The 113255-nt window shown below is 65.7% G+C and carries 99 protein-coding genes (2 of these 99 running past the window's edge); 59 read left to right on the forward strand and 40 right to left on the reverse strand.

Annotated elements, in window-relative coordinates; translation table 11 throughout:
- Together dnaK and dnaJ are read left to right on the forward strand one after the other, a co-directional pair.
- Positions 1 to 1456, forward strand: the 3' portion of a protein-coding gene (gene dnaK / locus AC5P7I_RS10865) for a molecular chaperone DnaK (RefSeq protein WP_032959111.1). 467 nt of this gene lie to the left of the window's left edge; the window shows 1456 of its 1923 coding nt (coding positions 468–1923); its start codon lies off the left edge, out of view; the stop codon is at positions 1454 to 1456.
- 154 nt (positions 1457 to 1610) lie between these two features.
- The gene (gene dnaJ / locus AC5P7I_RS10870; protein WP_014036853.1) at positions 1611 to 2735 is read left to right on the forward strand and encodes a molecular chaperone DnaJ; all 1125 of its coding nucleotides are present in this window, start codon (positions 1611 to 1613) and stop codon (positions 2733 to 2735) included.
- Positions 2736 to 2795: 60 nt separating this feature from the next.
- Here dnaJ and AC5P7I_RS10875 read toward each other — a convergent pair whose 3' ends face one another.
- Positions 2796 to 3593, reverse strand: coding sequence for an AraC family transcriptional regulator (locus tag AC5P7I_RS10875; protein WP_014646814.1), 798 nt, complete (start codon positions 3591 to 3593; stop codon positions 2796 to 2798).
- Positions 3594 to 3665: 72 nt separating this feature from the next.
- On the opposite strand from AC5P7I_RS10875, the gene AC5P7I_RS10880 reads away from it, so the two are divergent.
- The 3 genes from AC5P7I_RS10880 (at position 3666) to AC5P7I_RS10890 (ending at position 7509) form a co-directional block, all read left to right on the forward strand.
- A complete protein-coding gene (locus AC5P7I_RS10880; protein ID WP_142234593.1) occupies positions 3666 to 4865 on the forward strand; it encodes an MFS transporter in 1200 nt (399 codons plus the stop codon).
- A 614-nt stretch (positions 4866 to 5479) separates the two neighbouring features.
- A complete protein-coding gene (gene pdxY, locus AC5P7I_RS10885) occupies positions 5480 to 6388 on the forward strand; it encodes a pyridoxal kinase (RefSeq protein ID WP_014646816.1) in 909 nt (302 codons plus the stop codon).
- Positions 6385 to 7509: a prephenate dehydrogenase gene (locus AC5P7I_RS10890; RefSeq protein ID WP_032960565.1), complete on the forward strand. Its 1125-nt coding sequence runs from the start codon at positions 6385 to 6387 to the stop codon at positions 7507 to 7509. Before pdxY ends, AC5P7I_RS10890 begins: the two co-directional genes overlap by 4 nt.
- 219 nt (positions 7510 to 7728) lie before the next feature.
- Here AC5P7I_RS10890 and AC5P7I_RS10895 read toward each other — a convergent pair whose 3' ends face one another.
- The 5 genes from AC5P7I_RS10895 to AC5P7I_RS10915 form a co-directional block, all read right to left on the reverse strand.
- Entirely contained in the window at positions 7729 to 7923 is a 195-nt protein-coding gene (locus AC5P7I_RS10895; RefSeq protein WP_014646818.1) for a hypothetical protein, read from the reverse strand.
- 70 nt (positions 7924 to 7993) lie between these two features.
- Positions 7994 to 9766, reverse strand: a complete 1773-nt coding sequence (locus AC5P7I_RS10900) for an ABC transporter transmembrane domain-containing protein (protein WP_046430164.1) — start codon at positions 9764 to 9766, stop codon at positions 7994 to 7996.
- Entirely contained in the window at positions 9759 to 10355 is a 597-nt protein-coding gene (locus tag AC5P7I_RS10905; RefSeq protein WP_032960562.1) for an IMPACT family protein, read from the reverse strand. Before AC5P7I_RS10905 ends, AC5P7I_RS10900 begins: the two co-directional genes overlap by 8 nt.
- Positions 10356 to 10395: 40 nt before the next feature.
- Complete coding sequence (locus AC5P7I_RS10910; protein WP_164233055.1) at positions 10396 to 11394, reverse strand: hypothetical protein; 999 nt, start codon at positions 11392 to 11394, stop codon at positions 10396 to 10398.
- Positions 11391 to 11909: an RNA polymerase sigma factor gene (locus AC5P7I_RS10915; RefSeq protein WP_229653773.1), complete on the reverse strand. Its 519-nt coding sequence runs from the start codon at positions 11907 to 11909 to the stop codon at positions 11391 to 11393. The genes AC5P7I_RS10910 and AC5P7I_RS10915 overlap by 4 nt, the downstream gene beginning before the upstream one ends.
- A 247-nt stretch (positions 11910 to 12156) precedes the next feature.
- On the opposite strand from AC5P7I_RS10915, the gene AC5P7I_RS10920 reads away from it, so the two are divergent.
- Positions 12157 to 14997, forward strand: a complete 2841-nt coding sequence (locus AC5P7I_RS10920) for a bifunctional diguanylate cyclase/phosphodiesterase (protein ID WP_046430168.1) — start codon at positions 12157 to 12159, stop codon at positions 14995 to 14997.
- Between the two features lie 19 nt (positions 14998 to 15016).
- Here the strand turns inward: AC5P7I_RS10920 and AC5P7I_RS10925 are convergent, their stop codons facing one another.
- On the reverse strand, positions 15017 to 15610 hold the full coding sequence (locus AC5P7I_RS10925) for an LOG family protein (RefSeq protein ID WP_014036864.1): 594 nt from the start codon (positions 15608 to 15610) through the stop codon (positions 15017 to 15019).
- 193 nt (positions 15611 to 15803) lie between these two features.
- The gene (locus AC5P7I_RS10930) at positions 15804 to 17300 is read right to left on the reverse strand and encodes an aminotransferase class III-fold pyridoxal phosphate-dependent enzyme (RefSeq protein ID WP_049408221.1); all 1497 of its coding nucleotides are present in this window, start codon (positions 17298 to 17300) and stop codon (positions 15804 to 15806) included.
- Between the two features lie 209 nt (positions 17301 to 17509).
- On the opposite strand from AC5P7I_RS10930, the gene queA reads away from it, so the two are divergent.
- The 6 genes from queA (at position 17510) to fabV (ending at position 25180) form a co-directional block, all read left to right on the forward strand.
- Complete coding sequence (gene queA / locus AC5P7I_RS10935; protein ID WP_014646825.1) at positions 17510 to 18577, forward strand: tRNA preQ1(34) S-adenosylmethionine ribosyltransferase-isomerase QueA; 1068 nt, start codon at positions 17510 to 17512, stop codon at positions 18575 to 18577.
- Between the two features lie 98 nt (positions 18578 to 18675).
- Positions 18676 to 19806, forward strand: coding sequence for a tRNA guanosine(34) transglycosylase Tgt (tgt, locus tag AC5P7I_RS10940; protein WP_014646826.1), 1131 nt, complete (start codon positions 18676 to 18678; stop codon positions 19804 to 19806).
- Positions 19807 to 19939: 133 nt separating this feature from the next.
- Positions 19940 to 20284 (forward strand): preprotein translocase subunit YajC, encoded by a 345-nt coding sequence (gene yajC, locus AC5P7I_RS10945; protein WP_014036867.1) that lies wholly within the window; start codon positions 19940 to 19942, stop codon positions 20282 to 20284.
- Positions 20285 to 20345: 61 nt separating this feature from the next.
- On the forward strand, positions 20346 to 22202 hold the full coding sequence (gene secD, locus AC5P7I_RS10950) for a protein translocase subunit SecD (protein WP_046430175.1): 1857 nt from the start codon (positions 20346 to 20348) through the stop codon (positions 22200 to 22202).
- Positions 22203 to 22218: 16 nt separating this feature from the next.
- Positions 22219 to 23199: a protein translocase subunit SecF gene (gene secF, locus AC5P7I_RS10955; protein WP_014646828.1), complete on the forward strand. Its 981-nt coding sequence runs from the start codon at positions 22219 to 22221 to the stop codon at positions 23197 to 23199.
- 721 nt (positions 23200 to 23920) lie between these two features.
- Complete coding sequence (gene fabV, locus AC5P7I_RS10960) at positions 23921 to 25180, forward strand: enoyl-ACP reductase FabV (RefSeq protein ID WP_041863324.1); 1260 nt, start codon at positions 23921 to 23923, stop codon at positions 25178 to 25180.
- A gap of 114 nt (positions 25181 to 25294) precedes the next feature.
- Here fabV and AC5P7I_RS10965 read toward each other — a convergent pair whose 3' ends face one another.
- From AC5P7I_RS10965 to AC5P7I_RS10975, 3 genes are all read right to left on the reverse strand, one after another.
- Complete coding sequence (locus tag AC5P7I_RS10965) at positions 25295 to 27364, reverse strand: EAL domain-containing response regulator (protein WP_197621109.1); 2070 nt, start codon at positions 27362 to 27364, stop codon at positions 25295 to 25297.
- Between the two features lie 91 nt (positions 27365 to 27455).
- Positions 27456 to 28640 carry a BaiN/RdsA family NAD(P)/FAD-dependent oxidoreductase gene (locus tag AC5P7I_RS10970; protein ID WP_262087337.1) on the reverse strand — a complete coding sequence of 395 codons (1185 nt, stop codon included), beginning with the start codon at positions 28638 to 28640 and terminating at the stop codon, positions 27456 to 27458.
- Positions 28637 to 29185, reverse strand: coding sequence for a YaeQ family protein (locus tag AC5P7I_RS10975; RefSeq protein ID WP_032960464.1), 549 nt, complete (start codon positions 29183 to 29185; stop codon positions 28637 to 28639). The genes AC5P7I_RS10970 and AC5P7I_RS10975 overlap by 4 nt, the downstream gene beginning before the upstream one ends.
- Positions 29186 to 29309: 124 nt before the next feature.
- Between AC5P7I_RS10975 and AC5P7I_RS10980 the strand changes: the two genes are divergently transcribed.
- The gene (locus AC5P7I_RS10980; protein WP_262087339.1) at positions 29310 to 30179 is read left to right on the forward strand and encodes a pseudouridine synthase; all 870 of its coding nucleotides are present in this window, start codon (positions 29310 to 29312) and stop codon (positions 30177 to 30179) included.
- A gap of 13 nt (positions 30180 to 30192) precedes the next feature.
- On the opposite strand, the gene AC5P7I_RS10985 is transcribed toward AC5P7I_RS10980, so the two are convergent.
- Positions 30193 to 30681, reverse strand: coding sequence for a YaiI/YqxD family protein (locus tag AC5P7I_RS10985; protein WP_014646834.1), 489 nt, complete (start codon positions 30679 to 30681; stop codon positions 30193 to 30195).
- 303 nt (positions 30682 to 30984) lie between these two features.
- Here AC5P7I_RS10985 and AC5P7I_RS10990 point away from each other — a divergent pair, with 303 nt between their 5' ends.
- The 4 genes from AC5P7I_RS10990 (at position 30985) to AC5P7I_RS11005 (ending at position 34803) form a co-directional block, all read left to right on the forward strand.
- A complete protein-coding gene (locus tag AC5P7I_RS10990; protein WP_005416210.1) occupies positions 30985 to 31194 on the forward strand; it encodes a cold-shock protein in 210 nt (69 codons plus the stop codon).
- A 189-nt stretch (positions 31195 to 31383) separates the two neighbouring features.
- Positions 31384 to 32073, forward strand: a complete 690-nt coding sequence (locus AC5P7I_RS10995) for a glutathione S-transferase family protein (RefSeq protein ID WP_014646835.1) — start codon at positions 31384 to 31386, stop codon at positions 32071 to 32073.
- A 32-nt stretch (positions 32074 to 32105) separates the two neighbouring features.
- Positions 32106 to 33671 (forward strand): protein adenylyltransferase SelO, encoded by a 1566-nt coding sequence (locus AC5P7I_RS11000; RefSeq protein ID WP_134967155.1) that lies wholly within the window; start codon positions 32106 to 32108, stop codon positions 33669 to 33671.
- A 595-nt stretch (positions 33672 to 34266) separates the two neighbouring features.
- Complete coding sequence (locus AC5P7I_RS11005) at positions 34267 to 34803, forward strand: adenine phosphoribosyltransferase (RefSeq protein WP_049405272.1); 537 nt, start codon at positions 34267 to 34269, stop codon at positions 34801 to 34803.
- 174 nt (positions 34804 to 34977) lie between these two features.
- Here AC5P7I_RS11005 and dbpA read toward each other — a convergent pair whose 3' ends face one another.
- Complete coding sequence (dbpA, locus tag AC5P7I_RS11010) at positions 34978 to 36354, reverse strand: ATP-dependent RNA helicase DbpA (protein WP_262087343.1); 1377 nt, start codon at positions 36352 to 36354, stop codon at positions 34978 to 34980.
- A 183-nt stretch (positions 36355 to 36537) separates the two neighbouring features.
- Positions 36538 to 37617, reverse strand: coding sequence for a YeiH family protein (locus tag AC5P7I_RS11015; protein WP_032960449.1), 1080 nt, complete (start codon positions 37615 to 37617; stop codon positions 36538 to 36540).
- Positions 37618 to 37718: 101 nt separating this feature from the next.
- Here AC5P7I_RS11015 and AC5P7I_RS11020 point away from each other — a divergent pair, with 101 nt between their 5' ends.
- Together AC5P7I_RS11020 and AC5P7I_RS11025 are read left to right on the forward strand one after the other, a co-directional pair.
- Positions 37719 to 38594: a LysR substrate-binding domain-containing protein gene (locus tag AC5P7I_RS11020; protein ID WP_014646840.1), complete on the forward strand. Its 876-nt coding sequence runs from the start codon at positions 37719 to 37721 to the stop codon at positions 38592 to 38594.
- A gap of 356 nt (positions 38595 to 38950) precedes the next feature.
- Positions 38951 to 40834, forward strand: coding sequence for an ATP-binding cassette domain-containing protein (locus AC5P7I_RS11025; RefSeq protein ID WP_262087346.1), 1884 nt, complete (start codon positions 38951 to 38953; stop codon positions 40832 to 40834).
- Between the two features lie 175 nt (positions 40835 to 41009).
- On the opposite strand, the gene AC5P7I_RS11030 is transcribed toward AC5P7I_RS11025, so the two are convergent.
- On the reverse strand, positions 41010 to 41471 hold the full coding sequence (locus AC5P7I_RS11030; RefSeq protein ID WP_005416218.1) for a c-type cytochrome: 462 nt from the start codon (positions 41469 to 41471) through the stop codon (positions 41010 to 41012).
- Positions 41472 to 41480: 9 nt separating this feature from the next.
- Positions 41481 to 41870, reverse strand: coding sequence for a c-type cytochrome (locus AC5P7I_RS11035; protein ID WP_014646842.1), 390 nt, complete (start codon positions 41868 to 41870; stop codon positions 41481 to 41483).
- Between the two features lie 205 nt (positions 41871 to 42075).
- Between AC5P7I_RS11035 and AC5P7I_RS11040 the strand changes: the two genes are divergently transcribed.
- The 3 genes from AC5P7I_RS11040 to AC5P7I_RS11050 are packed head-to-tail and all read left to right on the forward strand — an operon-like array spanning position 42076 to position 49822.
- Positions 42076 to 43221 (forward strand): efflux RND transporter periplasmic adaptor subunit, encoded by a 1146-nt coding sequence (locus AC5P7I_RS11040; protein ID WP_014036886.1) that lies wholly within the window; start codon positions 42076 to 42078, stop codon positions 43219 to 43221.
- Complete coding sequence (locus tag AC5P7I_RS11045; protein WP_069117150.1) at positions 43218 to 46739, forward strand: efflux RND transporter permease subunit; 3522 nt, start codon at positions 43218 to 43220, stop codon at positions 46737 to 46739. The genes AC5P7I_RS11040 and AC5P7I_RS11045 overlap by 4 nt, the downstream gene beginning before the upstream one ends.
- The gene (locus tag AC5P7I_RS11050; RefSeq protein ID WP_014646844.1) at positions 46736 to 49822 is read left to right on the forward strand and encodes an efflux RND transporter permease subunit; all 3087 of its coding nucleotides are present in this window, start codon (positions 46736 to 46738) and stop codon (positions 49820 to 49822) included. The genes AC5P7I_RS11045 and AC5P7I_RS11050 overlap by 4 nt, the downstream gene beginning before the upstream one ends.
- Positions 49823 to 49957: 135 nt before the next feature.
- On the opposite strand, the gene AC5P7I_RS11055 is transcribed toward AC5P7I_RS11050, so the two are convergent.
- The 6 genes from AC5P7I_RS11055 to ykgO all read right to left on the reverse strand — a co-directional run bounded on the left by AC5P7I_RS11055 (position 49958) and on the right by ykgO (position 54453).
- Complete coding sequence (locus tag AC5P7I_RS11055; protein ID WP_014646845.1) at positions 49958 to 51178, reverse strand: TraB/GumN family protein; 1221 nt, start codon at positions 51176 to 51178, stop codon at positions 49958 to 49960.
- A gap of 4 nt (positions 51179 to 51182) precedes the next feature.
- A complete protein-coding gene (locus tag AC5P7I_RS11060) occupies positions 51183 to 51713 on the reverse strand; it encodes a GNAT family N-acetyltransferase (protein ID WP_069117148.1) in 531 nt (176 codons plus the stop codon).
- A gap of 14 nt (positions 51714 to 51727) precedes the next feature.
- The gene (locus tag AC5P7I_RS11065; RefSeq protein WP_008267821.1) at positions 51728 to 52615 is read right to left on the reverse strand and encodes a carbon-nitrogen hydrolase; all 888 of its coding nucleotides are present in this window, start codon (positions 52613 to 52615) and stop codon (positions 51728 to 51730) included.
- A 160-nt stretch (positions 52616 to 52775) separates the two neighbouring features.
- Positions 52776 to 53813: an agmatine deiminase family protein gene (locus AC5P7I_RS11070; RefSeq protein WP_014646848.1), complete on the reverse strand. Its 1038-nt coding sequence runs from the start codon at positions 53811 to 53813 to the stop codon at positions 52776 to 52778.
- A 39-nt stretch (positions 53814 to 53852) separates the two neighbouring features.
- Positions 53853 to 54152, reverse strand: coding sequence for a hypothetical protein (locus AC5P7I_RS11075; RefSeq protein ID WP_227837998.1), 300 nt, complete (start codon positions 54150 to 54152; stop codon positions 53853 to 53855).
- 175 nt (positions 54153 to 54327) lie between these two features.
- The gene (gene ykgO / locus AC5P7I_RS11080; RefSeq protein ID WP_005409283.1) at positions 54328 to 54453 is read right to left on the reverse strand and encodes a type B 50S ribosomal protein L36; all 126 of its coding nucleotides are present in this window, start codon (positions 54451 to 54453) and stop codon (positions 54328 to 54330) included.
- A 197-nt stretch (positions 54454 to 54650) separates the two neighbouring features.
- Between ykgO and cmk the strand changes: the two genes are divergently transcribed.
- The 8 genes from cmk (at position 54651) to galU (ending at position 62937) form a co-directional block, all read left to right on the forward strand.
- Complete coding sequence (gene cmk, locus AC5P7I_RS11085) at positions 54651 to 55328, forward strand: (d)CMP kinase (RefSeq protein WP_014036894.1); 678 nt, start codon at positions 54651 to 54653, stop codon at positions 55326 to 55328.
- 198 nt (positions 55329 to 55526) lie between these two features.
- Entirely contained in the window at positions 55527 to 57212 is a 1686-nt protein-coding gene (rpsA, locus tag AC5P7I_RS11090; RefSeq protein WP_005416230.1) for a 30S ribosomal protein S1, read from the forward strand.
- 87 nt (positions 57213 to 57299) lie between these two features.
- A complete protein-coding gene (locus tag AC5P7I_RS11095) occupies positions 57300 to 57605 on the forward strand; it encodes an integration host factor subunit beta (protein ID WP_005409286.1) in 306 nt (101 codons plus the stop codon).
- Between the two features lie 77 nt (positions 57606 to 57682).
- Positions 57683 to 57967: a LapA family protein gene (locus AC5P7I_RS11100; protein WP_014646849.1), complete on the forward strand. Its 285-nt coding sequence runs from the start codon at positions 57683 to 57685 to the stop codon at positions 57965 to 57967.
- Positions 57968 to 57973: 6 nt separating this feature from the next.
- On the forward strand, positions 57974 to 59152 hold the full coding sequence (lapB, locus tag AC5P7I_RS11105; RefSeq protein ID WP_014646850.1) for a lipopolysaccharide assembly protein LapB: 1179 nt from the start codon (positions 57974 to 57976) through the stop codon (positions 59150 to 59152).
- 3 nt (positions 59153 to 59155) lie between these two features.
- The gene (locus AC5P7I_RS11110; protein WP_046430191.1) at positions 59156 to 60145 is read left to right on the forward strand and encodes an MraY family glycosyltransferase; all 990 of its coding nucleotides are present in this window, start codon (positions 59156 to 59158) and stop codon (positions 60143 to 60145) included.
- Positions 60146 to 60148: 3 nt separating this feature from the next.
- Positions 60149 to 62062 carry a polysaccharide biosynthesis protein gene (locus AC5P7I_RS11115; protein WP_014646852.1) on the forward strand — a complete coding sequence of 638 codons (1914 nt, stop codon included), beginning with the start codon at positions 60149 to 60151 and terminating at the stop codon, positions 62060 to 62062.
- Positions 62059 to 62937 (forward strand): UTP--glucose-1-phosphate uridylyltransferase GalU, encoded by an 879-nt coding sequence (galU, locus tag AC5P7I_RS11120; RefSeq protein ID WP_032960751.1) that lies wholly within the window; start codon positions 62059 to 62061, stop codon positions 62935 to 62937. The genes AC5P7I_RS11115 and galU overlap by 4 nt, the downstream gene beginning before the upstream one ends.
- 475 nt (positions 62938 to 63412) lie before the next feature.
- Here galU and AC5P7I_RS11125 read toward each other — a convergent pair whose 3' ends face one another.
- The 3 genes from AC5P7I_RS11125 to AC5P7I_RS11135 form a co-directional block, all read right to left on the reverse strand.
- Entirely contained in the window at positions 63413 to 64621 is a 1209-nt protein-coding gene (locus tag AC5P7I_RS11125) for an acetyl-CoA C-acyltransferase (RefSeq protein ID WP_019661304.1), read from the reverse strand.
- A gap of 74 nt (positions 64622 to 64695) precedes the next feature.
- Positions 64696 to 67068, reverse strand: coding sequence for a 3-hydroxyacyl-CoA dehydrogenase/enoyl-CoA hydratase family protein (locus AC5P7I_RS11130; protein ID WP_014646855.1), 2373 nt, complete (start codon positions 67066 to 67068; stop codon positions 64696 to 64698).
- A 39-nt stretch (positions 67069 to 67107) separates the two neighbouring features.
- Positions 67108 to 67761: a TetR/AcrR family transcriptional regulator gene (locus AC5P7I_RS11135; RefSeq protein WP_014646856.1), complete on the reverse strand. Its 654-nt coding sequence runs from the start codon at positions 67759 to 67761 to the stop codon at positions 67108 to 67110.
- Positions 67762 to 68122: 361 nt separating this feature from the next.
- Between AC5P7I_RS11135 and ndk the strand changes: the two genes are divergently transcribed.
- From ndk to AC5P7I_RS11215, 16 genes are all read left to right on the forward strand, one after another.
- Complete coding sequence (gene ndk / locus AC5P7I_RS11140) at positions 68123 to 68548, forward strand: nucleoside-diphosphate kinase (protein WP_005409295.1); 426 nt, start codon at positions 68123 to 68125, stop codon at positions 68546 to 68548.
- Positions 68549 to 68558: 10 nt separating this feature from the next.
- Complete coding sequence (rlmN, locus tag AC5P7I_RS11145; RefSeq protein WP_005409296.1) at positions 68559 to 69764, forward strand: dual-specificity RNA methyltransferase RlmN; 1206 nt, start codon at positions 68559 to 68561, stop codon at positions 69762 to 69764.
- A complete protein-coding gene (pilW, locus tag AC5P7I_RS11150; RefSeq protein WP_134808776.1) occupies positions 69751 to 70536 on the forward strand; it encodes a type IV pilus biogenesis/stability protein PilW in 786 nt (261 codons plus the stop codon). Before rlmN ends, pilW begins: the two co-directional genes overlap by 14 nt.
- An 18-nt stretch (positions 70537 to 70554) precedes the next feature.
- Positions 70555 to 71427, forward strand: a complete 873-nt coding sequence (locus AC5P7I_RS11155) for a RodZ domain-containing protein (protein WP_032960759.1) — start codon at positions 70555 to 70557, stop codon at positions 71425 to 71427.
- Positions 71428 to 71491: 64 nt separating this feature from the next.
- Positions 71492 to 72130, forward strand: coding sequence for a YfgM family protein (locus AC5P7I_RS11160; RefSeq protein ID WP_032960761.1), 639 nt, complete (start codon positions 71492 to 71494; stop codon positions 72128 to 72130).
- The gene (bamB, locus tag AC5P7I_RS11165) at positions 72130 to 73338 is read left to right on the forward strand and encodes an outer membrane protein assembly factor BamB (RefSeq protein ID WP_014036904.1); all 1209 of its coding nucleotides are present in this window, start codon (positions 72130 to 72132) and stop codon (positions 73336 to 73338) included. Before AC5P7I_RS11160 ends, bamB begins: the two co-directional genes overlap by 1 nt.
- 17 nt (positions 73339 to 73355) lie before the next feature.
- Positions 73356 to 74753, forward strand: a complete 1398-nt coding sequence (gene der / locus AC5P7I_RS11170) for a ribosome biogenesis GTPase Der (protein ID WP_014646861.1) — start codon at positions 73356 to 73358, stop codon at positions 74751 to 74753.
- A 174-nt stretch (positions 74754 to 74927) separates the two neighbouring features.
- Complete coding sequence (gene moeB / locus AC5P7I_RS11175) at positions 74928 to 76064, forward strand: molybdopterin-synthase adenylyltransferase MoeB (RefSeq protein WP_197621539.1); 1137 nt, start codon at positions 74928 to 74930, stop codon at positions 76062 to 76064.
- Positions 76065 to 76361: 297 nt separating this feature from the next.
- Positions 76362 to 78194: a monovalent cation:proton antiporter-2 (CPA2) family protein gene (locus tag AC5P7I_RS11180; protein WP_180835768.1), complete on the forward strand. Its 1833-nt coding sequence runs from the start codon at positions 76362 to 76364 to the stop codon at positions 78192 to 78194.
- Positions 78195 to 78371: 177 nt separating this feature from the next.
- Positions 78372 to 79250 carry a bifunctional methylenetetrahydrofolate dehydrogenase/methenyltetrahydrofolate cyclohydrolase FolD gene (gene folD, locus AC5P7I_RS11185; RefSeq protein WP_262087356.1) on the forward strand — a complete coding sequence of 293 codons (879 nt, stop codon included), beginning with the start codon at positions 78372 to 78374 and terminating at the stop codon, positions 79248 to 79250.
- Between the two features lie 289 nt (positions 79251 to 79539).
- Positions 79540 to 80997: an IMP dehydrogenase gene (gene guaB, locus AC5P7I_RS11190; RefSeq protein ID WP_005416248.1), complete on the forward strand. Its 1458-nt coding sequence runs from the start codon at positions 79540 to 79542 to the stop codon at positions 80995 to 80997.
- Between the two features lie 107 nt (positions 80998 to 81104).
- Positions 81105 to 81581, forward strand: coding sequence for a hypothetical protein (locus AC5P7I_RS11195; RefSeq protein ID WP_321212199.1), 477 nt, complete (start codon positions 81105 to 81107; stop codon positions 81579 to 81581).
- The gene (guaA, locus tag AC5P7I_RS11200; RefSeq protein WP_005413109.1) at positions 81578 to 83143 is read left to right on the forward strand and encodes a glutamine-hydrolyzing GMP synthase; all 1566 of its coding nucleotides are present in this window, start codon (positions 81578 to 81580) and stop codon (positions 83141 to 83143) included. Before AC5P7I_RS11195 ends, guaA begins: the two co-directional genes overlap by 4 nt.
- A gap of 192 nt (positions 83144 to 83335) precedes the next feature.
- The gene (locus AC5P7I_RS11205; protein ID WP_262087362.1) at positions 83336 to 85054 is read left to right on the forward strand and encodes an Eco57I restriction-modification methylase domain-containing protein; all 1719 of its coding nucleotides are present in this window, start codon (positions 83336 to 83338) and stop codon (positions 85052 to 85054) included.
- Positions 85055 to 85795, forward strand: coding sequence for a PaeR7I family type II restriction endonuclease (locus AC5P7I_RS11210; protein WP_262087364.1), 741 nt, complete (start codon positions 85055 to 85057; stop codon positions 85793 to 85795).
- 220 nt (positions 85796 to 86015) lie between these two features.
- Positions 86016 to 87023: a DUF4917 family protein gene (locus AC5P7I_RS11215; RefSeq protein WP_262087366.1), complete on the forward strand. Its 1008-nt coding sequence runs from the start codon at positions 86016 to 86018 to the stop codon at positions 87021 to 87023.
- 74 nt (positions 87024 to 87097) lie between these two features.
- Here AC5P7I_RS11215 and AC5P7I_RS11220 read toward each other — a convergent pair whose 3' ends face one another.
- The 4 genes from AC5P7I_RS11220 to AC5P7I_RS11235 form a co-directional block, all read right to left on the reverse strand.
- Positions 87098 to 87787, reverse strand: a complete 690-nt coding sequence (locus tag AC5P7I_RS11220; RefSeq protein WP_262087368.1) for an ATP-binding protein — start codon at positions 87785 to 87787, stop codon at positions 87098 to 87100.
- Positions 87788 to 88110: 323 nt separating this feature from the next.
- Positions 88111 to 88743: a hypothetical protein gene (locus AC5P7I_RS11225; protein ID WP_262087370.1), complete on the reverse strand. Its 633-nt coding sequence runs from the start codon at positions 88741 to 88743 to the stop codon at positions 88111 to 88113.
- Positions 88744 to 89053: 310 nt separating this feature from the next.
- On the reverse strand, positions 89054 to 89410 hold the full coding sequence (locus AC5P7I_RS11230; protein WP_262087372.1) for a hypothetical protein: 357 nt from the start codon (positions 89408 to 89410) through the stop codon (positions 89054 to 89056).
- Positions 89411 to 89959: 549 nt separating this feature from the next.
- Positions 89960 to 90883, reverse strand: a complete 924-nt coding sequence (locus tag AC5P7I_RS11235) for a LysR family transcriptional regulator (protein WP_014646872.1) — start codon at positions 90881 to 90883, stop codon at positions 89960 to 89962.
- Between the two features lie 95 nt (positions 90884 to 90978).
- Here AC5P7I_RS11235 and AC5P7I_RS11240 point away from each other — a divergent pair, with 95 nt between their 5' ends.
- Positions 90979 to 91818, forward strand: coding sequence for a type 1 glutamine amidotransferase domain-containing protein (locus AC5P7I_RS11240; protein WP_014646873.1), 840 nt, complete (start codon positions 90979 to 90981; stop codon positions 91816 to 91818).
- Positions 91819 to 91912: 94 nt separating this feature from the next.
- Here AC5P7I_RS11240 and AC5P7I_RS11245 read toward each other — a convergent pair whose 3' ends face one another.
- On the reverse strand, positions 91913 to 92488 hold the full coding sequence (locus tag AC5P7I_RS11245) for a 5' nucleotidase, NT5C type (protein WP_041863337.1): 576 nt from the start codon (positions 92486 to 92488) through the stop codon (positions 91913 to 91915).
- Positions 92489 to 93188: 700 nt separating this feature from the next.
- Here AC5P7I_RS11245 and AC5P7I_RS11250 point away from each other — a divergent pair.
- The 4 genes from AC5P7I_RS11250 (at position 93189) to AC5P7I_RS11265 (ending at position 96614) form a co-directional block, all read left to right on the forward strand.
- Positions 93189 to 93920 (forward strand): hypothetical protein, encoded by a 732-nt coding sequence (locus tag AC5P7I_RS11250; protein WP_262087551.1) that lies wholly within the window; start codon positions 93189 to 93191, stop codon positions 93918 to 93920.
- 74 nt (positions 93921 to 93994) lie between these two features.
- Positions 93995 to 94474: a hypothetical protein gene (locus AC5P7I_RS11255; RefSeq protein ID WP_232503939.1), complete on the forward strand. Its 480-nt coding sequence runs from the start codon at positions 93995 to 93997 to the stop codon at positions 94472 to 94474.
- A gap of 310 nt (positions 94475 to 94784) precedes the next feature.
- Positions 94785 to 95330, forward strand: a complete 546-nt coding sequence (locus tag AC5P7I_RS11260) for a hypothetical protein (protein ID WP_041863344.1) — start codon at positions 94785 to 94787, stop codon at positions 95328 to 95330.
- A gap of 501 nt (positions 95331 to 95831) precedes the next feature.
- A complete protein-coding gene (locus AC5P7I_RS11265; RefSeq protein ID WP_014646877.1) occupies positions 95832 to 96614 on the forward strand; it encodes a 3-hydroxybutyrate dehydrogenase in 783 nt (260 codons plus the stop codon).
- Here the strand turns inward: AC5P7I_RS11265 and AC5P7I_RS11270 are convergent.
- Positions 96611 to 97375 carry a COG4705 family protein gene (locus tag AC5P7I_RS11270; protein WP_014646878.1) on the reverse strand — a complete coding sequence of 255 codons (765 nt, stop codon included), beginning with the start codon at positions 97373 to 97375 and terminating at the stop codon, positions 96611 to 96613. The genes AC5P7I_RS11265 and AC5P7I_RS11270 overlap by 4 nt on opposite strands.
- Before the next feature lie 97 nt (positions 97376 to 97472).
- A complete protein-coding gene (locus AC5P7I_RS11275) occupies positions 97473 to 97850 on the reverse strand; it encodes a DUF4180 domain-containing protein (RefSeq protein ID WP_262087381.1) in 378 nt (125 codons plus the stop codon).
- A 145-nt stretch (positions 97851 to 97995) separates the two neighbouring features.
- Between AC5P7I_RS11275 and AC5P7I_RS11280 the strand changes: the two genes are divergently transcribed.
- Complete coding sequence (locus AC5P7I_RS11280) at positions 97996 to 99282, forward strand: alpha/beta hydrolase family protein (protein ID WP_262087383.1); 1287 nt, start codon at positions 97996 to 97998, stop codon at positions 99280 to 99282.
- Between the two features lie 54 nt (positions 99283 to 99336).
- Here AC5P7I_RS11280 and AC5P7I_RS11285 read toward each other — a convergent pair whose 3' ends face one another.
- The 4 genes from AC5P7I_RS11285 to AC5P7I_RS11300 all read right to left on the reverse strand — a co-directional run bounded on the left by AC5P7I_RS11285 (position 99337) and on the right by AC5P7I_RS11300 (position 101265).
- On the reverse strand, positions 99337 to 99795 hold the full coding sequence (locus AC5P7I_RS11285) for an SRPBCC family protein (protein ID WP_262087385.1): 459 nt from the start codon (positions 99793 to 99795) through the stop codon (positions 99337 to 99339).
- Between the two features lie 2 nt (positions 99796 to 99797).
- A complete protein-coding gene (locus AC5P7I_RS11290; RefSeq protein WP_014646883.1) occupies positions 99798 to 100130 on the reverse strand; it encodes an ArsR/SmtB family transcription factor in 333 nt (110 codons plus the stop codon).
- A 10-nt stretch (positions 100131 to 100140) separates the two neighbouring features.
- Positions 100141 to 100596 (reverse strand): SRPBCC family protein, encoded by a 456-nt coding sequence (locus AC5P7I_RS11295; RefSeq protein WP_014646884.1) that lies wholly within the window; start codon positions 100594 to 100596, stop codon positions 100141 to 100143.
- 183 nt (positions 100597 to 100779) lie between these two features.
- Entirely contained in the window at positions 100780 to 101265 is a 486-nt protein-coding gene (locus tag AC5P7I_RS11300) for a MarR family winged helix-turn-helix transcriptional regulator (RefSeq protein WP_197602828.1), read from the reverse strand.
- Positions 101266 to 101315: 50 nt separating this feature from the next.
- Here AC5P7I_RS11300 and AC5P7I_RS11305 point away from each other — a divergent pair, with 50 nt between their 5' ends.
- From AC5P7I_RS11305 to AC5P7I_RS11315, 3 genes are all read left to right on the forward strand, one after another.
- A complete protein-coding gene (locus AC5P7I_RS11305; RefSeq protein WP_041863347.1) occupies positions 101316 to 102410 on the forward strand; it encodes an FAD-dependent oxidoreductase in 1095 nt (364 codons plus the stop codon).
- Positions 102411 to 102610: 200 nt separating this feature from the next.
- A complete protein-coding gene (locus AC5P7I_RS11310) occupies positions 102611 to 103135 on the forward strand; it encodes a GNAT family N-acetyltransferase (protein ID WP_046430248.1) in 525 nt (174 codons plus the stop codon).
- A gap of 141 nt (positions 103136 to 103276) precedes the next feature.
- Positions 103277 to 105046: an oleate hydratase gene (locus AC5P7I_RS11315; RefSeq protein WP_262087391.1), complete on the forward strand. Its 1770-nt coding sequence runs from the start codon at positions 103277 to 103279 to the stop codon at positions 105044 to 105046.
- A 47-nt stretch (positions 105047 to 105093) separates the two neighbouring features.
- Here AC5P7I_RS11315 and AC5P7I_RS11320 read toward each other — a convergent pair whose 3' ends face one another.
- Positions 105094 to 105933, reverse strand: a complete 840-nt coding sequence (locus AC5P7I_RS11320) for an oxidoreductase (RefSeq protein ID WP_075076784.1) — start codon at positions 105931 to 105933, stop codon at positions 105094 to 105096.
- A gap of 102 nt (positions 105934 to 106035) precedes the next feature.
- On the opposite strand from AC5P7I_RS11320, the gene AC5P7I_RS11325 reads away from it, so the two are divergent.
- The 3 genes from AC5P7I_RS11325 (at position 106036) to AC5P7I_RS11335 (ending at position 108283) form a co-directional block, all read left to right on the forward strand.
- Positions 106036 to 106980: an AraC family transcriptional regulator gene (locus AC5P7I_RS11325; protein WP_014646890.1), complete on the forward strand. Its 945-nt coding sequence runs from the start codon at positions 106036 to 106038 to the stop codon at positions 106978 to 106980.
- Between the two features lie 122 nt (positions 106981 to 107102).
- Positions 107103 to 107690 carry a TetR/AcrR family transcriptional regulator gene (locus tag AC5P7I_RS11330; RefSeq protein WP_262087393.1) on the forward strand — a complete coding sequence of 196 codons (588 nt, stop codon included), beginning with the start codon at positions 107103 to 107105 and terminating at the stop codon, positions 107688 to 107690.
- Positions 107691 to 107782: 92 nt separating this feature from the next.
- Positions 107783 to 108283, forward strand: a complete 501-nt coding sequence (locus tag AC5P7I_RS11335; protein ID WP_014646892.1) for a hypothetical protein — start codon at positions 107783 to 107785, stop codon at positions 108281 to 108283.
- Between the two features lie 11 nt (positions 108284 to 108294).
- Here AC5P7I_RS11335 and AC5P7I_RS11340 read toward each other — a convergent pair whose 3' ends face one another.
- The 3 genes from AC5P7I_RS11340 to ftrA all read right to left on the reverse strand — a co-directional run bounded on the left by AC5P7I_RS11340 (position 108295) and on the right by ftrA (position 110400).
- Complete coding sequence (locus AC5P7I_RS11340) at positions 108295 to 108762, reverse strand: chemotaxis protein CheW (protein ID WP_049440767.1); 468 nt, start codon at positions 108760 to 108762, stop codon at positions 108295 to 108297.
- Between the two features lie 107 nt (positions 108763 to 108869).
- Positions 108870 to 109304 (reverse strand): BLUF domain-containing protein, encoded by a 435-nt coding sequence (locus AC5P7I_RS11345; RefSeq protein ID WP_049440768.1) that lies wholly within the window; start codon positions 109302 to 109304, stop codon positions 108870 to 108872.
- A gap of 94 nt (positions 109305 to 109398) precedes the next feature.
- A complete protein-coding gene (ftrA, locus tag AC5P7I_RS11350) occupies positions 109399 to 110400 on the reverse strand; it encodes a transcriptional regulator FtrA (RefSeq protein WP_014646895.1) in 1002 nt (333 codons plus the stop codon).
- 328 nt (positions 110401 to 110728) lie between these two features.
- Between ftrA and AC5P7I_RS11355 the strand changes: the two genes are divergently transcribed.
- On the forward strand, positions 110729 to 113255 hold the 5' portion of the coding sequence (locus AC5P7I_RS11355) for a TonB-dependent receptor plug domain-containing protein (RefSeq protein ID WP_262087396.1). It continues 50 nt past the right edge of the window; the window shows 2527 of its 2577 coding nt (coding positions 1–2527); it begins with the start codon at positions 110729 to 110731; its stop codon lies off the right edge, out of view.

Below are 113255 nucleotides of genomic sequence, written 5' to 3' on the forward strand. Positions count from 1 at the left end.
GGACGCCGGCCGCATCGCCGGCCTGGACGTCAAGCGCATCATCAACGAGCCGACCGCGGCCGCGCTGGCCTATGGCCTGGACAAGGGCGACAACAAGGATCGCAAGATCGTGGTGTACGACCTGGGCGGCGGCACCTTCGACGTCTCGGTGATCGAGATCGCCAACGTTGACGGCGAGAAGCAGTTCGAAGTGCTGGCCACCAACGGCGACACCTTCCTGGGCGGCGAAGACTTCGACAACCGCGTCATCGAGTACCTGGTTGAAGAATTCAACAAGGACCAGGGCATCGACCTGCGCAAGGATCCGCTGGCCCTGCAGCGCCTGAAGGACGCTGCCGAGCGCGCCAAGATCGAGCTGTCCAGCGCCCAGCAGACCGAAGTGAACCTGCCGTACGTCACCGCTGACGCCTCGGGTCCGAAGCACCTGAACATCAAGCTGACCCGCGCCAAGCTGGAAGCGCTGGTGGAAGACCTGATCAAGAAGTCGATCGAGCCGTGCCGCGTCGCCCTGAACGATGCCGGCCTGCGTTCGAGCGACATCAGCGAAGTGATCCTGGTCGGTGGCCAGACCCGCATGCCGAAGGTGCAGCAGGCGGTGACCGAGTTCTTCGGCAAGGAACCGCGCAAGGACGTCAACCCGGACGAAGCCGTGGCACTGGGCGCTGCGATCCAGGGCGGCGTGCTGGGCGGCGACGTCAAGGACGTGCTGCTGCTGGACGTGACCCCGCTGTCGCTGGGTATCGAAACCATGGGCGGCGTGTTCACCAAGATCATCGAGAAGAACACCACCATCCCGACCAAGGCCTCGCAGGTGTTCTCCACCGCCGAGGACAACCAGTCGGCCGTGACCGTGCACGTGCTGCAGGGTGAGCGCGAGCAGGCCCGCTTCAACAAGTCGCTGGCCAAGTTCGACCTGTCCGGCATCGAGCCGGCCCCGCGTGGCCTGCCGCAGGTGGAAGTGTCCTTCGACATCGACGCCAACGGCATCCTGCACGTGTCGGCCAAGGACAAGAAGACCAACAAGGAACAGAAGGTCGAGATCAAGGCCGGTTCGGGCCTGTCCGAGGAAGAGATCGCACGCATGGTCGCCGACGCGGAAGCCAACCGCGAAGAAGACAAGAAGTTCCAGGAGCTGGTGCAGGCCCGCAATCAGGCCGATGCCCTGATCCACGGCACCCGCAGTGCCATCACCGAGCACGGCAGCAAGGTCGGCGGCGATGTCATCGGCAAGGTCGAGGCGGCCCTGGCCGACCTGGAAACCGCGATGAAGGGTGACGACAAGGCACAGATCGAAGCCAAGTCGAAGGTGCTGGAGGAAGCCGGCCAGTCGCTGTTCGCCGCTGCTTCGGCCGACCAGGGCGGTGCCCCGGGTGCCGACGCCGGCAACGCCGGCAAGGCGCAGGACGACGTGGTCGACGCCGAGTTCACCGAAGTCAAGGACGACAAGAAGTCCTGATCCGGACCGACACGGGACGCTGGCCATCAGCGTCCCGTTGTCGCATCAGGGTCCTGACCGCCCACCGGCGTGTCGGGGCGCCCGACGCAAGAGCGGACCTGGTTCCGCTCTTCCGCTTTGACGAATCCCGACTTTCCGGAACCAGATTCACCATATGAGCAAGCGCGATTACTACGAAGTGCTGGGCGTTGCCCGCACCGCCACCGACGACGAGCTGAAGAAGGCCTACCGTCGCTGTGCGATGAAGTTCCACCCGGACCGCAACCCGGGTGATGCGGCGGCCGAAGCCTCCTTCAAGGAGTGCAAGGAAGCCTACGAAGTGCTGTCCGATGGCAACAAGCGCCGCATGTACGACAGCCACGGCCACGCCGCGTTCGAGCACGGCATGGGCGGTGGTGGTCCGGGCGGCCCGGACATGAACGATATCTTCGGCGATATCTTCGGCAACATTTTTGGCGGGGGCGGCGGTGGGCCGCGCCAGGCCCGTCGCGGCGCCGACATCGGCTACGTGATGGAGCTGGACCTGGAAGAAGCGGTACGCGGCGTTGAGCGCCGCATCGAGATCCCGACCCTGGCCGAGTGCGGCGACTGCGATGGCAGTGGCTCCGAAGACGGCAAGGTCGAAACCTGCAATGTGTGCCATGGCCGCGGCCAGGTGCGCATCCAGCGCGGCATCTTCGCCATGCAGCAGGCCTGCCACAACTGCGGCGGCCGTGGCCAGATCATCGCCAAGCCCTGCAAGACCTGCCACGGCAACGGCCGTGTCGAGGAAGACAAGGTGCTGTCGGTGAAGGTGCCGGCGGGCGTCGATACCGGCGACCGCATCCGCCTGCAGGGTGAAGGTGAGGCGGGTCCGGCCGGTACGCCGCCGGGTGACCTGTACGTGGAAGTGCGCGTGCGCGAGCATGCGATCTTCCAGCGCGATGGCGACGACCTGCACTGCGAAGTGCCGATCCGCATCTCGCAGGCAGCGCTTGGCGACACCGTACGCGTGGCGACCCTCGGCGGCGAAGCGGAAATCCGCATCCCGGCCGAGACCCAGACCGGCAAGCTGTTCCGCCTGCGTGGCAAGGGCGTGCGTTCGGTGCGCAGCCGCAGCGAGGGCGACCTGTACTGCCGCGTGGTGGTGGAGACCCCGGTCAACCTCACCAACGAACAGCGCAAGCTGCTGGAGCAGTTCGAAGCCACCTTTGTCGGCGAGGAAGCACGCAAGCATTCGCCGAAGTCGGCGACGTTCATGGATGGCGTGAAGGGCTTCTGGGACCGGATGACGTCCTGAGTTTTTCAACCGAAGCGTTGAGCGGTAGCGCCGGGTCATGCCCGGCGTTTTCGTTTGCGATCAGCGGAAAAACGCCGCGGGCGTCTGCCCCAGTTGGCGTTTGAACATGCTGGTGAACGCGCTGGGGCTGTCGTAGCCCATCGCCAGCGCCACATCGATGACCTTGTCGCCGACTGCCAGCCGCTCCAGGGCGGCCAGCAGGCGCGCCTGCTGCCGCCACTGCCCGAAGGTCATGCCCAGTTCGCCGGCGAAATGGCGCTGGATGGTCTTCACGTCCACCTGCAGGGCCTGGGCCCAGTCCTGCAGCGTGGCGTCGTCGGCGGGATGCTTCTGGATGTGCTGGCAGATCCTCTGCAGGCGCGGGTCGGTGGGCGAGGGCAGGTGCAGCGGCAGCACGTCCATGCGGTGCAGCTCGTCCAGCAGCAGGCGCACCACGCGACCGTCGCGGCTGTCGTCCACGTGCGCGGACTCGATCAGGCTGGCCGCCAGCAGTAGTTCGCGCAGCAGCGGCGCCACCTGTACTGCGAACGCCCCATCCGGCAGTTGCGGTGCAAAGTCCGGTTCCACGTACAGGCTGCGCATGTGCACCTCGGCGATGCAGTCCACCGCATGCACCATGCCGGCCGGAACCCAGATCGCGCGGGTGGAGGGCACGACCCAGCGGCCACCGTCCGCGCGCACCACCATCAGGCCGGACATGGCGAAGACCAGTTGGTGACGGCGATGCCGGTGTGGCGCGATGTGGGTACCGGGCGGGTAGTGCCGGGCGCGGCTGGTCACCGGGCGGTGTACCGGCACTTCGTTCCACGGCGCGGTCTCGCGGATCGGGCAGGGAGTGTCCTTTTTGCGATAGGCCATGACCCGAACGCGGCAGAAGGGAGTGGGGGCCCACCGTAGCATGCGTGGCTCGCCCCCAACCTGACTGTGTCCATGTCGACCCTGGCTTCTCCCGCAACGACCTCACGCCCGGTGGCTCCCGGCGTGCTGGCCGCCATCTCCACCTCCCATGTCGTCAACGACATGATGCAGTCGCTGATCCTGGCCATCTATCCGGTGATCAAGGGCGGCTTCAACCTCAGCTTCACCCAGATCGGCCTGATCACGCTGACCTACCAGCTCACCGCGTCGATCTTCCAGCCGTTGATCGGCATGGCCACCGACCGCCGCCCGGCACCGTACTCGCTGCCGATCGGCATGGCCTCGACCCTGTGCGGCATGCTGCTGCTCGGCTTTGCGCCGAACTACGCGGTGGTGCTGATGGCTGCGGCGATGGTCGGCATTGGTTCGGCCATCTTCCACCCGGAGGCCTCGCGCATCGCCCGGCTGGCCTCGGGCGGTCGCCATGGCTTCGCGCAGTCGGTGTTCCAGGTGGGTGGCAACTTCGGTACCGCGCTGGGGCCGTTGATCGCTGCGGCCGTGATCGTGCCGTATGGCCAGCGTGCCGCATCATGGTTTGCCGGCGCCGCGCTGATCGGCATCGCGCTGCTGACCTATGTTGGCCGCTGGTATGCACTGCACCTGGGCACACCGCGTCCGGCCAACACCGCGTCTATGGCCCCGCGGCATTCGTCGCGCACCGTGGCCAAGGTGCTGGCGATCCTGCTGGTGCTGATCTTCAGCAAGTACTTCTACATGGCCAGCATCGGCAGCTACTTCACCTTCTACCTGATCCACCACTTCGGCATTCCGGTGGCACAGGCGCAACTGCATCTGTTCGCGTTCCTGGTGGCGTCTGCCGCCGGTGGTTTCCTCGGCGGCCCGCTGGGTGACCGCATCGGCCGCAAGCCGATCATCTGGACCTCGATCCTCGGCGTGGCCCCGTTCGCGCTGATGCTGCCGCACGCCGATCTGCTATGGACCACAGTGCTGGCAGTGCTGATCGGCTTCGTGCTCTCCTCGGCGTTCTCGGCCATCGTGGTGTACGCGCAGGAGATGATGCCGCACCGCATCGGCATGGTGTCCGGCCTGTTCTTCGGCTTTGCATTCGGCATGGGCGGGCTTGGCGCGGCCGTGCTGGGCATGCTGGCAGACAGGACCAGCATTGAATTCGTCTATCAGCTGACCGCGTTCCTGCCACTGCTCGGCATCGTCGCGGCGTGGCTGCCGCCATCGCGGCCTGCTGCTCACTGAGGGGGTTGGGTTTGCAGGGCTTGCAGCCCTGCACCTGCAGAGGCAACGTCAACAGCAGAAGCGGGCTATCCGTGGGTTGGCGGGGTGGGTCCGGTTGCAGGGGACGCCGTAAACCCATCCCTGGGGGCTTGGCCGCGGCATCCATGCCGCGGACACCCCTGCAACCGGACCCACCCCGCCTTCGACAGTTTCCTGCGATCCGTCGGAACGGCTCTTGGGGTCAGATCCGTTTTCCGAAGGAAAACGGATCTGACCCCGATTTATTTCGGTATCCCACAGATGTGCCGACCAACGGTCGGCACCCACCAACAGTCGCGGGAATCTGTCAGAAGCGGGGCGGTGTGGGTGGGCAGGACCGTTGGCGCCATGGATGGCGCCATCGAGCCCCCATGGGTGAGGGCGCTTCGCTTGCGAAGCACTGCTTCGCAAGCGCCCGAACGCACAGCCGCCAGCGGCTGGGCCGGACCCCGGAGGGGGGTTTACGGCGTGTCCTGACCACCCACACCGCCCCGCCATCCCACGGAATGCGGTTCTTGATCTTGCTTCGGCTTCGCCTTCGGCAGGTGCAGGGCTGCAAGCCCTGCCGAAAACTCCCTTGGGCGTAGAATGCGGCCATGAGCGAATCCCTTGATAACCACCTGGTCCACGGCCGCCGCCAGCGGCCGGATGGGCCGTCGCCGATCGATGTCATCTCGGTCCAGTCGCAACTTGTGTACGGCCACGCCGGCAACAGTGCCGCCGTCCCGCCGATGCGCGCACTGGGCGTGCGCGTCGCCGAAATCCCGACCGTGCTGCTGAGCAATGCGCCGTTCTACGACACTACGCGGGGCCGCGTGCTGCCCGCCGACTGGTTTGCCGACCTGCTGCTGGGTACCCACGAGCGTGGCCTGCCGCAGCGGGCGAAGATGCTGGTGTCCGGTTACTTCGGCAGCACCGCCAACGGTGCGGCCTTCGCCGACTGGCTGGACAACATCCTGCCGGCCTGCCCACAGCTGCGTTACTGCCTGGACCCGGTGATCGGTGATACCCATACCGGACCCTACGTGGAACCGGGCCTGGAAGCGATCTTCGCCGAGCGCCTGCTGCCCCACGCCTGGCTGGTGACGCCCAATGCCTTCGAACTGAATCGCCTGACCGGCATGCCGGCACTGGCCGAGGCCGATGCCATCGCCGCCGCGCGCACGCTGCTGGATCGTGGCCCGCACTGGGTGATCGCGCACAGCGTAGGCGGCAACCCGGGTGAGCTGGTCACCCTGGCGGTCGGGCACGAGGAAACCTGGCGCTGGACCTCACCGCTGCTGCCGGTGGACGTGGCCGGTACCGGTGACGTGCTGATGTCGCTGGTGGTGTCGTTCCTGCTGCGCGGTGAGTCGATGCAGCAGGCGATTTCGCGCGCGATTGCCGGCACCCATGCGGCGCTGGAGGCGACCCTGGACAACGGCTTCGAGGAGTTCGACGTGATCGCTGCCGCGCCGGCGGCGCTGGCCGAAGGAACGCGCTTCCGCGCTGAACGCGTGGCATGAGCGGCCTGGATCCACGCACGCCGCGCACGGTCGGCATCGTCGGCAGTGCTGGTGCCTATGGGCGCTGGCTGTGCCGCTTCTTCCAGCAGCACCTGCAGCTGCAGGTGATCGGCCATGACCCGGCCGACCCGGACTCGCACACGCCGGAACACCTGCTGGCGCAGGCCGATGTACTGGTGTTCTCGGCACCGATCCGGCACACGCCGGCGTTGATCGCCGAGTACGTGCGGCAATCGGCGGGCCGCGAGCAGGGCAGGCTGTGGCTGGATGTGACCTCGGTAAAGGAGGCACCGGTGCAGGCGATGCTGGCCTCGCAGGCCGAAGTGGTCGGACTGCACCCGATGACCGCGCCACCCAAGGCGCCGACCCTGAAGGGGCGGGTGATGGTGGTCTGCGAAGCGCGGCTGCAGCACTGGCGGGCATGGGTCGATACGCTGTGCACCGCGCTGCAGGCCGAGTGCGTGCGCGCGACGCCGCAGCACCACGACCAGATGATGGCGCTGGTGCAGGCGATGGTGCATGCCACCCACCTGGCGCAGGCAGGCGTGCTGCGCCAGTACCAGCCGCAGCTGGGCGATCTGGCCGCGATGATGCCGTACCGTTCGGCGTCGTTCGAGCTGGACACGGCGATCATCTCGCGCATCCTGTCGCTGAATCCGGCGATCTACGAAGACATCCAGTTCGGCAACCCGTACGTGGCGCCGATGCTGGAGCGGCTGGTGGGGCAGCTGCAGGCCCTGCAGGTGCAGGTCGGACAGGGCGACGACGGCGCACGGGCTGCATTCCGTGAGCAGCTGCTGTCAGCCAATCGCAGTGCCTTCGGCGAGCAGGCCCTGGCGGATGGCAACTACACGTTCGAACGCGTGGGGTATCTGCTGGCCGATCTGACCGAGCGCAACGCGCTGTCGGTGCACCTGCCGGAGGACCGGCCTGGCTCGCTGCGCGAGCTGTTGAACGTGTTCGAGCAGCATGGCATCAGCCTGGCTTCGATCCATTCCTCGCGCACGCCCGGCGGTGAAGTGCACTTCCGCATCGGATTCGTGGCCGGCAGCGATCCGGCGGCGATCACCCGGGCCGCGGCCGACGTGGACGCCAGCGGCATCGGACGGGTGCTGGGCTGAATTCATCCACAGGCGGTGTGGATGGTTTCTGAGCAAACGTGTGGATAACCCTGCGCAGCCCTTGTCAGGAAAGGCTGTCAAGATGCTTGGTGAAAAATTGATCACGCCTTCTTGTGGAGTCGAGCCTTGCTCGACTGCCCTTGGCAAAGAGCGTGTCGACCGAGGTCGACACCTACCAGAGCAGGGCGACACGGCCAGTGCCCACCAAGGTGGGCAGCGCTAGATCATCAACCGCAGTTCGCCGCCGCTGGTGGTGAATTCGCGGCCATTGCGAACCAGATGACGCCCGTCATCCAGCTCGTAACGCGGCGTGGATTCAGAGTGATGCCCGCTGCCATTCGCCTCGGGCTTGAACTCGATGATGATGTGGCTTTCGCCATTGCTGTCGACTGCAGGGAACTGACGGAACGACATCGCGTACCTCCTTCAGCGGATGCTGCTGATGCGAGGCCAGCTTGGTCCGGCCGATGTTAGCCGGCCGTCATCAATCGATGAACTGCAGTCGTGCCAGTTCAGCGTAAAGTCCGCCTTCGGCCAGAAGCTGGGCATGGGTACCTTCGGCCACGATGCGGCCCTGGTCCATCACCACGATGCGGTCGGCCTTGAGCACGGTGGCCAGGCGGTGGGCGATGACCACCGTGGTGCGACCGGCCATCAGCCGCTCCAGCGCCTGCTGCACGCTGTGCTCGCTCTGTGCGTCCAGCGCGCTGGTGGCTTCATCGAGCAGCAGGATCGGCGCGTCCTTCAGCAGTGCGCGGGCAATCGCCACGCGCTGCTGCTGGCCACCGGACAGGCGCGCACCGCGTTCGCCCAACTCACTGTCGTAGCCCTGCGGCAACGCGCGCAGGAAGCCATCGGCCTCGGCCGCACGCGCGGCAGCTTCGACCTCGGCGTCACTGGCCTGCAGGCGGCCATAGCGGATGTTGTCGCGCGCACTGGCCGCGAACAGCGTCGGCTGCTGCGGCACCAGCGCCAGCTGCGCGCGCAGCTCGGCCGGATCGACCTGGCGTACGTCGATGCCATCCACGCAGATGCGGCCGCTGGCCGGATCGTGGAAGCGCAGCAGCATCGACAGCACCGTGCTCTTGCCCGCGCCCGACGGGCCGACCAGGGCCACCGTCTCGCCCGGGCGGACATGCAGGTTGAAGTGGTCCAGCGCGGCCTGGTCCGGACGTTGCGGATAGTGGAACACCACGTCGTCGAACTGGATTTCGCCGCGCAATGGTTGCGGCAGAACGTGCGGCTGCGCCGGCGCACGGATCTCGATGTCTTCCTGCAGCAGCTCGCCAATGCGGCCCATGCCACCGGCTGCACGCTGCAGTTCGTTCCACACTTCGGCCAGCGCGCCCACCGAGCCGCCGCCGATCAGCGCGTACAGCACGAACTGCCCCAGCGTGCCGGCACTGAGGCGCCCGTCGATGACATCGTGCGCGCCCAGCCACAGCACGCCAACGATGGCGCCGAACACCAGCAGGATGGCGCTGGCGGTGACCAGCGACTGCGCACCGATGCGTCGGCGCGCGGCGCCGATGGCATCGCCCAGTGCCTTGTCGAAGCGTCCGCGCTCGTAAGGCTCGCGTGCATGTGCCTGCACCGTGCGCACGGCGCCCAGCGTCTCGCTGGCCAGGCTGTTGGCATCGGCGATGCGGTCCTGGCTGCTGCGTGCAACCGTGCGCAGCTTGCGCGCGCCGATGATGATCGGCAGTACCGCCAGTGGGATGCCGAGCAGCGACCATGCCGCCAGCCTGGGGCTGGTGACGAACAGCATGGCCAGGCTGCCGACCACGGTGACGCTGCTGCGCAGGGCGACCGACATGGTCGAGCCGACCACGCTGCGCAGCAGTTCGCTGTCAGCGGTCAGGCGCGAGACCAGTTCGCCGCTGCGGCTGCGGTCATGGAAACCGGCACCGAGTTGGATCAGGTGTGCGTACAGGCGGCTGCGCAGGTCGGCCACGACTTTTTCGCCCAGCAGCGACACGAAGAAGAACCGTGCGGCCGTTGCCAGTGCCAGCACCACCGCCACCAGCATCAGCAGGGCGAAGGCACGGTTGATCTGGCCACCGCTGGTGAAGCCGTGGTCGATCATCTGCTTCACGGCGGGGGGCAGGCTCAGCGTGGCGGCCGAAGAGACCGCCAGCGCCAGCAGCCAGGCGGTGAACAGCCCGCTGTGGCGGCGCACGAACGGCCACAGCGTCCGCAGGCTGCCGAGGCGGCGCAGCGGTGGGGCCGAGGCGGGGGCGTCGTCCTTGTCAGTCATCCTGGTCGTCGTCTTGTATGCGGATACGGTCACGGGTGGCGTCGCGCAGGCGGATTTTCAATGCATCGACCTGATCGGCCGGCAATTCGACCCGCAGGCACACGCCGTTGGCATCGAACTGTTCATCGCGCTTCACGGCGCCGAAGCTGGGAAGGGTGGCATGCAGGGTGCCCAGATCCTCGAAGCCGGCCAACAGCTGCAGCCGGGCCATCGCCACCAGCGGCAAGCGCGGGGCGGTACGCAGGCATTCGGCGGCGGCGCCACCGTAGGCGCGCACCAGTCCACCGGCGCCCAGCTTGATACCGCCGAACCAGCGCGTCACGACCACCATCACCCGGTCGAAGCCCTGGCCGTCGATCGCAGCCAGGATCGGCCGCCCAGCGGTGCCGGCGGGCTCGCCATCGTCACTGGAGCGGTAGTCCTGGCCGTGCCGGTAGGCCCAGCAGTTGTGGGTTGCGTCGGCTACGGCCACCTGTTGCAGGAACGCCAATGCTGCCGCGGCGCCATCGATCGGCGCGGCATGGGCAATGAAGCGGCTGTGTTTGACTTCCAGCGTGTGGCTTACCGGCTGGGCGAGGGTATCGGGCATTCCCGCCATTCTACGGGGTCGCCGGAGGTCACTGCCCGCTTCAGTCGTCCAGCAGCGGGCGCAGGTCGCGCGGCAGGCGCGCTTCCGGATACTGCTGCACATAGCGCTCCAGGCTGGCGCGGGCCAGGTCGCGCTGGCCGTCATCGCGGCGCGCGCGGATCTTCTGCAGCCACTGCCGTCGCGGCAGCTGTGCATCGGCGTCCACCTCGGCCTGCACGGCATCCGCACTGAGCCGCGCGTCGGCGCCCCGGCGCATGACGCCGGGCGCGGAGCGGCTCGGGGCCTGCCGCTTCATCGAGGTGATCTCTACCCGATCCAGTGCCTGCGCCCGTTCCGCATCGGCAGCATTGGCCACTGGCGCCTCGGCGCTGCGTGCTTTCAGCGCCCCTGCCGGGGCCGGCGCCAATGCCGGTGCAGGTGCCGAATAGGCAGCCGGTGCGGGAGGCGCGGGCGGTGCCGCTGCCGGTGCGGTGGCCGGACCAGGCGGGAGCGCCGCAAAGGACGTATCGGCGGCCGCATCCGCCGCCATCGATCGTGCAGCCTGGGCCGGAGCTTCAGCAGTCTCGGTCGGCGCAGGCTTGGCTACCCGCGCGACGGACGGCGCCGGGGGAGCGGCAACAGGGGCCGCCTCGGGTGCTGCAGGTTCGGTGGTCGTTTCCGATGCGGCAACCGCGCTGTCGGCTGGACTGCTCCCAGCGGCCTGATCGGCGGCCGCGACGTCTGCCGCAGCGGGCGCCGCGGCAACAGCGGCCTCGCCTGCCGGAACCGGCGGCGGTTCCGGGCGCAGCTGCCAGGCGATGCCGATGGCGAACACCATCGAGGCGGCGATGCCGAACACCGCCGGCCAACGCGGACGTGTGCGCTGCCTGCGCGGCGCCTCGGCGGAGACAGCAGCATCGGCCACCGGTGCGTGCACGGCAGCGCGCGCCGCGGCCAGGATGGTGGCGTCCAGCGCGGCCGGCGGGGCCTGTTCGACGCGACGGCCGAGCAGGCGCGCCAGCTCGCGTTCTTCCGGCGTCAGCGGTTCGTCTCGGTTCATGCGTTCAATCCCGCACGCAGCTTGTCCATCGCATAGCGCAGCCGCGATTTCACGGTTTCCCGGCCTACGCCGGTGATCTGGCCGATCTCCTCCAGGCTCAGTTCCTGATCCAGCCGCAGCTGCAGCACTTCGCGCTGCTCGGGCGGCAGTTGCTCCATCGCCAGCTGGATGCGGCGACGTTGTTCGAATTCGGAAAGCTCGGCTTCCGGGGTCTGCCCGTCCTCGATCGCGGCCAGGCGCAGGTCGGCGTCGGCCGGTGCGGCAGGGCGATGGCGAGCGGCCCGCCAGTGGTCGTTCAGGCGGTTGTGGGCGATGCGGAACAGCCAGGTGCTGAATGCAGCGTCAGGCTGCCAGCCCGCGCGCGCGCTGATCACCCGCTGCCAGACATCCTGGAAGATCTCCTCGGCCAACGCGTTGTCGCGCAGTTGCCGCAGCAGGAAGCCGAACAGGCGCTTGCGATGGCGTGCATACAGGCTTTCGAACGCGCGCAGGTCGCCACCGGCCCAGGCCAGCATCAAGGCTTCATCGGTTGGCAGTGCGCTGGCTTCCACGGCGTACAGGGTAAGGCCTGCAGGCGGTGGCGCATAGCCGGTGACGGGGGCGGGCAGGGCGAGGTTCATGGCGTGGAAGCGGCTACGGGCAGGAGGAAAAACGTACGGGCGCACGATTCGGGGTTTACGGGCTTCCATTGCCCCCCGGGTGGCGCGCTATGCTCGGCGGCTCAGGGGAGGCGACGCACAGACGGCGCCGAGAGATTGTCATTTGTCCACGCACGTTGAACCGGCGGAAGAGCCACCACACGAGGCCGTGCTGAGCACGGCGCTGGTGCGCGCATTGCATGCGCTGCTGCCGGACTCGGCCGTGGTCCGCGTTGGCTGGGATGACCCGCAGCTGGGCCGCGGACAGGGCGGCTGGCCGGCTGTCGCGGCGGCCGACGCGTTGACGGTGCCTGGCGTGGGCAACGGTTGCCATGGCTGGGAATATGACGGTGCCCGCCTGCAGTTGTCGGTCGAAGGCGCCGTGCCTTCAGCGGCGTGGTGGGGGCTGGCCCGGCAGGCCATGGAGCTGGCGTTGCAGCGCGGTCGCCAGGCCGGGCAGATCAAGGCGCTGGAAGAAGCTGAACGGCTGCAGCAGGCGCTGTTCCAGATCGCCGATCTGGCTGGCGCCGACCTGGAGATGTCGGAGATGCTGCGTCACGTGCACGGCGTGCTTGGCACGCTGATGTACGCGGAAAACTGCTACATCGTCGAGTACGACGATGTCCGCGACCAGATCCGCTTCCTGTACTTCGCCGACCAGGTCGATGACTTCGTCGCCGATCCGTCGCAGAGCCATGACGCCGATGAGATGCCGCGCAGCCTGACCGTGGCGTTGCTGCGCCACGGCAAGCCGCTCAGCGGCCCCTCGCGCGAGTTGCTGGCGCGCGTGGTCGAGCAGGAGCACGACCCGCAGCGTGGACCGGAGAGCCTGGACTGGCTGGGCGTGCCGATGCTGCGCGATGGCCGGGTATGCGGCGCCATCGTGGTGCAGAGCTATGAGCTGGCGGCCCGTTATGGCGAGGCCGAGCGGGCGCTGCTGGGTTTTGTCGCGCAGCACGTGCAGACTGCGATGGACCGGCGCCAGGCGCAGGTCCGGCTGGAACAGCAGGTGGAGCGGCGCACGCTGGAGCTGCAGCGTGCCAACCACAGCCTGCAGGATGAAGTGGCCGAGCGCCGCCGCGCAGAGCAGCTGCAGACCGCGCTGTACAACATCGCCGAGATGGCGATGTCGGCCGACAGCCTGGCCCAGTTCTACGGGCAGGTGCATGGCGTGGTCGGGCGCCTGCTTGACGCGCGCAATTTCTATATCGCGCTGGTGAACGGGGCCGGCAGCGGCCTGGACTTCGTCTACTCGGTGGACGAGCACAACGCCAGCCGTGCGCCACGCCCGTTCAGCCGCGGCCTGACCGAGTACGTAGTGCGCAACCGGCGTCCGTTGCTGGCTTCGCGGCAGCAGATCGACGCACTGCTGGCCAGCGGTGAAGTGCGCGAATCGGGCGCACGTTCGCATTGCTGGCTGGGTGTGCCGCTGCTGCGCGATGACGAGGTGGTCGGCGCGATCGTGGTGCAGAGCTACAGCGAGAACAGCACGTTCAGCGTGCACGATCAGCGCTTGTTGACCTTCGTTGCACAGAACATCGGAACCGGGCTGGCGCGCCAGCGCGACCAGCAGCAGCTGCGTTCGGCGCATGCCGAGCTGGAAAAGCGCGTGGAGGAACGTACCCGCGAGCTGGCCGAGGTCAACGAGAAGCTGCTCGGGCAGATCGGCGAGCGCCTGCGTGCCGAGCAGCGCCTGACCCATCAGGCCATGCACGATGCGCTGACCGGCCTGCCCAACCGCCTGCACCTGCTCGATCGCCTGCAGGATGCGCTGGCGCTGGCCAAGCGCGAGGGTGGGCCGGTGTTCGCCGTGCTGTTCCTCGACCTGGACCGCTTCAAGCTGGTCAACGACAGCATCGGCCACGCTGCCGGCGATCGCATGCTGGTGGAGGTGGCCAAGCGCATCGTATCGATGGCCGGCACCGATGACGTGGTGGCGCGGCTGGGCGGCGATGAGTTCGCGGTGCTGCTGCAGTGTCCGCAGGGGCTGGCACAGGCGCTGGAGTTCGGCCAGCGGCTGTTGCTGGCACTGCAGGAATCGATGTGGATCGCCGGGCGCGAACTGTTCCCGTCCGGCAGCCTGGGCATCGCCTTGTGGAACCCGCGCTACCGGACCGGTGAAGAACTGCTGCGCGACGCAGACGCGGCGATGTACCGGGCCAAGGCGCAGGGTCATGACCGCTGCGCGATCTTCGACGAAGACATGCGCGAAGAAGCGATGCGCAGCCTGGACCTGGAAGCGGATCTGCGGCGTGCGATCAACAACCGCGACTTCGTGCCGTTCTACCAGCCGATCGTGCGCCTGTCCGATGGCGAAGTGGTGGGGCACGAGGCCTTGCTGCGCTGGCGCCACGAGCGTCGTGGCCTGTTGCTGCCCGGGGCGTTCCTGGAGCTGGGCGAGGAAAGCGGCCTGATCGAGCAGGTCGACTGGCTGATCTACGAACAGGTCATCGCGGGACTGGCCGAAGGCGGCCACGGCTATGTCTCGGTGAACGTATCGCCACGCCATTTCCGCTCGGCCGAGTTCAGTGGCCGCCTGTTCGGTCTGCTCGATGCATGCGGTGCCGACCCGCGCCGGCTGCGCCTGGAGATTACCGAGGTGGCGCTGCTGGATGATGGCCCGCACACGCTGCGCATCCTGCAGGGCCTGCGCGAGCGTGGCATCCAGGTGCAGCTGGACGATTTCGGTACCGGCTTCTCGGCGCTGTCCTACCTGCACCGCTTCCCGATCAGCACGTTGAAGATCGACCAGAGCTTCATCGCCGGCCTGCATGGGCCGGAAGTGCAGAGCACGCGCGCGCTGGTCGAGGGCGTGTTGTCACTGGCCCGCACCTTGGGCATCGAAACCATCGGCGAAGGCATCGAGACCGAAGCGCAGCGGCAGACGCTGCGCGAACTTGGTTGCGACTACGGCCAGGGCTACCTGCTGGGCCGTCCGGCGCCGTGGGAGGGCGCGGTGGCCTGAGCCACCGCGCCGGGTCGCCTCAGCGCAGGGCGGAGCGACGCTTCTCGTCGATCCACTTGGAAGCCTGGGCCGGCTGATAGTTCTGCATCCACTCCAGCATTTCCTCGATGTCCGAGCCGTACCACAGGTCCTGGCGCTGGTCCGGATGCAGGAAGCGCTCTTCTACCATGCGATCGATCATGCCGATCAGGGGGGCGTAGAAGCCTTCCACGTCGAGGAAGGCGCATGGCTTGTTGCCGATGCCCAGCTGGCGCCAGGTCAGCATCTCGAAGATCTCTTCCATGGTGCCGAAGCCGCCGGGCAGGGCGACGAAGCCATCGGCGAGGTCGAACATGCGCGACTTGCGCTCATGCATCGAACCGACGATCTCCAGTTCGGTCAGGCCGCGGTGGGCCACTTCCCAGTCGGCCAGCTGGCGCGGGATCACGCCGGTCACCTCCCCGCCGGCGGCGAGCACGGCATTGGCCACGGTTCCCATCAGGCCGACGTTGCCGCCGCCATACACCAGGCGCAGGCCGTCACGGGCGATGCGATCACCCAGGGCAATGGCGCGTTCGGTGTAGGCCGGCTTGCTGCCAGCGTTGGAACCACAGTACACACAGATCGATTTCATGGATCTTCCTGTCTCTTGGCCGGAAACGAAAACGCCCCGTCGCCAACCGCAGGGCGGTCAGGGACGGGGTGTCGGTGGATTATGAGGCCTTGACAGGCCTTCTGTAGAGCCGAGCCACGCTCGGCTGCGCTTCGTTCAGATCGCGGCAAAGGCTGAGTCGAGCATGGCTCGACTCTACAAACGCCAAGCAGGCTTACGCGGCAGCCGCCTGTTCGCGGCGCGGGCCTTCACGCAGGGCGCGGCCCACCATGCCGACCAGCAGGTCCAGCTCATCGCTGTCCATGCCGAAGTGCGGGGTGAAGCGCAGCGAATTCTCGCCGCCGTGGATCACGTTGATGCCGTGCTGGCGCAGCCATTCCTCGGTGGAATTGGCGCCGTAGCACTTGAACTGCGGGGCCAGCTCGCAGGAGAACAGCAGGCCGGTGCCCTGCACCTTGGTGATCAGACCGCCCAGTTCGCTCTTGAGCTGTTCCAGCTTGCGCACGGCCTCGGCACCGCGTTCGGCGATGTTGGCACGCACCTGCGGGGTCAGCTGCGCCAGGGTGGCACAGGCCACGTCCAGCGCGCGTGGGTTGCTGGTCATGGTGTTGCCGTAGATGCCCTTGCGGTACAGCTGCGCGGCGTGCTCGGTCACCGCCAGCACCGACAGCGGGTACTGCGCGGCGTTGAGCGCCTTGGAGTAGGTCTCCATGTCCGGCGGATCCAGGCCTTCGAAGCCCGGGTAATCGACCACCGACAGCACGCCATGCGCGCGCAGACCAGCCTGGATCGAGTCCAGCAGCAGCAGGCTGCCGTGCGCACGGGTCAGCTCACGGGCCACGGCATAGAACGCCGGCGGCACCGAACGGCCCGGGTCGCCTTCGCCCATTACCGGTTCCAGGAACACCGCCTCGATGAACCACTGGTTGCGTGCGGCGTCCTCGAACACCTTGCGCAGGCCGGTCTCGTCGTACGGCGCCACGGTGATCACCGAATCCTCGCCGCGGTAGCTGGCCAGGTGCTGCATGTAGCTCTTGCGGCTGGAATCGGAATACAGGGCAGGGCGGTCGGTACGGCCATGGAAGCTGCCCTTGACCACCACGCGCTTGATCGTGGCGCCGGCGTGGCGCGCGCCCGGGTCGGTCTGCAGCTTGGCGTTGACGTCGGCGATGCGCGCGGCCAGGCCAACCGCCTCGGAGCCGGAATTCAGGCACATGAAGCGCGCGAACGGGCAGCCGCCACGGCGGTGGCCGATCTCGGCGCGCAGGGCCGTGATGAAGCGCTGCTGCGACAGGCTGGGGGTCATGATGTTGGCCATCACCTGTGGGCGTGCCATCGCCTCCAGCACGGCATCCGGGGTGTGCCCGAAACCGAGCATGCCGTAGCCGCCGGCGTCGTACAGCACCGCGCCCTTCAGGGTGACCACCCAGGGGCCACGCGCGGCCAGCGCCACGTACGGGGTCACTGCATCATCGGCGTAGAAATTGACGAAGCCGTCCTGCATCGCGTCGATCTGCGCCTGTTCGTCCTGCGCCAGCAGCGGCCCCAGGTCGGCCTGCACGCGCGCGAACTCCTCGGCGGCGGCATCCACTGCGGCGATCAGCTGCGGGTGGCGGACGGACAGGGCGGTCAGGGTGGCGTCGTCCAGGCCGGTGGTGAGGCGGGTGCCGGGCTGGGTGCGCAGGGGGGCGAGGCGTTCGATGAAGCTCATTGCAGATCTCCTGAAACGATGGGTCGCACGGGCCTTCAAAAGCAAAACGCGCGTCAACGCGCGCTTGGGGGCAGGCTCGTGCAGCGGACTTCCGACTCGATGCTAGCACTTGTTTTTTTGCGCGATAACCCCGCAAAAACCTGCTGCATAGCAGCATTTTGCGCGACGTTCGCCGCGAAGCACGCCGGCTCGCAGACGCTGGACGTACAATGCGCGCCATTGTCGACCTGTTGCCGCCCACTGCCTTGAAGAAGTCCGATTTCAACTACGACCTGCCGGCCGAACTGATCGCGCAGGCGCCCCTGGCCGAGCGCTCCGCCAGCCGCCTGCTGCTGGTGCCGCAAGCCCCCGCCGCGTTCACCGACCTGCAGGTGCGTGACCTTCCGTCGCTGCTGCAGCCGGGCGACCTGCTGGTGTTCAACGACACCCGGGTGATCCCGGCGCGCCTGTTCGGGCAGAAGGCCAGCGGCGGCCGCGTGGAAATCCTGATCGAGCGCTTGCTCGGCGGCCAGCAGGCCCGTGCCCAGGTGGGCGCCAGCAAGTCGCCGAAGGCCGGCAGCCGCATCGCGCTGGATGCCGGTGGCGAAGCCGAGGTGCTGGGCCGCGATGGCGAGTTCTACGTGCTGCAGTTCCACGTGCCCGAGTCGCTGGAGCAGTGGCTGCTGCATGCCGGCCGCCTGCCGCTGCCGCCGTACATCCAGCGCGAGCCGGGCGTGGACGACCGCGAGCGCTACCAGACCGTGTTCGCGCGTGAAGTGGGCGCGGTGGCGGCACCGACCGCGGGCCTGCATTTCGACGAACCGTTGCTGGCCGCACTGAAGGAAAAGGGCGTGGAGTTCGGCCACGTCACCCTGCACGTGGGCGCGGGCACCTTCCAGCCGGTGCGTGCCGAAGACCTGAAGGACCACGTGATGCACCGAGAGTGGCTGAATGTCGGTGCCGAACTGGTGCAGCAGGTGCGGCGCACGCGCGCCGCCGGCGGCCGCGTGATCGGCGTCGGCACCACTGTGGTGCGCGCGCTGGAAAGCGCGATGCGCGATGGCGAGCTGCTGCCGTTCGCCGGCGAGACGCAGATCTTCATCACCCCCGGCTACCGCATCCGCAGCGTGGACGCGATGGTGACCAACTTCCACCTGCCGGAAAGCACGCTGCTGATGATGATCTCCGCGTTTGCCGGCAAGGAGCGCGTGTTCGAGGCCTACCAGCACGCGATCGAGCAGCGCTACCGCTTCTTCAGCTACGGCGACGCGATGCTGCTGTTCCCGCAGGCGGGGTAGCGCGCCCCAGGAGGGCAGGGGCCCCCTGTGGGTGCGCACCTTGGTGCGCACGCCTTCTTGGGAGACAATAGGCAACTATTTGCCCCAATGACCGCTCCATGTCCCGACTGCAGTTCCAGCTCCAGACCCGCGACGGCCGTGCCCGCCGTGGCCGCCTGACCTTCCCGCGTGGCACGGTGGAAACGCCGGCCTTCATGCCGGTGGGGACCTATGGCTCGGTCAAGGGCATCCTGCCGGACCAGGTGCGCGCGCTGGGCGCCGAGATCATCCTCGGCAATACCTTCCACCTGTACCTGCGCCCGGGCCTGGACATCATCGCTGACCACGGCGGCCTGCACGGCTTCTGCCGCTGGGATGGCCCGATCCTGACCGACTCCGGCGGCTTCCAGGTGTTCTCGCTGGCGCACCGCCGCAAGATCACCGAGCAGGGCGTGACCTTCGCCTCGCCGACCGACGGCGCACGGGTCTTCCTCGGTCCCGAGGAGAGCATGAAGATCCAGAAGGTGCTCGATTCGGACATCGTGATGATCTTCGACGAATGCACCCCGTACCCGGCCACCGAGGACGTTGCCCGCCGTTCGATGGAGTTGAGCCTGCGCTGGGCGCAGCGCAGCCGCAACGCGCATGACGAACTGGGCAACGACGCGGCCCTGTTCGGCATCGTCCAGGGCGGCGTGCATACCGACCTGCGCAGCCGCTCGGCCGATGCCCTGCAGGCGATCGGCTTCGACGGCTACGCCATCGGCGGCCTGGCCGTGGGCGAGCCGGAGCACGAGCGCAACGCCATGCTCGACCACCTGGACCCGGAGCTGCCGGGCGACCGCCCGCGCTACCTGATGGGCGTGGGCCGGCCGGAGGACCTGGTCGAGGGTGTCGCACGTGGCGTGGACATGTTCGATTGCGTGATGCCGACCCGCAACGCCCGCAACGGCCACTATTTCACCTCGTTCGGCACCGTCCGCATCCGCAACTCCCAGTACGCGCGCGACATGGACCCGATCGAGCCGGGTTGTGGCTGCGTGGCCTGCACCGGCGGCTACACCCGTTCCTACCTGCGCCACCTGGACCGCTGCAACGAGATGCTGGCGCCGATGCTGGGCACCCTGCACAACCTGTTCTACTACGAAAAGCTGATGGCCGACATCCGCGCGGCGATCGAGGCGGGAACCTTCCTGGCCTTCCGTGAGTCCTTCTACGCGGCACGCGGGGCGGTGGCCCCGCCGCTGTAACCCGAAGGCCCCCTGCCAAACGGCCCAAGGACGAACGCCCGGGGCCGTGGCATACTTCAAGGCTGACCCAGATCCGCGGTCGACACCCCCGTCCCTGAAGGGACGGGAGCGCCGCCCAACCAAAGGACCAACGATGAACCTGCTTGCTTTCCTGATTCCCGCCGCCCACGCCCAGGCCGCCGGCGGCCAACCGCAGGGCATGGGCCTGACCACGCTGCTGTTCCCGATCATCCTGATCGCCATCATGTACTTCCTGATGATCCGCCCGCAGATGAAGCGGCAGAAGGAACACAAGTCCATGCTGGAGAAGATCAAGCGTGGCGACGAAGTGCTGACCAACGGTGGCATCGCCGGCAAGGTCACCGACATCGGCGACAACTTCATCACCATCGAAGTGGCCGAGAACGTGCGCATCCGCGTGCAGAAGGGCGCTGTCGGCAGCGTACTGCCGACCGGCACCCTGGATTCGGCCAAGTAAGCCACTCCCTTTCCGAAGCACAACCGCGGCGCCGGGGATGGCGCCGCGCGGGACCCAAGCAATGCTCGAATTTCCACGCTGGAAGTACGTCGTCATCCTGATCGTACTGGCGCTCAGTGCGCTGTACGCGCTGCCCAACATCTACCAGAAGGACCCGGCCATCCAGATCACCGCCAACCGTGGCGGGCAGATCGACGATGCGCTGCGCGACCGTGTGCTGGCCGACCTGAAGAAGGCCGGGGTCACTGCCATCGGTGCCGAAAAGGAAGGGGAAAGCCTGATCGTCCGCCTGCCGGACCTGAAGTCGCAGTCTGCGGCCAGCGATGCCCTGCGCGACACCGTCGGCGAGAAGTACACGGTGGCCCTGAACCTGGCCTCGACCGTGCCGGACTGGCTGGCCCGGCTGGGCGGTCGCCCGATGGTGCTCGGCCTGGACCTTCAGGGTGGCGTGCACTTCGTGCTGCAGGTCGACCAGAAGGCCGCCCTCGACAAGCGCCTGGATGCCTACACCGAAGACGTGCGCGGCACCCTGCGTGACGCCCGCATCGCCTACCAGTCGGTGGAGCGCCGTGCGGACAACAGCATCGTGGCCAACCTGAGCCCGTCCGCCGGTGACGACGCCGCGCAGCGTGCCCGTGCCGCCCTGGTCAAGGCACAGCCGACGCTCGGCTATGACGTCAGCGGCAACCGCATCACGGTCACCGTGCCGGAGACCGAGATCACGCAGATCGCCAACGGCGCCATCGAGCAGAACATCAACACCCTGCGCAACCGCGTGAACCAGCTCGGCGTGGCCGAGCCGATCATCCAGCGCCAGGGTGCCGACCGTGTGGTCGTGCAGCTGCCGGGCGTGCAGGACACCGCCGAAGCCAAGCGCATGATCGGCGCCACCGCCACCCTGGAGTACCGCGCGGTGGTCGAGGGCAATGCGCAGGACGCCATCAATTCCGGCCGCATCCCGCCGGAAGCGAAGGTCTACCAGCAGCGTGATGGCCGCGGCCCGATCCTGCTGAACAAGCGCGTGATCGTCACCGGTGACCAGATGGTCGGCGCGCAGGCGGTGACCGATTCGAACAGTGGCTCCCCGGCCGTCAGCGTGACGCTGAACAATGTCGGCGGCCAGCGCATGTTCGACTTCACCAGCGCCAACGTGAACAAGCCGATGGCGGTGGTCTACACCGAACGCGTGCCGACCGTGACCGTCGTCGACGGCCAGGAAGTGCGTGGCTTCAAGGTCAACGAGGAAGTGATCTCGGTGGCCAACATCAATGGCGTGTTCGGCAAGAACTTCCAGACCACCGGCCTGCAGAAGAAGGAAGCCGAGGACCTGGCCAAGCTGCTGAAGTCCGGCTCGCTGGCCGCGCCGATGGACTTCGTCGAAGAGCGCGTGGTCGGCCCGAGCCTGGGCGCCGAGAACGTCAAGAACGGCATGCGCGCGGTGGTGTTCGCGTTCCTGTTCACCCTGGTGTTCTTCAGCATCTACTACCGCATGTTCGGTGTGATCACCTCGGCGGCGATGCTGTTCAACCTGCTGATCGTGGTGGCGGTGATGTCGCTGTTCGGCGCCACCATGACCCTGCCGGGCTTCGCCGGCCTGGCGTTGTCGGTGGGCCTGTCGGTGGACGCCAACGTGCTGATCAACGAGCGTATCCGTGAAGAACTGCGCGCCGGCGTGCCGGGCAAGACCGCGATCGTGACCGGTTACGAGCGTGCCTCGGGCACCATCCTCGACGCCAACCTGACCGGCCTGATCGTCGGCGTGGCGCTGTTCGCATTCGGTACCGGTCCGCTGAAGGGCTTCGCGCTGACCATGATCATCGGTATTTTCGCCTCCATGTTCACTGCGATCACCGTGTCGCGTGCGCTGGCGACGCTGATCTACGGCCGTCGCAAGAAGCTCCAGAACGTGGCCATCTGACGGGACGACACGCACAATGAAACTGTTTCCGCTGCACATCCTCCCGAACGACACCAAGATCGACTTCATGCGCTGGCGCCATGTCGCCATGGCAGTCACCATCGTGGTGTTCCTGGCCTCGGTCGCCATCATCGGCATCAAGGGCTTCAACTACGCACTGGACTTCACCGGCGGCACCCTGATCGAAACGCGTTTCGAGAAGGCCGTGGACGTCGAGCAGGTCCGCGCCAAGCTGGAGCAGAACGGCTTCGACGGTGCCCAGGTGCAGAGCGTCGGTGGCAATACCGACCTGCTGATCCGCCTGGCGCCGCACGGCGAGCATGCGCCGGGCACCGGTGATGCCGCTGCCGAGGACAAGGCCACCGCCGCGGCCGTGGTGAAGGTGCTGTCCAGCGCCGACAACCAGGCCACGGTGATGAGTACCGCATTCGTCGGCCCGCAGATCGGCAAGGACCTGGCGAAGAACGGCCTGTACGCCACCATCTTCATGCTGGCCGGCTTCCTGATCTACATCGCGGTGCGCTTCGAATGGAAGTTCGCGGTCACCGCCAGCATCGTGGCGATGTTCGACCTGATCGTGACGGTCGCCTACGTGTCCCTGCTGGGCCGTGAGTTCGACCTGACCGTGCTGGCCGGCCTGCTGTCGGTGATGGGCTTTGCGATCAACGACATCATCGTGGTGTTCGACCGCGTCCGCGAGAACTTCCGCAGCCTGCGCGTGGACTCGATGGAGGTGCTGAACCGTTCGATCAACCAGACGCTGTCGCGTACGGTGATCACCGCGGTGATGTTCTTCCTGTCGGCGCTTGCCCTGTACCTGTACGGCGGTGCGTCGATGGAAGGCCTGGCCGAGACGCACATGATCGGTGCGGTGATCGTGGTGCTGTCCTCGATCCTGGTCGCGGTGCCGATGCTGACGATCGGCTTCCTGCGCGTCAGCAAGCAGGACCTGCTGCCGAAGGCGAAGGACGTCGAGGCCCTGGCCCGTCGCCCGTAAGCATCTGCTGCATGCGGCACACAGAGAACCCCGCGCAAGCGGGGTTTTTTGTGTGCAGGGCTTGCAGCCCTGCACCCACGGTAGTGCCGGCCGCTGGCCGGCAACAGCAACAGCAACAGAGTGCATTCCGTGGTTGGGCGGGACGGTGTCGGAGTGCGGGGACGCCGCAAGTACGTCCGTGTAGGCTTGGCAGCCGCATCCATGCGGCTGACACCCCGCACTCCGACACCGCCCCGCCTCTGACAGATTCCTGCGGCTGTTGGTAGGTGTCGACCTTGGTCGACACATCTGTCAGATATCGATAATCAGACTGGAATCAGATCTACCGTGTCGACCAAGGTCGACACCCACCAGAGAAGAATGCTGTCCCGACAGGTCGCGGAAATCTGTCGAAGGCGGGGTGGGTCCGGTTGCGGGGGCGTGAGCCGCATGGATGCGGCGACCGAGCTTACATGGACGTACTTGCAGCGCCCCCCGCAACCGGATCCACCCCGCCAACCCACAGGAACCCAGCTTTTGACGCTGCTGTTGAGGTTGCCGGCCAGCGGCCGGCACTACCGCGTGTGCAGGGTGCAACCCTGCAAAACAAACCTCACCCTACGCCAGCGTCGGTTGTGCAATCGTCCCCCGCGCACTACGATCCTGCGGTTCGCGCGCGCAGGCGCGCGCCCGTATTCCTGCTGAGCGCCCCGTGCGCCGCATCTGCCAACCCGAGGTATCCATGGTCATCAAACCGCGCGTCCGCGGCTTCATCTGCGTCACCACCCACCCGACCGGCTGCGAGGCCGCGGTCAAGCAGCAGATCGACTACATCCGCGCGCGCCCACCGATCCAGAACGGTCCCAAGCGGGTGCTGGTGATCGGTGCCTCGACCGGCTACGGCCTGGCCGCGCGCATCACCGCTGCCTTTGGCAGTGGCGCCGCCACCCTCGGCATCTTCTTCGAACGGCCGGGCAGCGAGACCAAGCCGGGCACGGCGGGCTGGTACAACTCGGCTGCGTTCCACAAGTACGCCGACGAAGCCGGCCTGTATGCCAAGAGCATCAACGGCGATGCCTTCTCCGATGAAGTGAAGGCGAAGACCATCGAAATGATCAAGGCCGATCTCGGCCAGGTCGACCAGGTTGTCTACAGCCTGGCGGCGCCGCGCCGCAAGCATCCGAAGACCGGCGAGATCATCAGCTCCTCGCTGAAGCCGATCGGCGAGCCGATCACCCTGCGTGGCCTGGATACCGACAAGGAAGTGCTGACCGAGACCCACCTGCAGCCGGCTACCCCGGAAGAGATCGCCGGTACCGTCGCGGTGATGGGCGGCGAAGACTGGCAGATGTGGATCGACGCGCTCGCCGATGCCGGCGTGCTGGCCAACGGCTGCACCACCACCGCCTTCACCTACGTGGGCGAAGAGATCACCCAGGCGATCTACTGGAATGGCTCGATCGGTGCGGCCAAGAAGGACCTGGACACCAAGGTGCTGGGCCTGCGCGAGAAGCTGGCCAAGATCGGTGGCGATGCACGCGTATCGGTGCTGAAGGCGGTGGTGACCCAGGCCAGCTCGGCCATTCCGACCATGCCGCTGTACCTGTCGCTGCTGTTCAAGGTGATGAAGGAAAAGGGCACCCACGAAGGCTGCATCGAACAGCTGGACGTGCTGTACGACATCCTCTACGGCGGCAAGGCCGACGGCGTGGCGATCGATCGCCTGCGCCACGACCTGGTCGATGGCGATGGCCGCACCGTTGCGCTGATCGATGAGGAAGGCCGCCTGCGCGCCGATTACAAGGAAATGGCCGCAGATGTGCAGGGCAGGGTGGTCGCGCTGTGGCCGCAGGTGACCAACGAGAACCTGTACGAGATCAGCGATCTGGCCGGCTACAAGGCCGACTTCCTGCGCCTGTTCGGCTTCGGCGTGGAGGGCGTGGACTACGAGGCCGACGTCAATCCGGACGTGAAGATCGAAAATCTGGTCGACATGACCTGATCAACGAAAAGGCCGGCGAACGCCGGCCTTCTCGTTTGTGTAGAGCCGAGCCATGCTCGGCTGCTCTTCGCTTGAGTCCCGCAGCCGAGCGTGGCTCGGCTCTACAGAGAGGCGTCACCCGAACTCGAAGCCCATCTCCGGCAGCGCCGGGCCGACGAAGTCGCCCTGCACGTAATCCACGCCGGCACTGAACAGCAGCGTCATCGAGTTGGCATCGCTGACGAACTCGGCAATGGTGCGGATACCCGCTTCCTGTGCGCGCGCGGTGATCTGGCTGATGCGGTCGATGTTCTCGCGCGTGGCGGCCAGGTCGCTGGTGAAGCCCCGGTCCAGCTTGAGGAACTGCGGCTGGAAGTGGGCCAGCAGCTGGAATGAATCCAGCCCCGAACCGAACTGCTCCAGGCCGATGCGGCAGCCCAGCGGCGCCACTTCGGCTAGGAACTGCTGCGCACTGCGCAGGTGGGTGAAAACCTTCGCTTCCGGCGCATGCAGCCATAGCCGTTCGCCGGGCACGCCCTGTGCCTGCAGTTCGCGGCGCAGCGTGGCGATCATCTGCGGGTCCTCGAACGATTCCGGCGTCACCTTCACCAGCACCTGGGTGGCGTTGCCCTCGCGTGCCCGCTGGCCGAGCACCGCGATGGCCTGCGAGACCACCCAGCGGTTGATGTCGGCCAACAGGCCGTGTTCCTCGGCGATGCCCAGGAACGCGGTCGGGCTCAGCAGCTCGCCATTGTTCTCCAGGCGCAGGTAGGCCTCGTACAGCTCCAGTGGCTCGCCCTGCAGGTTCAGCACCGGCTGGTAGTGCAGCTGGAAGCCGTCGCCGGCCAGCGCCTCGCGGATGCGCGCAACCCAGCGCTGTACGCGTTCTTCCTCGACACGGTCGGCGGCAGCCGGGTCGAAGATGCGGCAGGTGTTGCCCAGTTCGGCGGCGGCCTGGGTGCAGTCGCTGGCGCGCGCCAGCACCTGGCCGATGCTGGCGATCTTCTCGCCCACCTGCACGCCACCGATGCTGACCGTCACCGTGGCCGAGCGTGCGCCGATGCTGAAGACATGTGCGGCATAGGCTTCGCGGATGCGCTCGGCCAGCGCCACGGTCTGCGCGTAGGGCCCGGCCTGCAGCACGGCGAAATTGTGTTCGCCGAAGCGGGCCAGTTGCGCGTCCTCGCCGACCACCTCGGCCAGCAGGGCGGCGAGGGCACCGATCAGGATGTCGGCCGACGCCAGGCCGATATCCGGCAGCAGGCGCGCGTAGTGGTCAGGCTCGATCAGCAGCAGGCCGAACTGACCCTCGCTGCGCCCGGCCTGGGCCACCGCGCTTTCCAGCTGCAGCATGAAGGTCGGGCGATTGAGCAGGCCGGTGACCTGGTCGCGCTGGCGCAGGTCCTCGACCTCGCGTGCCAGCTCGGGGTCGAACTCCATGCGGCGGCGGAGCACCACCTGCAGGCAGGACTCGCCCTCGTAGGTGGCCGCGGCAAATTCCATCGTCGCCGGGAAGGAACTGCCGTCCTCGTGGCGCGCGTCGAGCTGGTACTGCGGCGGCGGCGCCTCGCCACGGCTGAGGCCTTTGAGCAGCTGTTTGAAGCCCTCCACGTGCTGGGCGGCGACCATGTCCAGCAGCGAAATGCCTTCGATGTCCTCGAAATGCTCGTAGCCGAACATCTCCAGATAGGCGTCGTTGGCGCGGATGTGCATGCCTTCATGCACATAGGCGATGGGGTCGCGCGAGGAGGCGATCAGCGCGTCGCAGCGGCGCTCGGTCTCGCGCATCTGCGCCTCGATCCGGCGCAGGCCGCGACGCGCCTGCAGGTCGACCCACTGGTCGCGGACCACGGCGAGCAGATGCTCGGGGCGCTGGCGCAGGGCGAGGGCGCGGATGCCATGGCTGCTGGCCTGCACCAGTTCGTCCTCGTCGATGCGCTCGGCCAGCAGCACCAGCGGGATGTCCTTGCCGCTGGCGGCGATGTGCTGGGCCGCCAGCTGCAGCGGGATGCCCTGCGAAGGCGAGGCCAGCACCAGGTCGATGGCCTGGCTGGCCAGCACCTGGGCCAGCTCGGCCGCATCCTGCGGGCGCCACGGGCGTACCGCGATGCCGCTGTTGCGCAGGGTGCTGACGATGGCTTCGGCATTCTCGCCGCTGTCATCGACGATCAGCAGGCGGATGGTGATGTCGTTCGCGTTCTGCATGCACTGCTCCCCAATCTGCGAATCTAGATACACGATGCGCGGCGAACCGTCCATGCGCGCACCCCTGGCGCGCGTCGAACGGCGAAGTGGTTCACACCACGCCGCCCGCTGCGTGGCCGCTGGCCCAGGCCCATTGGAAGTTGTAGCCGCCCAGCCAGCCGGTCACGTCCAGCACCTCGCCAACGAAGTGCAGGCCGGGCACGCGCTTGGATTCCATCGTCGAGGATGACACTTCGGCGGTGTCCACGCCGCCCAGGGTGACCTCGGCGGTGCGGTAGCCTTCGGTGCCGCTGGCCACCAGCGGGAATGCGCCCAGCAGCTGCGCGGCCTGGCGCAGCACCGGCTCGTCCAGCTGGCGCACGGGCCGGTTGGGCAGCCAGTGCTCGCACAGGCGTTGCGCCAGCCGCTTCGGCAGTACCTCGCCCAGCACCGTGCGCAGCTCGGCGGCCGGGCGGTCGCGCTTCATCTGGCGCAACCACTCGCCGGCATCCTGGCCCGGCAACAGGTCCAGCTCCAGCGCATCGCCGGGCTGCCAGAACGACGAAATCTGCAGGATGGCCGGGCCGCTTACGCCACGGTGGGTCAGCAGCATGAAGTTCTGGAAACTCTTTCCGTTGCAGCGCGCCTCGATCGGCAGTGCGACGCCGCTGAGGTCGGCCAGCCGCTCCTGGTGCTTGCCGCTGAGGGTCAACGGCACCAGCCCGGCGCGGGTCGGCAGTACCTGGTGGCCGAACTGGCGGGCCACCTCATAGCCAAAGCCGCTGGCCCCCATGCTGGGAATCGACAGGCCACCGGTGGCAACCACCAGCGAGGCGCAATGGAACCGGCCCTGGGTGGTGTGCACGCGGAAACCATCGCTGCCGTGCTCGATGCGCTGCACGCTGCAGTCGGTACGGATCTGTACGCCGGCCGCCTGGCACTCGTCCACCAGCATCTTCACGATCTGCTTGGACGAGATATCGCAGAACAGCTGCCCCAGTTCCTTTTCGTGATAGGCGATGCCGTGCTTGTGCACCAGCTCGATGAAATGCCAGGGCGTGTAGCGGGCCAGCGCCGACTTGCAGAAGTGCGGGTTGGCCGACAGGAAGTTGGCCGGGGTGGTGCCGGTGTTGGTGAAGTTGCAGCGGCCACCGCCGGACATCAGGATCTTCTTGCCGACCTTGTTGGCATGGTCGATCACCTGCACCTGGCGGCCGCGCTGGCCGGCAGTGATCGCGGTCATCAGCCCGGCTGCGCCGGCACCGATGACCACCACATCGCAACGGATGGTGCTCATGCCTTGGCGCGCTTGCGCCAGTCCGGGATCACGTCGAGCTGGATCTGGTCGTTGAGCAGCTGCACTTCGCCGTCCTGGATCAGCACGCTCCAACGCATGGCACGCTGGATCTGCTGGCCCCAGCGCTCGACGAATTCGCCGTCCAGATCGACCACCGAAAGATTGTCGAAGCGCGCCAGGCCCTTGCCCTGCTTGCTCCACCAGATCTCCGAGGCGTTGCCGCCGTAGTTGACCACCTGCACCTGGCGGCTGCGATTGCTGGCCTTGCGGATGCGCGATTCGTCCGGATGGCCCAGGTCGATCCACTGCAGGATGTCGCCGGTGTAGTCGTGTTCCCACAGATCGGGCTCGTCATCGGTACTCAGGCCGCGGCCGAACTCCAGGCGATCGCCGGCGTTCAGCGCGAAGGCGAGCAGGCGCACCATCAGGCGCTCGTCGGTCTCGGACGGATGCTGGGCCAGGGTCAGGTTGTGGGTCGCGTAGTAGCCGCGATCCATGTCGCTGATCTGCAGTTCGGCCTTGCGGATGGTGGCGGTAAGAGCCATGGGGGATCCGTGGACTAAAGAGGACAATGATAGAGGTTTGCTCCGGGGGTGTCCGTGGCCGGACTGTCTGCGCACCGTCAACGGTGGCACTCTTGCGCTCTTTCCCGTGGCCGGAGTGGACGCCATGAGCTTGCCCAGCCGGTTGCAGCTGCCGCCCGGCCCCTGGGCCACCCTGCTGGATGGCCTGTGTGCACGTTTTCCGCGCATCGCGCGCGCGCAATGGCAGGATCGCTTCGCGCGCGGCCGCGTGCTGGACGCACAGGGCAGGGCGCTCACTGCGGACATGCCCTGGCAGGTCGGGCTGGACATCCAGTACTTCCGCGAGGTGGCCGACGAACCGGTGATCCCCTTCACCGAAACCATCGTCCATCTGGATGCGCACCTGCTGGTGGCCGACAAGCCGCATTTCCTGCCGGTGACACCGGCGGGCGGGCATGTACGCGAGACGCTGCTGGCGCGGCTGGTCGCCCGCACCGGCAATGCCGATCTGGTGCCGCTGCACCGGCTGGATCGGCTGACGGCCGGGTTGGTGCTGTTCTCGACCCAGCGTGCGTCGCGCGATGCTTACCAGCGCCTGTTCCGTGAGCGGCGCATCGAAAAGACCTATGAGGCCTTGGCACCGGCGCTGCCGGGGCGGGAGTTTCCGCTGCAGCGGTACAGCCGCCTGGTGCCGGGCGAGCCGTTCTTCCGCATGGCCGAAGTGCGCGGCGAGGCCAATGCGCGCAGCCGGATCGAGCTGATCGAGGCCGAAGGGCCGATCTGGCGCTACCGGCTGCTGCCGGAAACCGGCCGCAAGCATCAGCTGCGCGTGCACATGGCCATGCTGGGGGCGCCGATCATGGGTGACGACCTGTACCCGCAGCTTCGCCAACGGGCACCGGACGTAGCCGAGGCGCCGCTGCAGCTGCTGGCGCGGGCCCTGGCTTTCGATGACCCGTTGAGTGGTGCACGACGGATGTTCAGCAGCGGCCGCAGCCTGAGCCTTCCGGCTTAGGGCGGCCAGGCGCTCAGCGGGCCGGGCGTCGCGCCAGCCAGCGGTCCAGCTCGGCGGCGAACAGCTGCCGGTCGCGGGGGCCCAGGGGCGGCGGTCCGCCGGTCTGGACCCCGGCGCCGCGCAGTTCCTCCATGAAATTGCGCATCGACAGTCGCTCGGCCATGTTGTTCGGTGTGTACAACTGGCCGCGCGGGTTCAGCGCGACGGCCTGCTTCTCCAGCACCAGCGCGGCCAGCGGGATGTCCTGGGTGACCACCAGGTCCCCCGCGGCGACCCGCTCGACGATGGCGCTGTCGGCCACGTCCAGCCCCTGCGGCACCTGGATCGAGCGCAGCCAGCGCGAGGGCGGGGTGCGGATCCACTGGTTGGCGACCAGGGTCAGTTCGATCCCGACCCGTTCAGCCGCACGGAACAGGATGTCGCGGATGACGGTGGGACAGGCGTCCGCATCCACCCAGATGCGGGGAGAGGCGTGTTCAGCGGGGGTTTCAGCTTCAGTCATTTACCCAGTGTAGGGTAGGAAAAACCTGAATGGGGACTCGGAGTTAGCCGCGAGAGGCTGCCAACCCTTGTCACGCCTAGCGGGTGACGTATTCCCATGAACGTCGGGGCTATCGCTTTTTGCAGAAAACACGCGTATCGTGCGACCCACTGTGTTTGCTAGGGTCACCGTGAATCGTGGCCTGGTGCAGTTGATCTCACGATCCGCTCATCGATCCGCTTTACCAACGCCTGCAACTCAGTCTCGGCCCCGATACCCGGTGGCTGCGATTTTTTTCAACATGTGTTTCAGGAGTTAGTAAAAATGTCTGAACGTCAGACCGGTACCGTCAAGTGGTTCAACGACGCCAAGGGCTTCGGCTTCATCACCCCGGAAAGCGGCCCGGACCTGTTCGTGCACTTCCGCGCGATCCAGGGCACCGGCTTCAAGACCCTGCAGGAAGGCCAGAAGGTTACCTTCATCGCCGTCCAGGGTCAGAAGGGCATGCAGGCTGACCAGGTGCAGGCGGTCTAATCCGTCTGCTACCGTTGGGTAGCCAGAACGCCGGAAGCGAAAGCTTCCGGCGTTTTTTATTGCCCGCCGTTTTTTTTGTAGAGTCGAGCCATGCTGGACTGCGCCCAAAGACAGTCGAGCATGGCTCGACTCTACAAAGGACATGCAGCCGGCGCGGTACGATGCGCGTCTCCCCAAGGGATCACCCCCATGCGCATCGTCCACCATCTGGAAAACTCCCGTTCGCTGCGCGTGCTGTGGATGCTGGAGGAGCTGGGGTTGGACTACGAACTGCGCCGCTATCCGCGCGATCCGAAGACGCTGCTGGCGCCGCCGGAACTGCGCAACGTGCATCCGCTCGGCAAGTCGCCGGTACTGCAGGATGGTGAGCTGGTACTGGCCGAGTCCGGCGCGATCCTCGACTACCTCGCTGACCGTTACGACACGCAACGCCAGCTGTCGCCGTCACCAATGCCGGCCGACGGGGCCGAACGCATCGCTTACCGCTACTGGCTGCACTACGCCGAAGGCTCGGCGATGCCACCGTTGCTGCTGACCCTGGTGATGGGCCGCATACGCAACGCGCCGATGCCGTTCTTCGCGCGCCCGATCGCACGCAGCATTGCCGACAAGGCCGAGCGCGGCTTCATCGGCCCGCAGCGGCGCCTGCACCTGGACTGGATGGAGCGCCGCCTGGCCGAAAGCCCGTGGTTTGCCGGCGAGCGTTTCAGTGCGGCCGACATCCAGATGAGCTTCCCGATCCAGGCCGCTGCCGCGCGCGGTGGTGGCCTGGACGACAAACCGGCACTGCGTGGCTTCCTCAAGCGTATCGGTGAACGCCCGGCCTACCAGCGTGCCGAGGCCCACGGCGGCCACCTGCAGGCGCTCGGCGGCAATTGAGGAGGGCGGCCGTCGCCCTCATCTCCAGCACCATGGATACCGACACTCCCCGTTTCGACAACCGCCTGCTGCACACCCTGCCGGGCGACCCCGAATCCGGCCCGCGCAGGCGCGAAGTGCTGGGCGCCGCCTGGTCGCCCGTGATGCCGACCCCGGTGACGGCGCCCACGCTGTTGGCCTGGGCGCCGGACGTCGCCGAAATGCTTGGCTTCGATACCGCTGAAGTCGAAAGCGAAGGTTTCGCGCAGGTATTCGGCGGCAATGCGCTGTACGCCGGCATGCAACCGTGGGCAGCCAACTACGGTGGCCATCAGTTTGGCCACTGGGCCGGCCAGCTCGGCGACGGGCGTGCGATTTCGCTGGGTGAGCTGGTTGCGCCGGATGGCCAGCACTGGGAGCTGCAGTTGAAGGGGGCCGGGCCAACGCCGTACTCGCGGGGGGCCGATGGACGGGCAGTGCTGCGCTCATCGATCCGCGAATTCCTGTGCAGCGAGGCGATGCATCACCTTGGCGTGCCGACTACGCGCGCGTTGTCACTGGTCGGCACCGGTGAGGACGTGGTGCGCGACATGTTCTATGACGGCCATCCGCGTGCCGAGCCAGGCGCCATCGTATGCCGGGTCTCGCCGTCGTTCCTGCGCTTCGGTTCGTTCGAACTGCCGGCCTCGCGCGGTGAAACCGCCCTGCTGCAGCAGCTGGTGGATGCCTGCATCGCCCGCGACTTCCCCGAACTGCAAGGGCAGGGCGAGGCGCTGTACGGCGACTGGTTCGCGCAGATCGCGGTGCGCACCGCCGAGATGATCGCGCACTGGATGCGTGTCGGCTTCGTGCACGGCGTGATGAACACCGACAACCTGTCCGTGCTCGGTGTGACGCTGGATTACGGCCCCTATGGCTGGGTCGAGGACTTCGATCCGGACTGGACGCCGAACACCACCGACGCCCAGGGGCGCCGCTACCGCTTCGGCACCCAGCCGCAGGTGGCGTACTGGAACCTGAGCCGATTGGCGCAGGCGCTGTCGCCGCTGTTCGCCGATGTCGCACCGCTGCAGGCAGGCCTGGCGGCTTACCAGTCCACGTTCGTGGCCTGCACGCGTCGCGATGCTGCAGCGAAGCTGGGGCTGGCTGCTGCCGACGATGATGACCTGCAGCTCTACCAGCGCTGGCAACAGCTGATGCAGGAGGGCGCAATGGACATGACCCTGGCTTGGCGCGCACTGATGCGCATCGACCCGGCGGCAGCAGATGCGACGGTTCTGGACGCGGTGTACTACGACGAGGCGCGGCGACAGGCAGTGCAGGCACCGCTGCAGCACTGGCTGCAGGACTACGCAGCGCGCCTGCGCCGCGATCCGCTGGCGGCCAGCGAACGCCAGGCGAAGATGGCAGCGGCCAACCCGCTGTACGTGCTGCGCAACTGGCTGGCCCAGGAAGCGATCGACCGCGCAGAGCAGGGGGATCTCGGCGGCGTCCATGCACTGCAGGACGTGCTGCGCGACCCGTACACCGAGCGTGCCGGCCTGGAACACTTCGCTGGCAAGCGCCCGGCGTGGGCCGACAATCGCGCCGGTTGCTCGATGCTGTCCTGCAGTTCCTGAGGGTGGGTTTCGGCAGGGCTGCGCCCTGCACCTGCGGAGGCCAGATCAACAGCCAGAGCAAAAGCGGATTCCGTGGTTTGGCGGGGCGGTGTCGGAGTGCGGGGACGCTGCAATTACGTCCCTGTAAGCTTGGCAGCCGCATCCATGCGGCTGACACCCCGCACTCCGACACCGCCCCACCTCCGACAGATTCCCGCGGCTGTGGGTAGGTGTCGACCTTGGTCGACACATCTGTCAGATATCGAATGAAATTCCGGGGTCAGATCCGTTTTCCTTCGTAAAACGGATCTGACCCCACGAGCTGCCCGACAGGTCGCAGGAAACTGTCGAAGGCGGGGTGGGTCCGGTTGCGGGGGCGTGAGCGCCATGGATGGCGCGACCGAGCCTACACGGACGTATTTACGGCGTCCCCCGCAACCGGACCCGCCCCGCCATCCCCCGGAATGCAGGCTGTTGCTGTTGCCGTTGCTGTTGAGGTTGCCGGCCAGCGGCCGGCACTACCGCAGGTGCCGGGCGCAGCCCGGCCGGACACCACCAGCAGGCAGGCGGCGCCCGGAACAGGTACCCTATGCCGCCATCAGATAGCCAATGTGACATGACCGACGCCATCGTCGCTCCGCAGTGGGCCTCCCGCCTGCGCGACATCGCCGACTTCCCCAAGCCCGGCATCCTGTTCAAGGACATCATGCCGCTGCTCGCCCATGGCGAGGATTTCCGCGGCGCGATCACCGCGATGGCCGACCGTTGGCGCGACCAGAAGCTGGACGCAGTGGTCGGCATCGAATCGCGTGGGTTCATCCTCGGTGCCGCGATGGCGCTGGAGCTGGGCGTCGGCTTCGTGCCGGTGCGCAAGCCGGGCAAGCTGCCGGGCCAGGTCCTGCGCGAGGAATACACGCTGGAATACCGCAGCGACTGCATCGAAGTGCATGCCGATGCGCTGCCGGCCGGCGCCCGCGTGGTGATCATCGACGACGTGCTGGCCACCGGCGGCACGCTGGTCGCTGCGCTGTCGCTGGTGCGCCGCCTGGGCGTTGAAGTGGTCGGCGCCGGTGTACTGGTCGAACTGGACGGCCTCGGAGGTCGCGCCCGCTGGGAATCGGACCTGCCGCTGCACACCGAACTGGTGTTCTGACCGAAGGGTGGGTGCCAACCAGGGTTGGCACCTGCCAGCGCGAATGGCCGGGAGCCGGTCGTTGCCAACCTTGGTTGGCAGCACTTTTCGCGACGGGTGCCATGGACGGGCCAACCAAGGTTGGCCGCTACCAGGCCAGATCGTTACCAACCGTAGTTGGCAACGCTGCTTCAATCACATCATCCGCACGCGGAAACGACGGCCCTTGATCTTGCCGGCTTCCAGCTTGGCCACGGCCTTGTTGGCCTGCTCACGCGCGATCGCCACATAGGAGCGGGTCGGGAAGATCGCGATCTTGCCGATGAACTTGCTCGACAGGCCGGCATCACCGGTCAGCGCACCGAGGATGTCGCCCGGGCGCAGCTTGTCGGTCTTGCCACCGTCGATGCGCAGCGTGCGCATCGCGGCCTGCGGCAGTTCGGCCGGGCGCGAGGTTGCCAGCGGCGTCTTCTGCCAGTCCAGCGGCTGCCCCATCTGCGCTTCGATGGCGTCGGCGCGGGTCTTCTCGCGGCCGGCCACCAGGCTGATCGCCAGGCCACTGGCACCGGCACGGCCGGTGCGGCCGACGCGGTGCTGGTAGCTTTCCACGTCGGTCGGCAGTTCGTAGTTGATCACTGCCGCCAGCTCTTCCACGTCTAGGCCGCGCGCGGCGACGTCGCTGGCGACCAGCACGTTGCAGCTGCGGTTGGCCAGCAGCAACAGCACTTCCTCGCGGTCGCGCTGCTCCATGTCGCCGTGCAGGGCCAGTGCGGAGAAGCCGAACTGCTGCAGCGAGTTGGCCACTTCGTCCACGTCCTTGCGGGTGTTGCAGAACACGACCGCCGATTCCGGCGTGTACTTCAGCAGCAGGCCGGCCAGCGCCTTCTGGCGATGCGCCGGTTCCACCTCGCAGAACAGGTGGCGGATGGCCGGTGCCTGGTCGGCGCCTTCCACGGTCACTTCCACCGCGTCGCGCAGCAGGTCACGCGCCATGGCGCGGATGTTGTCGGGGAAGGTGGCGGAGAACAGCAGGCTCTGGCGGTCCCTATGGGTGCGGCCGGCGATCTCGCGGATCGGCTCCTCGAAGCCCATGTCGAGCATGCGGTCGGCCTCGTCCAGCACCAGCGTGCGCACCGCGCCCAGGTTCAGCGCGCGCTTGCGTGCCAGCTCCTGCACGCGGCCGGGCGTGCCGACCACCACATGCGGATCGTGGCCTTCAAGCGAGGCCAGCTGCGGGCCCAGCGGCACGCCGCCCACCAGCAGCAACAGCTTCAGGTTGGGGATGCCGGTGGCCAGCTTGCGGATCTGCTTGCCGACCTGGTCGGCCAGTTCGCGGGTCGGGCACAGCACCAGCGCCTGCACGCGGATCAGGCTGGGGTCGATGGCCTGCAGCAGGCCCAGGCCGAAGGCGGCGGTCTTGCCGCTGCCGGTGGGTGCCTGTGCGATCACATCACGGCCATCGAGGATGGCCGGCAGGCTCTGCGCCTGCACGGGGGTGAGGGTGGTGTAGCCGAGGGCATCCAGGCCGGGCTGCAGGGCCGGGCTCAGCGGCAGGGTCGAGAAGTCAGTCATGGCGCATTGTACCTGCCTGCGCGACCGGTCCCGCCTGATCGGATGGGGTCGAATCCCTTTCCGCAGGAAAGGGCTCTGACCCCATCGGAGTCGTCATCCACGCAGGGCGTGAATACACCGGGGGGCATCCACGCATGGCGTGGATCTACGGGTGGATGCCGACCTGGGTCGGCACGCTCCTGCTCAGCCAAGCACCGCCAGTACACCCTGATGGATAGCCAGGCCACCGAACAGCAGCCAGGCGAACAGGATCAGCGCCAGCAGCAGCGGCTTCAGCCCGGCCTGGCGCAGCGCCGAGACGTGGGTGGTCAGGCCCAGCGCGGCCATCGCCATCGCCAGCAGCACGGTATCCAGCTGCACCAGCCCCGCCTGCAGGCCCGCCGGCAGCAGATGCAGCGAGTTGAACCCGGCCACCGCCACGAAACCAAAAGCGAACCACGGCACCACGATGCGCGCCTTGCTGCCGTCGGCGCTGGCCTTGCCGCCACGCGCCAGCCACAGCGACAGCGCGACCAGGAACGGCGCCAGCAGCATCACCCGCACCATCTTGGTGATCACCGCCGTGTCGGCCGCTGCTTCGTTGACCGCGCGGCCTGCCGCCACCACCTGTGCCACTTCATGCACCGTCGCACCGGTGAACAGGCCGTACTGCCGCGCGTCCATTGCCAGCCAGCCGTGCGACTGCACCAGTGCATACAACGCCGGGTAAAGGAACATCGCCAGCGTGCCGAACACCACCACCGTAGAGACCGCGACGGTGACCTGCGCAGCGCGGCCGCGCACCACCGGCTCGGCGGCCATCACCGCCGCCGCGCCGCAGATCGCGCTGCCGGCGCCGATCAGCATCGCCGCTTCGCGCTCCATCTTGAACACGCGCATGCCCAGCCAGCAGGCCAGCCCGAAGGTGCTGGCGACCACCAGCACGTCCATCAGCACGCCGGCCACGCCGACGTGGCCGATGTCCTGGAAGGTCAGGCGCAGGCCGTACAGCACGATGCCGGCGCGCAACAGCCAGTGCTTGGAGAAGCCGACACCGGCCGCGCTGCTCGGCGCCAGCCGCGGGTAAAGGGTGTTGCCGACCACGATGCCGGCGACGATGGCCACGGTCAGCGCGCTCAGGCCATGCGCCTGGAGCCAGGGAAGCTGGGCCAGGTACAGCGACGCCGCCGCGATCAGGCCCACCAGCAGCAGGCCGGGCAGGCGAGGCTGCCAGCGTTGGCGCAGGGCGGGCAGGGACCAGGAGGAGAGAGCGGTGGCGTTCATGGCGCGACAGGACTGGAGTGATGGGCCAAGCGTGCGCCTGTGTCACTGACCTGTAAAACGAATAATATGGGTGAAACCTACCTATAAAGCGGGTAAATTCGATGCGCCTGACCTTGCGCCAGCTGCAGGTCTTCGTCGCCATCGCCGACCATGGCACCACCACTGCCGCCGGCCAGGCCGTCGCGCTCTCGCAGTCGGCCAGCAGCGCCGCCCTGCAGGAGCTGGAGGCGCACTTCGGCACCCCGCTGTTCGACCGCATCGGCCGCCGCCTGGCGCTGAACGGGCACGGCCGCGCGCTGCTGGAGCCGGCGCGCACCTTGCTGGTCAACGCCGCCGATCTGGAGCGGCAGCTGGCCGCCGGCGGCGACCCGTCGCAGGGCGCACCGCTACGGCTGGTGCTGGCCGCCAGTACCACCATCGGCAACTACCTGCTGCCGCCACGCATCGCCGAACTGCTGCGGCAGGCGCCGCAGGCCGAGGTCGATCTGCGCATCGACAACAGTGCCGGCGTGGTCGCCGCGGTACAGCGCCTGGACGTCGACGCCGGCCTGATCGAAGGCCCGTGCCATGAGCGTGGCCTGCAGGTGACCGCCTGGCAGCAGGACCCACTGGTGATCGTGGCTGCCGCCGATGCCCGCGCACGCTGGTCGCTGGATGAACTGCGCCGCGCACGCTGGCTGCTGCGTGAGCCTGGCTCCGGCACCCGCGAAGCCGTGGAACAGGCCCTGCTGCCGCACCTGCGTGGCTTCGCGCAGACCCTGCAGCTGGGCAATACCGAAGCGATCAAGCAGGCCGCCATCGCCGGCCTCGGCCTGGCCTGCCTGTCGCGCCACGCGCTGGAAGAGCCGCTGGCCCTGGGCCGCCTGCGCGTGCTCGAGACTCCGCTGCCGGCCCTGCAGCGCACCCTGTGGCTGGTGCGCCACCCCGGCAAGCAATGGCTGCCGGGGTTGCAGGCGTTGCTGGGGGAGGTGGGGTAGCCATCAGATTTCCAGTCGATTCCATCCATCGACCCTTCTTGTAGCGCTCATCCACGCATGGCGTGGATCTACCGTGTCGACCAAGGTCGACACCCACCAGAGCAGAATGTAGTTCCGACAGATTGCAGGAATCTATCGAAGGCGGGATGGGTCCGGTTGCGGGGGTGTCCGCGGCATGGATGGCGCGGCCAAGCCCCCAGGGACGGGTTTACGGCGTCCCCCGCGACCGGACCCATCCCGCCATCCCACAGGAAACCAGCTTTTGACGTTGCCGTTGAGGTTGCCGGCCAGCGGCCGGCACTACCGCGGGTGCCGGGTGCAACCCGGCCGACGCCCCCAACCCGTACAATATCCGGATGCCTCTGATTACTCTGCAGAACGTCGACTTCAGCGTCGGCGGCCCGTTGTTGCTGGAAAAGGCCGAACTGTCGATCGAGCCGGGCGAACGCATCGCCCTGATCGGCCGCAACGGCGCCGGCAAATCCACCCTGCTCAAGCTGCTGTCCGGCGACCACAAGCCCGATGACGGCGAAGTCCGCGTGCAGCAGGGTGTGCGCGTCACCCGCCTGGAGCAGGAAGTGCCACACGGCGCCGCCGGCTCGGTGTTCGACGTCGTTGCCGATGGTCTCGGTGAACTGGGCCAGTGGCTGGCCGAGTTCCACCATCTCAGCCATGCCGAGGTCTTCGATGGTGAAGCCCTCGGCAATGTGCAGGCCAAGATCGACGCCGCCAACGGCTGGGGCCTGGACCAGCGCGTCAGCGAAACGCTGACCAAGCTCGACCTGGACGGCGATGCCGAATTCGGCCGCCTGTCCGGCGGCATGAAGCGCCGCGTGCTGCTGGCCCGTGCACTGGTCTCCAGCCCGGACGTGCTGCTGCTGGACGAACCGACCAACCACCTGGACATCGAAGCCATCGACTGGCTCGAAGCGTTCCTGAAGGGCTGGAGCGGCAGCGTGGTGTTCGTCACCCATGACCGCCGCTTCCTGCGTGCGCTGGCCACCCGCATCGTCGAGATCGACCGCGGCCAGGTGACCAGCTGGCCGGGCGACTGGGCCAACTACGAGCGCCGCCGCGAGGAACGCCTCAATGCGCAGGCGCAGGAAAATGCCCGCTTCGACAAGCTGCTGGCGCAGGAAGAAGTCTGGATCCGCCAAGGCATCAAGGCCCGTCGTACCCGCGACGAGGGCCGCGTGCGCCGCCTCAAGGCGATGCGCACCGAACGCTCGCAGCGCCGCGACCTCAGCGGTAACGTCAAGATGGAAGCCGCGCAGGGCGTCAGCTCCGGCAAGAAGGTCATCGACGTCAAGGACATTTCGTTCGCCTTCGGCGAGCGCACCATGGTCCGCGATTTCACCACCACCATCCTGCGTGGCGACCGCATCGGCCTGATCGGCCCCAACGGCAGCGGCAAGACCACGCTGCTGAAGCTGCTGCTGGGTGAACTGCAGCCGGCCAAGGGTGAGGTCAATGCGGGCACCAACCTGCAGATCGCCTATTTCGACCAGTACCGCGCGGTGCTGCGCGAAGACTGGAGCGCGATCGAGAACGTGGCCGAAGGCCGCGATTTCCTCGAGTTCAACGGCAAGCGCAAGCACGTGCATGCCTACCTGCAGGACTTCATGTTCACCCCCGAGCGCGCGCGTGCGCCGATCACCCGCCTGTCCGGTGGCGAGCGCAACCGCCTGCTGCTGGCCAAGCTGTTCGCGCAGCCGTCCAACCTGCTGGTGATGGACGAACCGACCAACGACCTCGACGTGGAAACCCTGGAGCTGCTGGAAGAGCTGCTGGGCGAGTACACCGGTACGCTGCTGCTGGTCAGCCACGACCGTGACTTCATCGACAACGTGGTGACCTCCACGCTGGTGATGGAAGGCGGCGGCGTGATCGGCGAGTACGTCGGTGGCTACAGCGACTGGCAGCGCTATGCGGCCAGCGTGGCTGCGCCTGCCGCGGCCCCGGCTGCCAAGCCGGCGACTGCTGCACCGGCCGCTGCTGCGGCCGCGACTCCCGCAGCCCCCAAGCGCAAGCTGGCGTACAAGGAAGCGCGCGAGCTGGAGCAGCTGCCAAAGACCATCGAGAAGCTGGAAGGCGATGTCGAAGGGCTGACCTCGGCGATGAACGACCCATCGTTCTACACCCGCAGCAGTGCTGAAGTGACGGCGCACACCCAGCAGCTGGCCAAGGTGCAGGCCGAACTGGATGCCGCTTACGCGCGCTGGGAAGAGCTGGAAGGCTGAGCGTTGACCGGCGCCAGCGATCGCGCCGATTGATGTAGAGCCGAGCCCACGCCCGGCTCAGCAGATCCACGCCATGCGTGGATATCCGGAATCTGTGCGGACCAACGGTCCGCACCTACCAACCAACGGTCCGCACCTACCAACCGACGGTCCGCACCGACCGGGGGGCCGGCCGTCATTTGACCCCGTGCAGATCCCGCAGCTGGCTCGGCCGGCTGCCGAAGTACGCCGCCAGATCGGCGATGTCCTGATCACTCAGGTCCTTCGCCTGCGGCGTCATCAGCGCATGCTGGCGGTCACCGGCGCGGTAGGCCTGCAGCGCGTGCGCCAGGTAGTCACCGTACTGCCCACCCAGCTTCGGATAGGTCGGATCGATCGGCGCATTGCCGTCGGCCCCATGGCAGTCGATGCAACTCTGGTTGGTGGCTTTGCCCTTCACCTTGGCGCGGGCCTCACCGGCGGCCTCGCGACCTGCCGGCAGGCCGGCGGAGGACGATGAACCGTGCTCGCCGCTGGCATGGCCCGGGTCGGCGGCCGATTTTTCGCTGTTTTCCACCTGCGACTGTGAGCAGGCGGCCAGCAGCAGGGCAACGGACAGGGCGATGGCGTGACGCATCGGATGCGCGGCTTTCGACATGGGCGGGCCTTACTTGACGGTGGACAGGTAAACAGAGAGATCGGCGATCTCCTGTTCGCTGAAACTCATCGACTGCGCCTGCATCGTCGGATGCCGGCGCTTGCCCTGGCGGTACTCGGTCAGGGCCTGGGCCAGGTACTGCTGGGTCTGGCCGCCGATCTTCGGCACCCGGTAACTGGGGTAGGCGTTCTTGTAGCCGGTGATCCCGTGGCAGCCCTGGCAGGTGTAGGCCAGGACGCGGCCATTGTCGAAGTTGCCGGTGGGTGCGGCGGGCGCTGGCGCAACGGCGGGAGCCGGGGCCGGGGCGGGTGTGGCAGGAGCAGGAGCGGGCTGTGCGGCGGCCCCAAGGGGCAGGAGGACGGCCAGAGCGAGACAAGCGGCGAGCGGCTGCGGGCGCATGGTGTCGTTTCCGGGGATTCGGGTCTGGTCGTTCCGGCGTGGGGTACGGAACGACCCGAGTATAGCCTCAGGTTTCATCTAGCTGAAATGGGGGCGCGCCGACCAGCGGCGTGAAGGCACCATGACCTTTGGGATATGGTGTTGCCGTGAAGTGGTGCATTACTTTGCTACCACACCTGTCCACGCATCCTTCAGGGACCCGACGATGTCGCACCCAACCTTCCTGTCCGGCCGTCGCAGCGGAATCTGCGCTGCCGCACTGCTGATCTCCACCTCCCTGCTGCTGGGCGGTTGCGCCGCAGGGCCCAATTCCGAAGCCAAGGCTGCCGAGACCAAGGAGGAGAAGAAGGTCGACGCAGTCCCGGTCGAAGTGGCGGTGGCCAGCCATCGTGCCGTCGCGGCCAGCTACACCGGCACGGCCGCGCTGGAACCACGCGCCGAGTCGCAGGTGGTCGCCAAGACCTCCGGCGTGGCGCTGGCGGTGCTGGTCGAGGAAGGGCAGCGGGTCACCGCCGGCCAACCGCTGGTGCGGCTGGACCCGGATCGTGCACGGCTGGCCGTTGCACAGAGCGAAGCGCAGATGCGCAAGCTGGAAAACAATTACCAGCGCGCACAGAAGCTGGTCGGCCAGCAGATGGTCAGCGCCGCCGATGTCGACCAGCTGCGCTACGACCTGGAAAACGTCCGCGCGCAGTACCGGCTGGCCACGCTGGAGCTGTCCTACACCACGGTGGTGGCGCCGATCTCCGGCGTGATCGCATCGCGCTCGATCAAGACCGGCAACTTCGTGCAGATCAACACGCCGATCTTCCGCATCGTCGACAACTCGCGGCTGGAAGCCACCCTCAACGTGCCCGAGCGTGAACTGGCCACCCTGCGCGCCGGCCAGCCGGTGACGCTGGCGGCCGACGCGCTGCCGGGGCAGAGCTTCACCGGCACCGTTGATCGCATCGCGCCGGTGGTGGATTCGGGCAGCGGCACGTTTCGCGTGGTCAGCGCCTTCGACGGCGCCGCACACGCGCTGCAGCCCGGCATGTTCGGTCGCATCCGCATCGACTACGACCAGCGTGCCGATGCGCTGGTCGTACCGCGCCTGGCGTTGCTCGACGACGGTGAGCCGGCGGTGTTCCGCGTGCGCGAAGGCAAGGTCGCACGCGTTCCGGTCAAGCTGGGTTACGCCGAGGGCCCGTGGGTGGAGATCCGTGATGGCCTGGCGGCCGGTGATCAGGTGGTCACCGCCGGCAAGGTCGCCCTGCGCGACGGCACCACGGTGCAGGTGATTGCCGATCCGAAGGCGAAGACGGTCGCTGCGGCCGCCAAGCCCGCAGACAAGGCCGGGAGCAAGCAATGACCGCCCCGGGCCACGACCACGGTGCCTCGCCGGCGAGCGACGGCGCCGCCGCCGGCATGCGCGGCGGCCTGGTGGAGTTTGCCACCCGCCGCCGCGTGACCATCGCCATGTGCACGGTCACGCTGCTGCTGTTCGGCCTGATCGCGCTGGGCAATCTCAAGGTCAACCTGCTGCCCGACCTGAGCTACCCGACGCTGACCGTGCGCACCGAATACACCGGTGCAGCGCCGACTGAAATCGAAACCCTGATCACCCAGCCGGTCGAAGAAGCGGTCGGCGTGGTCAAGAACCTGCGCAAGCTGAAGTCGGTCTCGCGCACCGGCCAGAGCGACGTGGTGCTGGAATTCGCCTGGGGCACCAACATGGACCAGGCCAGCCTGGAGGTGCGCGACAAGATGGAAGCGCTGAACCTGCCGCTGGAGGCCAAGGCCCCGGTGCTGCTGCGCTTCAATCCGTCAACCGAGCCGATCATGCGCCTGGTGCTGTCGAACAAGACGGCGCCGACCAGCGATGCCGATGCGGTGCGCGAGCTGACCGGCCTGCGCCGCTATGCCGATGAAGACCTCAAGAAGAAGCTGGAGCCGGTCACCGGTGTGGCGGCAGTGAAGGTGGGCGGCGGCCTGGAGGACGAGATCCAGGTCGACATCGACCAGCAGAAGCTTGCCCAGCTGAACCTGCCGATCGACACCGTCATCAAGCGCCTGAAGGACGAGAACATCAACATTTCCGGCGGCCGCCTGGAGGAGGGCTCGCAGCGCTTCCTGGTGCGTACCGTCAACCAGTTCGCCGACCTGGAGGAGATCCGCAACCTGCTGGTGACCACCCAGGCCGCCAATGGCAGCGCGGCGGACTCGGCGCTGCAGCAGATGTTCAACATCGCCGCGTCGACCGGTTCGGCGGCCGCCATCGCGGCGGCGTCGGCGGCACAGAGCGCATCGTCCGGCGGTGGCTCCAGCGTGGTTGCCAACGGCGTGCCGGTGCGCCTGAAGGACGTGGCCACCGTGCGCCAGGGCTACAAGGAGCGCGAAGCGATCATCCGCCTGGGCGGCAAGGAGTCGGTCGAGCTGGCCATCTACAAGGAAGGCGACGCCAACACCGTGTCCACCGCTGAAGCGCTGCGCAAGCGCCTGGAGCAGATCAAGGGCACGTTCCCGTCCGATGTCGAGCTGACCACCATCGAGGACCAGTCGCGCTTCATCGAGCACGCCATCGCCGACGTCAAGAAGGATGCCGTGATCGGCGGCCTGCTGGCGATCCTGATCATCTTCCTGTTCCTGCGCGATGGCTGGAGTACGTTCGTGATCAGCCTGTCGTTGCCGGTCTCGATCATCGCCACGTTCTTCTTCATGGGCCAGCTCGGCCTGAGCTTGAACGTGATGTCGCTGGGTGGCCTGGCATTGGCCACCGGCCTGGTGGTGGATGACTCGATCGTGGTGCTGGAGAGCATCGCCAAGGCCCGTGAGCGTGGCCTGGGCATCCTGCAGGCGGCGATCGCCGGCACCCGTGAAGTGAGCATGGCCGTGGTCGCCTCGACCCTGACCACCATCGCGGTGTTCCTGCCGCTGGTGTTCGTCGATGGCATCGCCGGGCAGCTGTTCCGCGACCAGGCGCTGACCGTGGCGATCGCCATCGCGATCTCGCTGCTGGTGTCGATGACCCTGATCCCGATGCTGAGCTCGCTGAAGGGGCGGCCGCCGCTGGCGTTCCCGGAAGAGGCGCCGAACGCAGCATGGCAGCCGCAGAAGCGTTGGCAGAAGCCGGTTGCACTGGGCCGCCGTGGCGTGCTCGCCAGCGTGCGCTGGAGCTTCTATGCGCTGGCCTGGCTCGTGGTGCGCCTGTGGCGCGGCGTGGTGGCGGTGGTCGGCCCGGTGATGCGCAAGGCCAGCGACCTGGCGATGAAGCCCTATGCAGGCGCCGAGCGAGGCTACCTGCGCCTGCTGCCGAGTGCGCTGGCGCATCCCGGCAAGGTGCTGGGCGTGGCAGCCATCATTTTCGTGGCGACCATGGCGCTGGTGCCGATGCTTGGCGCCGACCTGATCCCGCAGCTGGCGCAGGACCGTTTCGAAATGACGGTGAAGCTGCCGGCCGGCACGCCGCTGAAGCAGACCGATGCGCTGGTGCGCGAGCTGCAGCTGGCGCATGGCAAGGGCGAAGGCGTGGCCTCGCTGTATGGCGTCAGTGGCAGCGGCACCCGGCTGGATGCCAGCCCGACCGAAAGTGGCGAGAACATCGGCAAGCTGACCGTGGTGATGGAAGGTGGCGGCAATGCGCACACTGAAGCGGCGATCACCGAGCGCCTGCGCGGCACCATGAGCCAGCACCCGGGTGCCCAGGTCGACTTCGCGCGGCCGGCGTTGTTCAGCTTTTCCACGCCGCTGGAAATCGAACTGCGCGGGCAGGACATGGCGACCCTGGAAGTGGCCGGCCAGCGCCTGGCGGCGATGCTGCGCGGCAACGCCCACTACGCCGACGTGAAGTCGACGGTGGAAGAGGGCTTCCCGGAAATCCAGATCCGCTTCGACCAGGAGCGCGCCGGTGCGCTGGGCCTGACCACCCGCCAGATCGCCGACGTGGTGGTGAAGAAGGTGCGTGGCGACGTCGCCACCCGCTACAGCTTCCGTGACCGCAAGATCGACGTGCTGGTGCGCGCCCAGGAAGGTGACCGCGCCAGCGTGGAGAGCATCCGCCGGCTGATCGTCAATCCGGGCAGCACCCGCCCGGTGACCCTGGACGCGGTGGCCGACGTGGTCGCCACCACCGGCCCCAGCGAGATCCATCGTGCCGACCAGACCCGGGTCGCGGTGGTATCGGCCAACCTGCGCGACATCGACCTGGGCGCCGCCATGCGCGAAGTGCAGCAGATGGTGGCCGAGCAGCCGCTGGGCGCGGGCGTCGGCCTGCACATCGGCGGCCAGGGCGAGGAACTGGCGCAGGCGGCGAAGTCGCTGATCTTCGCCTTCGGCCTGGCGATCTTCCTGGTCTACCTGGTGATGGCCTCGCAGTTCGAATCCCTGCTGCACCCGTTCGTGATCCTGTTCACCATCCCGCTGGCGCTGGTCGGCGCGATCCTGGCGCTGATGCTGACCGGAAAGCCGATCTCGGTGGTGGTGTTCATCGGCCTGATCCTGCTGGTCGGCCTGGTCACCAAGAATGCGATCATCCTGATCGACAAGGTCAACCAGCTGCGCGAGGCCGGCGTGGCCAAGCATGAGGCGCTGGTGGAGGGTGCGCGTTCCCGCCTGCGCCCGATCATCATGACCACGCTGTGCACGCTGTTCGGCTTCCTGCCGCTGGCGGTGGCGATGGGCGAGGGCGCCGAAGTGCGTGCACCGATGGCGATCACCGTGATCGGTGGCCTGCTGGTGTCGACGCTGCTGACGCTGCTGGTGATCCCGGTGGTGTACGACCTGATGGATCGTCGCGGCGACGCCTACTACCGTGAGCGCGGCCGCAAGCACGCCGGTGAAGGCCTGCATGGCGACGAGGGCGGCACAGCGGGTGTGGAGGAACCGGCATGAGTGTTGCCGAGTTCTCCATCCGCCGCCCGGTCACCACCATCATGTGCTTCGTGTCGCTGGTGGTGATCGGCCTGATCGCTTCGTTCCGGCTGCCGCTGGAGGCGTTGCCGGACATCTCCGCGCCGTTCCTGTTCGTGCAGATTCCCTACACCGGCTCGACCCCGGAAGAAGTGGAACGGACCATCATCCGTCCAGTCGAGGAATCGCTGGCGACGATGACCGGCATCAAGCGCATGCGCTCGTCGGCCACCTCCGAGGCGGCGCTGATCTACATCGAGTTCAGCGACTGGGACCGCGACATCGCCATTGCCGCGTCGGACGCGCGCGAGCGTATCGACGCGATCCGCAGCGACCTGCCCGACGACCTGCAGCGCTACAACGTGTTCAAGTGGTCCAGCAGCGACCAGCCCGTGCTGAAGGTGCGGCTGGCCAGCACCACCGACCTGACCACCGCCTATGACATGCTCGACCGTGAGTTCAAGCGGCGCATCGAGCGTATTCCCGGTGTGGCCCGGGTCGACATCACCGGTGCGCCGCCGAACGAGGTGGAGATCGCCATCGATCCGAACCGGCTCAACGCGCATGGGTTGAGCATCAACGAGCTGAGCGAGCGCCTGCGCACGCTGAACTTCTCGATCTCGGCCGGGCAGATCGATGACAACGGCCAACGCGTGCGCGTGCAGCCGGTAGGCGAGATCACCGACCTTCAGGAGATGCGCGACCTGGTGATCAACGCCAAGGGCCTGCGCCTGGGCGACATCGCCGACGTCCGCCTGAAGCCGGCGCGGATGAACTACGGGCGCCGCCTGGACGGCAACCCGGCGGTGGGCCTGGACATCTTCAAGGAACGCAGCGCCAACCTGGTGGACGTTTCGCGTGCGGCGCTGGCCGAAGTCGAGGCGATCCGCGCGCAGCCGTCGATGCGCGACGTGCAGATCAAGGTGATCGACAACCAGGGCAAGGCAGTGACGTCCTCGCTGCTGGAGCTGGCCGAGGCCGGCGCGGTCGGCCTGATCCTGTCGGTCACCGTGCTGTTCTTCTTCCTGCGCCATTGGCCGTCGACGCTGATGGTGACGCTGGCCATTCCGATCTGCTTCACCATCACCCTCGGCTTCATGTACTTCGTCGGGGTGACACTCAACATCCTGACCATGATGGGCCTGCTGCTGGCCGTCGGCATGCTGGTCGACAATGCGGTGGTGGTGGTGGAGAGCATCTACCAGGAGCGCGAGCGCATGCCGGGGCAGCCACGGCTGGCCTCGATCATCGGCACCCGCAACGTGGCCATCGCGCTCAGCGCCGGCACGCTGTGCCACTGCATCGTGTTCGTGCCGAACCTGTTCGGCGAGACCAACAACATCAGCATCTTCATGGCGCAGATCGCGATCACCATCTCGGTCTCGCTGCTGGCCTCGTGGCTGGTGGCGGTCAGCCTGATCCCGATGCTGTCCGCGCGCATGGCCACGCCCAAGCTGGTGCACTCGCAGACCGGCCTGATCGCGCGCCTGCAGCGACGCTATGCGCAGCTGCTGGACTGGTCACTGCATCACCGCGGTTGGAGCCTGCTCGGCATCCTGCTCGTGGTGCTGGTCAGCCTGGTGCCGATGAAGCTGACCAAGGTCGACATGTTCGGTGGTGAGGGTGGCAAGGACATCTTCATCGGCTACATGTGGAAGGGCGCCTACACCTACCGCCAGATGTCCGAGGAAGTGGCGCGGGTGGAGAACTGGATCGACCAGAACCGCGAGCGCCTGCACGTGAAGCAGGTGTATTCCTGGTACAGCGAGCAGGAAGGCAGCTCCACGGTGGTCACCCTGGACGAAAAATACGCCAAGGACATCAAGTCGCTGCAGGAGGAACTGCGCAAGGGCCTGCCGAAGTCGGCACGCACCGATTACTTCGTCGGCAACCAGGGCGGCGATGGCGGTGGCGGCAGCAACCAGGGCGTGCAGGTGCAGCTGGTGGGCGACTCCAGCTCGATGCTGCAGGAGATCGGCCAGGAAGTGGTGCCGTTGCTGGCGCAGCGTGCCGAGCTGCGTGACGTGCGCATCGACAACGGCGAGAAGGGCGGCGAGCTGAAGGTGCGCGTCGACCGCGAGCGTGCCGCAGCGTTCGGCTTCAATGCCGAGCAGGTGGCCAGCTTCGTCGGCCTGGCGCTGCGCGGCGCGCCGATGCGCGAGTTCCGCCGCGGTGACAACGAAGTGCCGGTGTGGGTGCGCTTTGCCGGCGCCGAGCAGAGCAGCCCGGAAGACCTGGCCGGTTTCAGCGTGCGCACCGGCGATGGCCGCAGCGTGCCGCTGCTGAGCCTGGTCACCGTGGACGTTGGTTCGTCGGCCACCCAGATCGGCCGCACCAACCGCCAGACCACGTTGACCATCAAGGCCAACCTGGCCGAGAAGGTCACCGCGCCGGACGGGCGCAAGGCGATCGAAGCCGTGCTCAAGCCGATGAACTTCCCGGCCGGCTATGGCTTCACTTTCGACGGCGGCGACTACGGCAACGACGACGAGGCCATGCAGCAGATGGTGTTCAACCTGCTGATCGCACTGGTGATGATCTACGTGGTGATGGCGGCGGTGTTCGAGTCGCTGCTGTTCCCGGCGGCGATCATGAGCGGCGTGCTGTTCTCGATCTTCGGCGTGTTCTGGCTGTTCTGGATCACCGGCACCTCGTTCGGGATCATGTCCTTCATCGGCATCCTGGTGCTGATGGGCGTGGTGGTGAACAACGGCATCGTGATGATCGAGCACATCAACAACCTGCGGCGCAGCGGCATGGGCCGCACCCAGGCGCTGGTGGAAGGCTCACGCGAACGCCTGCGCCCGATCATGATGACCATGGGCACGGCGATCCTGGCGATGATCCCGATCTCGCTGACCGATACGCAGATGTTCGGCAATGGCCCGGAGTATTCGCCGATGGCGCGTGCAATTGCGGGCGGGCTGGCGTTCTCGACGGTGGTCAGCCTGCTGTTCCTGCCGACGATCTATGCGGTGCTCGATGACCTGCGCAATGCCGTGACGCGGTTGATCCGCCGTGCACGCGGGCTGGAGAGGATGGAGCCGGGCGCTGCCCGGCTGTAATGCGCGCCAACGTGTTGTGGTGTGGGGGAGGCCGGTCGTAGTGGGGCGGTCTCCCCCTTTTTTTCTGCTCGCCGCGTCGCCGCGTCGCCCGAGCATGGGCTCGGGCGCTACAGATTCTGTGGCCGGTTGAGAGGCTTACCCCGCCACCTTGCCCCACACCTTGAAGGTGGTCAGCCACAGGCCGAGCATGCTGCCGATGTTGGTCAGCATGAAGGTCAGCACCACGCGGGTAACGCGATTGCGGTACCAGCCCTTCAGGCTCTGCGCATCGTCGCGCAGCTTCAGGAAGTCTTCGTAGGCCGGCTTGCGCAGGCGCGCTTCCACCAGCGCCGAGAATGCGCCGGTCGGGATGCTCAGGCGGAACGGCTTGAACGGGGCCACCGCGATCGCGGTAAGAATGCTCAGCGGGTGACCGCCTGCCAGCAGGCAGCCCAGGCCCGCCAGGCCGCCGGTATACATTGCCCAGGTCGCCAGCAGCTCGGTGCCCACGCCCAGGCCGCCGCGGTAGAAGCCCACACCGATGCCGGTCGCCACGATCGCCAGGATGCCGAGCGTGAACCACGGGATGTTGCGCTTCTTCGGCACCGCCTCCAGCTCGGCGCGCAGCGGCGCCGGTGCCTCGGTATCGGTTTCCAGGTAGCGCGCCAGCCCGGCCAGGTGACCGGCGCCGACCACCGCCAGCACTTCACGCTGCTGCGGGGTGTGCTCCTCGCGCAGGCGCGTGGCCATGTAACGGTCGCGCTCACCGATGATGGTCTCGTACAGCGCCGGGCTCTCGCTGGCGAACTCACCAAAGCTCGATTCCAGCATGTCGCCCTGCTTGAGCTTTTCGATCTCGTTCTCGCCCACTTCCTCGGACGAGAACAGGCCGGCGCCCAGCCCGGCAACCAGCTTCAGCTTGCCGAAGAACCCAAGCCGCTGCGACGCCCGGCGGAAGGTCAGGCCGACCTCGCGGTCGATCAGGTGCACCGGCAGGTCGCGTTCGCGCGCCAGTTCCACCGCGCGTTTCAGTTCCGCGCCCGGCTCGATGTCGAGTTGTTCGGCCAGGCGGCGCTGGTAGGCGGACAGGGCCAGGTTGGCGGCGAACAGGGCGACGCGGCCCTTGCGGATCACCTCGACCAGGTCGAGCTTGGCCAGCGTGTCCGGGTCGCTCAGCGCCTGCAGGCGCTGCGGGTCCAGCTCGACGGCAACCGCATCGAAGCGGCCGCTGTCGATGGCTTTTTCCACGGCCTCGACGCTGGCGCGGGAGACGTGGGCGGTGCCCAGCAGGGTGTAGCGCACGCCGTCGCGTTCGACGACGCGCACCGGCTGGCCGGCGAACAGGTCGTCACCGGTCTCGGGAAGGGTTTCGGTCATGGGTTCATTCATTGGAAGGTGCGGTGTCGGCGCCATCGCCGAGCGCGCGCTGCATCTGCACGGTGTCCAGCCAGCGGCCATGCTTGCGGCCGAGGCCACGGAACACGCCCACCAGTTCGAAGCCGAAGCGTTCGTGCAGCTTGATTGAAGCAGTGTTGGTCGGCTCGCCGATCACCGCCACCATCTGCCGGTAGCCACGTGCGATGCAGGCGTTGATCAACGCCTGCAGCAGGCCGGTGCCGACGCCCTGGCCCTGGAAGCGGGCATCGACGTAGACCGAGTTCTCAACGGTCCACTGGTAGGCGACGCGGGTGCGGTAGGTGTTGGCGTAGGCATAGCCGGCGACCTGGCCGTCGATCTCGGCGACCAGGTAGGGGAAGCCGCGATCGACGATGTCGCGCATGCGGCGCAGCATCTCGGTCGCGTCCGGAATGTCGTACTCGTAGGTGTTGACGAAGTCAGTCACTTCCACCGCATAGATCGCGGTGATCGCGTCGATGTCGGCCGGGCCGGCATCACGGATGAGGACGGCCATGCGCGGGCTCCGGCTCAGTCGATGTAGCGCTTGAGCAGGTCGCCGTAGGCATCGATGCGGCGATCACGCAGGAACGGCCAGATGCGGCGCACGTGCTCGCTGCGCTGCAGGTCGACGTCGCACAGCAGCACGGTGGCCTCGGTGCCGGCCTCGGCCAGGAACTCGCCCTGCGGGCCGAGCACGTGGCTGTTGCCCCAGAACTGGATGCCCGACGCGCCCAGCGGCGAAGCCTCGTGGCCGACGCGGTTGCAGCTCAGCACCGGCAGGCCGTTGGCCACGGCGTGGCCGCGATGGCTCAGCACCCAGGCGTCGCGCTGGCGGGTCTTCTCGTCCTGCACGTCGTCCGGATCCCAGCCGATCGCAGTCGGATACAGCAACAGCTCGGCGCCGGCCAGCGCCATCAGGCGCGCCGCTTCCGGGTACCACTGGTCCCAGCACACCAGCACGCCCAGGCGGCCCACCGAGGTATCGATCGGCGTGAAGCCGATGTCGCCCGGGGTGAAGTAGAACTTCTCGTAGAAGCCCGGGTCGTCCGGGATATGCATCTTGCGGTACTTGCCGAGCAGCGTACCGTCCTTCTCGAACACCACGGCGGTGTTGTGGTACAGCCCGGCAGCGCGGCGCTCGAACAGCGAGCCGACCAGCACCACGCCATGCTTCTTCGCCAGCGCGCCAAGGCGCTCGGTGCTCGGGCCCGGAATCGGCTCGGCCAGGTCGAACTCGTCCACCGATTCGTGCTGGCAGAAGTACGGGCCGTTATGCAGTTCCTGCAGCAGCACCAGCTTGGCACCCTGCGCAGCCGCCTCGGCCACGCGTGCTTCGATCACCGCCAGGTTGGCGGCGGCATCACCGTGGTTGCGCTCCTGGATCAGGGCGACGGTAAGGGGGCTGCGCGAGTTCATGCGGGGCGTTCCTGCGGGGGAAAACCAGCATGTTAGCGCGGATGGGCGGCGACGGCGTGTCGCGCGCTGAATGGCGCAGCGGGTAGTGCCGGCCGCTGGCCGGCAATCCCGTGGATCCATCAGGCATTGCAGGGTTGCCGGCCAGCGGCCGGCACGACCGTTACGCCTTCAACAGCCCGGCCGGCAGCTGCATGGTGATGCAGTGCAGGCTGCCGTTCTGCCAGATCAGCGAGCGGCAGGGCACCTGCACGATCTCTCGGCCCGGGTGCGCCTGTGCCAGCACGTCGCGGGCCAGGTCATCGGCCGGGTCGCCATAGGCCGGCATCAGCACCGCGCCGTTGACGATCAGGTAGTTGGCGTACGAGGCAGCCAGGCGACGGCCTTCGTCGATCACCGGCCGGGCCCACGGCAGCGGGAACAGGCGGTACGGCTGGCCATCCCTGGTGCGTAGCGCGGCCAGCTCATTGCCCATCGCCTGCAGTTCGGCGTAATGCGAGTCGCTCTCGTCGTCGCAGGCCTGGTAGACGATGCTGTCAGCGGAGGCGAAGCGGGCGAGGGTATCGATGTGCGCGTCGGTGTCGTCGCCTTCCAGGTAGCCGTGGTCCAGCCACAGCACGCGGTCCTGCTGCAGCCAGTCGGCCAGGTCGGCGCTCAGGCTGGCGCGGTCGCGGTCCGGGTGGCGCTCGTGCAGGCACTTCCAGGTGGTCAGCAGGGTGCCTTCACCGTCGGTCTCGATGCCGCCGCCTTCCAGCGCGAACGGAATGCTGCGGACCGGCGCATCGTTGAATACGCCGGCCTGGTCGAGCACGCCCACCAGCTGGTCATCCAGGGTGGCGTCGAACTTGCCGCCCCAGCCGGTGAAGCGGAAATCCAGCAGCTGGAAGCCGCCGTCGGCACGGCGCAGGGTGATCGGGCCGGAGTCGCGCAGCCAGGTATCGTCGTAGGCCGCCGTGGTGAAGTGGACCTTGTCCATGTCGATGCGGTTGGAGCGCAGTCGCATCTCGGCGTAGGTCTCCACATCGTCGTCGGCCACGCAGATCAGCACCGGCTGGAAGCGGGTGATGGCCGCGACCAGGGCGATGTAGGTCTCTTCCACCTGGCCCAGGCGGTCAGCCCAGTCGGTATCGGCGGTGGGCCAGGCAATCAGGACGCCGCTCTGGGCTTCCCACTCGGCAGGAAAACGAAGGGTCTGGTTCATGGTCTCGCTACACAGGCCCGCCCACGGCGGGTAATGGGATCAACGGATCGGCGGTTTCGGGCCGATTTCGTTCGGGTCCGCCTGGTTGGCCACCACGTCGATCACCTTCTGCTTCTCGAAGTAGACGGTGAACTGCGGGTACACCCAGCGGTTGATGGTCGGCCATTGCCGCTTCTGCCCGCCACGCGGCTGCAGCTGCTCGCTGGGCGCGCCGAACTGCGCCTGCACCTGCTGCATGCTCTGGCCGCGCACGGGCAGGGCACCGGCCGGCTTCTCGCGGGCACGGTCGACAAGCAGGGTATCGGCCAGTGCCGGTGTGGCGGCGGCCAGGGTGGCCATCACGGCCAGGGCGGACAGGTAACGCTTCATCTCGATCTACTCCCCAGTGGTCAAGAAAGGCGATTACAGCAAAAACGGCAGGAAAAAGCCGCATAAACAAAAAACCGCCCGAAGGCGGTTTCTTGCATCGGGTCGGCCCCGCGTAGGGCCAGCCGCAGCCGGAAGGCTGTGAGGCTTAGCGCTGACGCGCCTTGAAACGCGGGTTCGACTTGCAGATGACGAAGATCTTGCCACGACGACGCACGACCTTGCAGTCACGGTGACGGGCCTTCGCCGACTTCAGGGAGGACAGGACTTTCATGGCATACCTCGGCGTAAACAGTAGTTGTTCGGGTGGAGCGTGGCCGCGATATGCGAAAGACAATCGGCAGTTGACGCTCGTTCAAGCCCGCCATTCTACCGGGCTTTTCCTCGTGGTTTCAAGTGGTTGCACAAAAGATCCCGCTGGGGGCGTCTGGCAGGGGCTAGAATGGCCTCTTCACACGCTCTGGGACCCCCATGAATCCACTCGCTCCCGTCCTGACCATCGACGGCCCATCCGGGGCCGGCAAGGGTACCATCAGCCGCATCATCGCGCGCCGGATGGGCTGGCATTACCTGGATTCGGGCGCGCTGTACCGGGCGGTGGGCGTGGCCGCAAGCTGGGCCGACATCGATACCTCCGACGCCTCGGCGCTGGTGCGTTGCACCTTCGACACCCACGTTCAGTTTGTCGAGCAGGGCGATGCCATGCGGGTCATGGTCAACGGCACCGATGCCACCGACGAGCTGCGCCTGGAGACCACCGGTGCGCTGGCCTCGGCCATTGCCGCCATTCCCGAGGTCCGCGCTGCCCTGAAGGAGCGCCAGCGCGCATTCAGGGAGCTGCCGGGCCTGGTCGCCGACGGCCGCGACATGGGCACGGTGATCTTCCCGGACGCCTCCTACAAGGTCTTCCTGACCGCCAGTGCCGAGGAGCGCGCCGAGCGCCGGCATAAGCAGTTGAAAGACAAGGGGGTTTCTGTTAACTTTGATGACCTCCTGCGCGAGATCATGGCCCGCGACGCCCGTGATGCCCAGCGTACCGTGGCGCCCCTGAAGCCGGCAGACGATGCTGTCCTCATCGACACCACAGGCATCGGCATCGATGATGTCGTTGCCAGAGTGATGGATCTGCTTCCGGTTCCGGCTGCCTGATCCGTTCGCGCGGGAGCGCTGCCAGCAGCATCGGCGGTGGTCGCGCATAGCAGTGCTGTACCAGCTCCGTCGCGCAATGATGCGTGGCGGTTTTCCTACTACACACGACCTGCGTTTCCGGGGTCGACCAACAGGCGGGCGGTCGCCATTCCCCTGAAGGGGACGCCACCGACCCATGTGTCCAACAGAGTAAATCTAATGACCGAATCATTTGCCGAACTGTTTGAAGCCAGCCAGGCCAATCTGGCCAAGCTGAAGCCGGGCGCCATCGTCAGCGGTACCGTTGTTGAAGTCCGCGGCGACGTCGTGGTGATCAACGCTGGCCTGAAGTCCGAAGGCATCGTGCCGATCGAACAGTTCCGTAACGACGCTGGCGAAATCGACGTCGCCGAAGGCGACATCGTCAAGGTCGCCCTCGACTCGATCGAGAACGGCTTCGGCGAAACCGTCCTGTCGCGCGAGAAGGCCAAGCGCGCGATGGTGTGGGACGAGCTGGAAGAAGCGTTGGAAAAGAACGAAACCATCACCGGCCGCATCAGCGGCAAGGTCAAGGGTGGTTTCACCGTGGACATCAAGGATGTCCGCGCCTTCCTGCCGGGTTCCCTGGTCGATGTGCGCCCGGTGCGCGATCCGGCCTACCTGGAAGGCAAGGAACTCGAGTTCAAGCTCATCAAGCTGGACCGCAAGCGTAACAACGTCGTGGTCTCGCGCCGCGCTGTCGTCGAAAGCGAGCACTCGGAAGAGCGCGAGCAGCTGATGGACAAGCTGCAGGAAGGCGCGATCCTGAAGGGTGTCGTCAAGAACCTGACCGATTACGGCGCGTTCGTGGACCTGGGCGGTATCGACGGCCTGCTGCACATCACCGACATGGCGTGGAAGCGCGTGCGTCACCCGTCGGAAGTCGTGAACGTCGGCGACGAGCTGGACGTCCGCGTGCTGAAGTTCGACCGCGAGCGCAACCGCGTTTCGCTGGGCCTGAAGCAGCTGGGCGAGGATCCGTGGGACAACATCGGCCGTCGTTACCCGGCCAACAGCCGCGTCTTCGGCAAGGTCTCCAACGTCACCGATTACGGTGCGTTCGTTGAGATCGAGCCGGGCGTCGAAGGCCTGGTGCACGTCTCGGAGATGGATTGGACCAACAAGAACGTCAACCCGTCCAAGGTTGTCCAGGTTGGTGATGAAGTCGAAGTGATGGTGCTGGACGTCGATGAAGAGCGTCGCCGTATCTCGCTGGGCATGAAGCAGGTTGCCGCCAATCCGTGGGAAACCTTCGCTGCCACCCACAAGAAGGGTGACAAGGTGTCGGGCCAGATCAAGTCGATCACCGACTTCGGCATCTTCATCGGCCTGGACGGCGGCATCGACGGCCTGGTCCACCTGTCCGACATCAGCTGGAACACCACCGGCGAAGACGTCGTTCGCAACTTCAAGAAGGGCGATACCCTGGACGCCGTCGTCCTGGCTGTCGATCCGGAGCGCGAGCGCATCTCCCTGGGCGTGAAGCAGCTGGAGCAGGATCCGTTCGGCCAGTACATGGCTGCCAATCCGAAGGGCTCCAAGGTTGAAGGCGTGGTGAAGGAAGTCGACGCCAAGGGCGCGATCATCGAGCTGGCTGACGGCATCGAAGGTTACGTCTCGGCCCGCGACATCGCCAACGAGCGCGTTGACGACGCCACCCAGCACCTGAAGGTCGGCGACAAGGTCGAAGCCAAGTTCGTGGGCATGGACCGCAAGGGCCGTACCCTGCAGCTGTCGATCAAGGCCAAGGACGACGCGGAAATGCGCGAAGTGCTGGAGGAATACCAGTCCTCTTCGGCTTCCAGCGGCACCACCCAGCTGGGCGCGCTGCTGCGTGCACAGCTGAACGGCAACAAGTCCGAGTAATCGGCCTTACGCTGTTCGTTGTTTCCTGGACGGCCCGGGCATTGCCCGGGCCGTTTCAGGCTGAGATGCCCCTGATGTGAGCCGGTAATGACCAAATCCGAACTGATCGAAATCCTTGCGCGCCGCCAGGCGCACCTGAAGGCCGATGATGTCGATCTGGCGGTGAAGTCGTTGCTGGAAATGATGGGCGGATCGCTGTCCGCCGGGGATCGCATCGAAATCCGTGGATTTGGCAGCTTCTCGCTGCACTATCGTCCGCCGCGCCTGGGTCGCAACCCGAAGACCGGCGAATCGGTTGCCCTGCCGGGCAAGCATGTCCCCCATTTCAAGCCGGGCAAGGAACTGCGCGAGCGGGTCAGCAGTGTGCTGCCGCTGGACGCCGATCCGGCCTGAGCCTTCCGTCGCGCCACCGCGTGCGAATCCAGCCGCGAGTCGGATAAGCTACGGACTCCTGCCACTGGAGCTGTCGCATGAAGGTTTTTCGTCTGCTGGTCCTGCTGGCGGTACTCATTCTTGGGTTGATCATCGGTGCCATGAACATGGACGAGATGACCATCAACCTGCTGTTCACCCAGCTTAAGACCTCGGTCGGCGTGGCCATCATTGCCGCGTTGCTGATCGGCGTCATCGTTGGCGCTGGCCTGGTGCTGGTGAGCGTGGTCATTCCGCTCTACAGCCAGCTGCGCCGCGCCAACAAGTCCGCTGCCGCCACGCCGGCACCGGTTGCTTCCCCTCAATCTTTTGATGGACGCTGATCGAAGATGGATTTCGTCACCGAGTGGTTCTGGTTCTTCCTGTTCGTTCCGCTGGCCGCCCTGGCTGGGTGGGTGATCGGGCGGCGCGGTGGTCAACGCCACGGTGACAGCCAGGTCAGCCGCCTGTCGAGCACCTATTTCCGTGGCCTGAACTACCTGCTCAACGAGCAGCCGGACAAGGCCATCGAGCTGTTCCTGCACATCGCCGAGCTGGACAAGGAAACCTTCGAGACCCAGGTCGCGCTGGGCCACCTGTTCCGCCGCCGCGGCGAAGTCGACCGCGCCATCCGCCTGCACCAGGGCCTGGTCAACCGCCACGACCTCAGTGATGCACAGCGCGTGCAGGCCCTGCTGGCGCTGGGCGAGGATTACATGAAGTCCGGCCTGCTGGACCGTGCCGAGACCGTGTTCACCGAGCTGGCGCAGCTGGATCAGCGCGCACCGCAGGCGCTCAAGCACCTGATCGGCATCTACCAGGCCGAGCGCGACTGGGAAAAGGCGATCGACAACGCGACCCGTTTCGAGGACGTCACCGGCGAGCCGATGGGCAAGCTGATCGGACAGTTCGAATGCGAACTGGCCGAACGTTTCCGTGGCGCCGGCAAGCTGGAAGAGGCGAGGGCAGCGATCGCCCGCGCCTACCAGGCCGACGCGATGTCGGTGCGCGCCGGCATCATCGAGGGCCGGCTGGAAACCGACGCGGGCAATCCAGAGGCCGCCGTGCGCGCCTTCGAGCGCGCCGCGCGCAACGACCCCGAATACCTGCCGGAACTGCTGCCGGCACTGATGCAGAACTATCGCAGGGTCGGCGATCTGGCAGGTGCACGCGCGTTCCTGTCGGAGATGACCGAGCACTACCGCGGCATCGCCCCGGTACTGGCGCTGACCCGGTTGATGGAAGAGCAGGAAGGCGTGGCGCCGGCCCGTGCCTACCTCGGTCGCCAGCTCAAGGATCGCCCGTCGGTACGTGGCGAATCAGCGCTGATCGATCTGACCCTCGCCGAGGGAGCCGATTCCACCGCCACCCTGCATGACCTCAAGCACATCACCGACCAGCTGCTGGTGCGCAACCCGGCCTATCGCTGCACGCGCTGCGGCTTCGGTGCGCGTACCCACCACTGGCAGTGCCCAAGCTGCAAGGAGTGGGGGACGGTCAAGCCGCTGCTGAACTACGCGGTGCTCTGATCCATGCCCTGGCTTGTGATGGGCGCGCTGCTGGGGCTCGCCCTGCTCAGTGCGTTGCTGACCTGGGCTGCGCGGGGCTATGCACTGCGCCAGCAGTTGATGGACCAGCCGGGCGAGCGTCGCAGCCATAGCGTTGCCACCCCGCGCGGTGGCGGCATCGCCATCGTCATCAGCCTGCTGGTGACCGCCGGCGTGGCCATCTGGGCCTGGCCCGAAAGCACGCCGACGGTGCTGGTGGCCAGCCTTGGGCTGGTGCTGGTGGCCGGTATCGGCTGGTGGGACGACCACAAGCCCCTGCCGGCGATGCGTCGCCTGCTGGTGCATTTCATCGCCGCAGCGCTGTTGGCCGGCCTGGTCAAGGTGAATGGTGGCAGCTGGCTGTTGGCGGTGCTGGTGCTGCTGTTCACCGCGTCGCTGATCAACATCTGGAACTTCATGGACGGCATCAATGGCATCGCCGCCAGCCAGGCCGTTGTGGCGATGCTGGGGCTGGCGCCGGTACTGCCGTGGCCCTATTCACTGGCCGCCGTGGCGCTGGGCCTGGCCTGCCTTGGATTCCTGCCGTTCAACTTCCCTCGCGCCCGGATCTTCATGGGCGATGTTGGAAGCGGCGCGCTGGGGTATGCGGTCGCAGTGGTGCTGGCGATCGCCAGCGTGCGTACCGATATCAACTGGATCCTGCTGCTGGTACCGGTTTCGCCGTTCCTCGTGGACGCGGGCTTCACACTGCTGGCGCGCATCATTTCCGGACAACGCTGGATGGAACCCCATACCCAGCATGTCTACCAGCGCGCGGTGCAGGCAGGAGCCAGTCACCCGCAGGTGACAGGGATGTACTTTGCTTTGGGTCTGTTCAGTATTACAGTGTTCAATGTCTGCTCCAATTTGCAGCCGAGGTGGGAGGCTGTCGTGGCGATCGCGTGGTTCATCGCGCTGAGCGTCCTCTGGCTCCTCCTGCGCAATGGAATGCGCCACCGACAAGGAATTACCTGAATTATGGCTTCACCCTGGCGGGACAGAATCCTCGGCCTGATGCCGCGTTCGGCCATCGTCTGCCACGACCTCTTCATGGTCTGGGCATGCTGGCAGCTGCTCCATGCAGGGCGTTACTCGATCCTGCCCAACGCCCCGGCGCTGCCCCTGTGGAACGTCGATACCACCCTGGTCCTGCTGCTGCAGGGCCTGGTGTTCTGGCGCGTGGGCCTGTACCGCGGCCTGTGGCGGTTTGCCAGCGTCAGCGACCTGCTGAACATCTTCAAGGCCAGCTTCATCGGCATGGTGGCCATCATCCTGGTGCTGATGTGGAAGCGCTTCGACGGCGTACCCATGTCGGTGCTGGTGATCTACCCGTTCGCGCTGTCGGCACTGCTCGGCGCGCCGCGCCTGCTGTACCGCGCCTGGAAGGACTACCAGGCACTGCAGTCCGATTCCAGCGCCCGCCGCGTGCTGATCCTCGGCGCCGGCCAGGCGGCCGAGACCCTGGTGCGCGACCTGCGCCGCTCCGGCAACTTCGAGCCGGTCGGCCTGCTCGACGACGCGCCGCACCTGCGTGGCGCCAAGCTGCAGGGCCTGCCGATCCTGGGTACGCTGGATGACGCGCCGACGGTGGTCCGCGAGACCGCTGCCAAGCTGCTGGTCATTGCCATGCCGTCGCTGGACGCCGCAGGCATGCAGCGCGTCGTCGCGATCTGCGAAAGCACCGGCGTGCCGTTCCGTACCGTGCCCAAGCTCAGTGACATCCTGCAGGGCCAGTCGCTGCCGGGCCAGCTGAAGGAAGTGGCGATCGAGGACCTGCTGGGGCGCAAGCCGATCATGCCGGACTGGAACCTGATCCGCGGCTGGTTGGGTGGGCGCACCGTGATGGTTACCGGCGCCGGTGGTTCGATCGGCTCGGAGCTGTGCCGCCAGTGCGCGCGGCATGGTGCCGGTCGCATCATCCTGCTGGAGATCAGCGAGCTGCTGCTGCTGACCATCGAAGGCGAGCTGCGTCGCAGCTTCCCCGATGTCGAGATCGAGGCGGTGCTGGGCGACTGCGGTGACCCAGCGGTGATCCGCCACGCGCTGTCGCTGCACCCGGTCGATACCGCTTTCCATGCGGCCGCCTACAAGCATGTACCGGTGCTGGAACGCCAGCTGCGTGAAGCAGTGCGCAACAACATCCTGGCGACCGAGAACGTCGCGCGCGCCTGCCTGGAAGCCCGCGTGGAGCATTTCGTGTTCATCTCCACCGACAAGGCGGTCGACCCGGTCAATGCGCTGGGCGCGAGCAAGCGCTACGCCGAGATGATCTGCCAGAGCCTGGACCAGAAGTCCACGCATACCCGTTTTGTCACGGTGCGCTTCGGCAACGTGCTGGCGTCGGCCGGCAGCGTGGTGCCGCTGTTCCGCGAGCAGATCCTGCGCGGTGGCCCGGTCACGGTCACCGACCCGGAAGTCAGCCGCTACTTCATGACCATTCCCGAGGCCTGCCAGCTGATCCTGCAGGCGGCCGCATCGGCGTCGCATGGTGCGATCTATACCCTCGACATGGGCGAGCCGGTGCCGATCCGCGTGCTGGCCGAACAGATGATCCGCCTGACCGGCAAGCAGCCGTACAAGGACATCCAGATCATCTATACCGGCCTGCGTCCGGGCGAGAAGCTGCACGAGACGCTGTTCTATTCGGACGAAGATTACCGCTCCACCGCGCACCCGAAGATTCTTGAAGCCGGCGTGCGTACGTTCTCGCGCGACCTGGTGCTGGGCAACGTTCCGCGCCTGCGCGAGGCGATTGCCAGCTACGACACCGCCCGCATCCAGGAAATCCTGTTTGCGACGATGCCGGAATTCTCGCCAATCGAACAGGATGCTTACATTTCATCCGCTAAAGTCGTGCCTTTTCCGGCACGTGAGGCCAACAGGCACCAATGAGCAAGCGAATTCGCAAAGCAGTTTTCCCGGTGGCAGGATTGGGGACGCGTTTTTTGCCAGCAACCAAGACTGTGCCGAAGGAGATGCTGCCGATCATTGATCGGCCGCTGATCCAGTACGCGGTGGATGAGGCGATCGAAGCCGGCTGTGACACGCTGGTGTTCATCACCAACCGCTACAAGCACGCCGTTGCCGACTATTTCGACAAGGCGTACGAGCTGGAGCAGAAGCTTGAGCGCGCTGGCAAGCAGGAGCAGCTGGAACTGATCCGGCACGTGCTCCCCAATGGTGTGCGCGCGATCTTCGTGACCCAGGCCGAGGCGCTGGGCCTCGGGCACGCGGTGCTGTGTGCCAGGTCGGTGATCGGTGACGAGCCGTTTGCCGTACTGCTGCCCGACGACCTGATCTGGAACCGCGGTGCGGGCGCGCTGAAGCAGATGGCCGACCTCAACGAAGCCAGTGGCGCCAGCGTGATCGCGGTCGAAGACGTGCCGCACGATAAGACCGCCAGTTACGGCATCGTCGCCACCGACGCGTTCGATGGCCGCAAGGGCCGTATTTCGCAGATCGTCGAGAAGCCGAAGCCGGAGGACGCGCCGAGCGACTTGGCGGTGGTGGGCCGTTACGTGCTCAGCCCGAAGATCTTCGAGCTGCTGGAACAGACCCAGACCGGTGCCGGCGGCGAGATCCAGCTGACCGATGCGATTGCCGAGCTGCTGAAGACCGAAGAAGTCGATGCCTATCGTTTCGAGGGCACCCGCTTCGACTGCGGCACGCACCTGGGTCTGGTGGAGGCGACGATCCGCTTCGCGCTGGACAACCCGAAGCTGGCTGGCCCGGCGCGGGAGAAGCTGGCGGCGATGCTGGCGGAATAAGGGTTTTATCAAGCGCTCCGTGCGGCGCCTTGATTGATACGTGGGGGAGGGGGCGGGTGGCCCTCTCCAAAACACGCCAAAGCCCTTCCAGGGTGGTCGATGGGGCCAGCCATGGCGGCAACGGTTTTGGAGAGGGCCATCCGCCCCCTCTCGACAGTTTCCGTGTGGCGCGGACGGGAAGGGCGGAATCAAAGGCAGAAGCAAAAGCAAAAAGGCAGCCACTGGCTGCCTTTTTTCGTGGGTTGGGGTCAGATCCCTTTGCGCAGCAAAGGGATCTGACCCCAGCCTTTGACCCTGCCTTTGCTCATCCCTCCGCCGCGGGGAGGCTGGAAGGGCCGGGTTGGCAGGGCTGCCCGGGACCGTTGGCGCCATGGATGGCGCCATCGAGCCCCCATGGAAGGGTTCACGGCGTGTCCCGGGCAGCCCTGCCAACCCGACCCACGCCATGAAGCCCAACGAGGCAACGCCTTGAACCTTACAGCGCCTCGAAAATACCCGCCGCACCCATGCCGGTGCCGATGCACATCGTCACCATGCCGTACTTCTGCTGGCGACGACGCAGGCCGTGCAGCAGGGTTGCGGTACGGATCGCGCCGGTCGCACCCAGCGGGTGGCCCAGGGCAATCGCGCCGCCCAGCGGGTTGACCTTGGCCGGGTCCAGGCCGCAGTCACGGATCACCGCCAGCGACTGCGCGGCGAAGGCTTCGTTGAGCTCGATCCAGTCCAGCTGGTCCTGGGTCAGGCCGGCCTGCTTCAGTGCCTTCGGGATCGCGGCGATCGGGCCGATGCCCATCACTTCCGGGCGCACGCCGGCCACCGAGAAGCTGACGAAACGGGCCAGCGGGGTCAGGCCGTAATCCTTGATCGCCTGCTCCGAGGCCAGCAGCACGGCGCCGGCGCCGTCGCTCATCTGCGACGAGTTGCCGGCGGTGACGGTGCCGCCGAACTGGCCGTTGCGGAACACCGGGCGCAGCTTGGCCAGGCCTTCGGCCGAGGAATCCGGGCGGGGGCCTTCGTCGGTGTCGGCGATCTTGTTGCGGGTGATGATTCGCTGGCCGTCGGCCAGGTCCGGCAGGTGCGAGACGATCTCGTACGGGCTGATCTCGTCCTTGAACTCGCCGTTCTGGATCGCGGCCATGGCCTTCTGGTGCGAGGCCAGGGCAAAGGCATCCTGGTCTTCGCGCGAGACCTTCCACTCTTCGGCGACCTTCTCGGCGGTGATGCCCATGCCGTAGGCGATGGCAACGTGGTCGTTGTCGAACACGCTCGGCGCCATGGCGATCTTGTTGCCCATCATCGGCACCATCGACATCGACTCGGTGCCGCCGGCCAGCATCAGGTCGGCGTTGCCCAGGCGGATCGCGTCGGCGGCCTGCGCCACGGCCTGCAGGCCGGAGGAGCAGAAGCGGTTCACGGTCTGTGCGGCGATGGTGTTCGGCAGGCCGGCCAGCAGCACGCCGATGCGGGCCACGTTCATGCCCTGCTCGGCTTCCGGCATGGCGCAACCGATGATGGCGTCATCGATGCGGTTGACGTCCACGCCCGGGGCCTGGGCGACGACGCTGCGCAGCACGTGCGCAAGCATGTCGTCGGGGCGGGTGTTGCGGAACATGCCCTTGGGCGCCTTGCCAACCGGGGTACGGGTGGCGGCGACGATGTAGGCGTCCTGGATTTGCTTGGTCATTGCAGTGATCTCTTGAATTTTTTAGCCGGAGTGCCGACCAACGGTCGGCACCCACCGGAAGCAGGGATGGGCGATCAGTTACGCAGCGGCTTGCCGGTCTTCAGCATGTGCGCGATGCGGGCCTGGGTCTTTTCCTGCTGGGCCAGTTCGACGAAGTGCTTGCGCTCCAGGGTCAGCAGCCACTCTTCGTCGACTAGGGTGCCGCGGTCGACCTTGCCACCGCACAGCACGGTAGCGATGCGCTCGGCGATCTCGTAGTCGTACGGGCTGATGAAGCGGCCTTCCAGCATGTTGACCAGCATCATCTTGAAGGTGGCGATACCCACGTCACCGGCCACCTGGATGCGGCGCGCCGGCAGCGGCGGGCGGTAACCCGCTTCGGCCAGGGCGCGTGCTTCGGCCTTGGCGATGTGCAGGGCCTCGTAGCTGTTGAACACCACCTTGTCGGTGCTGCGCAGCAGGCCCAGTTCCTTGGCGTTGACCGCCGAGTTGGACACCTTGGCCATCGCCACGGTCTCGAAGGTCTTCTTCAGTTCGGCGAACACGTCGCCGCCCGGGCCCGCGGCCTGCGAGGCGCGCACGGCCAGTTCCTTCAGGCCACCACCGGCCGGCAGCAGGCCGACGCCGGCCTCGACCAGGCCGATGTAGCTTTCCAGGAAGGCCACGGTCTTGGCGCTGTGCATCTGGAACTCGCAGCCGCCACCCAGGGCCAGGCCGCGCACGGCAGCCACCACTGGCACCAGCGAGTACTTGATGCGCTGGCTGGTGCGCTGGAAGTTGGCAACCATTTCTTCGAACTGGTCGACCTTGCCGGCCTGCAGCAGGCCCAGCGCGCCGGCCAGGTCGGCACCGGCGGAGAAGGGTTCCTTCTGCTGCCAGATCACCAGGCCCTGGAAGTCCTTCTCGGCGCGGCTCACGCATTCCTGCAGGCCGTCCAGCACCTGGTCGGACACGGTGTTCATCTTGGTCTTGAAGCTGACCACGGCGATGCCATCACCGTCGTGCCACATGCGCAGGCCGTCGTTCTCGAACACGGTCTCGCCCGGCGCGAACGTCTCGCCCAGCAGCGGATCGGGGAAGCGCTGGCGCTGGTACACCGGCAGCGACGAGCGCGGCAGCTTGGCGTTGCGCGACGGGCTGTAGCTGCCTTCGGCGGCATGCACGCCGTCGCGGCCATCGAACACCCAGTCCGGCAGCGGCGCGCTGCTCATGCTCTTGCCGGCGACGATGTCATCGGCGATCCACTGCGCCACCTGCTTCCAGCCGGCGGCCTGCCAGGTCTCGAACGGGCCCAGCGACCAGCCGTAGCCCCAGCGGATGGCCAGGTCGACGTCGCGCGCGGTCTCGGCGATGTCGGCCAGGTGGTAGGCGCTGTAGTGGAACAGGTCGCGGAAGGTCGCCCACAGGAACTGCGCCTGCGGGTGCTGGCTCTCGCGCAGCTTGGCGAACTTCTCGGCCGGGTTCCTGATCTTCAGGATCTCGACCACTTCCGGCGCGGCAGCGCGATCGGCCGGACGGTAGTCCTGCTTCTCCAGGTCCAGCACCACAATGTCCTTGCCGACCTTGCGGAAGATGCCGGCACCGGTCTTCTGGCCCAGCGCGCCCTTGGAAATCAGCGCGTCCAGCCACTTCGGCGACTTGAAGAATTCATGCCACGGGTCATTCGGCAGGGTGTCGCCCATGGTCTTGATGACGTGGGCCATGGTGTCTAGGCCGACCACGTCTGAGGTGCGGTAGGTGGCCGACTTCGGGCGGCCGACCAGCGGACCGGTCAGGCCGTCCACTTCATCGAAGCCCAGGCCGAACTGCTGGGTGTGGTGGATGGTGGACAGGATCGAGAACACGCCGATGCGGTTGCCGATGAAGTTCGGGGTGTCCTTGGCGTACACCACGCCCTTGCCCAGGGTGGTGACCAGGAACTCTTCCAGGCCTTCCAGCACGGCGGCGTCGGTGGTGGTGGCCGGGATCAGCTCGGCCAGGTGCATGTAGCGCGGCGGGTTGAAGAAGTGCACGCCGCAGAAGCGGTGGCGCAGCTGCTCGGGCAGCACGTCGGCCAGCTTGTTGATGCCCAGGCCCGAGGTGTTGGAGGCCAGCACCGCGTGGTCGGCCACGAACGGCGCGATCTTCTTGTACAGGTCCTGCTTCCAGTCCATGCGCTCGGCGATGGCCTCGATGATCAGGTCGCAGTCCTTCAGCTGCTCCAGGCCGGACTCGTAGTTGGCCGGAGTGATGGCTTCGGCCAGCGACTTGCTGGCCAGCGGTGCCGGGCTCAGCTTGCCCAGGTTGGCGATTGCCTTCAGCACGATGCCGTCGGCCGGACCCTCCTTGGCGGGCAGGTCGAACAGCACGGTGTCGACGCCAGCGTTGGTGAGGTGGGCAGCGATCTGGGCACCCATGACGCCGGCACCCAGCACGGCGGCGCGGCGGACTAGCAGGGAATTGGACATGGTGTAGGGCCTTTGTTGGTCAGCAGTTACTGGGTGGAATCAAAGGGAAGCGGGCAGGGCGCTGGCGCGAGCGGCGGCGCGGAACCCGGCTTCGGCGAAATGGATCAGTTCGTGGGCGGCATGGGCACGATGCGCCGCTTCAGTGACACCGGCGGGACGCTTGATCAGCCCGAAGTCGGCCATGGCATAGGTGAGCGAGCCGGCCAGGAAATCCAGGCGCCAGTACAGCTCTTCCTTGCTCAGGTCGGGTACGCACTCGCCGATGGCCTTGCCGAACGCACGCAGCACGTGGCCGTAGTGGTCGGACAGGAACTTGCGCAGGTTGTCGTTCTTCTCGGCGTAGGCGCGGGCGATCACGCGCACGAAGGCACCGCCGTTCTGGCGGTCCTGGGCCAGCGCCAATGCCGGCTCGACGAACGCGGCCAGCACCGGGCGCAGCTGCCCGGGATGTTCGCTGCGGGCGCGTTCGAGCTGCGACAGGCGGGCGCCGGTCATCTCGTCCATGCGGCGGCGGAACACCTCGTTGACCAGGTTTTCCTTGGAGCCGAAGTGGTAGTTGACCGCTGCGATGTTGACGTCGGCCTGGCTGGTCACCTGGCGCAGCGAAGTGCCGGCGAAGCCGTGCTGTGCGAACAGCTCCTCGGCCGCGCCGAGAATGCGGTCCTTGGTCGAGAAGTGGGCGGGTTTGGCCATCGGCGGGCGGACCTTAATCAAACGATTGTTTGATACTAGGACCAGACGGTAGCGTATGGCATTTTGCAGTGCAGCAAAAATGGCCCGGACGGTCAGAATCCACTCAGCTGGGTGAATGGGGTAGGGGTCGGATCCCCGCAGGGGCTCCGACCCCGACACTGGGCCCGGAATGGGGTCAGAGCCCCTGCGGGGATCCGACCCCTGCAGTGAGGGTTTGCCGGCCGGCGACCGGCACTACCATGCCAGCGCTTTATCTTTTACAATTCGCCTACGTTTATCAGGCTAAGCCCGCGTCCCGACGCGGGTTTTTTTCATGTTACCCTTCGGGCCATCAGCGGCCCGATTCCATTGGAGACATCCCATGGCGCTGGAGCGCACCCTTTCGATCATCAAGCCGGACGCCGTTGCCAAGAACGTCATCGGCGAAATCTACGCCCGCTTCGAGAAGGCCGGCCTGAAGGTCGTGGCCGCCAAGTACAAGCAGCTGTCGCGCCGTGAAGCCGAAGGCTTCTACGCCGTGCACCGCGAGCGTCCGTTCTTCAACGCGCTGGTCGAGTTCATGATCTCCGGCCCGGTGATGATCCAGGCCCTGGAAGGCGAGAACGCCGTCCTGGCCCACCGCGACCTGCTGGGCGCCACCAACCCGAAGGAAGCCGCGCCGGGCACCATCCGCGCCGACTTCGCCGAATCCATCGATGCCAACGCCGCCCACGGCTCGGACTCGGTCGAGAATGCCGCGATTGAAATCGCCTACTTCTTCGCCGCCACCGAAGTCGTTTCGCGCTGAGAGTAATGCCGTGAACGAGGTCGTACAGTCCCCCGCCATCCAGCCGCTGCCGAAGTCGGCACCCACGGCTGGCAAGCAGAACCTGCTCGACCTCGATCGCGCGGGCCTGGAGAAGTTCTTCGTCGAGGTTCTCGGCGAGAAGAAGTTCCGTGCCCATCAGGTGATGAAGTGGATCCACCATCGCTACGTCACCGATTTCGATGAAATGACCGACCTCGGCAAGGTCCTGCGCGCCAAGCTGCAGGCCCATGCCGAGGTGCTGGTTCCGAACATCGTGTTCGACAAGCCCTCCGCCGACGGCACCCACAAGTGGCTGCTGGCGATGGGCGTGGATGGCAAGAACGCCATCGAGACCGTGTACATCCCGGACAAGACCCGCGGCACGCTGTGCGTGTCCTCGCAGGTCGGTTGCGGCCTGAACTGCACGTTCTGCTCCACCGCCACCCAGGGCTTCAACCGCAACCTGACCACTGCCGAGATCATCGGTCAGGTGTGGGTTGCCGCGCGCCACCTGGGCAACGTGCCGCACCAGATGCGCCGCCTCACCAATGTGGTGATGATGGGCATGGGCGAGCCGCTGATGAATTTCGACAACGTCGTGCGCGCCATGAGCGTGATGCGCGACGATCTGGGCTACGGCCTGGCCAACAAGCGCGTGACCCTGTCGACCTCCGGCCTGGTGCCGCAGATCGACCGCTTGTCCGCCGAGAGCGACGTGTCGCTGGCAGTGTCGCTGCATGCGCCGAACGATGCGCTGCGCGAGACCCTGGTGCCGCTCAACAAGAAGTACCCGATCGCCGAGCTGATGGCCTCGTGCGCACGCTACCTGCGCGCCAACAAGCGCCGCGAATCGGTCACCTTCGAATACACCCTGATGAAGGGCATCAACGACAAGCCCGAGCATGCCCGCGAATTGGCCCGCCTGATGCGCCAGTTCGACAACGCGGTGCAGGCCAAGGATTCGGGCAAGGTCAACCTGATTCCCTTCAATCCGTTCCCGGGCACCCGCTACGAGCGTTCGGAAGAAGCGCACATCCGCGCCTTCCAGAAGATCCTGCTCGACAGCAACGTGCTGACCATGGTCCGCCGCACCCGTGGCGACGACATCGACGCCGCCTGTGGCCAGCTCAAGGGCCAGGTGATGGACCGCACCCGCCGCCAGGCGGAGTTCAACAAGACGCTGCAGGCGGGGAAGGGGAGCGATGCCGCGGCCTGACCGCCTCTGGCTGGCGCTTCTCGCAGGCGTGCTGGCCGTTGCGGTCGGCGGCTGCAAATCCCATCCCAAGGCCAAGCTCGGCCCGAGCCAGGCGCCGGTCTATTCGGTGGGTGACCCGGAAAGCGTGCGGCGCGAAGTGCGCTGGCGCGACCTGTTGACGCTGGCGACCCGCGACATGCAGGTCGGCAATCTCGATGCCGCCGAGCGCAAGGTGCGCGAAGCACTGAAGCTGGCGCCCGAGGCGCCCGATGCGCTGGTGCTGCAGGCCGGCATCGATGACCGTCGTGGCCGCACCCGCCAGGCCGGCGAGAACTTCCGCAAGGCCGCCGAACTGGCGCCGCAGCGCGGCGACGTGCTCAACAACTACGGTGCGTGGCTCTGCCAGCAGGGCCAGCCGGCCGAATCGCTGGTCTGGTTCGACCGCGCGTTGCAGGCGCCGGCTTATGCCACCCCGGGCGAAGCCCAAGCCAATGCCGGCAGCTGCGCACTGGATGCGGGCCAGCTTGAACGTGCCGAACGCGACCTGCGTGCGGCGCTCGTGGCGGCCCCGGCCAACCCGGTCGCGCTGGAGTCGATGGCCCAGCTGAGCTACCGCCAGGGCCGCTACATGGAGGCCCGGGCCTTCGCCGAACGTAGGATTGCGGCTGCACCCGCAACGCGTTCCGTGTTACAACTTGCGTCTCAAATCGAAGTGAAGCTGGGCGATCGGGCGGCATCTGATCGTTATCTGCAGCGGATTCGACAGGAATTTCCGCAGGACGCGGGCTCCTAACTCCAGGGTTGATGCATTGTGATTGATGACCAGACTGTGAGCGCTCTCGAGACTGCGGCCGGCTGCGGCACCCGCCTGCGCCAGGCCCGCGAAGCGGCCGGACTGACCCTCGAAGATGTCGGCTCGCGCCTGCGCATGCCGGTCCAGGTGGTCAAGTCGCTGGAAGAGGAACAATGGCAGAAGCTGGGGGCGCCGGTGTTCGTGCGTGGCCAGCTGCGCAGCTATGCGCGCCTGCTCGACGTGGATGTCGGCCAGCTGCTGGAACAGGCCCAGGTCGGCCCGGTGGTTCCGCCCACCCTGGTCAGCCATACCCATACCCCGCGTGCGCGCCGCATCGCCGAGAACCTCGGTCGCCGCGTGCTGTATGTCGGCATCACCGCCGTGCTGGCGGTGCCGGTGTGGTTCGCCACCCGTGGCCACTTCGACGGCAGCGCGACCCCGTCGCCGAGCACCGCCTCGCTGGATGTGATCCCGGCCGCCGTGCCGGTCACCCCGTCCACGGCCGGTGCCGAGGCTGTCGCGCCGGCCGAAGCGGCCACTGCCCCGGCCAGCAAGCCCGCGGCCACCCCGTACGTGGCCTCGCTGGCCCCGGTGCCGCGCCCGGCGCCGGCTCCGGCGGCTGCCGGCAACGCGCTGGAAATGCAGTTCAGCGGCGACAGCTGGGTCGACATCGGCGGCCCGGACGGCAGCACCGTCGAGAAGGCGCTGATCAGGTCCGGCGAGACCCGCAGCTTCACGCCGGGCCAGGTGACCCGGGTGACCCTGGGCAACGCCTCGGCGGTCCAGGTTCAGCAGAACGGCGCTATCGTCGATCTGACCCCCTACCAGCGAGCCAACGTGGCACGCTTTCAGGTATCCTCTGAAGGCTCCGTTGTCCCGGTTTCGCACTGAGGCGCGGTTTCACCACCTTCGATAATCCCAATGGTCCCTCCCGACGGGCGGGGCGAGAGTACGCATGGCGATCGACGATCTGCTCGACGAGCACGAACAAAGTGAACGCGTCCGCAGCTGGCTGCGGAAGAATGGCGCCAGCATCCTCGGTGGCGTAGTCATCGCCATCGGTGCCATTGCCGGCTGGCAGTGGTACCAGAAGGATCAGGGCGGCAAGCTGGCCTCGGCCAATGTCGAGTACCAGAAGGCCCTGCAGGGCCTGCAGCAGAACAAGCTTGACGACGCCGCCAAGGCGGTCAAGGCGCTCGAAGCCGGCCCGTCCAGCATCTACGGCGACCTCGCGGCGCTGCAGCTGGCCAAGGCCCAGGTCGACGCCGGCAAGAATGAAGAGGCACTGGCAACCCTGCGCAATGTGAAGGTCGAAGGTGACCTGCAGCGCGTGGTCGACCAGCGTGTGGCCCGCCTGCTGGTGGCCACCGGCAAGAGCGACGAGGCCATCAAGCTGCTGGGCAGCGCCACCGACAGCAGCAGCCTGGAAATCCATGGCGATGCGCTGATGGCGCAGGGCAAGCGCGATGACGCCCGTGCACAGTACGAGAAGGCGCTGAAGACGCTGGACGTGGCAGCGCCGCAGCGGCGCCTGCTGGAAACCAAGGTTATGGACGCCGGCGGCACCGTCGCCGCCCCTGCGGAGTCGGTTTGATGAGTCAGAAGGTCATGATCACCCGCGTCGCCACCGTGCTCCTGATGGGCATGGCCCTGACCGGCTGCAGCACCATGAAGGGCTGGTTCGCCGGCAAGGACGCGGCCGCGAAGAAGGCACAGGAACCGGCTGAGCTGGTCAAGTTCGAGCCGACCCTGAAGGTCAGCAAGGCCTGGTCGGTCAACCTCGGCAAGGGCGAGCGCCGCATCGGCGTGCGCCAGGGCCCGGCAGTGGCCAACGGCCACGTGTTCGCTGCGGCGATCACCGGTGGCGTGCACGCCATCGACCTGCAGACCGGCAAGAAGGTCTGGACCTGGGAGCCGAAGAAGGAAAAGAAGAAGGCCAAGCTGCGCCTGTCCGGCGGCCCGGGTGTCGGTGAGAACCTGGTCGTGATCGGCACGCTGGATGGCCAGGTCATCGCGCTGGATATCAACGATGGCAGCGAGAAGTGGCGCGCCCGTGTTCCGGGTGAAGTCATCGCCGCGCCGGCCGTTGCCCAGGGCATGGTCTACGTGCGCAGCAACGACGGCCGCGTTACCGGCTTCGATGCCGGCAACGGCACCCAGAAGTGGTTCAACCCGAGCGAGCTGCCGGCGCTGACCGTGCGTGGCAACGCGCCGGTGGTGACCGGCCCGGGCGTGCTGTTCATCGGCAAGGACGAGGGCGCGGTTGCGGCCCTGGCCCAGCAGGACGGCCGCACGCTGTGGGAACAGAACCTCGGCAACGGCGAAGGCCGCACCGAGCTGGAGCGCATGGCCGACGTCGACGGCGCGCCGGTGCTGGAGGGCAACACCCTCTATGTGAGCAGCTTCAAGAACCAGACCATGGCCATCGAAGGCCCGACCGGTCGCCCGCTGTGGGCGCGCGACCATGGCGGTGCCGGTGGTGTGGCGGTGTCGTCGGGCAACGTGTTCGTCACCGACAACAAGGGCGGCGTGTTCGGCCTGGACAAGGCCAGCGGCGCGGCCATGTGGTCGCAGACCGCGCTGGCCCGTCGTTCGCTGACCGGCCCGGCGCTGCACGGCGACTACGTGGTGGTCGGCGACTACAAGGGATACGTGCACTGGTTGCAGGCGTCCGATGGTGCGATGGCGGCACGGGCAAAAAGTGGCGGCGACGCCCTGCTGGCCCAGCCGGTCGTCGCAGACGGGGTGCTGCTGGTGCAGAACGTTGATGGCAAGCTGACCGCCTTCCGGTTGGCAAATTAAAAATTGGAGTAATCGCGATGCTGCCTTTGGTCGCCCTGGTTGGACGGCCGAATGTCGGCAAGTCGACTATTTTCAATGCGCTTACCCGCACCCGTGACGCGCTGGTCCATGACCAGCCCGGCGTCACCCGCGACCGCAACTACGGTGTCTGCCGGCTGGACGAGGACAATCATTTCCTCGTCGTCGACACCGGCGGTATCGCGGAAGAGGAAGAGGGTCTGGCAGGGGCTACCACCCGCCAGGCCCGCGCCGCTGCGGCGGAAGCCGACCTGATCCTGTTCGTGGTCGACGCCCGTGAGGGTACCTCGGCGATGGACGACGAGATCCTGGCCTGGCTGCGCAAGCTGTCGCGCCCGACGCTGCTGCTGATCAACAAGATCGACGGCACCGACGAGGACACCGTGCGTTCGGAGTTCGCCCGTTACGGCTTCGGCGAGATGCTGACCGTGTCGGCCGCGCATCGCCAGGGCTTGGACGACCTGCTGGACGAAGTGATCCAGCGCCTGCCGGAAGAAGGCAGCGGCGAAGAGCTGGACAACGATCCGAACCGCATCCGCATCGCCTTCGTCGGCCGCCCGAACGTGGGCAAGTCGACCCTGGTCAACCGCATCCTCGGCGAGGAGCGCATGATCGCCTCCGACGTGCCGGGCACCACCCGCGACTCGATCGCGGTGGACCTGGAGCGTGATGGCCGCGAGTACCGCCTGATCGATACCGCCGGCCTGCGCCGTCGGTCGCGCGTGGACGAGGTCGTCGAGAAGTTCTCGGTGGTCAAGACCATGCAGTCGATCGAGCAGTGCCAGGTGGCCGTGCTGATGCTCGACGCCACCGAAGGCGTGACCGACCAGGACGCCACCGTGCTCGGTGCCGTGCTCGACGCCGGCCGCGCACTGGTGATCGCCATCAACAAGTGGGATGGCCTGACCGAGTACCAGCGTGAGCAGGCCGAAACCATGCTGTCGCTGAAGCTGGGCTTCGTGCCGTGGGCCGAGTCGGTGCGCATCTCGGCCAAGCATGGTTCGGGCCTGCGTGAGCTGTTCCGCGCGGTGCACCGCGCGCACGAATCGGCGAACAAGACCTTCACCACCAGCGAAGTGAACAAGGCGCTGGAAGTGGCCTACGAGACCAACCCGCCGCCGACCATCCGCGGCCACGTCTCCAAGCTGCGCTACGTGCACCCGGCCGGTTCCAACCCGCCGACCTTCATCGTGCACGGCACCCGCCTGAAGGAGCTGCAGGAGTCGTACAAGCGTTACCTGGAGAACTTCTTCCGCAAGCGCTTCAAGCTGATAGGCACGCCGGTGAGCTTCATCTTCCGCGAGGGTACCAACCCGTACGAGGGCAAGAAGAACGTCCTCACCGAGCGGCAGGTCAAGGCCAAGCGGCGCTTGATGAAGCACGTCAAGGGCAAGTGATTCACGAGAAGGCGGCCGCAGGGCCGCCTTTCTTGTTTGTGGTAGTGCCGGCCGCTGGCCGGCAACCTCGCGTCGTCCGGTGCGTTCATGGCCATGCCGGCCAGCGGCCGGCACTACCCATGTTTGCAGGTATCGGTCAACGCGGCCTGCCGCCACGTGCGCGATAATGCGGCCATGAGCATCCAAGAGATTTCCCCCGCGCAGGCACGCGAGCGCCTGGCCCATGGCGCGGTGCTGATCGATGTGCGCGAGGCGCACGAACGGGCCGGCGGCATGGCCGAGGGCGCGCGCGGCGTGGCCAAGGGCGAGCTGCAGGCCGACCCGGCCGCGCATCTGCCGCGGCACGACCAGGAAATCCTGCTGATCTGCCAGAGTGGCAAGCGCTCGGCCGATGCCGCGCAGTTCCTGCTGGAGGCCGGCTACACCCACGTGGCTTCCGTGACGGGCGGCACCGTGGCCTGGCGCGAGCAGTCGCTGCCGCTGGTGCAGCCGCTGGCCAGTGCTGCCGACCGTGACTTCTTTGATCGCTATTCGCGCCACCTGCTGCTGCCGCAGGTGGGCGAGGCCGGCCAGCGCCGGCTGCAGCAGTCGCGCGTGCTGGTGCTGGGCGCGGGTGGGCTGGGCGCACCGGCTGGGTTCTACCTGGCCGCCGCCGGGGTAGGGCACCTGCGCTTCGCCGACCACGACCGCGTGGAGCGCAGCAACCTGCACCGCCAGATCGTGCATACCGAAGCCAGCGTCGGCCAGTTCAAGGTCGATTCGGCGCGCGAGCGGCTGCTGGCGTTGAACCCGTCGATCGACGTCGAGGCGGTGCCTGAGCGGGTCACTTCCGAGAACGTGGATGCGCTGCTGGAGGGCGTGGACGTGGTGCTGGATGGCTCGGACAACTTCCCGCTGCGCTACCTGCTCAACGACGCCTGCATCAAGCACGCCACGCCGCTGGTGTATGCCGCCATCGAGCGCTTTGACGGCCAGGTAAGCGTGTTTGACGCTGGCCGCCAGCGTGGCGTGGCGCCGTGCTACCGCTGCCTGTTCCCCGAGCCGCCGCCGCCGGAGTTCGCGCCGAACTGTTCCGAGGCGGGTGTGCTGGGCGTGCTGCCCGGCCTGGCCGGCGTGCTGCAGGCGACCGAGGTGCTGAAGCTGCTGCTGGGTATCGGTGAGCCGCTGGTCGGCCGCCTGCTGCGCTTCGATGCGCTGGGCATGTGCTTCCGTGAGACCGGCATCCGGCCGGACCCGCAGTGCCCGGTGTGCGCGCCGGGCGTGCCGTTCCCGGGATATATCGATTACGCCGCGTTCTGCCGGGGTGGGTGAGGCTGGCCGGGGCGTCATCCGCGCATGGCGTGGATCTACTGTAGAGCCGAGCCCATGCTCGGCTGCTTCTGGCCTCGGCACGAAGAGCAGCCGAGCGTGGGCTCGGCTCTACAGGTTGTGGTTGTGCCAACCAAGGTTGGCACCCACCGACGCGGATGCATGGTTTCGGGATGATGCTGGGGGTCACTCCCGGTATCGTTCCATCTCCAAGACAATCCGGCGCAACATGCGTGCTATTGCCGTCATCGGCATTGCTCTATTGTTGAACGCGATTCTGGATCTTGGGGAACACACCGCATGGCGGTAGAAGCAGCGACCAGCGAGCTGGTCAAGGTCGTCGCCCTGTTGGGCGCGGCGGTGGTGATGGTGCCTTTGTTCCGTCGCGCCGGCCTGGGCTCGGTGCTGGGCTACTTCGCCGCCGGCTTGGCGATCGGGCCGTTCGGGCTGGGCTGGTTCTCCGACCCGCAGGCCATCCTGCATACCGCCGAACTCGGCGTGGTGATGTTCCTGTTCGTGATCGGCCTGGAGATGCGGCCCTCCCACCTGTGGAGCCTGCGCAAGGAGATCTTTGGGCTGGGCACGCTGCAGATCGTCACCTGTGCGGTGGTGCTGACCAGCATCGCCAAGCTGTTCGGCCTGCCGTGGCAGGTGGCCTTCATCGGCGCCACCGGCTTTGTGCTGACCTCCACCGCGGTGGTGATGCAGTTGCTGGCCGAGCGTGGCGACATCGCACTGCCGTCGGGGCAGAAGATCGTTTCGATCCTGCTGTTCGAAGACCTGCTGATCGTGCCGTTGCTGGCGCTGGTGGCCTGGATGGGCCCGAGCGCGGGCAGTGCCGACGGCGAGGGCTCGCGCTGGCTGTCGGTAGCGATCGGCGTCGGCGCCATCGTCGGCCTGGTGCTGGTCGGCCGTTTCCTGCTCAATCCGCTGTTCCGCGTGCTGGCCGAATCGAAGGCGCGCGAGGTGATGACCGCCGCCGCGCTGCTGGTGGTGCTTGGCGCTGCGCTGCTGATGCAGCTGTCCGGCCTGTCGATGGCGATGGGCGCGTTCCTGGCCGGCGTGCTGCTGAGCGAGTCGACCTTCCGCCACCAGATCGAAGCGGATATCGAGCCGTTCCGCGGCATCCTACTGGGCCTGTTCTTCCTCAGCGTGGGCATGGCGCTGGACCTGGGCGTGGTGGCTGGCAACTGGCAGCTGATCCTCGGCCTGGTGCTGGCGTTGATGGTCGCCAAGGCGCTGTGCATCTACGTGGTGGCGCGCATCATGGGTAGCGACCACGCGCAGGCGCTGGACCGCGGCGTGCTGATGGCGCAGGGCGGCGAGTTCGCCTTCGTGCTGTTCTCTGCCGCGGCATCGGCCGGTGTGATCAACCTGGAGATCAATGCCAACTTCACCGCCGTGGTGGTGTTGTCGATGGCGCTGACCCCGCTGGTGGTGCTGGTCTACAAGCGCATCGCGCCGAAGCCGACGGTGAACATGGACGGCGTGGACGAGGCCGAGGGTCTGTCCGGCAGTGTGCTGCTGATCGGCTTCGGCCGCTTCGGCCAGGTCGCCAGCCAGTCGCTGCTGGCGCGCGACGTGGACGTGACCATCATCGACAACGACGTGGAGATGATCCAGAGCGCCGCGCGCTTCGGTTTCAAGATCTACTACGGCGACGGTACGCGACTGGACGTGCTTCATGCCTCGGGCGCGGCCACCGCGCGTGCGATTGCGGTGTGCGTGGACAAGGCCGAGGCCGCCGACCGCATCGTCGAACTGGTGTCGCACGAGTTCCCGCAGGCCAAGCTGATGGTGCGCTCGTTCGACCGCGAACATTCGCTGCGGCTGATCCATGCCGGCGTCGATTTCCAGATCCGCGAGACGTTTGAATCGGCGGTGTTGTTCGGCCAGGCCGCGCTGGTGGAACTGGGTGCGGATGAAGACGACGCGGTGGAGATTGCCGAGCAGATCCGTCGCCGCGATGCCGAGCGTTTCGAGCTGGAGATTGCCGGTGGTGGCTTGAATGCCGGCGCCAAGATGGTGTTCGGCAATTCAGCCCAGGGCGTGCCGACGCCGACGCCGTTCACCGCGCCGAAGCGGGCAAGCAAGACGTTGAACCCGCAGGACGTGCCGGAAGAGGAAGAATAACGTTTGCGGGTCGGATCCCTTTCCAGCGGAAAGGGCTCTGACCCGCTACGTCGTGCTGGGGTCAGAGCCCTTTGCCTGTGGCAAAGGGATCCGACCCCGTCAGGACCCCATCCTGCGGTGGGCGAGGGGGCCTGAATCAGGGACAATAGCGTCCCCGCCGCCCCACGCCTGCTCCCGATGACCGATTCCGCCCCCCAGCACCCTGCCCGCATCCTTGATGGCCGCCGCATCGCCGAGGACCTGCTCGACAGCCTGAAGGTGCGCGTCGACGCCCGCGTGGCGGCCGGTGGCAGCCGCCCGGGCCTGGCCGTGGTGCTGGTCGGTGGCGACCCGGCCTCGACCGTATACGTGCGCAACAAGCGCCGTGCCGCCGAGAAGGTCGGCATCGAGGCACACGACTACGATCTGCCGGCCGGTACCACCGAGGCCGAGCTGCTCGACCTGATCGACCAGCTCAACGCCGATCCGGAGATCAACGGCATCCTGATCCAGCTGCCGCTGCCGGGAATCCCCGATGCGCGCCGGCTGATCCAGCGCATCGACCCGCGCAAGGACGTGGACGGCTTCCACCCGGAAAACGTCGGCCACCTGGCCCTGCGCGAGTTCGGCCTGCGCCCCTGCACCCCGCGCGGCATCACCACGCTGCTGGGCCACACCGACCAGCCGGTGCGCGGCCGCAACGCCACCATCGTGGGCGTGAGCAACCATGTCGGCCGCCCGATGGGCCTGGAGCTGCTGATCGCCGGCTGCACCGTGACCAGCTGCCACAAGTTCACCCCCAAGGACGTGCTGGAACAGGCCGTGCGCAACGCCGACATCCTGGTGGTGGCGGTGGGCCGCCCGGGCATCGTGCCGGGCGAGTGGGTGAAGCCGGGCGCGGTGGTGATCGACGTCGGCATCAACCGGTTGGACGACGGCCGCCTGGTGGGCGACGTCGGGTTTGAGGCGGCTGCCCAGCGGGCGAGCTGGATCACCCCGGTGCCGGGTGGCGTGGGCCCGATGACCGTGGCCACGTTGATGCAGAACACCCTGGAAGCGGCGGAAGCGCTGAGCTGACCTTTTGGGGGGGGCAACCGTTGGCCTGCTCCTGGTAGGTGCCAACCTTGGTTGGCACACATCCATCGGGGCCATCGGCCCATCTGGGGTGCCGGTGCCGGACGGATCGTGCCAACCAAGGTTGGCACCTACCAAAGGCGGTTCCGTGGGGGTTCCCAGGCGGCGCGTGGCCCCGGTCCGTCGCCCTGAACCAATCGCCGCCGGCGCGACACTGCGTCGCATCTACCCCCTGCCACGCGGCGCGAAAAAGGGGTAAAATGTCGCGCTTCCCCACATCTCGGGTATGCCGATGCTGCGCATCCAGGCTGAAGCACTCACTTACGACGACGTCTCGCTCGTCCCCGCCCACTCGACCATCCTGCCCAAGGACGTCAACCTCGAAACGCGGTTGACCCGAGACCTGAAGCTGAAGCTTCCGATCCTGTCCGCCGCGATGGACACCGTCACCGAAGCCCGCCTGGCCATCGCCATGGCCCAGCTCGGCGGCATGGGCATCATCCACAAGAATCTCAGCCTGGAACAGCAGGCCGCGGAAGTGGCCAAGGTCAAGAAGTTCGAGGCCGGTGTCATCCGCGACCCGATCACCGTCGGTCCGGAAACCACCATCCGCGACGTGCTGGCCCTGACCCAGGCGCACAACATCTCCGGCGTGCCGGTGGTGGGCAGCGACGGCCAGCTGGCCGGCATCGTGACCCACCGCGACATGCGCTTCGAGACCGAGCTGGACGACCCGGTCCGCCACATCATGACCAAGAAGGATCGCCTGATCACGGTCAAGGAAGGCGCCGCGTCTGACGAAGTGCTGCAGCTGCTGCACCGCAACCGCATCGAGAAGGTGCTGGTGGTCAACGATTCGTTCGAACTGCGTGGCCTGATCACCGTCAAGGACATCCAGAAGAACACCGACTTCCCGAACGCTGCCAAGGACCTGTCGACCCGCCTGCTGGTCGGCGCTGCCGTCGGCGTGGGTGGCGATACCGATCGCCGCGTGGAAGCGCTGGTCGCCGCCGGCGTGGACGTGATCGTGGTCGATACCGCGCACGGCCACTCGCAGGGCGTGCTGGACCGCGTCAGCTGGGTCAAGAAGAACTTCCCGAACGTGCAGGTCATCGGTGGCAACATCTGCACCGGCGAAGCCGCACTGGCGCTGCTGGACAGCGGCGCGGACGCAGTGAAGGTCGGCATCGGCCCGGGCTCGATCTGCACCACCCGCGTCGTCGCCGGCGTCGGCGTGCCGCAGGTCACCGCGATCGATCTGGTGGCCGAAGCGCTACAGGACCGCATCCCGCTGATCGCCGACGGTGGCATCCGCTACTCGGGCGACATCGGCAAGGCGCTGGCCGCCGGTGCCTCGACCATCATGGTCGGCGGCCTGCTGGCCGGTACCGAGGAATCGCCGGGCGAGACCGAGCTGTACCAGGGCCGTTCGTACAAGAGCTACCGCGGCATGGGTTCGCTGGCTGCCATGGAGAAGGGGTCGAAGGACCGCTACTTCCAGGACGCCGCCACCGCCGACAAGCTGGTGCCGGAAGGCATCGAAGGCCGCGTGCCGTACCGCGGCCCGGTGGGCGGCATCATCCACCAGCTGATGGGCGGCCTGCGCGCCACCATGGGCTACGTGGGCTGCGCCACCATCGAAGACATGCGCAGCAAGCCCAAGTTCGTGAAGATCAGCGGCGCCGGCCAGCGTGAGAGCCACGTCCACGACGTGACCATCACCAAAGAGCCGCCGAACTACCGCGCCTGATGCGCTTGCGAACTGCTCTTGCGATTACGGGCAGCCTGCTGATGGCAGGCTGTTCGTTGTCCGAACCGCCGCCGCGCTCCGGGTCTCCGGGCGCGGCGGTTTCGCAATTGCAGGACGTGCAGGCCTGCCAGAACGCGTTCTCGCTGCCGAAGGGCTGGCAGGTGCAGGCCGCTGGCGAACAGCGCTGGCTGCTGAAGGGCACCGGCGAGCGCCCGCTGCAGGTCACCTTGCAGTGCATTACCGAGCTGCTGCACGGGCCGGATGATCCGGTGCTGACGCCGGTACTGGGCGCGCTGGAGCCCGCACGGATGAGCGTGCGCTGGGCGTCCTGGGGCGCTGCGGGTTCGGGCGTCTCGATGGCGGCGCTGCAACGGCGCATCGTGCCCGGCACCGAAGTGCAGGAGATCGCCGAACTGCCGCGCGCTGACCGCGCCAGCCCCAACGCGCCGCACGGCCTGCTGATGCTGCGCTGGGACGAGGAAGATCCCTCACATATTCAACAACGCGAGGCGTTCATCGCCACGCTGACGCAGAGCCTTGAAGCGCCGGGCGCTGCGAAAAACACCACTGGAACGGCACCATGACCAACATCCATAACGACAAGATCCTCATCCTCGATTTCGGCGCGCAGTACACGCAGCTGATCGCCCGCCGCATCCGCGAGCTGGGCGTCTACTGCGAAATCTGGGCATGGGACCACAACCCGGCCGAGATCGCCGCGTTTGGCGCCAAGGGCATCATCCTGTCCGGTGGCCCGGAATCGACCACGCTGCCGGGTGCCCCGGCCGCGCCGCAGGAAGTGTTCGACAGCGGCCTGCCGATCTTCGGCATCTGCTACGGCATGCAGACCCTGGCCGCCCAGCTGGGCGGTGCCACCGAAGCGGCTGACCAGCGCGAGTTCGGCCACGCCGAAGTGAACGTGATCAACCCCGATGCGCTGTTCAAGGGCCTGAGCGACCACGGCGGCGAGCCGAAGCTGAATGTCTGGATGAGCCACGGCGACCACGTCTCCGTTGCACCGCCGGGCTTCACCATCACCGCCACCACCGACCGCATTCCGGTGGCCGCCATGGCCAACGAAGAAAAGCGCTGGTACGGCGTGCAGTTCCACCCGGAAGTGACCCACACCCTGCAGGGCCAGGCGCTGCTGCGCCGCTTCGTGGTGGACGTGTGCGGCTGCCAGACCCTGTGGACCGCCGCCAACATCATCGACGACCAGATCGCCCGCGTGCGCGAACAGGTGGGCGATGACGAAGTGATCCTGGGCCTGTCCGGTGGCGTCGATTCGTCCGTAGTGGCCGCGCTGCTGCACAAGGCCATCGGCGAGAAGCTGACCTGCGTGTTCGTGGATACCGGCCTGCTGCGTTGGCAGGAAGGCGACCAGGTGATGGCGATGTTCGCCGAGCACATGGGCGTAAAGGTCGTTCGCGTGAACGCCGCAGACCGTTACTTTGCTGCGCTGGAAGGCGTGAGCGACCCGGAAGCCAAGCGCAAGATCATCGGCAACCTGTTCGTCGAGATCTTCGACGAAGAATCGAACAAGCTGAAGAACGCCAAGTGGCTGGCGCAGGGCACCATCTACCCGGACGTGATCGAGTCGGCCGGCAGCAAGACCGGCAAGGCGCATGTGATCAAGAGCCACCACAACGTGGGCGGCCTGCCGGAGCACATGAAGCTGGGCCTGGTGGAGCCGCTGCGCGAGCTGTTCAAGGACGAAGTGCGCCGCCTGGGTGTTGAGCTGGGCCTGCCGCGCACCATGGTCTACCGCCATCCGTTCCCGGGCCCGGGCCTGGGCGTGCGTATCCTGGGCGAAGTGAAGCGCGAATACGCCGAGCTGCTGGCCAAGGCCGATGCCATCTTCATTGATGAGCTGCGCAAGGCGGACCTGTACGACAAGACCAGTCAGGCGTTTGCCGTGTTCCTGCCGGTGAAGTCGGTGGGCGTGGTGGGTGACGCGCGGGCTTATGAGTGGGTGATTGCGCTGCGGGCCGTGGAGACGATTGACTTCATGACGGCGCACTGGGCGCATCTGCCGTATGAGTTCCTGGGGACGGTGAGCAACCGGATCATCAATGAGTTGCGGGGGGTGTCGCGGGTGGTTTATGACATCTCGGGGAAGCCGCCGGCTACAATTGAGTGGGAATGAGGCTGGGCGGACTTTGACCCGCAAAAACGGGTATGAGCAGACCGAAAAGCCCGCGCAATTGCGGGCTTTTCTCATCCTGAGGCGGTTGCACCGGGTACGCTTCGCGTCATCAGGCGCTCTGCATCTATGGCAAGGTAGTCGGTACATTTTGAGCTCGATTCCATGGTCCGACAAGTAGACGTCGTAAAAGGCATGCACCTCAAGGTCGCTTCTAAAGCCACTGTGGGCCGCAAGTCCCTGGTCAATGCCGCAACTGAGGCAATGGCGGCGGGGGCGGATAGCAAGGCACGAGGCGCTGTTTTCACGCGCCCTGAGGTTGTTGATTTTATTCTGGATCTTTCTGGTTATAGGGAAGATCAACCCCTTTACGAGAAACGGATTCTTGAGCCGTCTTTCGGTCGAGGGCAATTCTTGTTTCCGATCATTAATCGATTGCTGGACTCATGGATGTCTGCTCGTCCGGAAGGTTCCCCATTGAACGAACTGGGCAATGCGATTCGGGCGATAGAGCTGCATCATGACACCTTTCGAGATACTAGAATTGGTGTAATCGCGCTGCTCGTGCATCGAGGAATCTCCGTCCAAGAGGCGGAGGTTCTGGCTGGGCGCTGGCTGTCCCAAGGGGACTTCCTGCTGGTTTCGATTGAGGGAGAGTTCGATTTTATAGTAGGCAATCCTCCCTATGTTCGTCAGGAGATGATTCCGGGGCCGTTACTTGCTGAGTACCGTGATCGCTACGTTACGCTCTATGACCGGGCCGATCTCTACGTCCCCTTCATCGAGCGATCCCTTTCGATGCTGGCGAATGCCGGAAGCTTGGGCTTCATCTGTTCGGATCGTTGGACGAAAAACCGCTATGGCGCACCATTGCGGAGCCTCGTAGCCGAGCAATTTCACCTCAAAGTCTATGTTGATATGGTCGATACTTCGGCCTTTCATTCTGATGTGGTCGCCTATCCGGCAATTACTATCGTCAGTCGTGCAAAGCCAGGTCCGACGAGGATCTCTCATCGGCCGGAAATCGACCGAGTAGCTTTGACTTCACTTGCGAGTTTGCTCTTGGCCCCCCTCCTGCCGAAAGGCAGTAGCGAGGTGCGCGAGCTGACGGGCGTCACTAACGGTACCGAGCCGTGGTTGCTGGGGTCATCCGATCAAATGGCGCTTATCCGGCGCCTGGAGGAGTCTTTCCCGTCGCTGGAGGAGGCAGGGTGCAGGGTTGGAATCGGGGTGGCCACTGGTGCAGACAAGGCCTTCATTGGCGATTTCGCCGCTCTTGATGTCGAGCCAAGTCGAAAACTGCGGCTTGTAACGACTAAAGATATATTGAGTGGCGAGGTGGTCTGGCGGGGTCAAGCTGTTGTAAATCCCTTTGCTGAATCGGGTGAGTTGGTAAGTCTTGAAAAATTCCCGCGATTGCGTCGGTACTTAGAGACGCGTCGAGGTGTGATTGTTGCTCGCCACTGTGCACAAAAAAATCCAGAAAAATGGTATCGAACGATTGATCGCATCACGCCTTCGCTTGCGGCAAGGCCGAAGTTGTTGATTCCAGATATTAAGGGTGAAGCACATGTGGTGTTCGAAGATGGGAAGTTCTATCCACATCATAATCTCTATCATGTGACTTCGGATGACTGGGAACTTCGGGCATTGCAAGCTGTGTTGCTATCTGCCGTTTCCCGTATATTTGTGGCAACTTATTCGACAAAGATGCGGGGCGGATTTCTTCGCTTTCAGGCCCAGTATCTTCGCCGAATCCGCATCCCGCGTTGGGTGGATGTGCCAATGTCCTTGCGCCTTGCGTTGGCTGATGCGGCGATCAAGCGCGATGTGCAAGCGTGCAATCGCGCAACGTTCGAGCTCTATGGGCTGAGTTGTGAAGAAAAATCTGCCCTCGGTGAAAATGGAGAATAAATGGCACTCGATCTAGTCAATTACGAAGATAAAGCCCGTGAGGCTGTAAAAGCCTTTTGGGGTAGCCGTGAAGTAGCAAGGCAGAAGCAACTTGAAGCGGGTAAAGCTGATCAGGGTGAGCGTGCAGGAGTTACTGCTGGAAAGAATATGGATGGATTTCTATCCCTGCTGATAGAAATTGTTAAAGCTAATGGACTGGGTCACGCTGAAGTTCACTTGGGGCGGGCGATGTTGGCTCTGCCTGGATATTTTAGGCCGACCAAGCTGTGGGATATTCTCGTTACATACAAAGGGCAGTTGATCGCTGCTGTCGAGCTAAAAAGTCAGGTGGGTCCTTCGTTCGGAAATAACTTCAACAATCGAACGGAGGAGGCTATTGGGACGGCCCATGATCTATGGACAGCTTATCGAGAGGAGGCTTTTGGTAAACAGCCGCGTCCCTTCGTCGGTTGGATGATGATGGTTGAAGATGCAGTGCAGTCCCGTAATCCTGTGCGTGATTCGTCACCCCACTTCCCAGTGTTTGAGGAGTTTAAGGGTGCGTCCTATCTGCAGCGTTACGACTTGCTCTGTCAGCGGCTTGTTCAAGAGCAGCTTTACACCACTGCCGCGGTCATTGCGTCAGAGCGTTGTGCTGTTAACACGGGTGATTTCAGGGAGCTTTCCTCAATGACTAGCTTGAGGGCATTTGTATCTGCTTTTGCAGGTCACATCGCTGCAGAGGCCGCTAGATTGGGTTGACGGCAATGGGCTGCTGACGTTCTATGTATCAGTTCGCCGATTCGTGTAGCTCCATTGCCCTCTCGCTCGAATTGGTCAGACGGGAAGGCCTAATCGCCTGGAGCTTTGTTGCAGGATTGTCGTTATACGGATCGTCTTTTGAATGTTCGGGGGGGTAATGGTCGGCAAGATTGATGCGTTTGGAATTCATCCTTGAGATAGAGGGGTTGAGTGATTCGGCATGAAACATAGCATCGCAAACTGGAGTGACATTGCTGCGCTCTATCGGGGCGGGACAGTCCTGATGGGGAATGGGGCGAGCATTGCAGTGTCGAATCATTTTTCATATGGTTCATTGCTTGATCATGCAAAGAACAATGGTCTTCTAACTGAGGACGTGCGCGGAATTTTTGAGTTCTTCTGCACAGAAGATTTTGAGTTGGTTTTGCGACTTGTTTGGCAAGCCACCAATGTCAACAAATCACTGAAAATCCCTGATGATCGGACACTAAGTGCATATCGCCATGTCCGAGAATGCCTGATCGAAGCTGTTCGGGCAATTCATCCCGAGTACGGAGAGGTTCAGTCTCGACTTCCTCTCATGTATCAATTTCTCAAGTCATTTGGAACGGTTCTGTCGCTCAATTATGATCTGCTGGTCTATTGGACGGTGACGTATGGGCTCAATGTTGAAGATCGCCATCGCTTCAAGGATTGCTTCCTTCGGGATCGAAGATTTGATGATAACTGGCAGCGATACCGGGAGCTTTATAACGAAGCGGCCAATACCTTGGTGTTCTATCCCCACGGAAGTCTAGCTCTATGTAGAGATGCGTTAGAGGAGGAGCTTAAGATTCATGCAGGCGGCGATGGGCTTCTTGAGGCTATCCTGGCCGAATGGCGAAGTGAGCGTGTTGTGCCACTTTTCGTCAGCGAAGGAACGAAGGCGCAGAAGATTTCCTCAATCCAGAATAGCTACTATCTATCGACGGTGTACAGGGAAGTGCTGGCCTCGACAAAAGGGCCTTTGACGATTTTCGGTTGGGGAATCGGAGAGCATGATCGCCATTTGCTCCAGCGCATGCGCAGTGGTGCTATTCAGCGGGTTGCCGTGTCTGTGTTTCGAAATGACCAGGCCTACTGCAACTATGCCTATCAGGTTATACGAGAGGATATAGGGGAGGTTCAAATAGAGTTTTTTGACTGCGAAAGTCCTGGTTGTTGGGTTCAACCTGAGTCGGGGAAATAGCTAATTGTTCGAATGCCCTACGATCACTCTGGAAAGGCATTTTTGGCAATCGTGGACGTAAATTGCACGGTGGTTCAAGGGGCAATCCCCACCATTGGCAAATCCACGATCATGCGAACTAGATCACCATCTACCTGGCAACTTATTGTTCCATCGTGAGCTTCGACCACTTCTCTAGCGAGATGTAGCCCGAAGCCCCCTCCCTCGATGCCGTTCGCAAAGCGGACTCCTTTGTCGAAGCATGTTCGTGGATCCAATGCGTGGATGCTCCTGTTCTCAACTATTAGCTGCGCTCTGCTGCCCTTTTCAACGATCGTCATGGTTACGCCGCCGCGAGCCTCGCTGTACTTCAGCGCATTCTCAAGAAGCACTGCTGGAACCAATGGGAACGATTTCTGACTGCCTTTGATAATTGCGCGAGAGCCAAGGACGCTTATGGACAAGTTTCGAGACGCTGCCTTCTCTTGGTAAACACGCTTCATCTTAAATGCAAGGTCGAAAAGACTAACTGTGCCGTCCAGAGGCAGCGTTCTCATTCCCTCGATGTTAGAGAGTGCCTCTAGAATGTCAAAGTTGTTCCTCATTAGTTCGGCTGCACTCTTGATACTTAGCAATCGGCGCTCATCCAAGCCGTCTTCGATTGCGCGTTCTGAATGCTGAATAATACTGCCGTTGAGTTTTCTTAGTTCATGGAACGCTTGAGGTAATACTTTGGCAGCTTCGACGATGGCGGCGGCTCTCGCTGCATCGATTTCAACGGCCACAAGGACTGTTGCATCAATGCTACTTCTGGAAATTCGGTTGCGCGGGAACTGCTTAGCGATTGCAGTTTCTTTGGTGGTCTGAAATCGCGGGTGAGCGATTACGCCTGATACAAACCACGTCTTCCCTGAGTAAGGGAAACTGCGTGTAGTGAAGCCAAACGGGCATTGGCTATAGCCATGAGGAGCGTGCGATTGGTAGTGCTTCTCGCATCTCGAATCTGAGCGAATGGACCTTCTGCATAGATTCGGACTGCTAATCTCTGTGCCGTCATGAATCTCCAGACTATCGCCATCTGTCAACGGGAGTAGCGAGGGAGGTCGGGTCATAAGAAGAGCCTCGTAATCATTGCTTCGACAGTCTTTTCCGCGGCAACCCCGGCGGCTCGAACGACGTATTCCTTGAACTTTCCCTTATTCTTGGAATCCAGCGCTTTGGTCAACGCAGATTGCATCTGGGCTCGGGCCTCCGGATCAGACACAGAGAGCTTGGTCAAGAGAGCTTCAAATATGTGCTCCTTGCCAAATGATTTTCGAATTTGGTCTTCAATTAACGCCATGGAATCGCCTAGGCCCATGTCCTTGGGTAGCACGATATGGCTCAGTCGAAAGAACTCGGACTCGACTGCATTTAGGCTTCTGGATGTATAGGCGATCAGTCGCGTACCTGGTGAGACCCTTCTTATGTGCTTCAGCAGGTCCAAGCCTTGCGCAGGCCCCAAAGTTTGCCCGACCCCGTAATAGTCCACAATTGCGACGTCGTAGAGCTGTGCTTCGTACTTACGTAGGTCATCCCCTCTCGAATCGTGGTCTACGAAGAACTGCGAATTACGCAGATGCTCCAGCAAAATAGGTGTCTCGTCGTCAATGAGGGCGATCCTACCGCGCCGAATAAGCTCCTCGCGAGATAACGGGCCATCGAAATCGCTCAGAGTCTTTCTTTTGCCCCATCCAAACATCCTCGTTCTTCCTTGTTGATGTAAAGATTTTGTGAGCACACATCATCACATTTTAAAGCTGTTGGCAAGGGATGTGTGTAGTGTCTCTCTGTCCGTCGCATTGCTGGGCACAGGTTGGGGGCTTGGAAGCACTCGCAGAGCGTGGCCGATAGAATCTTATCCAGAGGCAGTCTTGAAGAATTCGGGTTCTGCGGATTGAATTATGGGAAGCCGCATGCTTGCTTTACTCTCTACTGCAATTCAGAGAGTTCGCTTGAATCTCTTCTCTCGCCGGGACTGAACTTTGGGTTGAGGTGGGACTAAGTGAATGTCAGTCAGGCCTAACCTCCCGGCAAGCCCACTCAGCCAACCCCCGGCAGGCCAGAAACAACCCATCAACGGTCCCCTCATCTAGGTGCCTCTCCGGCTCCGCTGCCACCCGGCAGCGGTCTGCCGCGTGCAGTAGCTCCAGCACCGTCAGCGCCCCCACCAACGCGCGCTCGGTCCTCGCCAAGCTCACGCGGCGGCCGGGTGACACGTCGGTTTCTGGCCAGGGGTGCCCATCAGCACCCTCGCAGCCGCGCATGCGTTTGAGGATGCCGAGCAGGGAGTTCAGATCGGGCAGGGGAGTGTCGTCGTTGATGGGTTCAACAACGGTGTACGAGGAGAAGGTGTCGGATTCGTTCATGGCGTCGGCTTCCGTGGCTGTGCTTAACAGCGCCACCGCGAAGAGGTGGCGGACGATGCGTGGCTGCAAACCGGAAGAAGCAATGTCATAAACCGGTGGGCCCGAAAGCCCCCACGCACCGCCCGCCAGAAAGGCCGACGGATTGCCCGCCGGCACCGGTTAAGGACGGTGCCGACGGGCAAGCGCAAACTACAGACATCGCTTTCTTCGGGTTTGCAGACCCGAGCCATCCGTTTTCGGTGGCGCGCCATGGTGTTAACGCCGTAGCTTCGAATGCCAATAGAAATTCGTGAAGGAATCGCGGAATCCGAGAGCGAAGAACTATTGTTGCACGCACCATTCGTGCAGCGCGCGACACCGCCGGACGCATTCGCGCAGCTGTTCTGCTGATAGCGAATCAACGTGGCGCAATCGCCCACGCCACATGGGAATAGCGCGACAGCCTGCTTTGCAACAGTTCTTAATCCGGCTCTCCAAGTAACGGCGTCGAATCAGCCACATACCCCGAAAATCGGTTCAAAGCCGACACCGCCAGCGAACCTCGCGACTTCAACCAGCGCCATCCTCAGCCGCGCTCGCATTCCCCACCAGCAACTCAATCATCGCCCTTGCCGCCGCCGACTGCCGCCGATGCGGCGCATAAATCACCGAGAACGGTCTCGATCGCCCCCGCAGCTGCGGCAGCACTTCCACCAATTGCCCGCGCTGCAGCCGCTCGCGCACAATGAATTCATAGCTCTGGCAGATGCCGATGCCCTGTTCGGCCAGCGACACCACGCCCAGCACATCGTCGGAGGTCTCGATGGATGAACGCGGCAGCCACTCCACGTCGCGCCCATCGTCGCGGAAGATCCAAGGCGCCAGCCGCCCGGTGCGCGGCATCACAAACGGCAGGCACAGGTGCTGCTGCAGGTCGTCCAGCGTCTGCGGCGTCCCCCGGCGTTGCAGGTACTCCGGCGAAGCCACCAGCACCAAAGGCGCATCTTCCAACTTGCGCCCCACCAGCCCGCTGTCCGGCAGCTGGCCCAGGCGGATGGCCAGGTCGAAGCCTTCGGCCACCAGGTCCACGTTGCGGTTGGTGATGTTCAGTTCCACCTGCACCTGCGGGTACTGCAGCGCAAAGCGCGCCAGCACGGGTGGCAGCCGGTAGTGGCCATAGGTGGTGGGCACGCTCAGGCGCACGCGGCCGGCCAGCGCACCGTCCTGGGCCAGTACGTCGCGCTCGGCGTCGTCCAGCAGGCCGAAGGCGGTGCGCACCTGTTCCAGATAGAGCCGCCCGGCGTCGGTCAGGCCCACGCGGCGGGTGGTTCGCTGCAGCAGCTGCCGGCCCAGCCGTGCTTCCAGGCGGGTGACCGCGCGGCTCAGCACCGAGGGTGTGGTGGACAGCGCCACGGCGCCGGCGGTGAACGAGCCGTGCTCGACCACCGCCAGGAACACCTCTACATCGCCCAGATAGTCGAACTTGCGGCTCATTTGGCTCTCCGGAGAACAGATGTTTTGCAGTGGGGCCAATTTATCGCCGCTGGGGCGATGAATAAAGTGGCGGCCATTCCCCGATAGGAGTCCCCATGAACCTGATGACCCGGCTGGCCGCAGCGCTGGCCCTGACCCTGGCCGCCAGCGGCGCGCATGCTGCCAACGTGCTGGTGGTGCTGTCCGACGAAAACCACCTGGACCTGAAGGACGGCAAGGTGCTGTCCACCGGCTTCTATCTCAACGAGCTGATGCAGCCGGTAAAGCTGCTGCTGGACGCGGGCCACGAGGTGACCTTCGCCACGCCGCAGGGGCGGGCGCCGACGGTGGATGCGTCCTCGGTGACGCCGGCGTACTTCGGCAACGATGCCGCGCAGCTGAGACTACACAAGGACCTGCTGGAGAAGCTGGCGCTGACCTCGCCGACGGCCTCGCCGGTGGTCAGCCTGGCGCGCATTGAGCAGCAAGGCTACGCGCGTTTCGATGCGGTCTATATTCCCGGTGGCCACGCGCCGATGCAGGACCTGCTGAAGAGCCCGGCGCTGGGCCGGCTGCTGGCCGACTTCCACCAGCGCAACAAGACCACCGCGCTGGTCTGCCACGGGCCGATCGCGCTGCTGTCCACGCTGCCGGATGCGGCGGGTTTCGTGGCAAAGCTGGAAACGGGTGCGATGCCGGCCACGCCGAAGTGGATCTACAGCGGCTACGAGATGACGGTGATCAGCAACCAGGAGGAAGAGCAGGCCAAGCCGCTGCTGGGCGGCGGTGAGATGAAGTTCTACCCGCAGACCGCGCTGCAGCGGGCGGGGGCGACGTTCAGCAGCAATGCCACGCCGTGGACGGGCCATGTGGTGGTGGACCGCGAGCTGATTACCGGGCAGAACCCGGCTTCTGCGCTGGAGGTGGGGCAGCGGTTGGTGGAGCGGTTGAAGTAAGGCGGGGCTGCACAGCAGGTTGCCAGCCTTGGGGCCGAGGGGCCAGCGCCTCGGCCTGTCTATGGAAGTGCCACCGTGGTCGGCAGAGAGGGCATCAGCCCTTCGCGAGCGCTGCTCCTGACAGATCTTCAATCTGGGAAAGGGCGTGACGCGTCGCGGTCCAATCGCCGGCGTGCCTGATCGCCACGCCTCCGGCCGCTGTCCAGGCATCACAGTTCGCTTCGAAATCGTCGATCAGAACATCGCCCGGCTGGTGCATGAAAAGAGGCTTGTGCCTGCCGCCGAGTACCGGCAACACCAGGCAGGTTGCTGACAGGTGTTCGCGGACCCACTGTCGCTTCTGCATCGCGGCGAGCGGATAGTTCGATTTCGGGCAGGCAGTGAGAATCACCGGGTTCAAGTGGTGGATGCTGTGGAAGAACTCCACTGCACCGTGCATCGGCGGTAGGTCGCGGAAGAACGACGGGTGGTTGTTGATGTGCCCCCACATTTCATCGTCGGCAAGCAAGCGATGGTCCAGGCCAAACAGGGCGGGAAATGCCGCGTCGAAGTCGGCCATTACGCCATCAAGATCTACGTAGATGGTGCGTCTGGATGCACTCGATCCACCGGTGTGCCAGTTCGCGAGCGGGTCCATCATCGGTATTGACTTCACATCATCAGCGTTCATTTGCGCGTTCTCCTTTCAAGAGTGGGCTTTCTTCTTCATCGGTTCCCCAGTAGCGGGACAAAGTGCTTGGCGATTGCGACAGACATGGCAGCAATCGCGATGCCGCTGGCGTCGGTCAAGGGCGAAAGAGTGATGGCCTGCAACCCCACCAATGCGGAACGCCAGAGTGCCTCTTGAGTCCATCAGGCGCTGCTGCAGCGGGACGGTGCACCGCGCCGTAACAACACAATATGGGCGCCACCAACCAGAATTGAAACTGAGATGGGCATCGCCTCACGGCGACGCCGCCCGGCAGATGCCGTAATCGGCACGCTTGAAACGCGGTATATATCGCCGCGATTCTTCAGAGGCATGCCGAGTGGCTGCTCCGGCCGTTGCCCAAGACGCATGGCCCCAGCCACTGGCTCATTTCGCAAACCAAGGAGCAATCTGGCGCGCTGGTGATTGGATAATCCCAACGCGCTACGGAAAGGCCGAACGGAGATATGCCTGTGGCGCTCGTTCCAGACTGATCCAGGAACGTCACTGAACATGGATGTTCAGGCGCACTCAATATATCACGCCGACCAGCGCCAGCGGCTTGAACGCGCTCGATCTCCAGCAGTTTGATTGGGCAGGGCAAGGCCGGCATGGCACCATGATGGGCTGGCCTCGTCCTTCCGGCCGGGGCCGTTTTCCCAGGGAAGCCCACCAACACGACATGCGAACGTCCTTCTTCATTCTCTCCGCCCTGTGCCTTGGCCTGCTGCCTGGCTGTGCCAGTGGCCCGGAGGAGCACGCCTCAAGCCGCGAGATCACCAGTGCGTTCGTGGCCGACGACGGCCAGCTGTACCTGCTGCCGCGCTATGACGAGCCGATGCGCTTCAATGCCGCGCCGTTCCGCGAGTACCGGGCGCTGATGGACAGCCCGCTGCGCGAGGCTGTGGCCTGCGCGCAGATGTACTTCCATGAGGATTGGCGCGACCCGGCCAACAAGGCCAAGGTGCACGGCAGCTATGCGCTGCTGCTGCGGCCGGAGCAGGTGACGGCGGAGCAGGCCGCGCAGTTCAAGCTGGAGCGGATTGAGGTCCCCTCGCGTGAGGCCAAGGCCGTGGAGGAGCGTGCGCGCTACTACCTGCCGATGGACCGGACCCGTTACGCGCTGGCGTTTGACCGGGCCTGCAATCTTTCCAAGAAGGGCGGCAGCTATTACAGCGCGCTGTTCGAGGGCGACGGCGAGCGGGTGAAGCTGCCGGATGCTGCGGCGCTGGCGGAGAAGGGGAAGCTGGCACAGCCGATCAATGCGCGGGCGCAGCGGATCCTGCCGGAGAGGGAGGACAAGCCGGGTATGGGTTCGGCGGCGGGCAAGGTGCTCGGCGCGGCGCTGATCCCTGTGGCAGTGCCGGTGTTTGTGCTGAGCCTGCCGTTCCTGGGGCCGGATCATTGGAAGTGAAAAGGCGTTGGGGGAGAGTCATCCACGCATGGCGTGGATTGGGCATCGCCTGAAAGTTCATCCTGGAGATCTGTGTGCCAAGCACGCTGGAAACTGTTTTGAAGACTGCAGGCTTCATTGTCGTTGCGGCGCTTCCGCTGGTGATCCTCTGGTTCACCCTTCGGCGAATGGCAGCAACCGCTCGCTCGTCCGTGAAATCGGGGCTACGTTTGCATGCCCCGCGCCGGATTTCCGGCACGTCCATGACCTTGGTGATGGTGGATGGCAAAGAGGATCGGGAGCACTACTTCTTTGATGCGCAGTCCTTTTACCTGCGACGTGGGCCGGTGCCCACCGCCGTTCCGCTTTCGCAGATCACCTCAGTCACACGAACGTCCGACAAGATCTACGGGCGCTATGTCTGGCAGGTGTGCTTCAGCAAAGCATCGGGCAGAAAGTGCGTGACGTTCACCAACAACCTGACGCTGTTCAACCGGGATTTCCTGCTGTTCCTGGAGGCGGTGCGGAAGGCCAATCCGCTGGCGACCGTTGATCGGGTGGGCATCCTCTTCTAGAGCGTGTTTGAAGTTCGGTATGAACAGTGTCACTGCAATGGCATCACAGCGCGCAGCCCCTGTGTAACCGATGTAATCGATGAGAAATGGGCGTTTGTTGCGCGGTATCTGATACCGAAGCATTCTCATGCGTGGCAGTGCAAGCATGATCTGCGATGAACACGCAAAGCCCGTAACATGGAACGAGGTCCGCTCGTTCCTGCGCGCGACGCAAAGCGTGGGCCTTGGTACCTGTGACGAAGACGCATTTGAGATAATTGTCGAGACGACTTACGTTTACGGCATGCGGTCAATCTCTGCGGAGTAGTTCATGATGATGTGCCGATCCACGCTGGACGTCTCCCTGATTCATGCCTATGCGCTTCCTCTCGGCATATGCGTGGCAGCAGCCGTGGTTCTGATCGCAGTATGGCTGGCACCCCGCTCTGGCGGGGTGCCAGCCAGGAATATTGCGCTCGGCTCGGCGCTGGCCGTTGTTGTCGTAGTTGCCTTTGGCCTCGTATATCAAGCGCGGACAGCGTACATCGCCATTACAGATGGCCAGCTGATTGGGTCAGCAGCGTTTGTCCGACTGCAGCTCCCGCTTTCCAGTGTCGCGTGGCAGGACGCTTCCGATGCTTCAAGGATCACGCTGCCTCACCGGCAACTTGGGACCAGCACCGGGGGCGTTGAACTTGGCAAGTTCGGCATGCAGAACGGTCGCAACGTCTTCGTGCTGCGCACGGATCGTAGCTCTGTTCTCGTCACAGCCAGAGGGGATATTGACTTGATTCTGGACCGGCGTCTTTACGAACAGCTCAAAGCATGCTTGGATCAGGTGAGTGAGACCGGCGGCCATCGAGGAACACTGCAATGATCAGCAGGAAGTACTGGTTTACCAGGAAGAAGTACGGATGGGGCTGGGGGATGCCGTGCGCGTGGCAAGGCTGGCTTGTGTACGCAGTCGCATTCGGCTTGCTACTGGCGGGTCCGTTTCTGTTCTCTCCATTTCGCGAGCCCATCGCGTTTCAGCTCTACACGTGGGCCGTAGTGTTGGTCCTTGTCCTTATCTGCTGGATGAAAGGCGCTCCGCCCGGTTGGAGGTGGGGGGAGTAGAACGGCCGCAGAAGCTATTTCCGGACGTGTTCGATCCGCTGGGCAAAGCATGGATGCATTGCCCTTGTGGGAGTCGGACAGTATCGCCAGCAGGCCACGGCTGCGCCCCCTCTGAGGCGTACCGTCCGTTTTGAAAGAACGCTGGACACTTCCCTCGGCGGCTACCCAACGCGTTCTAACCGTTAATTGACCAATGTAGCGTCGCTGAAGCGGGGCGCCGGCAAAGCTACACTGACCACCTACGCCCAATGGAAGCTCACCCATGTTCAGTGGAAAGGTTGCGGTGGTTACCGGCTCCACCAGTGGTATCGGTCTTGGCATTGCCACCGCGCTGGCCGGGCAAGGGGCCGACATCGTGTTGAATGGCTTCGGCGATGCGGCGGCCATCGAACGCGCCCGTGCCCGCCTGGAAGCCGAGTTCGGCGTACGGGTGGTGCATGACGGTGCCGACCTGTCCAAGGGCGAGGCGGTGCGCGGGATGATCGATCGCGCCGTTGCGACGATGGGGCGCATCGACATCCTGGTAAACAACGCGGGCATCCAGCACACCGCGTCGATCGAGGAATTCCCGGTCGAAAAGTGGGATGCGATTCTGGCGCTGAATCTCTCGGCGGTGTTCCATGCAACGGCGGCGGCCTTGCCGCACATGAAGCAGCAGGGCGCCGGCCGCATCATCAACATTGCGTCGGTGCACGGGTTGGTGGGCTCGGTGAACAAGTCGGCCTACGTGGCGGCCAAGCATGGAGTGGTGGGCTTCACCAAGGTGACCGCGCTGGAGAATGCGGGGACCGGCATTACCGCCAATGCGATCTGCCCGGGCTGGGTGCGGACGGCGCTGGTCGAGCAGCAGATCACCGCGTTGGCCGAGCGCGAAGGCACGGATCAGGAGACCGCCGCGCGTGCGCTGCTGGCTGAAAAGCAGCCGTCGTTACAGTTCGTGACGCCTGAGCAGCTGGGACAAATGGTGGTGTTCCTGGCCTCGGACGCGGCGGCGCAGATTACCGGCACGGCGCTGCCGGTGGATGGGGGCTGGACGGCGCGCTAGCTGGCTGGCTGTGCTTTACGCTGCAGCATGGGCAATGCCACCAGCGTGGCGAGAATGGTGAACAGCACCAGCGACGAGCCTACCGTGCCGAAGCCCAAGCCGCCCTTTTCCAGCGGCTTGGTGAGCAAGTCGCCGAAAGTGGCGCCGAACGGGCGGGTGAGCACGAAGGCGCTCCAGAACAGGATGACCCGGTTGATGCCCTTGATGCGGCTGGCCAATGCGGTAAGCGCGATGAGGCTGCCGATCAGCAGTGCGCCGCCGGTGAAGCCCAGCCCGGAATCGTCGGCGAGGAAATCACCCAGCGCGGTGCCGAGCGTGTTGGAGAACAGCACGGCGGTCCAGTAGAAGCCTTCGGCGCGGCGCGATGCGATGTTGCTGACCGAGATCGACTTTTCCGACAGCCGCCAAGCCAGCAGCACCAGCGCCAGGCAGCCGGCCAGCAGACTGGCGCCGGTGGCGTAGCCCAGGCCGAGCGTGCGGTCGATCAGGTCGGACAGGGTGGTGCCGGCAGTGCTGGTCGCCAGCACCACCGACCAGAACAGCACCGGATGGAAGCGCCGCGCCGACAGTTGCAGGCCCAGCAGGCCGGCGAAGATCGCCAGCAGGATGGCCGAGCTGGCCACGTAGCCCAGGTTGAGCGTCATCGACAGCAGATCGCCCGCAGTCTCGCCGAGGGTGGTGGCGGCGATCTTCATCACCCAGAAACCGAGGGTGACCGCCGCCACTTTGCTGTGCAGGGAATCTGCGTCTGAAGCGCGCATCGAACGTCGCCTGGGGAGCCCGCGGGTGATGCTGTGGCGGGCGGCGTCGGAGTGCAGTCGGAACCAGGTTTGGCGAGGGTGAGCGTGGGGGCGGCGTTCAGCCGGCGCTGGCGGGGGCCGAAAGGCGCGCCAGCAGGGCGCCCCAGTCGGCCACGAAGCAGCCGTCGCGGCCGCGGTTGCATTCGGTGATCCACGCGTCCAGCGATTCGCTCTTTGCGCGGTAGCCGCTGACATCGCCCAGGACGGCGAAGTGCAGGCGGTAGTTCACCAGCATCTGCAGCCATTGCCCGGCCATGCCGGAGCGCAGCTCGAAGAAGTCTGCCGAAAGGCGCTGCACCGGCACGGCGATCCACTCGGCCTGGTGCCCAAGGGCATCGCCGACCAGGTCGCGCAAGGCGTTGCCATCCAGCAGCGGGCCTGTATCGGCGCTGCGCAGGACCCGGGTGCTGCCGATCTGTTCGACATGTGTGTGCATGGTGCGCTCTGAAGTTCGTATCGTCCGCCCAGTATGGCCATGGGAGAGGCCAACAGTAAGCAGATGCAGCATGAATCTGGCGAACGAACGCGTTAGGCTGCGCCGGGCGCCCGCACGAGGCGGGTTCACGATACCGGGAAAGGGCATGGCAGGGTGGAAAGAACGTTCGTTGTTGATGGCGGTGCTGGTGTGCTCGGGTCTGCCGGCTGCGGCCGCCGAGCTATGCACGGCCAGTGCCTACGGTGACGGGCAGGGCAACATCGTGGTGCTCGGCGCACCCGCTGCGGCACCGGCCACGGGGCAGCGCTATCTGATGGTGGACGGGCGACGTGGCGCCACCGGTGATGCCAACGCGCCGGTGAGCTGCAGCGACGATGTGGTCAGCTTCAGGTCGTCTGCGGGAGCCACGCAGCGCTGGCAGCGACTGCCGACCCGCGATACCGATGCAACGTTCATCAGCGCGGGAACCAAGCTGGTTGGGCAGTTGATCGAGCCGGCAGGGCCGGCCGACCCGACGCGACCGCTGGTGGTGCTGGTGCACGGCTCGGAACGCACGATGGCGGCGGCGGCCATCTACCAGCGCATGCTGGTGGCGCAGGGGATTTCGGTCTTCGCTTACCAGAAGCGTGGGACCGGCGATTCGGAAGGCGAGTACACACAGAACTTCGAGCTGCTGGCCGACGACGCGGCGGCGGCGCTTGCCAAGGCGCGCGAACTGGCGAGAGGCCGGTTCGGCCGCGCCGGCTACTTTGGTGGCAGCCAGGGCGGCTGGATCGCGCCGCTGGCGGCGACCCGCTCGCAGGCGGATTTCGTGGCGATCGGCTTCGGGCTGGTGGTGTCGCCCATCGAGGAGGACCGCGAGCAGTTGTTCGACGAGGCACGGCGCATGCAGCTGGATGCAACGGCGATGAAGCAGGTCGGCCAGCTTTCAGACGCGACCGCGCAGTTGATGCGCACGCATTTCACTGAAGGGTTCGAGGCGCTGGCGAAGGTGCGTACGCAGATCGGTGCCGCACCGTGGGCAAAGAACATCAGCGGCGAATACAGCGGCGACATGCTGCGCATGAGTGACGCCGACCTGCGCCGGATCGGCCGAGCGCGCTTCGACAACCTGGAGCTGATCTGGGACTACGACGCCGAGGCCGCGCTGCGCCGCCTGAAGCTGCCGTTGCTGTGGGTGCTGGCCGAGCAGGACCGCGCCGCGCCGATTGCCGCCACGCGTTCGATCCTGTCGCGCCTGCGCGCGTCGGGGCAACCGATCGACACCTACCTGTTCCCGGATACCGACCACGGCATGGTCGAGTTCCGCACCGATGCCGAGGGCAACCGGGTGTCGACACGGATCACCGACGGCTACCTGCGCCTGCTGGCCGATTGGATCAAGCAGGATGTGCATGGCAGTTATGGACGTTCGCGCAGATTGAGCGATTGACCGGATGGGGAGCGCTGGCGGCGGATGGCGCTCCGCCGCCGATTGCGGCACGACTCAGTTCGGCTTCGCAAACACATCCAGCCCCTTGCCCGTCTCCAGCAGCGACTTCAGGCTGGACAGCACGATCGGCCAGCCCTGGCGGATGCCGGTATCCATGCCGCTGCCGGGTTCCAGTTCCTCATGGGTAACCGTCAGCCGCACCATGTCCTGGTAGGGCACGATGTCGAAGGTGACGCGGCTGTAGGCAGCGGGATTGTTGGCCTGCGAGGCGGCTGCCCAGGTGATGACCAGGCGCGAGGGCGGGGTGCTTTCCACCACTTCGCCGACCAGCTCGACCGAGCGCGTTTCATTTGCACGCACGTGCTGCCAGCGCGAGCCGGGCTTCCAGTCCGACACGTTCTCGTGGCCCCAGTAGCGGCGGGCGATCTCGGGCCGGGTGATGGCCTCGAACACCTTCTCTGGGGTGGAGGCGATATAGATCACGTGGATGAAGCGGGTTGACTCTGCAGACATCGTCATTCTCCTTCCAGTTCGCGTTTCAGGTCATGCAGCAGGCTCAGGCGCTGCTGCTCGAACTTGCGTACCCAGCGTTCGTAGACTTCATGCAGGGGCACCGGGTTGATGAAGTGCAGCTTCTCGCGGCCACGGCGCACGGTACTGATCAGGTTGGCGTCTTCCAGCAGGCCCAGGTGCTGGGTGACCGATTGCCGGGCCATGTCCAGGTGTTCGCACAGCTGGCCCAGCGTCTGCCCGTTGTCCTTGCAGAGCAGATCCAGCAGCGTCCGGCGCGTGGGATCGGCCAGTGCCTTGAACACCTTGTCTGCGTCGCGCAGGTGGTCTACCGCCATGGGGAGGTCTTCAATTCCAGTTGTCGATCCTGACGTCGTGTGGGTTGGGCTGGCCCTTGCCGGTTTCCAGCAGTGCCTTCAGGCTCATCAGGAACACCGCCCACTTGGTGCTGCAGTGGGAGGTGAACTCGACACGTTCCTTCCAGCCTTCGTGGGTGAACAGGACGATGCAGTAGTCGCCTTCCTGCTTCAGCGCGAAGCGCGCGTGGGTGCCGATCCATTCGGCGGGGCCGGCGAGGAACCGCCACAGCACGAGCTCGCCTGGAACAAGCTGCTCAAGCTTCATCTCCATGGCGCCGATTTCCTGGCCGTTGTTGGTGAAACGGACCTTGACCGTGCCGCCGGCTTCGCGCTCGCCGTGCGCGTCTTCGGCCCACCAGGCGGCCACGCCTTCGGGGGTGGCCAGCGCCTGGTACACCTGGCTTGCGGGGGCCTTGATGCCGACCCTGTGTGCGATATCCACCATTGCAGGTTCCTCGCGATGGGCTGGCAGGCGCCGCCCTTGAGTTGACTATATGCAGGTAAATGCCTGCATGTCAAACCCCGCCACGAACGCCCGGGCGTGGTAGTGCCGGCCGCTGGCCGGCATCCCGGTGGCGTTGGGTGACTGCAGTTGCCGGCCAGCGGCCGGCACTACCGGGGCGATGGCTCAGTTCTCCGCGTCCTGAAGGGCGGCATGCAGTTTGTCGGTGATCCGCTGCAGTGCGGCACGATCATCCGCGGAGAGATGGTCGAGAAAATACCGGCGGACACCGGCGGCGTGTACCGGCCGTGCCGCGCGCAGCTGCGCGTGCCCTTCTGTGGTCATGCGGATCACTACGACGTTTTCGCTGTCGGTATCGCGTTCGATCAGGCCACGGCCCGCCATGCGGGTCAGCTGGTGCGAGAGGCGCGTCTTGTCCCATTCCAGGTAGTCCAGCAGTTCGCGCTGGCGGCGGCAGCGATCCTTGGACTGGTTCAGCTCCATCAGCACGATGAAGTCGGCCCTTGAGAGCCCGGTGCTGCGGGTGATGTCCTGGACGATGCGGCCGGAGGTGATTTCTGCCATGCGCCGGAAGCCGCGCCAGGTGGCCCATTCGTCGGGTGTGATGCTGGGGGAGGTCATGGCCGAACGTTGCCGGGCAATGGTTGACATGTCAACCCTCGCGGCATACGGTTGACGTATCAACTAACCTGGATCGCGCCATGCAGCACCCTCCCCGTATTGCCGTCATCGGCGCAGGCCCCGCTGGCCTCACCGCTGCGCTCATCCTGCATCGGGGCGGTCACCCCGTGAGCGTGTACGAGGGCGAAGCATCCGGGCAGCAGCGCACACAGGGCGGCACGCTGGATCTGCACGACGATTCCGGGCAGGTGGCGCTGCAGCGCGCGGGCCTGCTGGAGGCCTTCCGTGCGGTGGCGCGGCATGAGGGGCAGGAAGCGCGGATGGGCGACCCGTGGTCCGGGGAGATCACCACCGGCGGGTTCGGGCCGGAAGGGAGCAAGGACAAGCCGGAGATCGACCGCGGCGACCTGCGCCAGCTGCTGCTGGACGCGCTGCCGGCGGACACGGTGCAGTGGGGCCACAGCCTGACCGCGCTGGTATCTGCACAGGCGAACGGCCACGGCCTGCGATTCGCCAACGGCGTGCAGCGCGAGGCGGACATCGTGATTGGTGCCGATGGTGCGTGGTCGAAAGTGCGCGCGGCCTTGAGTACGTGCCAGCCGGTGCCCACCGGCATTACCTTCTTCGAAGGTTGGATCGCACAGCCTGCTGCGGACATCGCAGCGATGGTCGGGCAGGGCAGCCTGTTCTGCTTTGGCGGCGAGGAGGCCCTGTTCGTGCAACGCAACAGCCGCGATCGGCTCTGCGTGTATGCGGCGCTGAAGCGCTCTTCCGAGTGGCTTGATGCGCAGATCGCGCAGCACGGCATACGGACGCTGGTGACAGGCTGCTATACCAGGTGGGCCACGAACCTTCGGCGCCTGCTGGAGGCCTGCACGGACTTCGTGCGGCGGCCGATCTACAGCCTGCCAGCGGATTTTTGCTGGGCCCCGCGCGATGGCGTGACCTTGATCGGCGATGCGGCGCATCTGATGCCGCCGGTGGGCGTGGGCGTGAACCTGGCGATGCTGGACGCGTCGGATGTGGCGATGGCGTTGTGCGCGCGGCCGGATGCGATCAGCGCGATGCGCGACGCCGAAGTGCTGGTGCGTGAACGCGCCCGCGCCCTGATGCCGGATGCGATCGAGGGGTTCCAGCGCTGGTTCACTACCGGAGGGGATGCTCCACGCGGTTGATGAAGCGTCGAGTCTGTACGCACCTGCGACACTGGGAACAGCAGCAGATTCCTGGCGGCGCGCTGGAAGTCACATGGACTTCCGACTGCTTTGGTCCGGTACAGGTGGCCACGCTGGGGTACGCGCTAGACTGGTTGAACCGGCCGATGCTCCCCCTGTTTTCCAGGGTTGGGGAGCGTGGTATGACAGGAGCGGAACGCATGACTGAAACCGGAAAGGACGCCTTGAACATCCGCCGCGCCAGCGCGGCCGATGCCCCCGCAGTGTTGGGGCTCTTTGACGAGGTGATCGAGTGGTTCGTGTCGATCGGCAATGTGCAGCAATGGGGCAGCGAACCGTGGTCGATGATGCCGCGCCGGATTGCCCAGGTCACCGAGGCGTGTGCACTGCCAGGCGCATGGGTGGCGCAGAACGAGCAGGGCGACGTGCGGGCGTTCCTTGCACTGGGCGAGTCGATGCCCTATGTGCCGGCGCCCACCGGGCCGGAGCTGTATGTGCGGGTTCTGGTGGCCTCGCGTGATGTGCGCGTGCGTGGCATCGGCCGCCGCCTGATGGCGTTTGCCGACGAGCAGGCGCGCGCTGCCGGTGTCGACCATCTGCGTGTGGACTGCTACGCCGGAGGCAGCGGCGACCTGGTGCGCTTCTATGAATCCTGCGGGTATACGCGCATCGCGCCGTTCAACGTGGACGGCTGGCCAGGCATGCTGCTGGGAAGGACGCTCTGACACGGCTGCGTCATTCCGTCGCAGCCTGCGTGCAGGAAACGATACACCGGTTCGGCGCTAGAGTAGGGTCATGACCTGCATCGGATGGCTGTGTCATTCCGCTGCCGGTTCCTGATGACCCCCTCCAGGAAGGTGCAACGCATGTATTACAGCAGTGGCAACTACGAAGCTTTCGCGCGCCCGCGCAAGCCGGCCGGTGTGGATGGCAAGCGCGCCTGGTTTGTGGGCTCGGGCCTGGCCTCGCTGGCCGGCGCCGCGTTCCTGGTGCGCGACGGCCGCATGGCCGGTGAACGCATCACCATCCTTGAACAGCAGCAGATTCCTGGCGGCGCGCTGGATGGCCTGAAGGTGCCGGAGAAGGGCTTCGTGATCCGCGGCGGCCGCGAGATGGAAGACCACTTCGAGTGCCTGTGGGATCTGTTCCGCTCAATTCCGTCGCTGGAGACTGAAGATGCCAGCGTGCTGGACGAGTTCTACTGGTTGAACAAGGACGACCCGAACTATTCGCTGCAGCGTGCCACCATCAATCGCGGCGAAGATGCGCACACCGATGGCCTGTTCACGCTGACCGAGCAGGCCCAGAAGGACATCATCGCGCTGTTCCTGGCCACCCGGAAGGAGATGGAGAACAAGCGCATCGACGAGGTGCTGGGCCGCGACTTCCTGGACAGCAACTTCTGGCTGTACTGGCGCACCATGTTCGCGTTCGAGGAGTGGCACTCAGCGCTGGAGATGAAGCTGTACCTGCATCGCTTCATCCACCACATTGGCGGCCTGCCGGATTTCTCGGCGTTGAAGTTCACCAAGTACAACCAGTACGAATCGCTGGTGTTGCCGCTGGTGAAGTGGTTGCAGGAGCAGGGTGTGGTGTTCCAGTACGGTACCGAGGTGACCGACGTCGACTTCGATCTGCAGCCGGGCCGCAAGCAGGCCACGCGTATCCACTGGATGCGTGATGGTGTAGCCGATGGCGTGGATCTGGGCGCCGATGATCTTGTTTTCATGACGATCGGTTCGCTGACCGAGAACTCGGATAATGGCGATCACCACACCGCGGCGCGTTTGAACGAAGGACCGGCGCCGGCCTGGGACCTGTGGCGCCGCATCGCCGCGAAGGACGAGGCCTTTGGCCGCCCGGACGTGTTCGGCGCGCATATCCCGCAGACCAAGTGGGAATCGGCGACAGTGACGACGCTGGATGCGCGCATTCCGGCCTACATCCAGAAGATCGCCAAGCGCGACCCGTTCAGTGGCAAGGTAGTGACCGGCGGCATCGTCAGCGTGCGCGACTCGCGCTGGCTGATGAGCTGGACGGTGAACCGCCAGCCGCATTTCAAGAACCAGCCCAGGGACCAGATCGTGGTCTGGGTGTACTCGCTGTTTGTGGATACGCCGGGCGACTACGTGAAAAAGCCGATGCAGGAGTGCACCGGCGAGGAGATCACCCGCGAGTGGCTGTACCACCTGGGCGTGCCGGTGGAAGAGATTGATGCGCTGGCCGCGACCGGTGCGAAGACGGTGCCGGTGATGATGCCGTACATCACGGCGTTCTTCATGCCACGCCAGGCCGGTGACCGCCCGGACGTGGTGCCGGACGGCGCGGTGAACTTCGCCTTCATCGGCCAGTTTGCCGAATCGAAGCAGCGCGACTGCATCTTCACCACCGAATATTCGGTGCGCACGCCGATGGAAGCGGTGTACACCCTGCTGGGGATCGAGCGCGGCGTGCCGGAGGTGTTCAATTCCACGTATGACGTGCGCTCGCTGCTGGCCGCCACCGGTCGCCTGCGCGATGGCAAGGAACTGGATATTCCCGGGCCTGCGTTCCTGCGCAATCTGCTGATGAACAAGCTGGACAAGACCCAGATCGGTGGCCTGCTGCGCGAGTTCAAGCTGGTGCAGGAAGACTGAGCGGGCAGGGGGAGGCCGCCGGTGAGGGCATCGGCGGCCTCAAGATCTCACGCTACGCCGTCGGTCGAACGGCTCAGCTGTTCCCACGCGTCGATGCTACCGGCCATCGATGCCAGCTTTGCCCTCACCAGCTGCAGTGCATCACTGCCCAGCAGCAAGTGGCGGGGAGGAGCGTCGCTGTCGATGACCTGCAGCATGGCCTGCGCAGCCTTCACTGGATCACCGGGCTGGTGGCCACTCTTCGCCTCACGCGCGCTGCGGATGGGATCGAACAATGCGTCGTAGTCGTCAATGCTGCGCGGTGCCCGCACCATCGAGCGGCCTGCCCAGTCGGTGCGGAAGGAACCCGGCGCGACGGCCGTGACGTGGATACCAAACGGCGCGACTTCCTTGTCAAGCACTTCACTGATGCCCTCCAGCGCGAACTTGCTGCCGCAGTACCACGCGATGCCCGGCATCGTGATGAAACCGCCCATGGAGGTGATGTTGAGGATATGGCCGCGGCGCCGGGCGCGCATGTGCGGCAGCACGGCCTTGATCAGCGCGGCCGGAGCGAACACGTTCACCTCGAATTGCTGCCGCAGCTCGGCGAGCGTGGATTCTTCGAGGATGCCTTCGTGGCCGTAGCCAGCGTTGTTGACCAGCACGTCGATGCTTCCGATGTTGGTTTCGATATCGGCGACGAGCGCATTGATGGCGGCGGTATCGGTTACGTCCAGCAGGCGACCGAATGCGCGGCCGGGAGCGAGCGCTTCGAGTACCTGGCGGTCGGTTTCGTTGCGCACGGTGCCGACCACGCGGTGGCCGGCCAGCAGGGCCTGCTGGGCAAGGGCGCGGCCGAATCCACTGCTGACACCGGTGATGAGGAGAAAGCGGGAAGGGGGCATGAGGGGGCGTTCGTGGTGGGCAGGGCTTGCACGTTAGTTCTTGAACGACCGGGGTCACAGGCCTAGGATTCGGCCATTCTTGCCTATTCCTCTGGGGTGCCTGTGGTCGATTCCCTGCAACGGCAGGTGCAGGCGCGCATGGTCGGCCTGCTGAAGACGCTGGCGGTGGAGGAGGGCTATACGCTCACGCGCCTGCCGGGGGTGCGGTTGCTGCGATCGGACCGGCCACTGGCGCGCACGCCGGTGTTGTACGACCCCGGCATCGTGATCGTCTGCCAGGGCGTGAAGCGTGGCTATCTGGGCGGGCAGGTCTACCAGTACGACGCCCAGCACTACCTGGCAGTGTCGGTGCCGGTGCCGTTCACGATGGAAACCGATGCGTCGGCCCAGGCGCCGCTGCTGGCCATCTACCTGCACCTGGATCTGCAGCTGGCGGCGGATCTGCTGATCGAACTGGGTGAACAGGAGGGCACCCCGGCGACACCGGCGCAGAGCATGATGTCTAGCCCGATGCAGGCGCCGATGCAGGCCACGGTGCTGCGCCTGCTGGAGGCACTGGCTGAACCGTTGGAGGCTGCCGTGCTCGGCCCTGCGTTGGTGCGTGAGGTGTACTTCCGCGTGCTGACGGGTGCACAGGGCGGCGCAATGCGCGAGGCGCTGGCCATGCGCGGGCGCTTCGGCAGCATCGGCAGAGTGCTGCGGACGATCCATGCCGGATATGCCACCACCCTGGACGTGGGGCAACTGGCCACCGAAGCGGGCATGAGTGTGGCGACCTTCCACGACCACTTCCGCGCGATTACCGGCACGTCGCCGATGCAGTACGTGAAGTCGACCCGCCTGCACCAGGCACGGTTGCTGATGCTGCGGCAGGGGATGACTGCCGAAGCGGCATCGCTGGCGGTGGGGTATGCCAGCCCATCGCAGTTCAACCGTGAGTTCAAGCGCCTGTTCGCGTTGCCGCCGGCGGCCGAGGTCGCGCGGATGCGGCGCAGTTTCGCGCTGCCACCTCCGCCAGCCGATGCGGTGTACGTATCTTCGCATTGAGGGGCAATCAAAGGTCACGTTGCCAGCAAGCCGGCCAGCGGCCGGCTCTGCCGGGAATGATGCCTGGCGGGTGCAGCAGAGAGGGGTTGACAGGATGTCTACCTACTAGTAGGTTTATTGCCATGAAGGAATCTCTCTCGCCCAAGGCCCAGGAAATCCTGGCCCATGCCCGTGTGCTGCTGGAAGCCGGTGGCTACAACGGCTTCAGCTACGCCGACGTGTCGGCGCGGGTGAACATCAGCAAGGCCAGCATCCATCACCACTTCCCCAGCAAGGCGGATCTGGTGCGCACGGTGGTCGAGCTGTACCGGGCCGAGGCGCGCGAAGGCCTGGCGTTGCTGGACCGGCAGTTGGCCGACCCGCTGCAGGAGCTCAACGCCTATGTGGATTACTGGTCCAGCTGCATTGCAGGGGGCACGTCCTCGTTCTGCATCTGCGCGATGCTGGCCGCCGAAGCGCCGATGATCCCGGCAGAGATCGCTGAGGAAGTGCGCGGCCATTTCGAGGACCTGAGCGGCTGGCTGGCAGTGACGCTGGAGAAGGGCGTTTCGATGGGCCAACTGCAGTTGCAGGGCTCGGCGGCCGATGAGGCCAAGGCGTTCATGTCATCGGTGCACGGCGCGATGCTGGCCGCGCGCGGTTTCGGTGATGCGGCGACCTTCGCGGCACTGGCGCGGTTGGCGATTGCGCGGGTGAGCGCGGCGTCCTGAGAGATGTGTGGTGGGCCTGCGGCGACGCGGGCCTTCTTTTTGAGTCCAATGCCTACCTACTAGTAGGTTCCTTCTGTCCCTGGAGATGTCCCATGTCCCACCCTCTGTCCACACTTGGCGTGATCCATACCGCTGTCAGCCTGATCCCGGTGTTGAGTGGCCTGTATGCCTTCATTCGCCACCGCGCAATCGATCCCGCCACGCGCGCGGGCAAGCTGTACCTGGTGGGGCTGGTGCTGTCGGTGGCCACCTCGTTCACCGTGTCCAGCACGGGCGGGATCAACCCCGGCCACGCATTCGGGGTGATCGTGCTGCTGGTGGCATTCGGCGGCGTGCTGGCCGCGCGGCTGCGCTGGCTGGGGCGCGCCGCGCGTTACCTGTCGACCTTCGCACTGTCGTTCAGCTTCCTGCTCTCGTTGGTGCCCGGCGTCAACGAAACGCTGACCCGCTTGCCGGCGGCGCATCCGATTGCTGCGGCACCGATGGCCCCGGTGGTGCTGCACACGCTGCTGGCCTGCCTGGTGGTGTTCGTGATCGGCTTTGCCGCGCAGTGCTGGAGGCTGCGAAACCGTGCCTTTGCAGGACGATCCTGAGACGCCGCCGGTCACCCCGGCGCGGCAAGTGCGCCCAGCAGTGCCGCCGGTTCGATCAGTGCAGCCGAGCGCGCCGGATCGAGTTGAATGTGCCGGCTGCAGAAGCAGAACGATTGGCCCGCTGCAGGCTCGGGGGTGTTCGCGCTCGCGTCCGGCGTCTCGATCTCCAGCACTTCGTCCACGGCCAGCGCCAGGGTTGCGGTGCCGGCGTTGATCAACAGCATGGCCGGGCTGCCACCCTCGAATGCCGGTTGGCCGCTCATGCGGCGCAGGTCGACGACGGGTAATGGCTGCCCACGAACTTCCAGGGTCGGCCTGCCGTTGCGGTCTGCAGGGCCGAATGCCTCCGGACCGCGGATTTCGACCGCTGCCTGGATGTCGATGGCGAACAGGACGGTGCCTGCACGCACGACGACGATCTCGAACAGGTCGGCAGGCGATGCGCGTGTTTCCGTTACAGGGTGGGCGGGTACGGGCATGCGATGGGCGTGGCGAAGACGATGGGAAAGGAGATCTGGATGATGACGCCTGGACGCAACGCGCGGCCGCGTCGGCGTGCGCGTGCAAGGCGATGGTTCAGTGTCTATCAGGCGGCTGCGCGTGGCGCGCCGACGGTGCCGACGCGTGGAAAATGCGGACGCAGCAGGCCGACGAGCTGGTCCATGCCCGGAATGGAGTGGCCGAACTCGTCCCAGCGCGCATTCACCAGGCCGGACACCACGATCTGCCCGGTCTCGATGTGGGTCATTGCCCAGTACGGAACGGCACGCGCGCTGATGGCCATGTCCAGTACCGGCACGACGGCAGAATGCGAGCGGCTGTCATGGATGCGGCGCTTGACTGCTTCCAAGGCGTCGGGCGGGCCTTCGATGTACTGGAAAAACCGCTGCCCGTCGACGATCAGCGCACCGGTAACGTCCACCCGGCGATTGAACGTGGCAGATTGCGAGACGATCTGGTGGAGGGCTTGATTGGACAGCTCAGCCGACATGCGGCTGGAGTAAGCAAATGCATGGAGCATGGAAGGGGCTTCTTGTGACGCACGTCACTATACGCACGCAAGCCCGGACCGTCGTGAGGCTTTGCTCACGCCGCGATTGGCTCCGCGCACTGGATCAACAGCCCACCAACCGGTCGGCACCGAGACCGCCGCGATGCTGGCTGCGGTACTCGGTAGGGCTCGCGTCGACCTGACCGCGGAAGTGCCGACGGAACGATTCCTGCGAACCAAAGCCGGCCTGTTCTGCAATCCACTGCAGCGGCCGGTCAGTGGTTTCCAGCAGCTCGCGCGCGAAAGCCACGCGCTCGCGGATCAGCCAGTCGATCGGCGACAGGCCGGTGGCGTCCAGGAACTGCCGCTGCAGCGTGCGTTGGCTGAGCGCGGCCTGCTCGGCGAGGCTGCCCAGCGAGTGGGGCTCGCGCAGGTTGCGGCGCATCCATTCCATCAGCTTTGCCAAGCGGGTGGGCTCGCCGTGGGGAATGGCGCGGCTGACGCGCTGGCTGCGCCCGGCATCACGCCACGGTGCCAGGACCAGCCGTTCGGCCACCAGGTTGGCCACGCGCGCGCCGTAATCCTTGCGCACCATGTGCAGCATCATGTCCATGCCGGTGGCCGAGCCGGCCGAAGTGATGATGCTGCCGGTATCCACGTACAGCGCATCCTCGCGCACATCGATGCGTGGGAACTCGCGTGCCAGCGCTTCGGTGAGGCGCCAGTGGGTGGTGGCCTGGCGGCCATCGAGCAGCCCGGCCCAGGCCAGCACGAAGGCACCGGAGCAGATCGAGGCGATGCGCGCGCCACGTGCGTGGGCACGGATCAGTGCATCGAGCAGTGCCTGCGGTGGGCGCTCGCTGGGTTCGCGCCAACCGGGAATGACGATGATGTCGGCGTCATCAACCGCGCTGAGATCGTAGGGAAGCTGCACCTGCGCATTGCCGAGCATGCGCAGCGCACCGGGTTCGCCCGCGCACAGCTGGGTGCGGTACCAGGCCACGCCGAGTTCCGGCCGCACCGGCGCGAACAGGCCAACCGCGCAGCCGAACTCGAACAGCCCCTGGCCGTGGCAGGCGACGATGGCAACGAGCGGCGCGGTGGGATCGGCGGGTGGGCTGGGCATGGCTTGATGCTACGGGTGGCGGTGCGTGGCGTTGCGTGATGCGCGGGCATGAGGTGATGCCGGGCGGGCATATGGGAACCGGGGTCGGATCCCTTCCGCAGGAAGGGCTCTGACCCCGTGGTGGGGAGGCGTGCGTGGGGTCAGAGCCCTTTCCTATGGAAAGGGATCCGACTCCGTGGGGGACCCTGTGCGTGTGCGCCGCCTAACGTCATTACCAGCGGTCATGTGGGTGGCCGGATGTTACGGCTGGGTGACGCGATCGCGCCTGTCGCACCAGGTGAACAGGCCCTTGAATGGAAGCGTGTTTCCGGCCCCCCCACGAGCCCCCATGCCTGCCGCCCACGCCCCTGTCCTGAGCACTCTCGCTGTTCTGATCACAGCCATCCTTGCCGCCTCGCCCAGCCATGCGGCTGAAGCAGACGCAGATCCTGCTGCCACCGCCGCGACAGCCAACGTGGCAGCGTCCACGCTGGATGCGGTGGTGGTCACCGGCTCACGCACCAGCACGCGCACGGTGAAGAACAGTTCCACGCCCATCGATGTGATCTCTGCAGAGGACCTCGCCGCGACCGGGCAGGGCAACCTGCTGGAAGCGCTGCAGCGCAGCCTGCCGTCGCTGAGCCAGATCGGCGGCTACCAGAGCGACCAGGAGAGCCTGATCCGTGGCTACCAGCTGCGCAACCTGTCGCCGGGCTACACGCTGGTGCTGGTGAACGGCAAGCGCCGCAATGCCAGCGCTTACGTGAGTGGCGCAAACGGTGGTGGCTTTCCGGGCCACGCCTGGGCCGACCTGGCGTTGATTCCGGTCTCGGCCATCGACCACGTGGAAGTGCTGCGCGATGGTGCGTCGGCCATCTATGGCTCGGACGCGATCACCGGCGTGGTCAACGTGATCCTGAAATCGCAGGCGCACGGTGGCGATGTGTCGGTGGAGAGCGGGCAGAGCATCGATGGTGATGGTTCGCGTACCAGCGTGCGCGCCAATGTCGGCCTGCCGTGGGGCCAGGATGGCTTCGTCAACCTGTCCGGCGAGAACACGCGGCAGCACCACGCGATCCGCACCCGTCGCTACATCGATGGCTACCTGAGCTATCCGGCAGTAGATGCCAACGGCAACCGGGTCGCACTGCGCCCGAACAATCGCTTGCCGACGGGTGCATCGCCGAACCCGGCCGAGGCCAACCGCGATGCCGAGGCCAACACCATCCTCAGTTCGCCGTCGTACGCGTTGAAGGCTTTCGCAGTGAATGCAGGCCATGGCCTGGGCGAGAGCGCGCAGTTCTACGCCAACGCCACGGCCAGTGACCGCACCGCGCAGGCGATCCAGAACTTCCGCCTGCCGGCGACCATCTTCACCACCTACAAGGCACCCGGCGTGCTGAGCGTGTTTCCCGATGGCTTCCTGCCGGTGCTGGAGACCAAGGAAAAGCAGTACACCGGCACTGCGGGCGTGAAGGGGCAGATCGCGGGCTGGGATTACGACGCCAGCCTGACCGGCAACCGCAGCACGGTGCGCACCTATACCCGCAATTCGGTGAATTACTCGCTGCCGTATCCCGGTTCGCCCACTGACTTCTATGACGGCAAGCTGGACTACCAGCAGGGGATCGCCAACCTCGACCTGCGCCGTGGCTTCGAGGTGGCGGCCTTTGCGTCGCCGCTGGAAGTGAGCGCAGGCGCCGAGTACCAGCACGAACAGTACGAACGCGGGGCCGGGCAGTGGGAGTCGTACACCGGCTTCGGTGCCGCGGCGTTCGTGGGCTACTCCACCGCCGATGCGGTGAAGGCGACGCGCAACAGCAAGGCGGTCTATGTGGGCGCGGCCAGCAACATCACCTCGCGCTGGTATCTGGATGCCGCGGCGCGCTGGGAAGATCATTCCGACTTCGGCAGCGTGTCCACTGGCCGCCTGACCACGCGCTTCGACTTCACCGACGCGTTGGGTGTACGCGCGACGGTCAGCAACGGCTTCCATGCGCCCAGCCTGGGCGCACAGTTCTACCAGGCCACGGGCAGCTGCCCGTGCGGGACCACGCTGGTGGCGCAGGTGTCTTCACCGGCGGCGGTTGCGCTGGGTGCCACGCCGCTGAAGCCCGAGAAAGCCACCAACTACAGCCTGGGCGTGACCTGGGACCCGAGCCCTGCATTCCATCTGGCCGTGGATGCGTACCAGATCGACATCCGTGGCCAGCTGGGCCAGTCCAGCCAGATCGGCTACAACGCGCAGGATCCGGCGCGCATCACCGACAACAGCGGTACGGTGCTGAGCGCGGCGCAGAAGAACACCATCGATGCGCTGCTGGGTTCCGCCGGCATCAGCATCCTGCCGGGTGATGCGTTCTACGCCAGCTACTTCACCAATGTGGGCAATACCCGCACGCGCGGTGTCGAGCTGACCCTGGAAGCCAACCAGGACACTGCGTGGGGCAAGCTGCGCTGGAGCTACGCGGCCAACGTCGGCCGTACCACCATTCAGAAGGTGAGCGACATTCCGGCGGCGCTGCAGGGGCTGCCGAACATCAACCTGCTGACCAAGAGCAGCGAATACGCGCTGCGCTTCCGCACGCCCAGCTACACCCAGGTAGCCGGGCTGGGCTGGCAGAACGGGCGCTGGCGCTCGAACGTCGATTTCACCTACTACGGCCCGATCAAGCGCCTGAACAACGGCGTGGAGTACAAGCAGCCGCCGGTGCTGGTAACCAACCTGTCCGGCGGCGTGGAGCTGGGGGCGGGCTGGAGCGCGGCGCTGGGGATCAACAATGTGTTCGACAAGCGCACGCGCAAGGTGCCCGCGTATGCGCGCAGTGCCACCGATGTGGCGAGCATCGAGACGACGTGGGACAGCGGCGACGTGT

This window comes from Stenotrophomonas sp. YJH_SMC_138 (assembly GCF_059369855.1).

What these genes read in the sequence shown, in the direction of transcription:
- rpsA (WP_005416230.1), top strand. Translation starts at nt 55,527, where the DNA reads ATGACCGAATCATTTGCCGAACTGTTTGAAGCCAGCCAGGCCAATCTG.
- AC5P7I_RS10990 (WP_005416210.1), top strand. Translation starts at nt 30,985, where the DNA reads ATGTCTGAACGTCAGACCGGTACCGTCAAGTGGTTCAACGACGCCAAG.
- moeB (WP_197621539.1), top strand. Translation starts at nt 74,928, where the DNA reads ATGAGCATCCAAGAGATTTCCCCCGCGCAGGCACGCGAGCGCCTGGCC.
- AC5P7I_RS11180 (WP_180835768.1), top strand. Translation starts at nt 76,362, where the DNA reads ATGGCGGTAGAAGCAGCGACCAGCGAGCTGGTCAAGGTCGTCGCCCTG.
- AC5P7I_RS11260 (WP_041863344.1), top strand. Translation starts at nt 94,785, where the DNA reads ATGATGATGTGCCGATCCACGCTGGACGTCTCCCTGATTCATGCCTAT.
- AC5P7I_RS11295 (WP_014646884.1), bottom strand. Translation starts at nt 100,596, where the DNA reads ATGGTGGATATCGCACACAGGGTCGGCATCAAGGCCCCCGCAAGCCAG.
- AC5P7I_RS10915 (WP_229653773.1), bottom strand. Translation starts at nt 11,909, where the DNA reads ATGCTGGCCTGGGCCGGTGGCGACCTGCGCGCGTTCGAAAGCCTGTAT.
- pdxY (WP_014646816.1), top strand. Translation starts at nt 5,480, where the DNA reads ATGAGCGAATCCCTTGATAACCACCTGGTCCACGGCCGCCGCCAGCGG.
- AC5P7I_RS11045 (WP_069117150.1), top strand. Translation starts at nt 43,218, where the DNA reads ATGACCGCCCCGGGCCACGACCACGGTGCCTCGCCGGCGAGCGACGGC.
- AC5P7I_RS11035 (WP_014646842.1), bottom strand. Translation starts at nt 41,870, where the DNA reads ATGCGCCCGCAGCCGCTCGCCGCTTGTCTCGCTCTGGCCGTCCTCCTG.
- AC5P7I_RS11300 (WP_197602828.1), bottom strand. Translation starts at nt 101,265, where the DNA reads ATGTCAACCATTGCCCGGCAACGTTCGGCCATGACCTCCCCCAGCATC.
- AC5P7I_RS10965 (WP_197621109.1), bottom strand. Translation starts at nt 27,364, where the DNA reads ATGCAGAACGCGAACGACATCACCATCCGCCTGCTGATCGTCGATGAC.
- AC5P7I_RS11130 (WP_014646855.1), bottom strand. Translation starts at nt 67,068, where the DNA reads ATGTCCAATTCCCTGCTAGTCCGCCGCGCCGCCGTGCTGGGTGCCGGC.
- AC5P7I_RS10875 (WP_014646814.1), bottom strand. Translation starts at nt 3,593, where the DNA reads ATGGCCTATCGCAAAAAGGACACTCCCTGCCCGATCCGCGAGACCGCG.
- AC5P7I_RS11060 (WP_069117148.1), bottom strand. Translation starts at nt 51,713, where the DNA reads ATGGCCGTCCTCATCCGTGATGCCGGCCCGGCCGACATCGACGCGATC.
- AC5P7I_RS11285 (WP_262087385.1), bottom strand. Translation starts at nt 99,795, where the DNA reads ATGTCTGCAGAGTCAACCCGCTTCATCCACGTGATCTATATCGCCTCC.
- AC5P7I_RS10970 (WP_262087337.1), bottom strand. Translation starts at nt 28,640, where the DNA reads ATGAGCACCATCCGTTGCGATGTGGTGGTCATCGGTGCCGGCGCAGCC.
- guaB (WP_005416248.1), top strand. Translation starts at nt 79,540, where the DNA reads ATGCTGCGCATCCAGGCTGAAGCACTCACTTACGACGACGTCTCGCTC.
- dbpA (WP_262087343.1), bottom strand. Translation starts at nt 36,354, where the DNA reads ATGACTGACTTCTCGACCCTGCCGCTGAGCCCGGCCCTGCAGCCCGGC.
- AC5P7I_RS10980 (WP_262087339.1), top strand. Translation starts at nt 29,310, where the DNA reads ATGAGCTTGCCCAGCCGGTTGCAGCTGCCGCCCGGCCCCTGGGCCACC.
- secF (WP_014646828.1), top strand. Translation starts at nt 22,219, where the DNA reads ATGAAACTGTTTCCGCTGCACATCCTCCCGAACGACACCAAGATCGAC.
- AC5P7I_RS11305 (WP_041863347.1), top strand. Translation starts at nt 101,316, where the DNA reads ATGCAGCACCCTCCCCGTATTGCCGTCATCGGCGCAGGCCCCGCTGGC.
- AC5P7I_RS11015 (WP_032960449.1), bottom strand. Translation starts at nt 37,617, where the DNA reads ATGAACGCCACCGCTCTCTCCTCCTGGTCCCTGCCCGCCCTGCGCCAA.
- pilW (WP_134808776.1), top strand. Translation starts at nt 69,751, where the DNA reads ATGCCGCGGCCTGACCGCCTCTGGCTGGCGCTTCTCGCAGGCGTGCTG.
- galU (WP_032960751.1), top strand. Translation starts at nt 62,059, where the DNA reads ATGAGCAAGCGAATTCGCAAAGCAGTTTTCCCGGTGGCAGGATTGGGG.
- AC5P7I_RS10900 (WP_046430164.1), bottom strand. Translation starts at nt 9,766, where the DNA reads ATGACTGACAAGGACGACGCCCCCGCCTCGGCCCCACCGCTGCGCCGC.
- AC5P7I_RS10930 (WP_049408221.1), bottom strand. Translation starts at nt 17,300, where the DNA reads ATGAGCTTCATCGAACGCCTCGCCCCCCTGCGCACCCAGCCCGGCACC.
- lapB (WP_014646850.1), top strand. Translation starts at nt 57,974, where the DNA reads ATGGATTTCGTCACCGAGTGGTTCTGGTTCTTCCTGTTCGTTCCGCTG.
- AC5P7I_RS10985 (WP_014646834.1), bottom strand. Translation starts at nt 30,681, where the DNA reads ATGACTGAAGCTGAAACCCCCGCTGAACACGCCTCTCCCCGCATCTGG.
- AC5P7I_RS11265 (WP_014646877.1), top strand. Translation starts at nt 95,832, where the DNA reads ATGTTCAGTGGAAAGGTTGCGGTGGTTACCGGCTCCACCAGTGGTATC.
- AC5P7I_RS11065 (WP_008267821.1), bottom strand. Translation starts at nt 52,615, where the DNA reads ATGAACTCGCGCAGCCCCCTTACCGTCGCCCTGATCCAGGAGCGCAAC.
- AC5P7I_RS10910 (WP_164233055.1), bottom strand. Translation starts at nt 11,394, where the DNA reads ATGAACCGAGACGAACCGCTGACGCCGGAAGAACGCGAGCTGGCGCGC.
- AC5P7I_RS11050 (WP_014646844.1), top strand. Translation starts at nt 46,736, where the DNA reads ATGAGTGTTGCCGAGTTCTCCATCCGCCGCCCGGTCACCACCATCATG.
- AC5P7I_RS10925 (WP_014036864.1), bottom strand. Translation starts at nt 15,610, where the DNA reads ATGAAATCGATCTGTGTGTACTGTGGTTCCAACGCTGGCAGCAAGCCG.
- AC5P7I_RS10890 (WP_032960565.1), top strand. Translation starts at nt 6,385, where the DNA reads ATGAGCGGCCTGGATCCACGCACGCCGCGCACGGTCGGCATCGTCGGC.
- AC5P7I_RS11225 (WP_262087370.1), bottom strand. Translation starts at nt 88,743, where the DNA reads ATGTTTGGATGGGGCAAAAGAAAGACTCTGAGCGATTTCGATGGCCCG.
- AC5P7I_RS11095 (WP_005409286.1), top strand. Translation starts at nt 57,300, where the DNA reads ATGACCAAATCCGAACTGATCGAAATCCTTGCGCGCCGCCAGGCGCAC.
- AC5P7I_RS11320 (WP_075076784.1), bottom strand. Translation starts at nt 105,933, where the DNA reads ATGCCCCCTTCCCGCTTTCTCCTCATCACCGGTGTCAGCAGTGGATTC.
- AC5P7I_RS11030 (WP_005416218.1), bottom strand. Translation starts at nt 41,471, where the DNA reads ATGTCGAAAGCCGCGCATCCGATGCGTCACGCCATCGCCCTGTCCGTT.
- tgt (WP_014646826.1), top strand. Translation starts at nt 18,676, where the DNA reads ATGTCCCGACTGCAGTTCCAGCTCCAGACCCGCGACGGCCGTGCCCGC.
- AC5P7I_RS11205 (WP_262087362.1), top strand. Translation starts at nt 83,336, where the DNA reads ATGCACCTCAAGGTCGCTTCTAAAGCCACTGTGGGCCGCAAGTCCCTG.
- AC5P7I_RS10975 (WP_032960464.1), bottom strand. Translation starts at nt 29,185, where the DNA reads ATGGCTCTTACCGCCACCATCCGCAAGGCCGAACTGCAGATCAGCGAC.
- AC5P7I_RS11125 (WP_019661304.1), bottom strand. Translation starts at nt 64,621, where the DNA reads ATGACCAAGCAAATCCAGGACGCCTACATCGTCGCCGCCACCCGTACC.
- AC5P7I_RS11005 (WP_049405272.1), top strand. Translation starts at nt 34,267, where the DNA reads ATGACCGACGCCATCGTCGCTCCGCAGTGGGCCTCCCGCCTGCGCGAC.
- AC5P7I_RS11280 (WP_262087383.1), top strand. Translation starts at nt 97,996, where the DNA reads ATGGCAGGGTGGAAAGAACGTTCGTTGTTGATGGCGGTGCTGGTGTGC.
- AC5P7I_RS11215 (WP_262087366.1), top strand. Translation starts at nt 86,016, where the DNA reads ATGAAACATAGCATCGCAAACTGGAGTGACATTGCTGCGCTCTATCGG.
- AC5P7I_RS11245 (WP_041863337.1), bottom strand. Translation starts at nt 92,488, where the DNA reads ATGAACGCTGATGATGTGAAGTCAATACCGATGATGGACCCGCTCGCG.
- AC5P7I_RS11275 (WP_262087381.1), bottom strand. Translation starts at nt 97,850, where the DNA reads ATGCACACACATGTCGAACAGATCGGCAGCACCCGGGTCCTGCGCAGC.
- queA (WP_014646825.1), top strand. Translation starts at nt 17,510, where the DNA reads ATGCGCGCCATTGTCGACCTGTTGCCGCCCACTGCCTTGAAGAAGTCC.
- guaA (WP_005413109.1), top strand. Translation starts at nt 81,578, where the DNA reads ATGACCAACATCCATAACGACAAGATCCTCATCCTCGATTTCGGCGCG.
- AC5P7I_RS11210 (WP_262087364.1), top strand. Translation starts at nt 85,055, where the DNA reads ATGGCACTCGATCTAGTCAATTACGAAGATAAAGCCCGTGAGGCTGTA.
- bamB (WP_014036904.1), top strand. Translation starts at nt 72,130, where the DNA reads ATGAGTCAGAAGGTCATGATCACCCGCGTCGCCACCGTGCTCCTGATG.
- fabV (WP_041863324.1), top strand. Translation starts at nt 23,921, where the DNA reads ATGGTCATCAAACCGCGCGTCCGCGGCTTCATCTGCGTCACCACCCAC.
- folD (WP_262087356.1), top strand. Translation starts at nt 78,372, where the DNA reads ATGACCGATTCCGCCCCCCAGCACCCTGCCCGCATCCTTGATGGCCGC.
- der (WP_014646861.1), top strand. Translation starts at nt 73,356, where the DNA reads ATGCTGCCTTTGGTCGCCCTGGTTGGACGGCCGAATGTCGGCAAGTCG.
- AC5P7I_RS11115 (WP_014646852.1), top strand. Translation starts at nt 60,149, where the DNA reads ATGGCTTCACCCTGGCGGGACAGAATCCTCGGCCTGATGCCGCGTTCG.
- AC5P7I_RS11290 (WP_014646883.1), bottom strand. Translation starts at nt 100,130, where the DNA reads ATGGCGGTAGACCACCTGCGCGACGCAGACAAGGTGTTCAAGGCACTG.
- AC5P7I_RS11110 (WP_046430191.1), top strand. Translation starts at nt 59,156, where the DNA reads ATGCCCTGGCTTGTGATGGGCGCGCTGCTGGGGCTCGCCCTGCTCAGT.
- yajC (WP_014036867.1), top strand. Translation starts at nt 19,940, where the DNA reads ATGAACCTGCTTGCTTTCCTGATTCCCGCCGCCCACGCCCAGGCCGCC.
- AC5P7I_RS11160 (WP_032960761.1), top strand. Translation starts at nt 71,492, where the DNA reads ATGGCGATCGACGATCTGCTCGACGAGCACGAACAAAGTGAACGCGTC.
- AC5P7I_RS10895 (WP_014646818.1), bottom strand. Translation starts at nt 7,923, where the DNA reads ATGTCGTTCCGTCAGTTCCCTGCAGTCGACAGCAATGGCGAAAGCCAC.
- ndk (WP_005409295.1), top strand. Translation starts at nt 68,123, where the DNA reads ATGGCGCTGGAGCGCACCCTTTCGATCATCAAGCCGGACGCCGTTGCC.
- AC5P7I_RS11310 (WP_046430248.1), top strand. Translation starts at nt 102,611, where the DNA reads ATGACTGAAACCGGAAAGGACGCCTTGAACATCCGCCGCGCCAGCGCG.
- AC5P7I_RS11330 (WP_262087393.1), top strand. Translation starts at nt 107,103, where the DNA reads ATGAAGGAATCTCTCTCGCCCAAGGCCCAGGAAATCCTGGCCCATGCC.
- AC5P7I_RS11040 (WP_014036886.1), top strand. Translation starts at nt 42,076, where the DNA reads ATGTCGCACCCAACCTTCCTGTCCGGCCGTCGCAGCGGAATCTGCGCT.
- AC5P7I_RS11020 (WP_014646840.1), top strand. Translation starts at nt 37,719, where the DNA reads ATGCGCCTGACCTTGCGCCAGCTGCAGGTCTTCGTCGCCATCGCCGAC.
- AC5P7I_RS11025 (WP_262087346.1), top strand. Translation starts at nt 38,951, where the DNA reads ATGCCTCTGATTACTCTGCAGAACGTCGACTTCAGCGTCGGCGGCCCG.
- AC5P7I_RS11075 (WP_227837998.1), bottom strand. Translation starts at nt 54,152, where the DNA reads ATGGCCACCCTGGCCGCCGCCACACCGGCACTGGCCGATACCCTGCTT.
- dnaJ (WP_014036853.1), top strand. Translation starts at nt 1,611, where the DNA reads ATGAGCAAGCGCGATTACTACGAAGTGCTGGGCGTTGCCCGCACCGCC.
- AC5P7I_RS11250 (WP_262087551.1), top strand. Translation starts at nt 93,189, where the DNA reads ATGCGAACGTCCTTCTTCATTCTCTCCGCCCTGTGCCTTGGCCTGCTG.
- AC5P7I_RS11100 (WP_014646849.1), top strand. Translation starts at nt 57,683, where the DNA reads ATGAAGGTTTTTCGTCTGCTGGTCCTGCTGGCGGTACTCATTCTTGGG.
- AC5P7I_RS11335 (WP_014646892.1), top strand. Translation starts at nt 107,783, where the DNA reads ATGTCCCACCCTCTGTCCACACTTGGCGTGATCCATACCGCTGTCAGC.
- cmk (WP_014036894.1), top strand. Translation starts at nt 54,651, where the DNA reads ATGAATCCACTCGCTCCCGTCCTGACCATCGACGGCCCATCCGGGGCC.
- ftrA (WP_014646895.1), bottom strand. Translation starts at nt 110,400, where the DNA reads ATGCCCAGCCCACCCGCCGATCCCACCGCGCCGCTCGTTGCCATCGTC.
- AC5P7I_RS10995 (WP_014646835.1), top strand. Translation starts at nt 31,384, where the DNA reads ATGCGCATCGTCCACCATCTGGAAAACTCCCGTTCGCTGCGCGTGCTG.
- AC5P7I_RS11055 (WP_014646845.1), bottom strand. Translation starts at nt 51,178, where the DNA reads ATGACCGAAACCCTTCCCGAGACCGGTGACGACCTGTTCGCCGGCCAG.
- AC5P7I_RS11340 (WP_049440767.1), bottom strand. Translation starts at nt 108,762, where the DNA reads ATGCCCGTACCCGCCCACCCTGTAACGGAAACACGCGCATCGCCTGCC.
- AC5P7I_RS11315 (WP_262087391.1), top strand. Translation starts at nt 103,277, where the DNA reads ATGTATTACAGCAGTGGCAACTACGAAGCTTTCGCGCGCCCGCGCAAG.
- AC5P7I_RS11135 (WP_014646856.1), bottom strand. Translation starts at nt 67,761, where the DNA reads ATGGCCAAACCCGCCCACTTCTCGACCAAGGACCGCATTCTCGGCGCG.
- AC5P7I_RS11270 (WP_014646878.1), bottom strand. Translation starts at nt 97,375, where the DNA reads ATGCGCGCTTCAGACGCAGATTCCCTGCACAGCAAAGTGGCGGCGGTC.
- AC5P7I_RS11000 (WP_134967155.1), top strand. Translation starts at nt 32,106, where the DNA reads ATGGATACCGACACTCCCCGTTTCGACAACCGCCTGCTGCACACCCTG.
- AC5P7I_RS11230 (WP_262087372.1), bottom strand. Translation starts at nt 89,410, where the DNA reads ATGAACGAATCCGACACCTTCTCCTCGTACACCGTTGTTGAACCCATC.
- AC5P7I_RS11235 (WP_014646872.1), bottom strand. Translation starts at nt 90,883, where the DNA reads ATGAGCCGCAAGTTCGACTATCTGGGCGATGTAGAGGTGTTCCTGGCG.
- AC5P7I_RS11240 (WP_014646873.1), top strand. Translation starts at nt 90,979, where the DNA reads ATGAACCTGATGACCCGGCTGGCCGCAGCGCTGGCCCTGACCCTGGCC.
- secD (WP_046430175.1), top strand. Translation starts at nt 20,346, where the DNA reads ATGCTCGAATTTCCACGCTGGAAGTACGTCGTCATCCTGATCGTACTG.
- AC5P7I_RS10880 (WP_142234593.1), top strand. Translation starts at nt 3,666, where the DNA reads ATGTCGACCCTGGCTTCTCCCGCAACGACCTCACGCCCGGTGGCTCCC.
- AC5P7I_RS11345 (WP_049440768.1), bottom strand. Translation starts at nt 109,304, where the DNA reads ATGCTCCATGCATTTGCTTACTCCAGCCGCATGTCGGCTGAGCTGTCC.
- AC5P7I_RS10905 (WP_032960562.1), bottom strand. Translation starts at nt 10,355, where the DNA reads ATGCCCGATACCCTCGCCCAGCCGGTAAGCCACACGCTGGAAGTCAAA.
- AC5P7I_RS11070 (WP_014646848.1), bottom strand. Translation starts at nt 53,813, where the DNA reads ATGAACCAGACCCTTCGTTTTCCTGCCGAGTGGGAAGCCCAGAGCGGC.
- ykgO (WP_005409283.1), bottom strand. Translation starts at nt 54,453, where the DNA reads ATGAAAGTCCTGTCCTCCCTGAAGTCGGCGAAGGCCCGTCACCGTGAC.